The sequence below is a fragment of the Sphingobium agri genome (assembly GCF_023051225.1).
GTDB lineage: Bacteria > Pseudomonadota > Alphaproteobacteria > Sphingomonadales > Sphingomonadaceae > Sphingobium > Sphingobium agri.
Map to the genome: position 1 here is coordinate 1 of NZ_JALKHS010000003.1, position 115343 is coordinate 115343.

The window sequence follows — 115343 nt, forward strand, 5'->3', positions numbered from 1 at the left end:
GACCTGGACGACATCAACCCGGAACTGCCGCAGGCGGATGTTGCGGTGATCATCGGCGCGAACGACACGGTGAACCCCTCGGCACGCGACGATCCCCAGAGCGCGATCGCGGGCATGCCGATCATCGAGGCGGACAAGGCCAAGTCGGTGTTCGTGATCAAGCGTTCGATGAACGCGGGCTTTGCCGGGATCGACAATCCGATCTACTATAACAGCAACACGCAGATGCTGTTCGGCGACGCCAAGGACATGGTCGGCTCCATCGCCAAGGAACTGGCAGGCGGCGGCAGCGGCCTCCACTGAGCCCCGCCCACCGGTAAAAGAGAAAAGCCCGCTACTCTAAAAGGCAGCGGGCTTTTTCGTGTCCGAGATCATGCCACCGAGAGTAAGCAAAGATCGCGCGTCGCTCTTGAAAGGAAGGTTTGCAGCATCCCTGCTCCATCGGTTGAAAATGCGCTCCCGTCGGGCGCTAACCGGCCAACATCGTGCGCGGCCAAATCTTGCGACCTAAAGTGCCAGCGATGACACTTTACCTTCGGGCAAAGTGTCATGCGCGACAAAAGCGACCGATTCCTGTCGCAAGGGATTCACATTGGCCTCCACCTGTGCTTGATTCATCCCCGTTATGTTTCACGGTTCGATCAGGCCCCCATCATCCGGAAGCGGCGATTTGTCGGCGCTGCTTGACCGGCTCGCTCATGCGAGCACGCGGCCGCGCTATGCTTTCATGCTGCTCACCTTGATCGCCGAAGTTGCCCGGCCTGACGGCAGCGCGGGACCCTTGGTGGCGAAGGATGGCGGGCTGCAGCCGCTGCGCGACTGGTTGTGTGATGCGCTGACGCCGATGGGCGGGCGCGATCCTCGCCGCCTCGCGCTCGCCGCACGAGTGCGGGCCGAACTTGCCGGGCAGGAGCGTCTGCCAACTGACCAAGACGCTGCGGACCAGGTGGTCGAAGAGGAAGTGAAGCTGCGGGTCCGCGCGTCGGGCAAGACCAATCTCAGCCGCGCAGTCTCGGAAATGGTGGCGGCAGGACTACTCCGCCGTCATTATCAAGGCTATCGCGTCGACCATCATAATCGCGGGGCGCAACGGCAGGCGGTCTATACCTTGACCGGCCTCGCGCGCATCCTCGTCGCTCCGGCCGCGCCCTTCTCGGCCCGGTCCCTCGCCCCAGCGCCAATCCAGACGCCCTCGCAACCCCGCCAGGGTGAACTTGGCCTGTAGAACTGCTGACCTCAGTCCGAAATTATTCCGTTTCGTCGATCAATAATGTTGACGACAGACAATATTTTGGAAAATGTTCCGGCATCATCAGTTGCCGGAAGTGGCTCGGCCGTACTTGAGCGCCGTTATGTCAGCGATGAACAATGTGCAAAACCCGGCGAATTGCTCGGGATGAAGGAATTGGATGTGAACCAAGAATCATCACGCCGCTTTGATCCGGCCAGCTTCCGCGAAGTGACGAGCCTGTTCGAGCGCCATATAGGTCAGGGTGATGTCGCAGGGGCAGTGCTCGCGGTTGCCGTGGGCGATGAAGACCCTTGCTTCATTTCCGTCGGCGAAACGGGGTTCGGAACCGGCCGGGCAGTCCAGCCCGACAGCTTGCACCGCATCTATTCGCAGACGAAGCCGATCACCGGGATCGCCACGATGATGCTCGTCGAAGAGGGCGTGATCGGTCTCGATCAACCCATAGGCGAATTGCTTCCGGAACTTGCCAAGCTCGATGTGCTCGTTTCAGAAGAAGGCGACGCCGTGCGTCCGGCCAAGCGGCAGCCGGTGGTGCGCGATCTGCTTACCCATAGTGCAGGCTTCAGCTACGGTCTACAATTCTCACCTCTTGCGGCGCGTTACCGGGAGCTGGGCCTTTTGCCCGGCGACAGGATTTCCGCGCATCGTGACGGTGGCGAAGATCCGCACGATTTGGCGCACATGGTTGAACTGCTCGGCACCTTGCCGTTGGCGCGCGATCCTGGCGAAATGTTCGAATACAGCCTCTCGATAGACGTGCTTGGAGCGCTTATCGAACGCGTTTCCGGCCGTGGCCTTGATGCCTTTTTCCAGGAGCGCATCTTTGGTCCGCTCGGGATGGTGGACACCAGCTTCGTCGTACCCTCCGATAAGCTCGACCGGCTCGTCAACCTTCACGAACGCGGTGAGGATGGGACATGGCGCCTGGTGGATGGTCCAGCCGATAGCGCTTATGCCCGTCCGGCGCTGCTTTCAGGCGGTGGCGGGCTTGTCTCGACCGCCCAGGATTATGCGCGATTCACCGCGATGCTCGCGAATGAGGGTGAATATCGTGGCAAAAGGCTGCTGAAACCCGAAACCGTGCGTTTAGCGCGGTCCAACCTGTTGCCGACCGGGATCAATGCCCAATTCTACGGCAATGTGATGCAGGATGTCGTCTTTGGCGCGGCTATGCAGGTGAACCTGTCTGCCTCACGCACGCCGCCGGGGCTGTACGGCTGGGGAGGCGCTGCTGGCACCGGAATGTGGGTCGATCCGATCCACCGGCTGCATGTCGTCCTGATGACCCAATATTTTCCGCCGGAGATCAATTTGACCTTCCGTGAAGACCCTGTCGCGGCGGTCTATGCTGACCTGGGGCTCTGGCCTGCTGGGCCGAGGGCGATACTGCATCATGATCTTGATTGCTGAATGCGACCGCTAAGCCGGGCATGATGTTATCAAGGCCTGGTGTCTGCGATTTCTTTAATCAGGACCAATGCACGAAGTCGAGGCACTTCCGCATCACAGCCGTTTCAACCGGATATTCCGATATTCCACCTTCATCGGTGGACCTACATGCACTTGCATTCCGATCTCGCCACTGCGGCGGCGGCCTTTCGATTCATCCATTGCCGCCGCCATTAGTTGTCCGTTCAAGAGATGATAGAGGGCAGGGCCTTTGGCGATGATGTGGACTTCATTCCAGTCCGGTCTGATCAGCGTCTTCAGGAATCCAGGCTCCCCAATCGCTCCGACCACTTGTGAAGGCTCTGTCGTCGTGCGTGCAAATTGGCCGCGTCGGGCGATAAAGCTCCGTCCTCGCTCCTCATATACCATGGCGGTGAAAAGATTCTGGCCATCGATATCGAACTGCAGGCCCGACAGCGCAAAGCGGTTGGTGGGGGTGGTTTCGTCTTTGACGACCTTGCTGCGGTAATTGACTCCGCTATTGCCCTGGGCCGTGATCCGATAGTCCAACTTCAGTTCGAAGTCTTCGACTTGACCCCCGTTCCAGATCAGAAACGTATTGCTGCGGAGGAGGGTGTCCGGTGTCACCTCTCCCACGATCATGCCGTCCTCCACGCGCCAATATGTGGGATCACCGCGCCAGCCCGACAGACTCTTGCCATCAAAAATCGGCGTGAAGCCGGGCCCGTCGCCCTTGGCCGGCCGAGGCATCAAAGGCATCGTCTTTGGTCCCGGCGGCAATGGCCGCTGCGCGGCAGAGGTCAAGGAAGGGAATATCGCCAAGGCGCCAGCGCCTGCAATGAATGTTCGACGTCCGGTCCGGTGTTCCATGATGTCCCCTTCAGGTGCGGCCAGCAATTTACAGGAGTGGTCGCGGAAAATGCTGCTCGGCGCAAGCCGATCCGCTTGTCCACGCCTCCGATGCATCCAGTTAGGCGTGAACTTGCAAAATCAGGCCCGGCAGTTGGCAGGAAGCGATGCTCGGGGTCGCCACCCGCTTGGGGAACTGCTAATCAAGTCAAGGGCATCGCGGCGATCAAGACCGCGTGATCAGAGGATGAAGAGATGGCGAGCAGCAGCGATTATGGCTTCGGCCCGTTCCAATATCCGCGCGGGTGGTTCATGATAGGGGCCGCAGATCAGGTGATGGACCGGCCCGTGCCGGTGCGGTATTTTGGCGAGGATCTCGTCCTCTACCGGGGTGAGAGTGGCAGGGCCTACCTCGTTTCGGCCTATTGCCCGCACATGGGCGCTCATTTGGCCAACAACGCCACCAGTTACATCATGCGAGATGGCGATCAAATCCAGGGTGAATCCATCCGCTGCCCCTTCCACGGCTGGCGCTATGGCTCCGATGGAAAGTGCAATGATATTCCCTATTCCGACTTCATTCCCGGAACTGCGCGCCTCAAAACTTATCACCTGGTGGAACGGGCCGGAATATTGTGGGTGTGGCATGATCCCGAAGGGCTGGAGCCGGACTATGCTCTGCCGGACTTCGGCGGCCATTATGATCAGGCAGGGTGGGTGAACTGGAAGATCGATCATCTGGGCGACATTGACATCCACGGCTGTGAGATTGTCGATAACATGGCGGACCTGGGGCATATGTCGCCCATCCATGGAGCCGAGCGCTGCATCTACTTCGCGAACAGATTTGACGGTCATGTCGTTCACCAGCTTTTTACCGCGGTGAACCGGGGCTGGGGAAATCTTCCGCCGACGCTGAGCCAACTCGATACATGGTATACCGGGCCGGGCATTCTTCAGTCCGACATGAACAGCCACCTACCGGTATTCATGCTGGTCGCGCATACGCCGATCGAGGATGGCCGCACCCGTGTATGGCACGCGACGATGGTACGGATGAGCGATGGCTCAGGGCCGCTGAGCGACGAGGAACGTCATGTCGCTTCGACATATCAGGACCAGTTGAGAGACGGCCTAGTCCAGGACGTGGAAATATGGGCCAACAAGCGTTCTAGCATACATCTGCTCACCGTGCCCGCAGATGGTCCTTATGGGCGGCTCCGCAACTGGTACAAGCAGTTCTACAATGAGCGCGACAAAGTGGCCAACATTCAGTCCCGCGTTAACGGGACGGTCGTCACGCTGGATCAAAGCTCCACATTGAAAGGCGGCGAAGCGGCCTGACCAGCTCAAAAAGCCGTATCTGAGTCAAATAAATGCAACGAATGTGTTTACTTCTTTGGTGTCGGCGGGATATAGCGACGGCGGTCGTTCATGTCGCGCCCTGAACAGGGGGCGCAGCCAAGTCTCAAAGGGGAATCCTATGGTCCGCCATCATCTTTTGCTCGGGTTGCTCTGTGGATTGGTGCTCCCCGGGACCGCTTTGGCTTCGGATGTACCGCGGCTTCAGAGTGAAGGTGGACGGCATACGTTCCTGGTCGATGACAAGCCCTACCTCATGCTGGGCGCTCAGGTTCACAATTCAAGCAACTACCCCGCGGTTCTTCCGCAGGTCTGGCCCGTCATGAAGGCGCTGAGCGCGAATACGATCGAAATACCCGTAGCATGGGAGCAGTTCGAACCGGTTGAAGGGAAATTCGACTATAGCTGGGTCGATACCTTGCTGGCACAGGCGCGCCAGAACGACATGCGGGTTGTCCTGCTGTGGTTCGGCAGCTGGAAAAATGGCGAATCCACCTACACCCCTGAGTGGGTGAAGAATGACACGACCCGTTTCCCGCGCCTGATGCGGCGCGATGGCCGTCCTACGAAGACGCTGTCTCCTTTGGGCGAAGCGAGCCTTGCTGTCGATCGGAAGGCATTCACGATGCTGATGCGGCATCTGAAGCAATCGGATCCCAAGCACACGGTGATCATGGTGCAGGTTCAAAATGAGGTGGGGACGCATGGCGTTGCCCGTGATTATTCGCCTGCTGCCGAGAAGCTTTTCAACCAAGCGGTTCCAGAAGCGGTCTTGCGCGCCTCCGGCAAGCCTGCCGGGACATGGGCCCAAGCCTTTGGCAAGGAAGCGGATCAGGCATTCGCCGCCTGGACATATGCGCGTTATGTGCAAGAGGTCGCCGCTGCGGGGAAGGCAGAGAAGAATCTGCCAATGTACACCAACGCTGCTGTGTTCGACGCGACGAGCACCATGATGGCCGCACAGGTCGGTAGCGGCGGGCCCAACTGGAATGTCTTGCCGATCTGGAAGACGATCGCGCCGGCGCTGGACCTGATAGGTCCCGACCTGTATCTGCCGATTGAAAAGACCTACCTTGGATTGCTTGACCGCTACACGCGACCGGACAACGCCTTGTTCGTCCCCGAAACGAGCAATGCTGCGTCGAGCGCGCGGTTTTTCTGGGCAGCCCTGGGCAGGGGAGCCATCGGCTGGGCCCCGTTCGGTATGGATGCCACCAACTATTCCAACTATCCCCTCGGTGCCCGCAAGTTGGATGCCGCAACGATCGAAGCGTTCGCCGCTCCCTACCGGCTGTTCAAGCCGATCGCGAGCGAATGGGCAGCGATCGCTGGAAAGCACCCGACCTGGGGAAGCTCAAAAGGCAGCGAGAGTGAAGAATCCACGTCGATGGGCCGGTGGAAAATCACCGCTATCTATGGCCGCAACAACTTCGATATCCCCGCCTGGCCCGGCATGGAGTCGCCCGCTTGGGCAAAGGAAGCTGTAGGTGGTGGGGTCGTCGCGCAATTGGGGCCAGACGAGTTCCTCGTTGCCGGGCAATATAGCCGTTTTCAGTTCACCCCGACCGACGCGGCTCTGAACGGTCAAATTTTGAGCGCTGAGGAGGGGACGTTCGTGAACGGCCAGTGGAAGGCATCACGTCGCTGGAATGGCGACCAGACGTCCTACGGGTTCAATTTCAACGAACAGCCGGCTCTGCTTCGGGTAAGGCTCTCAACATATTGAGGGCCTTACCCTCGATGAATTGAGCGTGGTCGGAACTGCTGTCGTCAGCAATTTCGACCCGTCCGAGTGCAGTGCAAATTAATTCCACATTCCTGCACGTCAGTGGCCATAGTAGCGCCGAGCCAGGGCGAACGATTACTCTAAGGGTAAGCAGCCATGCGGCTGCTATGGGCACGCCAGCGCGGAGACGAGCGGGTAGATCCCCGCTATTTCAGCGCTGATTGCCAGAAGCGGCGGTCTCCGGTTGCGTAACTGTCTGGTCGATCACGCCGAAGACTGGTGCGCCCGCTTCATCCTCCATCCAGATGCTCACCCGGTCGCCCCGTCGCAGGAAAGGCGTATGCGGCTCCCCCTGAAGGATCGTCTGGACCATGCGCGCTTCGGCGATGCAGCTATAGCCAAGGCCGCCATCGGCTGCGGGCCGTCCGGGGCCGCCGTCCGCGTCACGGTTGGACACGGTGCCCGACCCGACGATCGTCCCGGCGGCGAGCGACCGAGTCTTCGCCAGATGGGCGATCAGCATGCCGAAATCGAACGTCATATCGACTCCGGCATCGGCCCGGCCAAAGGGCTGGCCGTTCAGATCGACCTTCAGCGTGCCGTGCAGCTTGCCGTCGCGCCACTGCGCGCCCAATGTATCGGGCGTCACGAAGACCGGTGACAATGTGCTGGCGGGCTTCGACTGGTAAAAGCCGAAGCCCTTCGCCAACTCGCCTGGAATGAGGTTGCGCAGCGATATGTCGTTCACCAGGCCGACGAGCCGGATGAGGCCGCGCGCATCCTCCGGGCTGACGCCCTGTGGCACGTCATCGGTGACCACGACGATCTCCGCCTCCATATCGCAGCCCCATGACTCATCGGCGAGCGGTATAGGATCGCGGCACCCCAGAAAACTGTCCGACCCTCCCTGATACACCAGCGGATCATGCCAGAAGCTGTCGGGCAGTTGTGCACCTCGCGCCTGCCGCACCAGTGCGACATGGTTCACATAGGCTGATCCGTCCGCCCATTGATAGGCGCGGGGCAGGGGAGCGGCCGCCTCCACCTCGTTGAAGGGTAGGCCGGGCACCGCGCCGCTTTCAAGGTCGCGCGCAAGTGCTTCCAGCCGGGGCGCGACCGCCGCCCAATCGTCCAGCGCCGCCTGCAGGGTTGGAGCGATCGCCTGCGCATCGGCATAGGAGGACAGATCGCGGGATACGACGACAAGGCGTCCGTCTCGGCCTCCTTTCAGACTGGCGAGCTTCATGCCTTGGGCTCCTCATGCAGCCATTGCGCGTGGCGGGGCGCGCGCTTTGTACGGCTCCATTCCTCGAGCATCAGCGGCGCGACGCGCTTCAACTCCGCATATTGTTCAGCCGTGCCGATATTGGCCGCCAGTTCGATGCGATGGCCATTAGGATCGAAAAAGTAGATCGACTTGAAAACCCCATGCCAGGTGGGACCGAGCACATCGACGCCCTGCGCCTCGAGGTGCGCTTTCGCGGCGAGCAGCGCGGCCTCATCCTCCACTTCGAAGGCGATGTGCTGGACCCAGGCGGGCGTGCTGGCGTCGCGGCCCATGGCAGGCTGGTTCGGCAGCTCGAAAAAAGCGAGGACATTGCCGCCGCCGCAGTCGAGGAAGACGTGCATATAGGGATCGTCCTCGCCGGTCGAAGGCACCTTGTCCTCTGCAAAGGCGGTGGTGAAGGTCATGCCCAGCATGCGGGCATACCAATCGACCGTCTCCTTCGCGTCGATGCAGCGATAGGCGACATGGTGAATGCGTTTGAGGTGTGGGACGGTCATGCCGGTTGCTCCACGTTCAACGCGCCCCGCCGCATCTGATCACGTTCCATGCTTTCGAACAAGGCGGTGAAATTACCTTCGCCAAAGCCCTCATCCTTCTTGCGCTGGATGAATTCGAAGAACACGGGGCCGATCGTGGGCTGAGCGAAGATCTGGAGGAGGAGACGCGGGTCCCCCTCCTGCGTCGACCCGTCGAGCAGGATGCCGCGCGCCTGCAACTGCTCCACCGGCTCGCCATGGCCGGGCAGCCGCTCATCCAGCATCTCATAATAGGTGGCGGGCGGAGCGGCCATCAACGGCGTGCCCATCGCCTTCAGCCGATCCCAGGCGGCAACAAGGTCGTCGCACAACAACGCGATATGCTGAATGCCCTCGCCATTATAGGCGCGCAGGAATTCCTCGATCTGGCCGCCGCCGGTCTTGCCCTCTTCATTGAGGGGGATGCGAATTTTGCCGTCTGGCGCGGTCATCGCCTTGCTGGTGAGGCCGGTATATTCGCCCTTGATGTCGAAATAGCGGATTTCGCGGAAACCGAAGACACGCTCGTAGAAGCTCGCCCAGTGCGCCATACGCCCGCCATAGACATTGTGCGTCAGGTGATCGATGATCCTGAACCCAGCGCCGACAGGATGCCGCTCCACGCCTGGTTCATAGACGAAGTCGATGTCGTAGATAGATAGCGCGCCATCCTCGCCCTCATAACGGTCGATGAGGTAGATGATCGACCCGCCGATGCCGCGCACGGCGGGCAGCCGCAATTCCATGGGTCCGGTGCGCACCTCCACCGGCTCCGCGCCGCGCTCGATCGCCATGGCATAGGCCTTGGCTGCGTCCTTCACGCGCCAGCCCATGCCGCAGGCGGACGGGCCATGTTCAGCGGCGAAGTAAGCGGCCGGGCTGCGCGGTTCATAATTGGCGATCAGGTTGATGCCGCCTTGCCGCCATAGCTGCACATCCTTCGATCTGTGACGCGCAATCATGGTGAAGCCCATGGCGGTGAAAACAGGTTCCAGCAGGCCCTTTTCCGGAGCGCTGAACTCCACAAACTCAAAGCCGTCGAGCCCGAGGGGATTGTCGAGATCAATCATGCGTAAACTTCCTGAATCGATGGAGCCGACGTTGATGAAATCCTAGCATATACGGTCGAAATTATGTTTCATTTGATGGAAAATCAGGGTGATATGAGATGAGGTCCCATCACAAAGCTGGCGTGATGGATGGAAATGCATCAAAGATTGCGCCGAGCTGATCGACTCTGAGCGGCTGCGATTCGCTCCTGTCAAAACAAGGAAGCCTCTGCCTGATGCCTATCCGTCCCATTGACGCGATCGATCGCAAGCTGCTGCACGAATTGCAGCGTGACGCATCGATCAGTCATGCCGAACTTGCTGAGCGCGTCGGCGCGTCTACCGCCTCATGCTGGAGGCGGATAAGGGCGTTGGAGGCGGACGGCGTGCTGGGCCGTCAAATCCGCCTCGTTGACCCGGCGCGGCTGGGGCGCAGCCTCAACGTGCTGTGCCATATCAAGATCAAGAACCATCAAGCAGAAACGACCGAGGCATTCGAGACTTTCATCGCATCGCGTGACGAGATCATCGAATGCTATTCCATGTCGGGCGACTGGGACTATCTGCTACGGATATTGGTCGCGGATGTGGAAGAATATAATCACTTCCTGATGCGCACCGTCCTGCGCCATCCCACCGTAGCGACCGGGTCGTCCCACTTCGCCTTGTCGCAGGTGAAATATACGACGGCCGTGCCGATCTGACCCATGCCATCATACTCGATTATCGATTATAGACATGAAGCTATTGCGATCTTCGGCATCCGGCCTTGGCTGATGACAGGATTACAGGATGAGTACCGAAAATGAAGGCGCGCTGAAGCTGGTGACCGCGATCCTGGGTGAGGAGGATGGCGGCCGGATCGCCGCCATGCTGACGCCTATGCTGCCGGCCGGACATCAGGACATGCCCGGCGTTACGCGCGCGCAAATGGCAGCCGCCATGAACATGCTGCTGTTCGCTGGATTGCTGGAAAGGGTGCCGAGCGCTGCCAGCTATGTCGCGGACGCCATCGCTAGCGGCCGCCGCCTGTGCTTCGATCATGGCGCAATCCGCACCATCGCCCTCGTCGATAAGGATACGGGCGCTCTGCCCCGCGGCGAATTGGCGTTCCGGCGCATCCTGGAACCGTTGGGCTATGAGGATGTAGCGACCTACCCGCTTCCGGCGCTGCGCATGACCGGCCGCGCCTATCGTCATCGGGATTTTCCGGAAAGCATCCCGCAATTCTTCGTCAGCGAATTGCATGTGGACCAGTTCGACGAGGCGTTCGCCGCGGTCGCGGATCGCGTATTTGGCAGCTCGCAAGACGCGCTGGACGAAGATGCTCTGGCCGCGCTGGATCAGTTCGCGGCGGGTCGAACCATTCCCTTCGATGTCGCGCAGGCCGTGCTGCCGACGCTGGTCGCTGCTTTCGGACGACATCATGCACCCTGCACGGTCGCCGATTATGAGGCGCTGCGCAGCGCATCGGCCGAGGCGGCGTGGATAGCGACGGAGGGCAATGCCTTCAATCACGCCACCGACCGGGTGGCTGACGTCGTCGCGCTGGCGCAGGAGTTGAAAGCGCTGGGTCGGCCGATGAAGGACAAGGTGGAATTTTCCCGCAATGGCCGCGTCCGCCAGACCGCTTTCAGAGCTGACATGGTGGAACGGGAATTCGTCAATGATCAGGGTGACATGTGCCAGATGAAGGTGCCCGGCTCCTTCTATGAATTCATCAGCCGGGACGTGGACCCCGCAACCGGGAGGCTCGACCTGTCGTTCGACAGCGGCAATGCGACCGGCATTTTCCACATGACCAAGCAATGATCGCGGCGGCGCCCTCATCATGAGTGCGCGCTGCTGACCATTGCGCCTATTCCTTCGCCCGTTTCGAGGCTAGTCTGTCAGAACAACTGGCGGTTCCAGGCCTGACATGACAGACGAGCATATTTTCAGCGCCGATATCGGCCTCGACCGGGCGGTAGTGGAGGCTGCCAGCGCCGCGCCGATGCTGGATCAACTGCTGCAATGGTCCGCAGTCAACAGCGGATCGCGGAACCTGGCAGGGCTGGCGACGATGGCGTCGCTACTGACGGACGCCTTTTCCGTGCTGCCGGGCGACATGCAACTGCGCCCTGCGGCAGAGGTAACGTCGATCGCGCTGGATGGTCGGGAAGACGCCCTTGATCTGGGCGACAACATCCTGCTCACCGTGCGTCCCGATGCACCGCTGCAACTGTTGTTCACTGGCCATATGGACACGGTGTTTCCGGCAGAGAGCAGCTTTCAGCACTGCCGCAGGGACGGCGATCTGCTGAACGGTCCTGGCGTCGCCGACATGAAGGGCGGGATCGCGGTGATGCTGGCGGCTCTACGCGCGTTTGAAGCTTCGCCACTCCACCCGCGCATCGGCTATCAGGTCGTGTTGAACAGTGACGAGGAAATCGGTTCGCCCGGCTCCGCGCCGTTGCTGCGGGAAGCGGCGCGGGGAAAGCAGGCCGCCTTCACCTATGAACCGTCGGCACTGCCCGATGGCACGCTGGCGGGCGCGCGACCCGGGAGCGGCAATTTCTCGATCATCGTCACCGGACGCAGCGCGCATGCGGGGCGCAATCCCCGGGACGGCCGCAACGCGGTGCTGGCCGCCGCCGACATCGCCCTGCGGCTGGAACAGCTGGCGGGCGAAGGGCTGTCCGCCAACCCGGCGCGGATCGATGGCGGCGGCCCCAACAATGTCGTGCCCGACCATGCCATATTGCGCGTGAACATGCGGCCCGCGTCGGCCGATCGGCAGAAGATGGCCGAAACCGCGATGCAGGCGATCCTTGCGTCGGTAGCGCAGGCGCGGGAGGTCGCGATCCACCTCCATGGTGATTTCGGGCGGCCGCCAAAGACGCTCGACCGCCAAGCGCTCGCGCTGCTCAACCTCGTCAGCGATTGTGGGCGCAAGCTGTCACAGCAAATCGGCTGGCGCGACACGGGCGGCGTGTGCGACGGCAATAATATCGCGGCGTGCGGCGTGCCTGTGGTGGACACGATGGGCGTGCGGGGCGGATCGATCCACTCGCCCGACGAGTATCTGATCGTGCCGAGCCTAGGCGAGCGGGCGGCGCTGACCGCATTGCTGCTCTGCACCCTGGCCAGGGAGGGCATGCCCCGCCTTGCCTGAGCTCCTACTCCTGAGCGGAGCAGAAGCGGGTCAGCGCTCCGTGCGCTTGCTATTCACGAGTATCAAGCGCAGATCAGGGTTATCGCCGAAGAAGAGAGGATCACGGATGAACCGTCTTGCGCGCGCCGGTCTGCTGCTGACTGCCCTTGCTGTACCCGCCTTGCCACTAGCGGCACAGCATACTCATCACGCTGAGCACGGGAAAACACAACAGGGTGACGCTATCGCAGCCGCCGTCGCAGCGCCCAGCCGGACCGCCGCCAACACGGTTCGCGATAAATATCGCCATCCCGCAGAAACGCTCGCCTTTTTTGATGTTGAGCCAACTCAGACGGTGGTGGAATTCAGCCCGGGCGGCGGCTGGTACACCGAAATCCTCGCCCCTCTGCTGCGCGATAAGGGCACGTTATACGCGCTCCAGCCGTCGGGCCGATATTTTGAGAACTATCGCAAGTTTCTCGCGGCCAAGCCGGCCGTCTATGACAAAGTAAAGCTGATTTCTTACCCTGACCAGACCGCCATGATCCCTGCGGGCAGCGTCGATACGCTGCTTACGTTCCGTAACGTACATAATTTGGTGATGGCGGGCACGGAGGCAGCGACCTTCAAGGCCTTTTACGATCTTCTCAAGCCTGGTGGGACGCTGGGTATCGTCGATCACCGCCTGCCTGAAGACCGGGACAGCGCGCTCGAGAAGCAAAGCGGCTATCTCAAGGTCTCGACCATTCGCCGCTTGGCCGAGGCCGCTGGCTTCGAATATGTCGCAGCTTCGGAGATCAACGGTAACTTCAAGGACAAGGCTGATTGGCCCAAGGGGGTTTGGACCCTTCCGCCCACTTTCGCCAACGGCGATGTGGACAAGGCGAAATATCTAGCGATCGGCGAAAGCGACCGCATGACACTGAAATTCCGGAAGCCCGCCCCATAGGATATTGGCTGCTGTGCCTGTCCACGATCATGATCTTGAGCGGCATGGATCTGTGCACGCCAAGGGCGCGTGCAGCACTTGCTAGCTGACGGAACCGAATAATACAGTCTTCCGCATAATCGGCCTAGAGTGGCTCCATGGGATCTCTCACTTTCAGCATCAACGTCACGCTGGACGGCTGCATCGATCACCAGGCAGGCATCGCAGACGACGAAACGCACGCTTTCTTCACCCGCCTTATGGACCAGAGCGGGGCGATGCTTTGGGGGCGCGTCACATATGAGATGATGGAGAGCTACTGGCCATCGGTTGCGCGCGGCGACACAGACGCGCCGCCAGCGGTGCGCGACTGGGCCGTCAAGCTCGAAGCCAAGCCGAAACATGTCGTGTCATCGACGCGAAATGTCTTCCCATGGACCAACAGTCACCACGTCGCTGGCGACCTGCGGGCGGGCGTGCAGAGGCTGAAGGACGCAACGCCGGGCGGCGTGTTGCTAGGCAGTGCTAAGCTCGCGGCTGAGCTGGACCGGCTGGGTCTGATCGACGAATATAGGTTCCTAGTCCACCCACGGATCGCTGGCGACGGGCCTACCCTCTATGAAAGCGGGCTGGCCAGCACGCGACGGCTCGAGCTGATTTCGGCAAGCCCGCTAAGCAACGGCGTGGTCGCCGCGCATTACCGGCGTGCAAGCTGACCTCCTCGTCTTCAGCCTGCGGTCTGGGCACCATCCACCGGCAGCGCTATGCCGCTGACGGTGCGGGCGTCCGCCGAGCCCAGATAGGCGATGGCACCGGCGACTTCGTCGGCCTCGATCAAATCACCCATCTTTGAAGCGTTGCGCATCAGGAGCGATATATCGACGCCTTCGGGGAGGATGCCGGTGGTCATGGGTGTCCTCACGCCGGTGGGGCAGATCGCATTCACGCGCACGCCCGCGCTCGCATATTCGATAGCCAGCGACTTGGTCAGACCGATGACCCCATGCTTTGCCGCGCAATAGGCGGTGGTGTAGGCGATCCCCACCAATCCGGCTGCCGAGCTGATATTGACGATGTTGCCTTTCGTGGCGACCAGATGCGGCATCGCCGATTGGCACAGGTAGAAGATGCTGGAGAGGTTGACCCGCATCATTCTTTCCCATCGCTCTTCGCTGAACATCGGCAGCGGCCCCCAATCCATGATCCCGGCGACGTTGCAAAGCATGTCGATCCGTCCCGCCTTTTCGGCGGCAGTGGCGATGAAAGTGCGACAGGAGGCGGGATCACCAGCATCGAAGCCGATCACTAGCGGCGTGAACTGCGTATCCAGAGAGTCCGCCAAGGACCGAGCGCCCGCCTCATTGATGTCGCCCAGCACGAGCTGCGCGCCCTCCGCAGCCAGCCGCTGCGCGGTCGCCCTGCCGATCCCTGATGCAGCGCCGGTGACGATGACCAGCTTGTCGCGATAGCGCATTTTCTCTCCTTGAAATCCTTATCTTTGTCCGTCCGCCCGGGCCTAGTTTGATCGGCCCGAGAATGGCCTGCTTCCAGCCTTCATGTGGCTGGTTCAAAAGCCGACCGCCCTCCACCTCCAAATCAATTAGGCGCCGGGAAAAGCGCTCGTTGCGCGACCCCCTCCATTTCGACGAGGCGGGGGAGTCTCAGCTACGCCATGCTGCGAAAAACCGGCGAAGGACCGGGGTGATGGAGAGAGCAGGATGAGCTTCGTGGGGAAGTCCGCAGTTGTGACCGGAGGAGGCTCCGGGATAGGCGCTTCTGCTGCGATGCGCTTGGCTGCGGAAGGCTGCAAGGTCGCCGTGGTCGACATCCGCATGCAGGATGCGGAGCGGGTCGCGAGCGTGATCGAAGCGCACGGAGGCACCGCCCTTGCGATAGCTGGCGATGTCAGCCGGGAGGCGGACAACGAGCAATTCTTCACCCAAGCCGAAGCCGCGCTCGACGGGCTCGACATGGCCTTCCTCAATGCTGGCGTGATCCAGCGCTATGGCCCGTTCGACCAGATGCCCGTCGAAGAATTCGACCGGATGATCGCCATCAATCTGCGCGGGCCCTATCTTGGCCTGCGGCAGGCGCAACGACGTCTGCGCCCTGGGGGTGCAGTGGTGGTGACCGCCTCGGCTGCCGCGCTCACCGGCTTTTCGGATGCGGCGGGTTATAGCACTGCCAAGCATGGCGTTGTTGGCCTGGTGCGCTCTGCAGCACGCGAATTTGCCAGCCGTGGTCTCAGGGTCAATGCGATTTGCCCGGGCGGGGTGGAGACGCCGATGACCGGAGCGGAGCAGCAGCACAGCATCGTTGCGCCGGATCAATTGGGCACGCCGCCCTATCGCGGCAATCTCACGCCACAGATGGTCGCGGAAGTCGCGCTGTTCCTGCTCAGTCCTGCTGCGGCCGCTCTGAACGGCCAGGCGCAGCTTGTCGATGCAGCGCTGTTGTCCGCCTTTCCCCCTGCGCTCGAAAACCAGTGAAGCGGAGAAACCAGATCGTGCCGAAAGCCGCCATGGACGCCAAAATCAGCTACGACCCTGCCAATGTCGTCACTTCCGAAGTGGTGGTGATCGAGGCATCGCCCGCTCTGGTGTGGGAAGTCCTCACCGACCTCGATCGGTACGGCGATTGGAATCCCTTTTGCGTCAAGGCCACGTCCACGCTCGAAATGGGCGCGCCAGTCTATATGAGCCTCGTCAATTATCCCAATCCCGGAGCGTTGCTCCAGGGATGCGAATATATATGCGAGCTCCAACCAGAGCGGAGGCTCGCCTGGGAAGCGCGCTGGCATGAGAATTGGCCCTATGCCGCCCGTCGCGACCAGTTCATCGATCCGATGGCCAACGGCCACTGCCGCTATTGGTCGACCGACGCATTCCTTGGTGAAAACGGCGTCCATGTCATGCGCTTTTGCGGACCCTGGGTAAAACGGGCGTTCGACGACACCGCCCATGCGTTGAAGGCCCGAGCTGAAGCCCTGCACGCCGAAAGGATAGGGCGCTGATGTCCGGGCGGCTTGCGAGCAGGCCAGCAATGTGCGTTTCATCAGGAGGCGAGGACCGAAATACTGCGCGGGGCTTCCTGGGCTGGCGCATGGTGGCCATCGCGGCGGTCACGCAGAATGTAGCGGTGGGTCTGACCTTCGGCTCCTTTGGAACGCTGGTCCTGGCCATCGAAGAGCGGTTCGCGACGACCCGCACATTGTCCGCGCTTGGTATCTCGCTGGTCATCCTCATCTATTCGCTCAGCGCCCCCCTGATCAGCCCGTTGATCGCGCGGACATCGATCCGGCGGGTCCTGACCACAGGCGCGCTGCTGGGAGCGACGGGCTATTGTCTGCTCCCTCTCGCAGGCAGCATTGGCCAGTTCCTCGGCATCTTTGCGCTGTTGATCTCCCCCGGCTTTCTGCTGCTGGGCGTTATTCCGTCCAACATCTTGGCGAGCAATTGGTTCGTGCTGCAGCAGGGACGGGCCTTGGGCTTCGTGACCATGCCGGTGTTCGTCATGCTGGTGCCGATGATCAGTGCCTGGGGTCTCCATCATTATGGACTGACCGCCGTATTGGTGGGCGTAGGCCTTGCCCATCTGCTTGTCCTGCCACTTATGCCGTTCGTGATCGACCGTCCCGAACAGATCGGTCAGCAGCCCCTTGGCCACGCCGATGGGATCGCGCGCGCAGAAATACAGCAGCTGCTTCCCTGGCGAACACTGCTCGCCCGCCCAGCACTGTGGCTCGTCACGCTGGCAGTCGGCATCGTAGTGGGCGGCGGCGTGCTGAAAGCGGCGCATATGGTGCCGCTCATCATGGGGCAGGGTTGGAGCCTGGAGGAAGCCTCCTTCCTCTTCGCCCTGTCCGGGGGCACCGGTATCGTGGGAGCAATGGCCTTTGGCTGGCTGGCCGACAGATCTGGTCCGGGCAGAGCATTGGCCGCGAACAGTGTGGTGCAGGGATTGGTGTGGTTCATCTTCCTTCAGCCCGCGCCCTATTGGCTGCTGGTCCTGGACGCGGTGGTCGTCGGGGCATGCGGCGGCGGCATCGCCGCGGCCCAGGGGGTGTTGCTCACCAGATTGTTCGGACCACGCAACTTCGCGCAAGTGATGGGCATGGTGACGATGTTCACCGTTCCCTTCACCTTCGGCGCCGCCCCGCTCGCGAGCGCGCTTTTCGATGCGACGCACAGCTACTGGACGCCGATCGCGCTCCAGATCGCGGGCTTCGCTCTCGCCGCCATCATTTTCCTGATCCTGCAGGCCCGCGGCGCTGCACAACTGCCGAATATGGAGAGATAAACGTGATATTGAAGGACAAGGTCGTCATCGTGTCAGGCATTGGGCCTGGCCTGGGACAGGAACTCTCGTCGCTGGCGGCTGCCGAAGGGGCCCATGTCGTGCTGGCCGCGCGTACGCCCTCGAAGCTGGACGCAGCGGAAGCCATGATCCGGGAAGCCGGACATGATGTGCAAGTCCTGAAAGTTCCTACCGACATTTCGAAGCGGGAAGATGTGGAGAGACTGGTCGACGCGACGGTGGAGCGCTTTGGCCGTATCGATGGCCTTATCAACAGTGCCTATATCCCAGGTGCATTTACCGATGTTGTCGATGCTGACCTCGACGAATGGCGGCGGACGTTCGACGTAAATCTGTTTGGCACCGTTGGGCTCTGCCAATCCGTCATTCGGCAAATGCGCCAGACGGGCGGAGGCGCCATTGTCAATGTGAACACGCAGGTGACGCGCAAGCCCTGGGTGCAGCAGGCCGCTTACGCTACGTCCAAAGCGGCGCTCGTCATGGCGACGGTGCAGATGGCGACGGAGGTCGGGCGCTGGAACATCCGCGTCAACTCCACCTTCATGGGTTGGATGTGGGGTCATTCGGTCGAACAGGCGCTCGATTACATGGCAAAGGAAAGTGGCCGGAGCGTCGCTGAACTGAAGGCGGAGCAGGAGCGGGGCATCGCCCTTGGCCGAATGCCGACCGATCGTGAATGCGCGCGGCCGATTATCATGCTGCTGTCTGACTATTGCTCCGTGGTGACGGGCGCCAGCCTCGACATCAACGGCGGCGAATTCATGCCGGGTTGAAGGAGGGGATGTTGGAACTATCCACCATGCGCGTCGCGGACTTCATCGATCCGGGGCAGATCGCCGCGCGCAGCGATGCGACGCGTCCCGTGCCTGCAGCTGGAGAGGTGATCGTTGCTGTCGAAGCCTGCGGCATTTGCGGGTCCGATCTGCACATGTTCCGCAACGGCAGCTACCGCGATCAACTCGTCCGCGCGACGCCAGAGGGCTATCATGTCCCCGGCCACGAATTCGCGGGGACGATAGCCGCCATCGGCGAAGGCGTGGTGGGATGGTCAGTCGGTGAGCGCGTGGTCGGCGTAACGGGTCTGGGCGGCGGCATGGCCGATTATGTGGCTGTGCCCGTCAACCCATTTCAGCTGGTGCGCATGCCAGAAGGCGTGGACATGATTGAGGCGGCTACCACCGAACAATTGGCCGACGGCCTCCAGATGGTGCGCAAGGCCGCGATCAAGCCAGGCGAGCATGTGGTCATCTTCGGTGTCGGCATCATCGGGCTGAGCGTCATCCAGGCCATTCGGGCGCGCGGGATAGAGGCTGGGCAAGTCATCGCGGTCGACGTTCATCAGGCACGACTGGAGGCCGCTCTGGCGCAGGGCGCGACTGCCGTGGTCAACGCCCGCGACGGGGACGTCTTCGATCAGGTGGCGGCAATCACCGGCACGGAAGAAGGCTATCAGGGCAAGTCCGCACGGATCGGCGCGGTGATCGATTGCGCGGGCTACATCAAGCATATGCCCGGTCCTCCGCCGCTGGAAACCGCTCTGCGCCTCATAGACTTGGACGGAGGAAGGATCGTTTGCTTTGGCGCCTATGAGGATAGGATGACGATCGACTTTGGTCCGATGATACAGAAGCAGCCGACGATTATGGGATCGAACGGCTATGCGGCCGAGGAGCTGGTCGAAGCCTTGGCCTATATGGCTGAGCGCAAGGTCGATCGTGCGTCTCTCATTTCCCACCGTTTCCCGATCTCGCAAGCCCCCCAGGCCTTCGCCGCTCAATGTGCGCCGGAAGCCATAAAGGTGATGCTGACGATGGAAAGGAACTGACGAGGTGGAAGCGTTCGACGAGGAAGTGGACGTCCTGATCGTGGGTTCGGGGGCTGCGGCGCTGACCGCTGCCATTGTCGCCGCAGACAATCGCGCGAAGGTGGCGCTCATAGAGAAGGGCGATCAATTTGGCGGGACCTCTGCCACGTCGGGTGGCGTAATCTGGATTCCTGCCAGCCATCTTGCCAAGGCCGCAGGCGCCGATGACAGCCCGGAAGAAGCCGCAAGCTACATAACGGCATTGGCAGGCGACGATGCCGAGCCGGAGCGCATCAGCGCCTTTGTCGAAAACGCCCCGCGCATGCTGGCCTATATGCAGGAGCGGACGGAGGTCCGCTACGCCTCTATTCCCTACACCGACTATCATGCCGAACTGCCGGGCGGAAAGATGGGCTGGCGCAGCCATGACCCTCAGCCCATAGACGGGCGGCGACTGGGCGCGGATCTTGCGCGGCTGCGTCCGACCCATCCTGCGGGCATGCTGTTCGGCCGGATCAGCTGGACGGCGGCAGAAGCAGCACCGATGATAACGCGCATGCCCGGTTGGCAAAAAATGCTGAGCCGCGCGCTTTGGCGGCATTATTCCGATGTCGGACAGCGCCTCCGCTCCACGCGCAGCCGGTTTCTGACTTCCGGCAATGCCCTGCTTGCGCGGCTGAAGCTCTCGCTGGATGATCGTCAGGTGGAGATACGCTATCGTCACGCGCTCATCTCCCTGATTGAGCGGAATGGCCGTGTACAAGGTGCGGTGGTGCAAACGCCAGCAGGAACCCGCCGGATCGCCGCGCGGCAAGCTGTCATATTGGCGGCGGGCGGCTTTGAACGTGATACGGACATGCGGCGGCGCTACCTGACCGGATCGGCCAATCCGGAATGGTCCGGCAGCCAGAACGGCAACACAGGCGATGCGATCCGTGCCGCCCAAGCTGTAGGCGGAGCCACGCGGCGGATGGATTCGGCTTGGTGGGCACCGACGATCAAGGTTCCCGGCGAGGATCGCGCCCGACCTCTCTTCTTCGAGCGCTCGCTGCCCGGATCCCTCATTGTCGATGCCAAGGGCCGCCGCTTCCTCAACGAAGCAGCTTCATACCACAAGGCAGGCGAAGCCATGCGCGATGCGGGCGGAGGGCAGGCCTGGGTGATTTTGGATGCACGGTTCAAATGGCGCTACCCGATGGGACCGTTGATGCCGATGATCCCCAGCTGGATGCATCCAAAGGCTGTACGGCGCATATTGCGCAAGGCGAGCAGCATAAGGAAACTCGCTGTGCAGATCGGGGTCAGCCCGGACGTGCTGGAGAAAAGCGTTGCCCGCTTCAACCATCATGCCAGCCGTGGAGAAGACCCGGATTTCAGCCGCGGTCAGCAACCCTATGACCGCTACTATGGCGATCCGAAGGTGAGCCCCAATCCTAACTTGTTGCCGCTGGAAAAGGCGCCCTTTTATGCTTTGCCCGTCAATGCGGGGGACATCGGCACCAATGGTGGGCTTGCGACGGATGGGAACGGCCGGGTCGTGGATGACATGGGGTCGCCGATCGAGGGCCTTTATGCCGTCGGCAACAGTGCGGCGTCGGTGACCGGGCGCTCCTACCCGGGTGCCGGGTCAACGATTGGGCCAGCCATGACCTTTGGCTACATCGCCGCGCGGCATGCCACGGGTGCGAACTAGCGGGCTTCTGCTTTGCTGCGGCCTTTGTCCATCGGCTTCCCTTGAATTGATCAATTAGCCTGTCCGCCTCTTTGCTACATCGAAAAAAGGAGAGGGTGAATGACCAGCAGCGCAAATCGCGATCTGTTCGTAACAATGTTGACGGCGCTGGGCCGAAAGGACTTTGATGAAGTCGAACGCTGCCTGGCCGAGGATATCCTGTTTGAATGGCCATTTCCCGTCATGGATGGCTTCCCAGTGGAGCATCGCGGCGCACGCTGGTTCCTGGAAGCCATGCAAGCGAGCTGGCGCGACTTTGACGACTATGCCTATCGCATAGAAATCATCCATGACCTGGTTGGAGATGACCAGCTGATCGCCGAATACAGCTCGCACAGCCGGTATATCCCTACCGGCGCCCCATATTCCAATCGCTACATCAGCGTTTTCGATTTTGCTGGCGGGCGGATCACCCGTTGGCGGGAATATGTAAACCCACGCGTCGTCGCCCAAATATTGGGCGAAGGAGCGTCCTGGAGCGAGGACGGCGGAGCACAGCGCCGGGTCTAATCGATTTCGACGTATCCGGGCCGAACGCAAGATGATGTCCTGCATTACACCCCGCGCGTCCCGACTGCCTGGTGGCGGACAGAGGAATAAAGAAAGAGAGTGGATCATGGAAAAGGCAATATTTCCGGAGGGCGCTGCCCTTGTGTTTGGCGGTAGCGGCGGCATTGGCCGCAGCGTTGCGCAGAGTTTCGCGGAAGCTGGGGCTGACGTCGCGATCGGCTACCACAGCAAGGCGGATGCTGCGCAATCGCTTGCCAGTCAAATTGAAGCAATGGGGTGCAAGGTTTCGGTCCATCGCGGCGACGTGCGCGATCAGGCACAGGTAGAGGCCTTGTTCGAGGCAGCTGTAGCCGCGCACGGCCGGGTCCATACCATTGTCTGGGCCGCCGGGCCTCTCGTCGATCAGGTGATGATAGGCGATATGACGCATGAACAATGGCGCCGGGCCATTGATACCGAGGTGCATGGTTTCTTCAACGCCGTGCAGGCTGCGCTGCCGCATTTCCGCGCGCGTGGCGGCGGCTCCTTCGTAACGCTTGGGTCCGCTGGCCATATGCACTGGCCGGAAAAGGATGGTCTGTCCGTCGCGCCGAAGGCGAGCAATGAGTCGCTGGTGCGCGGCATCGCCAAGGAAGAAGGTCGCAACAACATCCGCGCCAACAGCGTGCTCGTGGGCGTGATCGAAGCGGGCATGTTCCTGGAACTCACCCGCCAGGGCGTCTTCGATACCCAATGGGTCGCCGAGGTGCAGAAGGGCCTGGCGCTCAAACGCTGGGGCCAGCCCGAGGAGATCGGCCACGCTGCCGTATTCCTGGCGTCCAATCGTGCCGCTTATGTGACGGGACAGCAGATTAACGTCTCGGGCGGCTACGGCATCTGACGCGGCAGGAGAGGGATAATCATGGCTTACCGCCACCTCCTCGCGCCCGGACGCATCGGCGCCATGCCGCTGCGCAACCGCATCTTCATGACGCCGATGGGATCGAACCTGGCGGACGAGGATGGCATCACGGGTGACCGGCTGCGCGCTTATTATGAGGCGCGGGCGAAGGGCGGCGCGGCGCTTATCACCATGGGTTCGGTGTCGATCGGCTATCCCGAGGGATCGGGTAACTGGCGGAACGAAGCGATCTCCGACGAGCGGCATGTGCCCGGCGTCAGGGCGCTAGCCGATGCGGTTCATGCGCATGGTGCAAAGCTCGCGATGCAGCTTCAGCATGCGGGGTTGGTCGCCATGAACGACATGCTCGCCGGGCGTCCGATCTGGACGCCCTCCATTCCAGCGGTCGGCAAGAGCGACGGCGACATGATGGAGGGCTTCCTGGAAGATGAGCTGGCGATCTTCACCGCGCCCTTCGCGGCGATGGGGGAACCCAATTACAAGGTGATGACGGCGCAGGATATCGAGCAGCTGGTGCAGATGTTCGCTCGCGCTGCCGAACGGGCGAAGCGGGCGGGGGTGGATGCGGTGGAAATCCATGCGGGGCATGGATATCTGATCTCGTCATTTCTGAACCCATTAATAAATCAACGAAAAGACGAATATGGCGGGTCGATCGAGAACCGATCCCGTCTTCTTTGTGAGATCATTCATGGGATCAGGTCCGCCGTGGGTCCCGACATGCCGATCTGGCCGCGTCTCGACAGCCAGCATTTCCTGATCGACGGCGGCATCACCGTCGAAGACGCCGCCACCACTGCAAGGCTTGCCCAGGAGGCGGGCGCGGACGCCATTCATGTGTCCGCTGACGGGCACCCCGGGCGCGGCCTGACCTATTCGACCGGCCACGCCACCGACATCCGCAACGGCTTCGTCGAGGCGGCTGCGAGGATCAAGGCGCGGGTGGACATCCCCGTCATCTGCCCGGGACGGATCGAGCCCAGGGATGCCGACCGCTTCATCGCGGCGGGAAAGCTTGATTTCGTGACGATGGGCCGCAAGCTGCTGGCCGACCCCGCATTACCCAACAAGCTGAAGGCCGGAAAACCCGACGCGGTGCGGCCTTGCGTCTATTGCTATACCTGCATCAGCCAGATTTTCTTCAGCCGCCCGGTCAAGTGCGCGGTCAACCCGGAGACAGGGTTCGAACGGGAAAGGGCGCTGCATCCTACGGCCCACGCTCAGCACATCGCTGTTATCGGCGGCGGTCCCGCAGGCATGGAAGCCGCGCGGAGAGCGGCGGCAAGCGGCCACCGCGTGACCTTGATCGAGGCAACCGGCGGGCTCGGCGGAACAGCGCGCTTTGCTTCGATCGCCTATGCGCCCAATCAGGGCATCGTCGACTGGCTGAAGCGCGAGATAGCAGCGCAGCCCAATGTCACCATCCGCCTCAACACACGGGCCACGCCTGAACTGCTGAGGGAAATCGCGCCCGACGAGGTGATCGTCGCGACCGGCGCGCGGCGCGAACTGCCGCCTATCCCGGGCGCCGACCGCGACAATGTATTCAGTGGCGACGAGATGCGCAGCCTGATGCTGGCACAGGATCTTGGCCAGCTGAACGGCAAGATCGACGGCAAGACTCGCCTGATGATGCGCGCGGGCAAAGTGACCGGCCTCACCGCTCGTCCCGGCTTCGTCCGCGCGGCCAGCGACTTCTGGATGCCTTTTGGCAAGCAGGTCGTCATCATCGGGGGCGAACTGGTCGGCCTGGAACTGGCGGAGTTCCTGGCCAAGCGCGATCGCCGGATCGTCGTGATCGACGAAGCCTCCCGCATGGGCGCAGGGCTTCAGGTGGTGCGGCGGTGGCGTGTGCTTGATGAATTGAAGCACCTGAACGTCAAGCTGCTGCCCGGTGTCACCGACATCGCCATCGGCGAACGCACCGTCAGCTATGTGAACGGATTTGGCCAGCGCCGGACCGTGGGCGCGGACCAGGTCATCATCGCGAAGGGCGCGCAGGGCGATGCGCGGCTGGCGGACATTTTGCGCGATGCTGGTTTTCAGGTGCGCAGCATCGGCGACGCCAATGGCGTCGGCTATATCGAAGGCGCGATGCAGGATGCGGCGGATGCCGTCGCCGCGATCGGATGAAGGGAGGCGGCATGTTCGATTTCACAGGGCGTCATGTGCTTGTCACCGGCGGGAGCAGCGGCATCGGCGCGGTCATTGCGAGTGCCTTCATGGAGGCCGGTGCGCGGGTGATCATCACGGGCACGCGAGAAGCGGTCGAACCGCAGTTGATCCCTGCCGGCGCAGAATATCACAGCCTCCGCCTGGAGGATCGGGACAGCGTCCACGGACTCGCAAACAGCCTCGGCAAGCTCGACATATTAGTGAACAATGCGGGCGGAACTTCGATGCCGGAGGATTTCGACGCTGCGATAGACGCCAACCTGAAGGGGGTGCATGCCCTGACCAGCGCTTGCATGCCCCTGCTGGAGCAGAGCGATCATGAAGGCGGCGCGGCGGTGGTGATGATCGCATCGATGATGGCGATATTCGGCAATTCCATGTTTCCCGGCTACAGCGCCGCCAAGGCTGGGATGCTGCTACTGACCAAATCGCTGGCACAGCAATGGGGCGGCAAAGGGGTTCGCATCAATGCGCTGGCGCCCGGCCCTGTTCGCACGCGCATGACCGAGCGTTATGCCGACGATCCTGTTTATGGCCCGGCGACCGCGCAGCGCATGGCGCTTGGCCGTTGGGGAGAGCCCAAGGACATCGCTGGTCCCGCATTGTTCCTGGCCAGCCCCGCGGCGGCATTCATTACCGGAGAATGTCTGGTGGTGAGCGGTGGCTACATGATCGCAGAGGCGTAAGGGCCGCTCGGCTGCTGCGCAATTGGCAACATCTGTTCAAGCCTCTACCATGCTGGAAACGGCCGCACAGGGCCGGTGCGGGAGAGGCACGAAGATGACTGACGATGCGAGCAGGCGGATCGAATTTTCGCGCCTGATGCTGGCCCTGAACCAGGGGCTGCTGGGCGATGACCCGTGGCGCGAATTTCTGTTGATGCTGCGCGACCAGACCAATGCCCGTTACGGAACGCTGATCCTGACGCCGCCGGATCTTTCGCTCACCACGATGATCACGCCGACTGCGACCAGCGAGTCCATACAGCGCTATCTGGACCGCTATCTGGAAATCGATCCGTTCGTGAACCTGCCCGAGGGCAAGGTCATGACGCTGTATGAATATGTGGGAGAGGCGGCGCTCAAGAACTCCGCCTATTACAAGGAATGGATTGAATCCATGGACGGGTCCCATGTGCTGGGCGTCGACCTGCGCATGAGCGGCGGGTTCGAAGCGCGCCTGCGCCTGACCCGTGCTCCGGGCGGCGATCCCTTCAATCGCGAGGAAACCAGCCGGGTAGAGGAAATCGTCCCGCATCTGCGGCAGGCGATCGAATTATTTCAGAGACTGGAAACATCCAGATCCGAACAGGCCGTGATGATCGGCGCGATCGAACAGTTCGCCGTCGGCACCGTCATCCTGGACCATGATCTGAAGGTGTTGAAGGTGAACGAGGTTGCGGCATCAATCCTGGCGGATGGCGACGGCATCGGGCTGGTGGGAGGCCGTGTCGCCCTTACCAACCCATCCCGCGACGCCGAATTCCGCAAGAGGCTGAAGGCGGCCGCGTCGGAATGCGGCAACGGGGGAGGCCGTTTCGTTTTCCTGGCGGAGCGTCCTTCCGGTCATCGCGACATCGGCATGGTCGTGCAACCGGTGCAGATCCCCGGTTTCATGCATACCGGCAGTTCGCCTGCCCTCGCGCTGTTCCTGGGCGACCCGGAGCGGCAGTGCGTCGTTACAGCAGATGCCGTGCGCAAGCTCTTCAATTTTACACCGACCGAGGCGTCGATTTCCGCATCGCTCGCAAATGGTGTGTCAGTCATCGATACCGCGCATCGGCTGGGCATCGCTGAAAACACGGTACGATCACATCTGCGGTCAATCTTCGCCAAAACGGGGGTCGCCCGACAATCGCAGCTTGTTCACCTGATCCACACCAGCATGCCGGAACTGACGCTGCCGCGTGGCTGATCTCTTCGATTTGACTTAATCGATATGGAGGTGTCGTCCCTCCCTTAGCTGCGCGATGCTCCTCGAGACGATCTGCTGAAGGCAGACGCGATGACGAGGAGAGGATGGGCTGCCACAAGGCGCCTCATGGCCAACGCGAATAGGGTCGGATTGCGATCCTCGCGAATGCGCGCCATGCGGATCAGCCGGGCAGCCCTAGCCACTCCCTCCGTTCGCGACGCAGCCAGTCATGCCTTCGTCGGGCGCTGGCGTAGAGAATGGGGAGGAACAGCATGTCTCGAATTTTCTGTTGCGCATTATTTAGCTGTGTCGCGCCGGGCGCCCTGATGACAGGTGTCGCCCGTGCGCAGGACAGTGCTCCAGCAGCGGGCAGGGCCGAGGCTGGCCTGACCGACATCATCGTGACGGCGCGCAAACGCTCTGAAAATATCCAGAATGTTCCAACCGCCGTCACTGCAATGGATGCGAAGCTGATCGCGGATCTCCAGATCGAAAGCTTTCAGGATGTCGGCAAGACGGCGCCGAACGTGGTTATCCAGAAGCAGGCCGGATCGCCGACCGCGCCGCAATTCAATATTCGCGGCGTATCTTCGGGATCGATCAACTTCCAGATCGATTCCGGCGTCGCTCTCTATATTGATGGTGTGTATCTAGGACGGCCGGGCAATTCCGCATTCGACCTCGCGGATATCGACCGGATCGAAGTGCTGCGCGGACCGCAGGGCACTTTGTTTGGCCGTAACTCCACCGGCGGCGCAATCAGCTTCGTGACGGCAGGGCCGACCGGCAAGTTCGGCGTCGTCGTTGACGGCACCATCGGAAATTACCAGCGGCGGCGGGGGCGGATTACCGTCAATACGCCGGAATGGAATGGCTTGTCCGCGCGGGTCACCTATGTGCATGATGAAAATACCGGCTATGTGAAGAATAGCGGTCCGCGCAGAACCTATCTGTTTCCGGAACCTTTCGGGCCGCAAACCAGCGCGGACAGTTTCGGCGCGAACAACAATGAATCCGTTTTCGCGGCGGTACGCTATTCTGGCATCGACAATCTGACGCTCGACTATCGGTTCGACTATGCCGATCTGGTGACGACGCTCGATGCGATGCAGTTGTTGAACGGCGGTGCGGCCTTTGGCGCGATCACCAATTTTCCCAACCAACCTGCTTTAGGCGGAACGGCGGTTGAGAGTTTGAGGCGGTTGGACCGCGTGCCGATCGACGGTTTGGCTGCCGCGAGCCAGAAGACCTGGGGACATAGTCTTACGGCGGTCTATGACCTGAACGATGCGCTCAGCGTCAAATATATCGGGGCTCTTCGCGGCTTCAAGGTGAACAGCACTTCCGATCTGGATGGCAACGCGCTTGTCGATCCTTATGGCGGGACGGGCGGTTATTTCCAGGCATTGGGCGCAGTGAGATACGCCAAGCAACGGCAATGGTCCCACGAACTCCAGCTGCTGGGCCATATGGACCGATTGGATTTCGTCGGCGGCCTGTTCTACTATCGCGAGAAAGCCTTCCTCAACAGCCCGGTGATCTTCGGCCTGGTGGCGCAACCCGGCCAGCCGATCCCGATCGTCAACCCGGACAGCTATCTGGCCGGTGGCGACCTGTTGCGAGTGCTTAACAAGTCTTACGCCGCCTATGCCCATGTGGATTTCCGGTTGACCGACGAGCTGGAGCTGAGCGCGGGCACACGTTATTCCAAGGATGATCGAACGGAGAACGACCTGCTGGCGGCTCCGCGTACCCCCACGGTGCCGCGCGGCAGCTTCCGGGCGAAGCAGGGGCGCTTCGACTATGACGCCTCCATTCGTTACCGCTTCGCGCCCGACAGCAGCGTCTATGCCAAGTTCACCACCGGGTTCGTTTCAGGCGGTATCTTCCATGGCGCGGAATTCGAGCCCGAGACGATCAAATCCTATGAAGTCGGCCTTAAATCGGAATTCCTGAACAGGCGCGTCCGTATCAACCTGGCGCTGTTCCAGGCGGATCGCAAGGCGCTTCAGGTTACCGGCTTCGATCCCAACCAGGGCGGCAACATCCTGCTCAACACAGGTACGGAGCGGGCGCGCGGTGTCGAGGTCGAAACCACCGTGGTGCCGGTGGATGGCCTGACACTCAATGCCAATTACGGCTTCACCGATGTGAAGCCCAAGGCGGAATCGTCCAATCCCGCCGCAACGCCGGTGCGGTCCTACCAGCCCCGGCATACCGCCTATCTCGCGGCGCAATATGAAGCGGCGGCCTTTCCGGACGGCACGACGCTGAGCTTTCGCGTGGATGGCCAATATGAGGGCAAGCATTACCGGCTCCAGTGCCCGATCGGCGCGCTGCAGTCGCCGACCGAAGGCTGCCTGGGGAGCGGAGACGCTGCGCTTGATCGTGCGCTGGTTATTCCTTCGAGCTGGCAGATCGGTGCCCGCATGACCTTTGCCGATATCCCGCTTGGCAGTGTGAAGGGGCGGATTTCGCTGTGGGGCAAGAACCTCAACAATTCGGACAAGCCGGAATTCCTCTTTCCCGTATTCGATACCTGGACTGTCGGAACCTTCCAGGCGCCGCGCACCTATGGCGTCGATTTCGGCGTGGAGTTTTGATGGGACCGCGTTTCAACCTTGTCGCAAATCTTGAGGATTGGTCATGACGATACGGCTCGAGGACATAGAGCTCATCAAGCAGCTGAAGCATAAATATTGCCGGTATCTGGATACGGCCGATGCAGACGGCCTTGCCTCCGTCCTTACGGAAGACATCGTCGTCGATTATGTTGGCGCCAGTTATCACTTCCATGCCGAGGGCCGCGATGAGGTGGTGTCTCTGCTCCACGCGGCCTTCCATGAGGACTTCGTCGGTTGTCATACCGTGCATCAGCCCGAGATCAACGTGACGAGCGATGATCGGGCGGAAGGCCGCTGGACGCTTACCGACTATGCCATGGACTTCCGTACGGGCATGGAAACGAGCGGCGCCTGCCTCTATCGTGATGAATATCGCAAGGTCGATGGCCAATGGCAGATCGCTCGGTCCTCCTACCGCCGCCTGTATGAGCGGATGGAAAAGCCTGCGGTGGCGCCCAATTTCACGTCGCGCTATCTTGCGGAGAAGGCCGCCAATCCGGAAATCTGATGGCGTGGGTGCTGATCGAGGGGTAAGCGGAGCGGCTCATGCATGTCCCATCATGGCGGATTCGGACATGAATTGGGCTAATGCTTCGACACAGTCTTCGCGGGCGCGCGCCGCGTCGGTTAGCAGCCGTTCAATCCTCCGCTCACCCGATCTCGCGGGGGGTACATATGCCAGCGACCAGGTGACGAACCGGCGGCAGGGATATGCGCCCTCTGCGATGGTGCGGATATCTTCGTGCCGGAGGTCATCGAGGATGATCCGCTGCAATGTGTCCACCGAAGTCGCGGGGCCTTCAAGATATTGCGCGAAATGGCGGCCGGTGAACAGCAGTGCGCCCGTGACCTGGAGCTTGCGATTGCGAGGTATCGAGTCCCTGACGATATCCGCCACCAGCTCATCGGACTCGTCCTCGGCAAGCCTGCTCGTGCTGATGTAGAACCATCGGAAAATCATTTAGCGAACTCCGGGATTGTCGATCGTCATTACAGGAGAAGCGGCTGCCCCGTCTCCAACTCACTAGGGTTAAGCAGAAAGTCCCAACCGTGGGCCCAGCCTTTCGCTCAGCTTCGCTTCATCTTTCGTGGGGCACGTTCGGCTGCACCGCAAAGCTCAGGAGAGAAGATGTCCGTCGCTAAATTGTCTTTGGCATTGAGCCCGCTGATGCTCCTCCATGCCTGTGATCGAGAGCCGCGCGACCCGCGTGGCGTTGGTCATGATGAAACGCTGCTGTCCGTCAGCGCAACGGGACAGGGCGACACGCGTCCTGATCAGGCACAGTTCCAGGCCGGTATCAATAGCTGGGCGAAATCAGCCGCCGAAGCCACTGCCGCGAACCAACAGCTGATCGGAAAGATCGTGGACGCACTTTCCGGTGCAGGGATAGCGGAGAAGGACATCCAGACACGCAGCCTGAGTGTGCAACGGCTCGATTGGGGCGATCGCAAAGGCCAATATCAGGCCAGCAACATCATCAACGTAACCGTGCGGGACGTTGATCGGGCATCCGCCGCAGTGACAGCGGCTACCACGGCGGGTGCCAATGTCCTGAGTGGTCCCGATCTGCGCATGGCTGATCCGGAGAAGGCGGCGAACTCCGCATACACGGCAGCGTACAAGGCCGCGCATGCGCGCGCTGAGGCCTATGCCGATGCGGCAGGAATGACTATCGCGCGCGTGCTGTCGATACGCGATGCAGGCGGCACCCAAGGGAACCGCTATCTGCCGGGTGCGGTGCCGGTAGCGCCCCCACCCATCGCGGTTGAACAATCCGCCGCCAACGCTTCGAATGTCCCGTTGATGCCGGGGCAGACAACGAGCACAGTCGCCGTGCAGGTGGATTTCGCACTCAAGCCGAAATAAGCGCTCTACCTAACCGCGATCGAAGCAGCCGTTTGCACGAACGGCGATCATGTTATTTGTACTTTGCGTAGCCGTGACTTTAGGAGGGGTGGCATGCTGGTCCTTCGCAACAGCAGGCCGGTCCACTAACGCCAAGCGTAACGAGAAAATTGGGAGAGAGTAGATGAGCGGTCGATTGAGCGGCAAACGGGCCATGATCCTTGGCGTCGCTCCACAGAATGTCGGCGCCGCCATCGCGCGTACCTATATCGATCATGGTGCACAGGTCGTCATTGCCGGTCGCAGGACGGAACCGCTGCAACAGATTGCGGACGAGATCGGGGCGGAATGGGTCGCCTGCGACATCACCGACGAAGCCAGCCTCAACAAGGCGGTGGAGGATGCCGCCGACAAGATGGGCGGGCTCGACATCGGCGTCAACAGCACTGGCTGGGGCTTGCTCAAGCCGTTTCTGGAAACAAGCCGTGCCGAGCTGGAGCGCATGGCCGCTGTCCAGTTCACCGGGCCGTTCCAGTTTTTCCAGGCGCTGGTGCGGAACATGCAGCATGGCGGGTCCATCATCCAAATCTCATCGGTGACGGCGACGATCATGTTTGAGGATCATGCCGCCTATATGGGCACCAAGGCCGGTATCGATCACGTGATCCGCACGATTGCCAATGAATTTGGCGACAGGGGCATTCGCGCCAACAGCATCGCGGCTGGCGGCGTCGCGGATGCACCCATGTCGGGCGGGGGAATGGCCATCCCGGCGATGCGCGAACTTTATATGCGAGAGATCCCGCTCCGGCGGCCGGGCATGTCTGCGGATGTCGCCAACGCCGCGCTATGGCTGGCGAGCGAAGAGTCGAGCTTTGTTACAGGCCAGGTGATCCATGTAAGTGGCGGCCAGACGCTGCGGCGTAATCCGTCCATTGCGGAAGTCTATGCCATTTTCGGGGCAGAGCAATGAACCGATAATGGAGATTGGCTGACCTTCCGCAAAATGAAGGTCAAGCCAGATTGAAGCGTCACTACAGCACTTTGCGACCCGGAGGCGGGCCGACTCGAACTTCCGGATTTCGGTGCACGAAATCGGCACCAAAATCCGGATAGCTTGGTCGCTGTCTCTAGGCTTCCGAATTCCTCGAAACTTCCAGTCCTTCGAGATCGCCCTTTTCGCGCCATTTCTTCAGTTCTTCGAAATAGGCCAGGGTGCCACCGGCATAGGGAGCGTTGCGGGCCATCTTGTGGTCGCCAAGCGATCCTTCGTTGTTGTAGAAGCCGGGGGTGCATTCGGTGGAGAATTTGCCGGTCCCTGTCAGGTGCGACATGAGCACGCAAAGCCAGTCTTCCTGCGCCTGCTCGGTCGGTTCGAAGGCGCGGGCATCCAGGTCGACCATGCGCTTGATGGTGTAGGCGGTCTGTGTCGCGACATTATCGAGAATGGGAACGACGTTGACGCCGGTGCCGCCCTGGACCAGGCTGGACATCAGCAGGTTGGGGAAGCCCTTCGTATACATGCCATGCAGGGTGGCGGCGCCGTCCTTCCACGCGTCGGTCAGCGACTGACCGCTTTTGCCGTACAGTTCGAAGCCCAGGCGGCGGGTATAGCCCGTCGAGACTTCGAAGCCCGATGCATAGACGAGGCAATCGACGGGATATTCGGTGCCGCCGACCACCACGCCGGTGGGGGTGATGCGCTCGACACCCTTGCCGTCGGTATCGACCAGGGTGACGTTGGGACGGTTGAAGCTTTGCAGATATTCGTCATGGAAGCAGGGGCGCTTGCACATGGTGTTGTACCAGGGCTTCAATGCCTCTGCCGTGGCGGGATCCTGCACGATCTGATCGATGCGGGCGCGAATGCCCTCCATGCGGGCGAAGTCGGCCAGTTCATACTGATCGTCATCAGCTGCGCCGCCTTCGAAATTGACGCCGCCTGAAATCTGCGTCCAGCCATCGTTGATGAGGTCTTGCTCGACCGGCTGACCGGCGACCAGCGCCTCGAAATTCTCGATCCGCTCTTGCTGCCATCCAGGCTGGAGCGAAGCGGCCCATGCAGGATCGGTTGGCTGGTTGTTCCGCTCACCCACGCCGGATGGCGTGCGCTGGAAGACGTAGAGATGCTCTGCGTCGCGGGCAAGATTGGGCACCGCCTGCACCGCGGTCGCGCCGGTGCCGATGATGCCGACGCGCTTGTCCTTCAGGCGATCCATCGGCGTGGTCGGGCTGCCACCGGTATAGGCATAGTCCCAGCGGCTGGTATGGAAACTGTGTCCCTTGAAGGTTTCGATCCCCGGGATGCCGGGCAGTTTGGCCTTGTGCATGATCCCGCCGGCGATGACGAGGAAGCGTGCCGCCAGCACGTCGTCATGGTTGGTGCGCACCAGCCAGCGGGCGCGTCGCTCATCCCAGCGGACTTCCGTTACCTGCGTCTGGAACAATGCGCGGTCGTAAAGGTCGAAATGGCGGCCGAGCTGCTGGCAATAGCCGAAGATTTCCGCCGCCTTGGCGTATTTTTCCGTCGGGATGTAGCCGGTTTCCTCAAGCAGCGGCAGGTAGATATAGCTTTCAATGTCGCAAGCCGCGCCCGGATAGCGGTTCCAATACCAGGTGCCGCCGAAATCACCTGCCCGATCGATGATGCGGAAATCCTCGACGCCTTGCTGCCGCAGGCGTGCACCGGTTAGGAGCCCGCCGAAGCCGCCGCCGACGATTGCGACCTCTGTTTCTTCGACGATCGCCGGGCGCGTGAAGCCTGGTTCGACATAAGGGTCGGCGTCGAAGTCGCGGAAAACAGCGTTGGGATCAAGATACTGGTTCGGACCATCGGCCCGCAGACGCTTGTCGCGTTCGATGCGGTATTTTTCTCTAAGCGCTTCAGGAGATATCCGGACTGCTGTTTTAACATCGCTCATGAGCTAGCTCCAAAATCTTCAAATTCATCTTCGAATATCATCCCGCGATGCGCCACTTCAGTATAGACCATGCGAGAGGCAATCAGTCCCGACCGTCCTGTTGAGAGGACGGCGGGACTCGTCGCCCGTTCCTTCATTTGCCGTGGTCAGGCGACAAATTGCATGACTTCGACTTTATGACCCTCGGGGTCGGCCACGATCGCATAGCGGAACTTATGCTCCTCGAGCGTCTCAGCCGCTCTGGCGATGCTGCCGCCCGCGGCCAGCGCTGCAGCCACGACGGCGTCCACATCGTCGACCATGAAGGCAATCGCTGCCTCTCCCGGCGTTGGCGTAGGCCTGTTCACATAATGCATCAAGGCGAGTTGCTGGTTGCTTTCTCCCCCTTCTGCTTTCAGGAAAATCTCTATGTGGGGCTCTTCGGTTTCGAGGCCGTCGAAGCGTCCCACTTCCTTCATTCCGAAAGCGTCGCTGTAGAAACGCACCAATGTCTCTGCATCGCCAACCATCAGTTTGAAATAATATAGGGAAATCTTGCTCATCGGTTTTTTCCTATCGTGATCAAATCACTGAAACATGGTCTATGTTTGTCAAAGGCCGAACTGCATGACCTCGATGGCGTGACCTTCAGGATCGGTAATCGTTGCCCAGCGGAAATTATATGCCTCCAGCGTTTCGGCCGGTAGGATTATGCCGCCGCCTCTGGCTTGCGAAGCCGCCACGACTTCGTCCACATTTCCAACCGTGAAGGCGACCCTGACTTCGCCAGGCTGCGGCGTGGGCTTGTTGAAATATTGCATCAGGCACAATTGTTCGGTCTCTCCTGCCGACAGATATATCTCCAGGTGAGGGCGTACATGTTCGGGTTCGTGAATACGCCGGATTTCCTTCATTCCGAAGACCTCACGATAGAATGGCGCCAAAGCCTCCGCATCGTCGACCATCAACTTGACGTAATAAAGGGAAGTATTGCTCATCGATTTACCTCTTTGCGATCAAATTACCGACTTTTGATATTCAATTTCCTGATGCCTCCGTGCTCGCCCTAAAAGGAGTAGCGTGCACGAACGCCGTACATGCGTGGCTCGCCATATAAGGTGGCAGAGTAGAGAACCGAATTGAACACATTGCTGTTGGACACCCGGTACAGTTTGTTGGTGATGTTGGTGCCGTAAAGGCCGAGATCCAAATTGCTCCCGCCGATCCTCTTCCAATCGATCGACAGGTTGAGGGTGCCAAACGCCTCCAGCTTTTCGCCAGGCTCGTTCGGCGGGACTATGGTGCCCGACGTGTGCTGCGAAGATGTGTGGGAGTAGATCGCAAAGAACGAGATCGTGCCGAGATCGCCGCCAAGCGATTGTTCAGCCGAGGCATGAATGCTGTAGATGTAGGGCGAGACATATTGGAACGGCAGACAGGTCAAGTTTGCAGTGCCCGGCGCGGTGACGAAGTTGCCCGAGCAGTCCTGTACCAGTACGCTCGGTTGATATTCGTACCGCTTATATTTGGCGTCGGTGTAGCTGAATGTGCCGCCGATCTCCACGCCGGGGAACGGCCGTAGCGAAGCTTCCGCCTCTACACCCTGAATGCGGGCATCAGCCTTCAGAACCTGAGCGCCAGCAGCCTGCGTGCCAAGATTGAAATCACCGGCCGCCCGCTGGATATCCTTGTACGTCAGGTAATAATAGGTGGCGTTCAAACGGAGCGGCATGCCGGCAATACGGACGTCCGACTTGAAGCCGCCTTCATAAGAAGTGACATATTCGGGCGGGAATGTACGGGTGTTCGCGAAAACGGCGTTGGCGTTGATGCCACCGGCCTTGTAGCCGCGACTGACCTTTCCATACAGCAGCAGGGCAGGAGATACCCTATAGTCGAGGCCGATATTCCACGTTGGCGCATTGGTCTTCAGATTAGCCGAAAACTGACAGTCGGAAGGCGTGGTGGCTGGGATCGTGGGATCGGTATAGCAGGCGACAAAGCCCGGGCCCGCCTGATACAAATTGGCCGTGCCGCTCACCTTGTCCCAGGTATGGCGATACCCGCCCGTGAGCTTCAAATTTGCGAGAGCCGGGGTAAGCAGGCCAAGGTCCAGAGTCGCTTGCGCATAGAGCGCCTTCGACCTGTTGGTGATCGAATATCTGATGTCGTATCCCGGGCAGAAACCGGTGAAGGCGGCAGGGCAAAAGCCGACAGATCCGGCGCCCTGATTTGCTACCGGACGCTGGTCGTAGAGAAATGCGCCGGTGGTGAATGTCAGAAGATTGTCGAGCAGATTGCCCTGCAGTTGCAGTTCCTCGGTGAAAACTTTCAAGTCGTCCCTTGGAAGATCGGCCAATGTCGCATTCAGGTAGGTAAGCGGCGTTCCATCGCCCGGCAAAACTGCCTGTCCCGGCGCAGGATAGCGCCGTGGGTCATTATCTTCCTGCTGGAAGACGCTGCCGTCGCTATCGATGCTATAGGATGAGGTGAAGCGCTGGTAGCTTACGATATTGCGGAGGGTCAGTTCGTCGTTCAAGGCGAGCGAGGAGGTGTTGGTAATGCCCCACGTCTTCGTTTTTTGATAGGAGTCGGTGCCATGAGCCGTCTGCCGGGGACCGCGGGCTTCTGAATCGGCGACAGCCGCCCGGTACACATCACATGACGCGATCACGCCGGGGATGGTCGGGCCTTCCTGACAAAAGCCGAGCGTGGGGTCTGACAACGCAGCGATGTTAAACCCAGTGTTGACCGTCCCGGTGCCATTGTTCCTGGAATTGGCTCCATACGCCATGGTGTAGTTTTCAAACCCCTCGAAGGGCTTGAGCGTCAGGCCGATGCGTCCAGAATACCAGTGGGTGTTGTCGCGATCCTTGTCCCAGACCACATCATAGGTGTAGCCGTCACGGTCATGATAGGCACCTGCAACGCGCAGGAGAACCTTGTCATCGACGATCGGCACGTTGATCGCGCCTTCCAACTGCTTATTGTCGTAGTTGCCGAACTTGGCCTGCGCATAGCCTTCAAATCTGTTCGTCGGTTTGTGCGGGACGAGGAGAACGGCGCCGCCAGTGGTGTTGCGGCCGAAGAGCGTGCCCTGCGGACCATTCAGAACCTGCACATTCTCCAGATCAACGAAGTTCCCGGCGCCGCCCTGCTGCGGGGTCGAAATGGACGCGGGCAGCGGGACTTCGTTGAGGTACACCACTACACCAGGAGACGCCTGGAAGGTCGCACCCTGGCCGCGGATCGTGAAGCTCTGCGCTTCACGCGAAGGATTTCCGTTATTGCCCACGACCAGGGAGGGAACTGTCGCTTGCAGGTTTTGCGCCTCCGTAACGCCTTGCTGCTGTAGACGCTCGGGAGAAAAGGCCGTGATCGCAATAGGCACGTCTTGCGCGCGCTCATCACGGCGTTGGGCGGTCACGACGATATCGTTCGAAGGAAAGCTGCTAGAGTCGGGCTCCACAACGGCTTGATCTTGACCCTGGGCCTGCACATTCTGGGGAATGGCGACAGGAAACAGAGTAACTGAACATAATAAGGCGATGCGGATCCTAGTATACTTTACCATTTAACAGCCTCCCTTTATTCGTTTAATGTCGTGCCAAAATCTATTGGCTGTCGTTATTCATCAGTAATTGGCGACGAGCTTCTTCATTCTGCCGCCAGATCGTATATTGCGGGCATGATCGTAGGCGAGCCTGGCTCGAACACGCTGGTGAGCAACTGGATGAACTCAGGGTCGTGGAGCGGATCACTCGGCGTTTTGAAAGCTATGCCCCGCGCGCGCAGTTCCGACAGGAAGATATCGAAAACCTGCTCATGAGACAGGTCGTCACTATGATCCAGCGCGACCGTCATTTCATCCAGGTCCATGTACATGTCGGCGCCCCAATGGAATAACAGGCGGATTTCGTCGGCGGGCAACTGCTGAATGACGTTGCCATCCGTCTTGATTTGCCAGCCGTCCGAATTGGGGTCGGCTGCGATCACCGAATTGATTGCCAAGCCTTCGGGCTTGCGCATTTCAGCCGGGCCGCATGCATTGGCGCCGTGATACATGACCTCATTTTCCACGACGGCAGCACGGCCCCACATCGGCGCATAAAGCTGTTTGGGCTGCCCCTCGGGGCCGTCAGGCCAATAGGTGAATCCGCCGCCGATCTGCCCCTTATAGTACCAGGTCAGAACCTGCGCTTTCTTGACCTGCCAAGGGCGAAACAGCCCGCATTTGGTCATAAGCCCGATAAGCCAGCCGGGTGTGTTCTGAATGGTCACGCCCCGATAGTCGGCGCCATCGACATGAGGCGCCCCGCCCGCACCGGCGGGCCCCTGAATATTGCAGAGCATGAGGTTTGGCGCTGCATATTTGGCGCCCCAATAACCCCGGGCGAGATCAAGAAACTTGCTGTTGTAGAAGCAATCCTCGACCTCTGGGTAAAGGCTTGCATAGCCGCGGCCGAGCGTTGACCGAAAGACCGGGCTGAGAAACATGTCCCACGTCGGTACGAATCCTTCAGGAAGTGAGCCGGATGTTGCGCCGATTACCTCTTCAGGCGAACTGAATTCCTGGGACAGGATCGTCGTCCAGGGGCCCTTATTGCGCAAGACAGAGAAAAGCCGCTGCCGCTGATCTTCGCTGAACGCGTTCTCTATAAGCTGAGGCTCAGCGATCGGTCGCAGGAAAGAATGCGTGTTCATGATTTCTCCTTTTGCTGCCGGAACAGCCAATTGTTTTTTGTGTTCTCGCTGTGAGAGAAAGATATCCCTCAGCTTTCCCTAAGTGCTTTCAATGGATCGGCCTGTGCTCCGGCATGGCCGTATCCATATTTGGGACCGACCTGATATCCCATGAGTTTGAGCAGATCGTCAGGCAAGGTCCGCGCGATTTCCGGGGGGCAGGCGATATATTGATTTTCACCTTGTCGTAGCCATCCCAGGGAATAGTTTATCGCCTGCGCGATACGCACATCATTTGACCGGTTGTTGCCGCCGGCATGCCAAAGCTTGCCTGAGAAGATCAGCACTGATCCCCGCTTCATTTCTGTCGGCAGCGTGTCTTCCATTTTGTAATGGGCAGGCGGACGAGCATGGCTTCCGGGGACGATGCGTGTGGCACCATTCTCTTCAGTGTAGTCGGTGACAGCCCATAGAGTATTGCAACAAGCGATACAGTCGTCCGGGAATATGAAGTCATCGTAGAGAAGTTCATCTGTATGGATGACTTGCGCCGGAGCACCCGGGTTGAGCGAGATCATCTCGGTCGTGCAAATCTGGAACGTCGATGCGCAGCTGAGAATGTTCTTGACCACGCCTAAGACCAGTGGGTTCATCGCCAGATCGCGTCCGGCCGGCGATCGGGCGATCAGCTTGCCCACCCGTTGCGCATAGTCCCCGCCCCACTCTGCGTCGGTCGGCTGAGCCTGCGGATTGAATGGCTGCATGTCCGATCGGACCTGATCCATCACCGACTCAGGAACCAGGCAATCCATGATGACATGACCATGTTCCCGCATTACTGCAGTGGCTTCTTCGATCGTTGCCGTATTTGGCAGATGCTGCACGCTCATTGTGAAGCTCCTTCATTGAGCTCGTATGGTTGTCATCCCGGCTTCTTAGGAGATGTCGCCCGAAACAGATTCAAACCGAAACTGCGTCACCTCGTTTTTCTAAGTATGTCGAAGAGGGTTTGCGTGATGCGATCGATCTGGTCTCGATCGATGATGAGTGGCGGCGACAGTGCGATGGTGTCACCATTGGCGCGGACCAGAAGCCCCTTTTCAAAGCAGTCCACAAATACATCAAAGCCGCGTGATCCCGGGTCATCGGGTCGGGGCGAAAGTTCGATTGCGGCGACCAGGCCCATGGCCCGGATATCGGCAATGTGCGGGGCGTTCTGCAATGAGAGCAGATTGCGCTGCCAATGCTCTTCGAGTTCCGCAGCGCGCGTGAAGAGGCCTTCGCGCTGATAGACGTCGAGGCTGGCAAGACCAGCTGCGCAGGCGGCCGGGTGGCCGGAATAGGTGTAGCCGTGGAATAGCTCGATCGCGGCCTCGGGCCCCTGCATGAGGGCGTCGTGGACGTGGCGGGATGTGAACACCGCACCCATCGGCATGGCGCCGTTGGTCAGCCCCTTTGCGGTCGTCATGATGTCCGGCGCGACATCGAAATGCTGGGCTGCAAAAGGGCTGCCCAGGCGGCCGAAGCCGGTGATGACCTCATCGAAGATCAGGAGGATGCCGTGCCGTGTCGCGATCTCGCGTAGCCGCTTCAGATACCCCTGCGGAGGCAGCAACACCCCTGTCGAGCCAGCAACCGGTTCGACGATAACCGCAGCGATCGTTTCCGCGCCATGGAGTTGGACGAGCCGCTCCAGATCGTCGGCCAGTTCGGCGCCATGTTCGGGAGGGCCCTTGCAGAAAAGGTTGCGGCTCGGATCATGTGTGTGCCGCATGTGATCAACGCCATGCAGGGTGGAGAAGGCGCGTCGATTATTGACCAGCCCCCCTACCGAAATGCCGCCAAAACCGACCCCATGATAGCCACGCTCACGCCCAACCAGCCGAGTGCGTGTGCCTTGACCAATCGCGCGCTGATAGGCGAGAGCGATCTTGAGCGCCGTGTCCACGGATTCTGAGCCGGATCCGGTGAAGAATATCCGGTCGAGACCCGGGGGCGCTATTTCGGCCAGGCGTTCTGCAAAGCGGAAGGCAAGGGGATGGCCTAGTTGAAAGCTTGGTGCGTAGTCCAAGCCCTCCAACTGGGCGGCGACCGCTGAAGCAATCTCCTTCCGACCATGGCCGGCGTTGACGCACCACAGGCCCGCTGACCCATCGAGTATGTCGCGTCCGTCATCGCTGCGGTAATACATGCCGGATGCTTCGACCAGCATTCGCGGCGCCGCCTTGAACTTCCGATTAGGCGTGAAGGGCATCCAATAGGCATCGAGTGCTACGCTGTTGGTCAAAGTCTTCATTTGATCATCCGTCAATTTGTTGACATGTTGATCGTTTATCCAGGCATGCCGCAAGGCGTTTTCAGCTTTTAAGAAGATCCTTGATTTTCAATAGGATGCCTTGATGAATGTTCGATATATCGAACATATTCAACAGGGAGAGTCGTTTCAGTGTCGGAAGTGGAGATCGGATCGCGCCTGCGCCGTGCGCGTGAAAAGGCCGGAATATCTCAGCGCACGCTGGCCAAACGTGCTGGGATCACCAATTCTACCATCTCGCTGATGGAATCGAACGGCACCAATCCGTCGATCGGCGCCTTGAAGCGCGTGCTCGATGCCATGTCCGTCAGTTTGTCCGATTTTTTCGCGATGGACGAACCGGACCGTCCTCAGTCTTTCTATAAGGCTTCCGAACTCACGGAAATTGGCAAGGGGTCCGTGTCCTTGCGCCAGGTGGGATCCAACCTGGCTGGGCGGCAACTGCAGATCCTGTCGGAGACGTGGCAGCCGGGCGCGGACACGGGGAAGATCAGCCTTACTCATGAAGGCGAGGAGGGCGGGGTGGTGATATCAGGCTTCATTGAAATCACCGTCGATGACGAACGATGCATCCTTGGACCTGGCGACGCTTACAACTTCGACAGCAGGCGGCCACATCGCTTCCGCTGCGTCGGGGATGAACCGGCCCGCTGCATTAGTGCGTGCACTCCTCCCACCGTCTAGGATATTTCGATTATATGCCAGCTTCGCATAGCTCAGTTTGATTTCTGTACTTTTCAGTATGGCCTATCCATCGATACCGGCAGGCAAGCTTAGATATGATTGGGATGGAAATGGGCGCGCCCGAACAAGAAGAGACGTTTTCAGACATCCGCGAAGGCATCCGCCGGCTTTGTGCGCGGTTTCCCGGGGCCTATTGGCAGGAGTTGGATGCTGAGCGGCGCTATCCCACCGAGTTCGTGACGGCGCTGGCCAGCGAGGGTTGGCTTTCAGTGCTGATCCCGGAGGAGTTTGGCGGCTCGGGTCTTGGGCTGGCTGCTGCAACGGCGGTGCTGGAGGAAGTGCACCGTTCGGGATGCAATGGCGGTGCGGCCCATGCGCAGATGTACACCATGGGCACTGTCCTGCGGCATGGGTCGGAGGAGCAGAAGGCACGCTATTTGCCGAAGATCGCCTCGGGTGAGCTTCGCCTCCAGGCGTTCGGGGTCACCGAACCGACGAGCGGCACTGACACGACCCGTATAAGGACCTTCGCCAAGCGGGATGGCGACGACTATGTCGTCAATGGCCAGAAGATATGGATCAGCCGCGCTGAACATTCCGACCTGATGGTCCTGCTGGTGCGCACCACGCCGCGTGAGGAATGCGCCAAGCCTACCGATGGCATCAGTGTCTTGCTGGTCGATATGCGTGAAGCGGTGGGCAACGGCCTTACCATTCGGCCGATCCGCACCATGCTGAACCATGCGACGACGGAACTGTTCTTCGACGATTTGCGCGTGCCAGCGGCGAACCTGATCGGCGAGGAAGGAAAGGGCTTTCGGTACATCCTGTCCGGCATGAACGCCGAACGCATTCTGATCGCGTCGGAATGTATTGGCGACGCGCGCTTCTTCATCGATCGCGCGAGCGCCTATGCGAAGGACAGGTCCGTCTTCGGCCGTCCGATCGGGCAGAACCAGGGTGTCCAATTCCCCATCGCGCGCGCCTATGTACAGACCACGGCCGCCGCTGCCATGGTGGATCGGGCCGCGGCGCTGTTCGATGCGGGGGTGCAGCCGGGCACCGAAGCGAACATGGCCAAGATGCTGGCGTCCGAGGCGTCATGGTATGCTGCCGACATGTGCGTCCAGACCCATGGCGGCTTCGGCTTTGCGGAAGAATATGACATCGAACGCAAGTTCCGCGAAACGCGCCTCTACCAGGTCGCGCCGATTTCGACCAACCTGATCCTCAGCCATGTGGCGACGCATGTGCTGGGCCTGCCGAAGAGCTTCTGATGGGAAAAGTGCTGGAAGGCTTGCTGGTCGTCTCGCTGGAACAGGCGGTGGCTGCGCCGCTGTGTACCAGCCGCCTTGCAGAAGTGGGGGCGCGGGTCATCAAGCTTGAGCGGGCCGAGGGAGACTTCGCGCGTGGTTATGACTCCGTCGTCCATGGCGAGAGCGCCTATTTCGTCTGGCTGAACCGCGGCAAGCAGTCGCTGCGCATCGACCTGAAAGACCCCGCCGACGCGGCGCTGGTGGAACGGATGCTGTCCAAGGCAGACGTGTTCGTCCAGAATCTCGCGCCCGGCGCGGCGGCACGGTCGGGTTTCGGATCGGCTGATCTGCGCGCCCGCTATCCCCGCCTCATCACCTGCGACATCACCGGCTATGGTGAGAGCGGCGATGCGGCTGGAATGAAGGCCTATGACTTCCTGATCCAGTGCGAAGCCGGGCTGGCGAGCATCACCGGCACGGCGGATGATCCTGCGCGGGTCGGGGTTTCGGTGGCCGACATCGCCTGCGGGATGAATGCGCATGCTGCGATCCTTCAGGCGTTGATTGAGCGGGGACAGACTGGCAAGGGGCGCGGCATCGCGGTGTCGCTGTTCGATGGGTTGGCCGATTGGATGACGGTGCCGCTGCTGCATTATGATTATGGTGGCAAGGCGCCTTCGCGCGCTGGGCTGAAGCATCCTTCGATCGCGCCCTATGGCGCCTTTGCGACGGCGGACGGATCGCAGATCGTGGTGTCGATCCAGAATGAGCGGGAATGGGCGAAGTTCTGCGCCACGGTGCTGGGTGATGCAGGCTTGGCGACTGACCCGCGCTATGCGTCCAACACGCTGCGTTGCGCCAATCGTCCTGAACTGGATGCGATGGTCGGCCGTGTTTTTGCAGCCGAAATGCCTGACGCACTGATCGCCCGGCTGGAAGCGGCTGGCACGGCTTGGGCACGATTGAACGGCGTTGATGGTTTGTCGCGGCACAGCCAGCTTCGCCGCGTCACGGCGGAAACTCCGACTGGACCCGTCGACTTGCCAGCCTCGCCCGTGAGATGGGATGGGGAGGAGGCGGTTGCGCTGCCGGTTCCGGCTTTGGGGGGCGATGATGAAGCGATCCGGGCGGAGTTTCTGTGAGCCGAGCGATCGAACATCGCACCGATATAGCCGCCGCCCGGCAAGCGCATTTGCTTGCCGCGCTGCTTGATCATGACAGGCCGCCGTGGCGGGCGGGAGAGTTGCCGCCGCTTGCGCACTGGTTGTTGTTTCCGCCGGACGCGCGGCAGTCAGGCATTGGACCCGACGGTCACCCGATGCGGGAGGATGATGGCCTGCCGCGCCGCATGTGGGCAGGCAGCCGCGTGCGTTTTCTCGCTCCGATCATGCTTGGCAGCGAAGTGGAGCGGGAGACAAGCGCGATCGCGATCAACGACAAGGAGGGGCGATCCGGGCGGATGCGCTTCGTCACCCTGCGTCATCTGTTGAAGGTGGACGGCCAGGTCTGCGTCGAGGAAGAGCAGGACATCGTCTATCGCGAAGTTGGGCGGAACGGGGCTCCTCCGCCGCCCGACGCGCTGACGCCCGCGCCGCAAATTGCGCGTGCGGTAACGATTGATCCGGTGCAGCTTTTCCGCTTCTCCGCCCTCACTTTCAACGCGCACCGCATCCATTATGATTTGCCCTACACGCAGGATGTCGAAGGCTATCCCGGGCTGGTCGTCCATGGCCCCTTCATCGCGACATTGCTGATGGATCATTTCCTGCGCCATGCTCCAGCCGCGCAGGTCTCAAGCTTCTCCTTCCGCGCGCAGCGGCCGATTTTTGCGGGTGAGCCGTTCACGCTTGGCTTAGCAACGGAGGGAATGGGCGGCGACTTGATGGCGATTGATCACGCGGGCGGCCTGGCGATGCGGGCGCGTGTGGAAACTCGCTAGTCCAGTCCTGTTCATTGGTAGATTCGCCAGATCGCTAAGTCGCCTTAGGCTGTAGAGCTGAGAGGCTATGACGCCAGGCACGTCAGCTTTTCGACCTCCGGCAGTGACGCCAGGTCAAGTGCAGCCTTGGCAAGCGTGTCCGCCTTGGTCGCTCCCAGCACTGGAGCGGCAAGCGCCATAAACTTAGCCAACAGCTTATCTGTTCCGAGGAAGTTGGAGGGTTCGCCCAGCGGCACGACCACTTTGCGGCTGAAAGTCTGACCGCGCGCCGCGATGGTGATTTTCCCCGACATGTTGGTTGGGAACTCCGCCTCGATCTCCGGCTCGTGGATGCAGTCGACCTTGGGCAGCATCGTGCGGATGACAGGGTCGTTCAACCGCTGATAGCTGTCCCATTCCATCGCGCCTGTGACCAGCGCGCAGGAGAGGACGAACGGCGCGCTGAACTGCGCGTCCACGATGTTGCGTGGATTGCGTTTATGCTCGATCGGCGCGCCGACCAGCAGCAGGCCAGCGTTGGACAGGCCGTAGGTGATGCTGTCCACCTGCTCCGGCAGCAATCCATGCTCCGCCCGCAGCGCCAGCACCGCGTCTATACCGGCATGGCCGTATCGGCAGGATGGATAGGGTTTGATGCCGGTATGCATCAGTTCGTAAACGGAGCCGAGATCCTGCACGACCCGCTCTGGCCTCGGCGCGGGCGCGTAGCCTTGAAGGAAGCCATGGCGTCCCTCGATGGCTTCAGCCGGACCCTTGTAGCCATTGCGCGCCAATGTCGCAGCGGTAAGGCCAGCCATCGCCGCCCATCCGACTTGAAACGGCTTTGTCTGCGCGCCATCGGCCAGGAACTGGAGGCTTCCCGCGCTCTGGCTCAACGCAATGCCCAGCGCGGAGCTGATCCCTGCGGCATCAAGGCCGAATATCCGCGCCGCCGCAGCAGCAGCGCCGAACACGCCGCAGGTCGCGCTGGGATGAAAGCCGCGGGCATAATGATCGCCCGCTGGGAGTGCCACAGCGATCCGGCAGCAAGTCTCATAGCCAGCGACGATGGCGGCGAGAATGTCCGCGCCGGATGCTCCCACAATCTCCGCTGCGGCAAGTGCGGCCGGGATGACCGGTGCGCCGGGATGCAATGTCCCAGCGGCATGGGTGTCGTCAAAGTCGAGCGCATGCGCCAGCGCGCCATTGAGCAGCGCCGCACCCGCCGGGGCATAGCCTGCCGGGTCGCCGAACACGCGGGCTGCACCATTGCCCATGCCCATCGCGGCTACGGTGGCGAGCAGGGGCGGAGCGACCGCCGCCTCGCTGCGCGCTCGCACGATGCTGCCGATGAGGTCGAGCAGGAGAAGGAGCGTGCGCTCGACCACCTCTGAGGGCAGGGACGCTATCGAGACGTTGGCACAGAAATCCGACAAGGCTTCCGTGATTTTCATGATCTCACCGGATCACGAATGGATTTGATACCGGAGATCCGAGGTCGATCCATACGCTTTTGGTCTGGAGATACTCGTCCATCGCCTCTTGCCCGTTTTCGCGTCCGATGCCGCTGCGCTTCATACCGCCGAACGGGGCCATGAAACTGACGGCGCGATAGGTGTTGACCCAGACCGTGCCTGCTTCGACGCGTTCCGACATGCGAATGGCGCGGCCGATATTCTGCGTCCATACGCCCGCAGCGAGGCCATAGGGGCTGTCATTGGCGATCGACAGCGCCTCTTCCTCATCATCGAACGGGATGATGGCAAGCACCGGCCCGAACACTTCCTCGCGCGCGATCGGCATCTGGTTGTTGACGCCGGTGAAGATGGTGGGCTGCACGAACCAGCCGTCTTCTAACCCGGCAATCGTAGGCAGGCCGCCACCCAGCACGCATTCCGCGCCCGATTGACGAGCGCCCGCGATGTGATCGATTATCTTGCCGCGCTGCGCCAGGGTCGTCACCGGCCCGACCTGCGTGTCGGTCAGCTTCGGATCGCCAATGCGAGCGGTGCCCGCCAGGGTGACCAGACGCTCCACCACCTCGTCATGCACGTCGCGCTGTACCAACAGGCGCGATCCCGCGATGCAGGTCTGGCCCGATGCCGCGAAGATGCCCGACACCGCGCCATAAACCGCCCGGTCGAGGTCGGCATCGTTAAAGATGATGTTGGGCGACTTGCCGCCCAACTCCAGCGTGACCTTCTTCAGATTTTCGGCAGCGGAGCGATAGACGGCGATGCCGCCGGGTTCGCCCCCGGTAAAGGCGACCTTGGCAATGTCAGGATGCTTGACCAGCGGCTCGCCACATTCCTGAGGTAGGCCGGTGACGGTATTGACGACCCCCGCCGGGAAGCCCGCACGCTCGAACAGTTCGACAAAGGCGAGGGTCGAGCAGGAGGCATGTTCCGACGGCTTGATCACCGCCGTGTTGCCCGCCGCCAGCAATGGCGCCAACTTCCACGCCAGCAGCATGAGCGGCGAGTTCCACGGCGTGATGCAGGCGATCACTCCCAGCGGCTCGCGGCGTGTGAAGGCATGCATCGATGGCTTGTCGATTGGGAGGACCTGCCCTTCGATCTTGTCGGCCAGACCCGCAAAGTAGCGATAATAGGTGGGGAGATTGCCAAGCTGCGCCCGCATTTCCGCGATCAGCTTGCCATTGTCCTGCGTTTCGAGTTGCGCAAGGCGTTCCGCCTCTTCCGCGAGAATGTCGGCAAAGCGGTAGAGCAAGGCACCGCGCGCGGTTGCTGTCAGGCCACGCCACTCGGGTGAGCGGAAGGCGGTGCGCGCCGCCTCCACCGCTGCATCGACATCGGCAGAAGTGCAGCGCGGGATGAGAGCCCAGGGCTTGCCGGTCGCGGGGTCAAGGCTCTCCAGCCATTCGCCGCCGTCCGCCTCACGCGCACTCCCCGCCAGCAGATTGCGGAACCGGACCAGATCCTCAGCCATCAAACTCTCCCCTTAGCCCAGCGTGGCCTGCTGCTACTTTAATTCGGCCCGAAGCCCAGATGTTCGCGCATGCGTGCCTTCAGCCATACACCATCGCGGGCGGGCAGGGCACGCGGCGTTTCCTCGTGCACGATGCGGATGACGATCAGGCGCGGACCTTCGCCGATCGTGCCGATCGCTTCGCGCGCCCGAGCGATGCCCGCCTCATCGGTGACTTCGAAACATTCCGTGAAGCCGCACACTCGCGCCATCTCGGCCAGGTTGATCCCTGCGCCCGCGTGACTCATCTGTCCGCCGGTTTCGCCATAATGGCCGTTGTCGAGAACAACGATCGAGAGGTTGTTCGGCCGCTGAACGCCGATCGTTGCAAGGCCGCCAATGCCCATCAGCTGCTCTCCATCGCCGGTCACGACCGTCACTGGACGCTCCGGCTGCGCCAGCGCGAGGCCGAGTCCGGTCAAAGCCGCGCCGCCCATGGCTCCCCACAGGTAGAAGTTGCCGGGATGGTCGCCCGCCGCGAAGACATCATAGGTGGGGGAACCAAGGCCAGTGACGATCAGCATATCCTTGCGATCGGCGAGCAGGTCCGCCACGGCCTGGCGGCGGTGGAGACGGTTCACTTCAGCCATTTCTTCGCTCCCAGCATGCTTTGCGACAACAGGATAGCGATCGGCTGATCGCTTTCGAACGCCATGGTCGCGGCGGACGCCATCATCGGGGCGAGGTCTTCAAGCCGGTCGATGCGGATGGTGGTGACGCCCATGATCTCAAGCGCGGCGGGCGTCGCGCGGCCCATCGACACTTGCCACGGGTTGAATTCCTGAAACTCGCCGCGCATCGTGACGATCGTCAGAAACGGAACGCGGCAGCTCGCCAGCAGCGAGAGCATGTTGATGCAATTGCCAACCCCGCTCGACTGCATGAGGAGGGCGCTCCGCTCCCCGCCCAGCCACGCGCCGGTGCAGAGGGCGATACCCTCTTCCTCGGTGGTGAGGACAATGCTCTTCATGTTCTCGGCGGCGCTGCACATGCGGATCAGCCGGGCATGGCCTGCGTCCGGAACATAGCTGACCTGCCGTACATTCGCCTGCTGCAAGGCGTCAAAGATTATAGGTGCCCAGGGGGAGTCGGCGTGTGCCCCTGTTTCCGTCTCGCTAATGGCTGACATGTGTCCCTCGAAGTGGATTTCGCAAAGCCTATTGCGGGATTTGCTAAACCAATAGGAACAATATACGCGTCCAGCTATGTCGGTTGGGCATGATAGAAAGGCGCGTGCAGGTGGACTTCCGGCGGCTTGAACATTTCCTGAAAATCGCCGAGCTCGGCTCGCTCAGCCGGGCGGCAGACAGGATGCGGATCGCTCAGCCCGCGTTGAGCAGACAGATGCGCATCCTTGAGGAAGAGGCAGGCACACCGCTGTTCTACCGGCATCGCAGAGGCATGCAGCTCACACCCGCGGGCGAGGAATTGCGGCAGCATATCGCGGGACCCGTACGCCAGGTCCGGCAGGCGTTCGACGACATACGCAACCGATCGGCGGAAGGAGGCGGCCAGATCGCCCTGGGGGTTCCTCCGACGGTCAGCTATATTCTGGCTGGACGGCTTGCCCGCCGTGTCGCGGAGCAGGCGCCCAATATCTCGCTGCGGATCGTCGAGGGCTATGCCGGGCACCTGATCGACTGGCTGCAAAGAGGCGAGATCGATGTCGCGCTGCTGTACGGCCCGGCTTCGGATTTCCAGATGAATGTGGCGGAGATATTGTATGAGGAGTTGGTCCTTGTCGGCCCCTCATCCTCCGACCTCAATCCTGCGACGCCGATTTCGATCCAGGAAGTCGTCAAGCTGCCCATCGTGCTGCCCAGCCAGTCGCACGGACTTCGGCTGATCGTGGAGGCAGCGGCGCGCAAGGCCGGTGTTCCGCTCAATGTCCGATTTGAAGCGGACTCCTTTCTGGTGCTGAAGGAGCTGGTGGAATTCGGTCTTGGCTATACTGTATTGCCACTCTCATCGATGAGCCGCGAAGTCGATGCTGGCATCTTGCGCTATGCGCCTATCGGCCATCCGCCCGTCGCCCGCCAGTTGGTGCTCGGCATGCCGCGCGAGGAGCAGCTGACCCGTTCGACGCGGATCATCGTTCGGCTGGTGCGTGAGGAGATCAAGCATCTGGTGGATAGCGGTGTCTGGAAGGCCCAGCTGCAATATTGATTAAGAGGTATCGCGCCGTTCGGACATATCGATCCGGCATAGGTGGCGATAGCTGTTCTATGACTATGAGCGCAGTGCGGGGGCTATTTCATCGCGATGCCGGAACGAGGAAATGGTGGGGAGGACAGGGTTGGATAGGCGGGAAGCCGAGCCATCGGCCCGAATGAAGCGGAAGGCAGCGGGCGTCCTTTCCCTTGGGGACTATGAAGCCCTTGCGCGCGCGCATCTGCCACGCCCGCTGTTCGGCTATGTCGCTGGAGCATGCGAAGATAATCTGACGGTTGCCGCCAATCGAGAGGCGATGCGTCGGGTCGCTTTCGTTTCGCGTGTTTTGCGGGACATGGCGGGCCGGACCCAGCAGCTTTCCCTATTCGGTGAGAATTGGAGTTCCCCTTTCGGCATAGCGCCCATGGGACTTTCGGCCCTGATCGCCATGCGGGGGGACATTGCCCTCGCGCGAGCCGCCCACGCCGAAAATGTACCGATGCTGCTCAGCGCGACATCGCTCATCCGGCTGGAGGAGGTGCGGACGGTTTCGCCCTCCTGCTGGTTCCAGGCCTATCTTCCCGCTGATCGCGACTGGATCGACGGTGTGGTGGACCGGGTCACAAAGGCAGGCTTTGGCACGCTCGTCATTTCCGTGGATGTGCCGGTTCTGGGCAATCGTGAGAATTTAATCCGCGAACGCTTCTCCACGCCGCTCAAGCCGTCGCTTCGGCTGGCGCTGGACGGGGTGCTGCATCCCCGCTGGCTGCTCGGCACCTTTGCGCCGACCTTGCTCCGCCATGGCATGCCAGCGTTCGAGAATTCGAGTGCAACGCGCGGCGCGCCAGTGATCGCACGCAATGTCGAGCGCAGCTTCGGACAGCGCGACCGGCTGACATGGGACGGGATCAGGCATATTCGTGACCGCTGGCGTGGCAATCTGGTCATCAAGGGATTGCTGCACGCCGAAGATGCCAGCTTGGCGCGCAGCGTCGGGGCGGATGCAATCATCCTGTCCAATCATGGCGGGCGGCAGCTCGACGGGGCGATTGCGACGCTCGATGCCTTGCCCGGCGCCGTCGCCGCAGCAGGCGACATGCCGGTCCTGATCGACAGCGGGTTCCGCCGCGGCAGCGACATATTGAAGGCGATCGCCTTGGGGGCTCGCATGGTTTTGATTGGCCGACCCTTCCTCTATGCTGCGGCGGTTCACGGGGAAGCGGGCGTGCGCCACGCCATCGGGCTGTTGCGTGCGGAAATCGACCGCAACATGGCCCTCTTGGGGACCAAGTCGCTGGATGAGCTTGGGCCGGATTATCTTCACCGCACGGACGGAGCAGCCATATGACAGAGACCGAGCAGCCCCGCCCATGCCCCGGCCCACCAGCCGAGCAGGGACCGCCAACCCGTTTCGTGATGCCCGAAGGCGCGATCGACACGCATTGCCATGTCATCGGCGCGCCGCCGGAATATCCGCTGGTGGCGGAACGGTCCTACACCCCGCCGCCTGCCAGCGCGGAGGCCTATCTCGCGATGCTGGATGCTGTGGGTTTCGTCAAGGGCGTCCTTATCCAGGTCAGCGTGCATGGAACGGACAATCGGCTGCTCTATGAGACACTGTCGGCGCATCGCACACGGTTGCGCGGCGTTGCAGTGATGTCCGCTGACCTGCCCGAGGCAGAATATTCGCGGGCGCATGAGGCGGGCGTGCGTGGCCTTCGCCTCAACGATTTCATCCGAGATGGCGCGGGTCTGTACGGTGGGGGCATAGGATTCAAGGAACTGGAGCGGTTCGACGCGCTGGCCTGTGAAATGGGCTGGCATCTTCAGTTTCTGCTGGACGGGCGAGACCTTGTGGACCTCGCCCCGCGCATAGCTCGTCTTCGTGCCCCATGGATCATCGATCATATGGGACACATACCCTATGAGGTCGGCGTCGATCATCCAGGGTTCCAGACGCTGGTGCAGATGGTCGCGGATGGCGGATGGGTCAAGATTTCGGACGCCTTCCGCATGTCGGAACAGCCGGGTTATCGCGATTCCATCCCCTTCGCCCAGGCGCTGGTCGCTGCAGCGCCCGATCGATGCGTCTGGGGATCCGATTGGCCCCATGTCGCGCAGTGGCGGCCGATGCCTACGGTATCGGGGCTGCTCGACCTGCTAGCCGAATGGGTGCCTGACGAAACGGTGCGCAACCGCATCCTCGTCGATAATCCGGCACGCTTCTATGGCTTCTGATGCTGTCATGACTCGTCTTGCTGGCAAGGTTGCCATCGTCACCGGAGCAGCTGCGGGCATAGGAGCGGCCATCGCCGAGCGCCTTGTTGCCGAAGGCGCGCAAGTGCTGCTCACCGACATGAATGAAGAGGCCGGGCAGGTGCTTGCCCAGCGGCTCGGTCAGCGTTTCCTGCGTGCTGACATGGCGCTCACGGCAGACCGCGAGGCGCTGTTCGATGATGTTGCGTCGAACTGGGGCCGCCTTGACATATTGGTGAACAATGCGGGGATAACGCATGCGGCCGAACTGGATGATCTGACGGAGGAGGGCTTTGATCGGGTGATGGCCGTCAATGTCAAGGCCGCGACCTTTGCGACACAGGCTGCGGCCAGGCTGATGCGGAAGGGCGGCTCGATCATCAACCTTTCGTCGGTGAACGCCCTGCTCGCGATCCCGAACCAGATTGCCTATGCCGTTTCAAAAGGCGCGATACGGCAGCTGACCAACGTGACGGCCGTTTCACTCGCGCCCCGCGGCATCCGGGTCAACGCCATCGGCCCCGGGACCATCATGACCGAAATGGGCAAGAGCGTCATGGCGGGCGAGGAGCAACGCCGTCTTATCCTCAGCCGCACGCCGCTGGGCCGCGTCGGCGACCCGGAAGAAATTGCGAGCATCGCCGCATTTCTGGCGAGCGACGACGCCTCCTACATCACCGGCCAAACGATCTACGCCGATGGCGGCCGGCTCGGTCTCAACTATACCATGCCGGGATGAAACGAGGGTGCCGGCGCATTTAAAAGTGCCCGATCTATTTCAAGCCACTCTTCCTAAGCAGACCTTCAGCTACCTGCCAGAGCAGGCGGGCCGCGTCCGGTTCAAGCGAGGAGGAAGACACGCCCCAGCCCGAAGGCATCGGCGGAGCCCAGATCGGCGCAATGGCGCAATCTTCGAGATACAGTCCCCCTTGGCCCTCCAGCTCTGGTGCGACAGCGGCCCACACCGGAGTTGCCGCGCCTTCATCCGCCGTCTTCATGCGGCCCTGCGGCAATGAGCCGTCTTCATTGACCCAACCCAGCTTGACCGCGTCTTCAAAGGTGACATGCCGGCCCAGTTTGGTTTCAACCCCACCCGGCGTGACCGCATTCATCGTCACGCCCACATCCGCATGGCGACGGCTATATTCGACGGCAAGCAGGTTGGCGCACAGCTTGGCATGGCCATAGGCCTCGAACTTGTCATAGGCACGCCTCTCATAATTGAGGTCGTGGGTATCCAAAGTCGCCAACTGATGGGACCCTGAAGAGACGATGACTACCCGGCCGATCCCGCTTCCTTCCCTCGCTGCTGCCAGAGATGGCAGAAGCAGCTCTGACAGGAGAAACGGCGCGAAATAGTTGACGGCCATTTGGCTTTCGAAGCCATCCTCAGTCATCGTGAGCGGCGGGCCCATCAGCCCGGCATTGTTGATGAGGAGATCGAGCGGCCGACTGCGCCAACGCTCGGCGAAGGCGCGGACAGAGGCCATTGAAAGGAGATCAACCTGTTCGACAGCAGGGGGTGCCACTCCTCGCGAAGCGGCGATGCGTTCTGATACGTCCCGTCCAGCGGCCATGTCGCGCACCGCCAGCGTTACCTCGGCTCCCGCACCGGCAAGCGCTGCGGCAATGGCCACGCCGACGCCGGAGGATGCTCCAGTTACGACGGCAGTGCATCCTGTCAGGTCCACGCCACGCAGCACGTCATCTGCGGTCGGCAGCGATATGGTATCGGACATTTTATCTCCCGTGATTGGTGTCACGCTTTACCGTTCGCGTTCAGTGCGGCAACCGAGCGGCTCCATTATTGCGCATTTTTCATGAATTTTGCGCATGATGCGATAAGCCGCTGCTTTGGGCATAGCTCCAGCCGGCAGAGGAGCAGACCTATTCAATCCGTCAAACTTGACGGAAAGAGATCAGCAGGTCAGGCCCTGCCCGCGACGGAACCAGATATTGGCTGGCGAATGCCATAAGGCGGCCGTTCCCATCAGCAGAACCGCCACGGCCTTCGCCATTGCGCTATGAAGCGCGCCGTCATGTAGCGTGATGCCGCCATGATGAAGCGCCAGAGCAAGCCCTGATCCAGCAACGATAGTCACGCCGATCCGGGCCAGGCTCGACCCCAGCATCAACAGGGGCAAGAGCACAAGCAACAGGCTCGCCGAAACGATGATGCCTACATCATCCCGGCAGCATATGTCGCTCATTTTGAACAAATAGCAGAGGATGGTGTAACCTGCGGCACCCGCAATACAGGCTGTTCCAATGAGCACTTCAAGAGGGGGGATGCGCATGCTGGCTCCGGTTCAAGCGCAGCACCAATTATCCCTCGGCTCAGATGTTCCAGATATTGAAGGTGAAGAAGGTCTTCATTGCTTCGGATCAATGACATTTCTTCAGACGCCGGATGCCTCGTCCAAGGCCGCGGCAAGTTCGTCGCTCCGGAACGGCTTCACTAACCGCCTCAGATCCGGCGCGATCTCATCCAGCTCGGCATAACCCGAGACGATAAGCACTTGTATTTGAGGCAGTGCCACAATCAGGTCGCGCGCAAGCTCTGTTCCGCTTTTCCCCGGCATCAAATGATCGGTGACGAGCAAATCGGGCGACAATCCTTGTTCGACCAACTTCATCGCTTGTTCGGCGGAGGCCGCTTCGACCACATCATAACCGATGTCGCCCAGCATCGCGGACGTCGTCATGCGGGCAAGATCTTCATCGTCGACGACCAGCGCAATCCCGGCCGCCGCTTTCTGACCTGCCGCTGCCGTGGGGAGCGGGGCGGCAGTGGCGTGAGCGCTGCTGATCGGCAGCCACAGCTGCACGTTGGTTCCCACTCCCAGGTGGCTCTGAATGGTGAGGGCGCCGCCGAGTTGTGATGCAAGGCCATGCGCCATGGACAGGCCAAGACCTGTGCCTTGACCGACGCCCTTGGTTGAGAAGAATGGTTCGATCGCGCGTGCCAATGTCGCTTCGTCCATGCCTACACCCGTGTCGGCAACGGAAAGCTTGAGGTAGCGTTCGCCCGTCAGCTGTTCCGGGCGGTTGCCCTGATCCTCGGAGGCAACCACGCTGATGCGGAGCATGCCGCCGTCTGGCATGGCATCGCGTGCGTTCACCGCGAGGTTAAGCAGCGCCATCTCCAACTGATTATGATCGGCATGTGCGGGAGGAAGATCGTCCGCGACCTCTACCGCTACCTTGATCTGAGGGCCCGCCGTGCTGGCGATGAGATCGGCCATGCCGTGGACGAGGCTGCCAAGGTCTACCGCGCTTGGTTGCAGCGGTTGGCGGCGGGCGAAAGCAAGCAGGCGTTGCACCAGAACCTTGGCGCGTTCAGCCGACTGTGCCGCGCCTGCAATCAGACGCTGCTCGCGTTCGCCTCCCAACCCCCTCCGTTGCAGGATGTCCAGGCTGCCGACGATCGGCGTCAGAAGATTGTTGAAGTCATGTGCGACGCCGCCGGTGAGCTGGCCCATCGCCTCCATCTTCTGGGCGTGGCGCAATTGCTCTTCCGCTTCAGCAAGACGCTCCTGCTCGCGCAGAAGATCGGTGACATCTCGCCCAATGAGGTAAGCCGCCGTCACCTCTCCAGACGCATCGCGCACCGGCTCAAAATGCATGTCATAGGCTCGCCGGTCTGCCGGGCTGTCGCCCCACCATGCGCGCTGCTGGAAAGATTCACCAGCGAGAGCTCGCGCCCACAGCTTTCGCGCTCCCTCACATTGTTCAGGCAGATGCGATAGTAATTGAAGCAATGATTGACCGATTTGGGGCCGGACGCCGAATACGCGTTCATAATCAAGCTGACCGGCCGGGTTGATGGCCAGGAAACGATAGTCCACGCCGATCATCTGGATCGGGGAGTCCGTCGCGGCGACGATTTCAGCAAACAGCCGACGCTCGGCCAGCGCTTCACCGACCCGACGCTCCAGCGTCGCGTTGAGTTGCCGCACCGCATCCTCGGCACGTGCGCGTTCGACCGCTGCCCAAGTGCGCTCCGCGACCCCTAACGCAACGGCGGCCTCCTCATCGGTCCAAATTCTTGTTTCGGCTTCGTGGAGGTATAGGATCGCCGTCAGGCGGCCTTCCTTTATGAGTGGCACGATCAACAAGGCCGTAGCGCCGATGCTGGCATATCCCTCGGCGTAAGGCGCGGCGACAGCATCGTCCGCGACCGACGGAATCCGAAGCAGCTTGCCTGCCTTTAGCTGCGCTATGACGGCGGGGCCGAAAACATCCAAGGGACGTGTTTCGCCCGCAAGAGAGGCCATGTGGCCATCGCTCCAGTCGCGCTCGACGGTGACATGGCGCTGCTCCGCGTCGATCTCACCATAGCCGGCGCGGCCGACGCGCAGATATCGTCCCAGAAGGCGCGCCGCGGTCTCCTTGATCTGCTCGGCCCGAACCAAGGGCCTCAATTCATCCCCAAGCTCAAGAAAAAAGCCTTGCCGTTCGGCCAAGGCGCGCAAATCCGCTTGAGCATGGGCCCGCTCCACGGCTGACCAAGTGCGCTCAGCCACCTCCTGGATCAAATCGACCTCTTCGGCCGTCCAGCGGCGCGGTTCTTGATGATGCAGGTAAAGCGCGGCGACGAAGCGGCGATCCTTGATCAGCGATACCGTCACCGCAGAGCGGACTTGCAGGGCAGCGAACGCGGCAGCGCTCATGGGACCCTGCGCGCGCGAGTCCGTCAACGTATCCTCAACCGCCAGGGAGACGCCATTGCGCAGCGCAGAGAAAATCTCGTCACCAAAGGCGGCGAGATCATGGGTGCCGTTGTGATGCGGCACGGAGCCATCAGTCCAGTTACCGGACGTGGTGAAATAGCGCCCTTCCGGATCCAGGCTGCCATAGCCTACCCGGCTCATCCCGAAATGCTCACCAAGCAGCGCCTGCGCCGCCATGACAATCTCTTCGGCGTCTTGCAAATTGCGGAAGGAAGCTTCCAGCCGGCTCATGAAATGCTGGCGCTCTCGCGCGATCACCGTTCGGGTCGTTTCCGTGCAGACGCAAAGGGCGGCAACGGCGGCTCCGGATTCGTCTCGTACCGGGCTATAGGAAAAGGTGAACCAGGCAGGCCCGGGCTCGGGCCGATGAAGCGTGACCGGCAGGTCTTCAAAGCGTGTCGCTTCCCCTGCAAATGCCAGGTCCACTACCGGCTCGATCACATCGCGGACTTCCGGCCAAACCTCAAAGAACGGGCGGCCCATCGCGCTGGGGTGATGCGGGCCGAGAATGGGAATGTACGCGCTGTTGTAGACCAGCCGACGCGTCTCCCCGATGAGGATAAACATCGGGAACGGCGCATCCGCGATGACGCCGGTGATCAATCTGACAGACATCGGCTGGTCCGCGACAGCAGCTATCAGCAGCTCCTGCTCCGCTATGAGCGGCAGGTCGGTGGTGCATTGGTCGCTCTGTTGCATTTGCGCCTAGCGATAGAGAAGATCGCGTCGATGCGCCAGAGAGCTAAATGGACGGCCACTTCTTCGTAGCTTTTCGGTTGGAGGTGGGAGCGGGTTAAAACCCGCCCCCTCGAAAATTATTTTCCTCCGAAGGTTCCGATATAAAGCCCTGCGGAGTGGCCGGACTTTCCGGCGGGATCCTTGATGGCAAAAGCTATGCGGCGGCCGTCCGGGGACACGGTGGATTGATGCGCCTGCGCCCCCGATCGGCTGACATTGGTAAGGGCTCGGCGAGACTTGCCGTCCATCGTGATGACGAAGATGTCGAAGCCCTTGCCGGAGTTGGCGGCGGCGATCTCCGCTGCATCGCTTTTACCCGCAAAGCGCAGGATCTGTTCGACGCCCGGTTTGATATGGGCGCTAATGCCGCGATAGGGGCCATCCGGATCGGAATGGATATTCGCTTCTTCCAGGCCATAGCGCTCGTTCGGGAAGACATGAGTTTCGTTATGTGACGGGGTGGCGTACACCTTGCTCACGGCCTTGGTCGCGATGTCGACCTTGTACATTTCGCTGTCAAGCGTGGCGACCTCGGTGGTCCAGAACATGACGCTCCGCCCGCCATCGATAAAGTCATAGGCTTCAGGGAAGCTGGCCGGGCCGGGCTGGCCGGGGCGATAGGTATAAAGGGCGTGCTGGTCCGCAAGGCGGGCGGTGCGTCCATCATTGACGAGCTTTGCCTTGGTGAGTTCCAGACCCGTGGCGGTCGGGCGTGACCAGGCGATGTCGACCGATCCGTCCGCATTGGGGCTGCGTGCGATCGCTATGTCGCCCATGGCCCCGCTGTTCAGCGAAACAGGGCGGGCCAGCTTCTTCGACATCCAGAAGAGCTGGGTGCGGCCCGCATCGGCCGCGCCGCCGCTGCCGCCTTTCATCCCCGGCGCGGCCTCGATCAGGAAGCTGCTGTCGGGCAGGTAGAAAATGCGGGTGACGAATTGCGTGTCGCCGAACTTGCAGGTCAGGCAGCGCACTTTTTTCGTACGGAGATCAATCTCATAAGCCGGACTATCGACCAGATCGTCCTTCGTGAAGGCTATCCGGCGGCCATCGGGCGACCAGTTGGGCCGGTTGCCCCAGTCCAGCAGACGCTCCTGATGGAAGGGCGCGGTCAGATAGTCGATCTTGGCATCCTTCGCCGTTGCGGCAGGCGCGGTCAGGGGGAAGGCTACGATCAGGAGCGCCGCGCTCAAGATGCGGGCGGCTCGATTGGGCTTACGGGCCGCAATGATATGGGTCACGCTTCAGGCTCCTTTGTCGATATTTTTGTGAGTGTGTACGGGAGTGCTGCCCAGGCATTGCAGCACGGTTGCGCGATCGGGGATCGAGGCTGCCGCGCCGAAGGACTGGACAGCGATGGACGCGGCGGCATTGGCTTCGGCAGCGGCCCGCTCGATCGTGTCGCCTCGGGCAAGCCCAGCGGCGAGATAGCCGCAAAAACAGTCGCCTGCGCCGGTGGTGTCGATCACCTTGGCAGGCCGTCCCGCAATACGCTGGACCTTGTTCTCACTTATGATCGCCAGACCATCAGCGCCTAGGGTCACGAGCAGGATTTGGGCATGCTCCAGTCCGAGCCGAGTCCTGCTCGACAGCAGGCCATTGTCGTCCAGCATGGGTCCAACATCTGATCCGGCAAGCAATGCCAGTTCGCCTTCATTGACGATAAGCAGATCGCAGAGCGGCAGCAACTCACGCGCTCCTGTCGACGCGGGCGCGGCGTTGAGGATGGTGAAGGCGCCGAGCGTACGGGCACGCCGGAACAGGACTGCCGTGGCGGGAGCAGGCGTCTCCATCTGAGCGAGGCAGACGTCGGCCGGGCCAAGATCAACCTCCGCCGCCAGAGCGGCATCGACATCGCTGTTCGCGCCCGCGATGTGAATGATCTGATTATCGTGCGGCGATGTGGCCACCAGCGCGCAGCCCGTGGCGGAGGAGGTGGCACGCACTCGTTCCACATCCACCCCATGACCGGCAAGCGCAGCTATCATGCTGGCTCCGTCTTCATCCTTTCCGACAGCGGCCAGCAGGATGCAATGCGCCCCCGCGCGCGCCGCGCCGACGGCCTGGTTCGCGCCTTTGCCGCCTAGTTGGCGTGTCAGGCTGCTCCCCGATACGGTTTCTCCCGCAAGCGGCAGGCGCGGCGTGCTGACCAGCAGGTCGACATTGACGCTGCCCAATATTACGACCTTGCCACCCATGCTCAGCCGCCCTGCTCCAGTAATGTGAGCTTCGCGACGCGGCGGCGGAAATGTTCTTCGTCGCTGAACTGCGCCGACAGAAAATGGCGGATGATGTCGAGGGCGATTTGCGGTCCGGTGATCCACGCGCCGATGCACAGCACATTGACATCATCATGCACCACCGCCTGCCGGGCGACATAGGTGTCGTGCGCTACCGCAGCGCGAATGCCGCGCACCTTGTTGGCCGCGATGCATGCGCCCGCGCCGGTGCCGCAGAGCAGGATGACCCGATCTGTCTGCTTGTCGAGGATGGCCTGCACCGCGCGCCGCGTAACGTCGGGAAAGTCGACAGGCTCTTCCGACTGCGCCCCGACATCGATGATCCGTCCGCTATGGCGGCCAAGCAACTCCAGCACCGGCGGGCGCAAAGGGAAACCGGCATGATCGTTGGCAAAGCCGATGACATCCCGATACGGGATAAGCTGTTCGTCACCGGACAATGTTTCTGGTTTGCGCATTGATCCCCGAGCCCCCTTGCCAGTGCCGCTTCCGCAGTCTTTTACCGGCAGAATCGAACTGCCCACTGGCGCTTTGATCCTGCTGTGGTATTACCAGTTTGGAATCCGATCAAGGGGGAGGGCCGAATGACGCAGGGCAGGGAGGAAGCGATGGAGCGCGGCAGGCTCGCGGCCTTTTGCGTCACCGCACTTGCGATCCAGGCTTACGCGACCCTGGTCACGGTGTTCCTGCCTGAATTTTACGCCAATGCGCTGGCGCTGCCGGTGGGCGCGGTCGGCACTGCCTTCATGACGGTGCGGGTGCTGGACCTGATGATCGACCCATTGCTGGGCGGAATGATGGACGCCACGCGATCGCGTTGGGGACGGTATCGCCCCTGGCTGGTGGCGAGCGCGCCCATCCTGATGCTGTCGACCTATGCACTGTTCCAGGCGGAGCGGGGAGTCGGCATGGCCTATCTATGGGCATGGCTGTTCATTGCCTTCATCGGATTTTCGATGATCGTGCTGTCGCATCTTGCCTGGACCGCAACCCTCGCCACGGGAGCAGCGGAGCGGACGCGCATTTTCGCCTGGTGGCAGATTTTCGCGACGGCAGGGCAGTTTTCTATCCTCGCGATATTGCCGCTCGTCGCGAGCGCCTATCCGGGCGACCCGGGAGCGGGGATGCATGCGGCGGGTTGGGTCATGATCGTGCTGATCCCTGCCGCGATCTTGCTGGCGCTCAAGACGACGCCTGAAAAGCAGCCCTCCGAGGGTTCTCAGGCAGCCCTTGCATTGCGCGATTATGTCGCGCTCTTTTCGCAGGGGCCGGTCGTCCGGCTTGTACTGGCAGACTTGCTGATTGCCCTGTCGACCGGCGTCGCCAACGCCGTGGCGCTGTTCTTCTATATGGGGCAATTGGGGTTCGACCGGGCGGCTGCCAGCACGCTCATCCTGATCGCCTATGCCGCAGCCTTTGCCGGAACGCCGCTGTTCGCGAAGCTTGCCGGGCGGATCGGCAAGGCGCGCGCGCTGCAAGTTGGCGCGTTGATGCAGGCGGCACTGCAACTGCTCATGGCGACACAGCCTGCGAACGCCTTCTGGCTGACGGCTGCCAATGTCGCGGCGCTGGGCCTTTGCATCCCCATCGCCTGGTTCCTGCCGCGCGCGCTGATGGCCGATGTCGCCGACGCTACTCGCGTCCGCTTCGGCGTCGATCGCACCGGGCTGCTCTATGCGACGCTCAACGGATCGATGAAGCTGGCCTTGGGGCTGGCGGTCGGCCTTGCCTTCCTGCTGCTTGGCTGGCTCGGCTTCGATCCCGCCCATGCCAGCGATCCGCGCAACGCCTTGCCGCTGCGCACGTTGATCGGCATCGTGCCCGCACTGTTTTCCCTTGGCGTGGTCCTGTGCATGATGCGCTATCCCGAAACCTCCCTGCGGGAGGCGAGCCGCAAGGCCGCTCTCGCCTGACCCTTCCAAACTGAAAGATATGCCGATGAATCGCCGCGACCTGCTCAAATCCTCTGCTTTGTTGATGCTGGCGGCGGGCGTGCCCGCGATGGCGCGCCGCAAATCCGCTTCCTTGCTTGGGAAGGATGGGGCGGGCGTCCAGCTTTATATGTTCGATCCTGACCTCAACCGTGACTTCGACGGCGCGCTCGCCAGCATCGCGGCGACAGGCGTCCGGTCGGTGGAGCTTGCGTCGCTGCACCGTCGCTCCGCCACTGAATTCCGGGCTGCGCTGGACAAAGCGGGCCTTGTCTGCCGGAGCGCTCATGTCGCCGCTTCGTCGACGGTGCCGGGCGCAAGCGGGCTTAACTTCGATGATCTCGACAAGCTTGTGGACCAGCTCAATATCCTGGGTTCGCGCAACGCCGTGTTGCCGCTTTTCCAGTTCCCCAAGGACCCGATCTGGGGTCCGCCGATCTCCTTCATGTCGCTGATGAAGCCCGGCGGAGCGCCCATTACGGCCGACCGTTATGAGCGCATGGCCGACTTCCTCAATGAGAAGGGCGCGGTGCTCAAGAAACACGGTATCCGCATCGGTTATCACAATCATAATGGCGAGCTGGCGCCACTGGGGAACAAGACGGGTTTGCAGATCCTGCTTGAACGAACGGACCCGAGCATCGTCGATTTCGAGCTGGATGCCGGATGGCTGGCGGCGGGCGGGCACGACACCGCCGCCTGGCTCGAGCGCTATCGCGGCCGCTTCACCCAGATGCATGTGAAGGACATCGCGGCGGGTACGCAGATCAATTATCATATGCAGCAGAAGCCGACGGAGGTCGGGTCGGGCATAATGAACTGGCCCGCAATCCTGAAGGCGGCGCGAGGTGCGGGCGTGCGCAATTTCTTCGTTGAACAGGAGCCGCCTTTCACCGGGGCGCGCATCGACTCTCTCAAGAAGAGCCTTTCCTATCTTCGCAAGCTGGAGACCGCATGATGAACCGTCGCCTGATGAGCCGCACGGCGATCTTCGCTTTTCTGATGGCAGGCGCGATGCCCGGGCAGGCGCAGAATGAAGCCGCGTCGACACTGATGTTCGACGACGTGACGGACACGCATGTCCCCGTTTCCAAATATCTCCACGCCCTGGATGTCGCGCTGGTTGACGTGGACGGTGATGGCGATCTGGACGCAGTGCTGGCCGTCGAAATGGGCCCGAACCGGCTCTACATCAATGACGGGCAGGGGCGTTTCACCTGGAAACAGGGCGCGCTTGGCACCAAGGCGCATGATAGCGAACATGTGCTGTCGGCCGACTTCAACCGCGATGGCTTTCCCGACCTGATCTTCGTTGCCGAGGAGGATCATGCGCACCAACTGTTCCTCGGCGGGCCGGGGGGTGTGTTTACCGAAGCGTCGGACCGGTTGCCGAAGATGAGCGAAGGCAATGGGCTGGCGGTCGGCGACGTCAATGGCGATGGCCTGCCCGACATCGCCATCGGCAATTCGGCGGAGGACCGCCCCGGCAAGCCGCGCGCTTCGGGACAGAATTTCCTTTGGCTCAACGATCCCAAACAGCCCGGCACCTTCATAGACGCCACGGCAACTCATCTGCCCGCTTATGAGGATGATACGCAGGACATCGCGCTGGTGGATGTCGATGGCGACGGCGATCTCGACATGGTGGTCGCTAATGAAAGCCCGCCGAACCGGCTGCTGCTGAACGATGGCAAAGGGCATTTTCGCGAGGCGTCGAAAGGCCTCCAGTTGCTGACGCCCATGGAGACGCGCGAAGTGCATGTGTTCGACGCCAATGCTGACGGACGGCCCGACATCCTGTTCCTGAACCTGACCAGCAACAACAAGAAATGGGACAAGGATCCCCAGGCGCGGTTGCTGATCAACAAGGGGCGGGGCAAGTTCCGCGACGAAACCAAGACGCGCCTGCCTGTCAACCGCTTCTCCAGCTGGGGCGGGATGGTGATGGACTTCAACCATGACGGCCATCCCGACCTGATCGTCGGGGCGATCGACGTGCCGGGCTTCAAGCCATTGCAACTGCGTGCCTATGCCAATGACGGCAAGGGCCGCTTCAGCGATTTGACGGCGACCATCATGCCCGCCACCGCCGTGGGGCGCAGCTGGAGCATGGCAAAAGGCGACGTCAACGGAGACGGCGTGGAAGACCTTTTCGTCGGCACCTGGGGTACGCAGGCCCGCCTGCTGCTGGGGAAGAAGGCCAAATAGTTCGACGACAATAGCATTCCGCCAGATGGAATTGTCCTTTTCACGCAAGTTGCGATTTGCAGCTTCCTCCTCCGCTTTGTAAGCCAAAGACATAGCGGCGGGCGAGGAACGGACATTGACGGAAGGCGACAGGGGGAAAGTGGCGCGGATTGCGCTGGCGCGGGAGATGTTCGACGTCGCCCTGACAACGGTATCGGCCGAGCGCTGTTTGCCATCGCATCTGCCGCCCCCTCCGGAAGGACGGCGGCTGGTACTGGCAGTGGGGAAGGCCGGAGCGGCGATGGCCAGCGTGGCGTTGCGCCATTCGCCGCCGGGTACCCAGGCGATCGTCCTTATTCCTTATGATCACGGACTGCCGCCAGGTACTTTGCCGGCCGATGCGCTGGTCATCGAGGCGGGGCACCCCTTGCCTGACCAGCATGGCCTGCACGCGGCGCAGATGATCCAGGAAGCCGTGCGCGACCTTGGCGAACAGGATCAGTTGCTGGCGTTGATTTCTGGCGGCGGGTCGGCTCTGCTGGCGCTGCCGGTCGATGGCGTATCGCTGGATGACAAGCGCCGCGTGACACGGGAACTGCTGCTATGCGGGGCGACCATATCGCAGATCAATTGCGTGCGCACGCACTTGTCGCAGGTCAAGGGCGGCCGTCTCGCCGCGCTGGCGCACCCGGCGGAGGTCGTCACCCTCGCCTTCTCCGATGTACCGGGGGATGATCCCGCGCTGATCGCGTCGGGCCCGACCGTGGCGGACCGCACGACACTGGAGGATGCGCGCCGGGTGATCGAGCGTTATCGCATCACGGTTCCCGACAATGTGATGACTGTGCTGAACGATGACCGGCATGCAACGCCGCGTCCCGGATCGCCTGAACTTGCGCGCGCGGACACGCGGATCGTCGCGCGCAACCGCATGGCGCTGGAAGCTGCGGGGGAGGTGGCAGCGGCGGCGGGATATAGGCCGGTCTATCTCGGCGATGATCTGGAAGGGGATGCGACCGAACTCGGTATCGTTCACGCTGCGCTGGCCCTGCATCATCAGCGCAAGGGCGGGCGCTGGGCGCTGCTGTCGGGAGGAGAGACAACGGTGCTGGTCGGCAACCCGTCGGGCAGGGGCGGGCGCAACAGCGAATATATGTTAAGCCTTGCCATGTCGCTGGACGCCGCGCCGGGGATTTCCGCGCTGGCGTGCGACACGGATGGCATCGATGGCGTGGGCGGACATGCTGGCGCGATCGCTGACGAAAGCACGCTGGCGCGGGCCAGAGCGGCCGGCCTGTCAGCAAGCGGAATGCTGCGCGAGAATAACAGCTTCGGCTTCTTCGAGGCGTTGGGTGATCTGCTGTTCACCGGCCCGACCCGCACCAACGTCAACGACTTTCGCGCGATCCTGATCGACGGCTAAGCATCCGGGGTGGTCCCCTGCAGCTTCCACGCGGCGCCGATCGCGAAATGGCTGAGGATCAAATCGTCAGCCATGGACGCGTCGCCAGCGCGGACGGCCTCATAGATTTTGCGGTGATGATCGACCAGATAATCCCGCGCTTTCGGGCTGTCCGCGATGCGCCTGCGGCGTTCGACATGCGACCGTTCCAGCAGATGCGTGATCGTGCCATAAACAGTCGTCAAAGCGGGGGAATGTGCGGCGGCGACAAGTTGGGTGTGAAAATGAAGGTCGGCATGCCCCCCGCTCGACACATCGTCGATGGTCGCTTCTATCTCCTCCAGCGCTGCTTCGAGGTTGCGCTGGTCTTCAGGCGTCGCCCGGGTGCAGGCAAGGCGCAGCGCCTGCCGTTCCAGTGCGATGCGGACCTCGACAATGTCGTCGATGATCGCGGGTTGCTGCGCCAGCGCAAGCGAGAAGAACTCCCCCAAGACCGCTGCATCGGGGATGCGCACGGTGCTGGCGCGTCCGTGGCGCGTTTCCAGCACGCCGATCATCTCCATCGCGCGGACGGCTTCGCGCACAGCGGGACGGCTCACCCCCAGGCTCAACGCCAGTTCCCGTTCGCTCGGCAGGCGGTGCCCTGTCTCGACACCGCCATTCACCAGCAGGTCACGCAGGTGCGCCAGCACCCGGCGATATCCTGAAGTCTCCGGTTCTGTGGGGACGGCGGCGCACTCGATGGTCATGCATTGGCTTTACCGCCCGCAGCGTTTCCTGACCAGCGGTTAGTCGCGCTGTCCATATGGTGAAACATCCATGACATCAGCTTGACTTGCAGCAGCCGCCAAGCTGCTTGCGCAAGGCTAAGGAGAAAGATCAATGAAGGCAAAGCATGTACTGGCCGCCGCGCTCTTTGCGGCAGTGCCCTTGTCCGCACTCACCGCGCAGACCTTTACACGCGGTGAGGCCGTGCCCGCGGCGATGCCGCTAGGAAACAGGCCGGGCAATCCCATTCAAGACATGCCGCCAGGGCAGCGGCTGATCTCCGCCTTCGGAGAAAGGCCCGTGTTCTCGACCAAAGGGGACAAGCTGGCATTCATCGGCAAATCCTATGGCGACGCTTATGAATATGACATGGCGACCGGCCGCACGCGCAACTTGACCAGCCACGCGGCCAGCGAGGGCTATTTGCGGGTGCATTATCTCCCTGACAGTAGCTACCTTCTGCTTGGCCCCCGTATTTTGGGAAAGACGCGGGAAGAAACCCGGCATGGCCGCATCGAACTGTTCTGGATGGACGCTCAGGCGATGAGTGCGCCTGTTCCGTTGGGCATCACCGTGTTCGAAGGGATAGCGGTCAGCCCGCGCAGCAACATGATCGCGTGGAGCCAGGTGAAAGCGGCAGCTGGCGGCAAGCCGGCATCGACGACCATCTACACCGGTCGCGTCGCCGTCAACGGGCAGTCGGCAAAGCTTGAAGACGTGCGGGAAATCGTGACGACCACCGAATGCTTTGTTGAGGCACAGGACTTCTTGCCGGGCGACAAAGGCCTGACGATGCCTTGCTACGGTTTCGGCAAAGGGCCGACGGGTGTCGAGACGAAAGTTCTTTCGGTCGACTTCGCGACCAGGAAGATCACAGAATATCCCACGCCTTCTACCCTCTATGGCGAAGTTGAAGGGATTTTCCCTGATGGAAAGCGAACCTTCGTCGAATGTGCGCAGGACCGTTCGAAGGGCATGGATCTGTGCATATTGGACCTTGACCCTAAGAAGCCGCGCTACACGCGCATGACCAACATAGTGCAATATGGCGGCTGGAAATACGGCAATCCCGTCGTGCGGCCGGACGGCCGGATGGTCGCGGCGCAGGTGGGGTCGGCGGATGTGATCGACGCAGGGGTCGGTCAAGGCATCGTCTTGATGGACCTCGCTCCGAATTTCTGATCCGTATTGGGCGGGGGAGAGGCGGTCAGCCGCCGCTCCCCCCGCTTGTCCTTTCAGATCATTGTGAGTTGCACCGCCTCGAACGTATCGACCGGCGGCAGATCGAACCACAGATGATCGCGGTCCCCCGCACGCTGCTTGCCCTTGACCGCCTTGCCAGCCACCAGCATCCGGGCTGTGCCGCCTACAAGACCACGAACGCCAAGCTTCAGCCCCTGGGCAATCACCGGATCGCCATAATGGGTGTTACGCTGGCCCGAATAGTTTATGACGTGGACAAGCATCTTGCCCGCAGCGGGCTGCCGCATCGCCATCATCTCGATCGGACCTGCGCCTTCCAGAAGAAGGGGCGGCGGTGGGGCGTAGCGAGCGATCAGGCTTTCGAAAAGCACGCGATGCGCGTCGATTCCGTCACGATAATAGAGCCAGTCGGGCAGCCAAGGGATATGGACATGATGCCCCTTGCCATAAGCCATGACCAGCGCGCCCGCGTCGGCGCGCGCCGTGTCACCGGGCCGGGCGTAGGAAAATTCGGGGGGGCCGAAGCGCTGGTCCGGCGCGAACGGGATCAGGCTTGTCGCGCCGCTGCGGGGCGTCACCGGGAAGAATGTCTCGTCGATTGGTATCCGGCCAGGGCCCATGGGAATGGCCGCCTTGCTCATGTCGAGCGACCAGCCATGGCCGTCGCGCGGTTGGCCAAAGCTGCCTACCGGGCTCGATTTCATCGGCGATGCGGAGCGCGGCTTGCCGTCCTTGCCCAGCGCGCCGGTATAGCCAGTGGCAATGATCAAGCCACCTGCTTCTACGAAAGCATCAAGCGCGGCGGCGTCACCTTCATCAAGGGTCATGATATGCGGCATGATGATGACATCATAGGTCCTGTCGCGGGTGGCCTTGGCCACTTGCATGCCGTTGGTCATCCAGAATGGCAGGCGCGCATCGACCAGCGCCTGGTAGGCGCCTCGCTGCGCATTGCCGCTGTAGCGGGCAAGCCCAGTGCCGGCCGGCTGGAAGATCGAGCCCATATTGTAGAGCGCGATGCGTGCGCCCGGCTCCAGTCCTGCATAGTGCTGCTCATTGGCGGCATGCCAATGATAGAGGCGCGAAATCGGCGGCAGGAAACGCGGGTCATCCTGATCGCCCAGCGTCCCCATCAGATAAAGATCGAGCTTGGCTCCAGTCCCAAGTGCTTGGGCAAAGCGCAGCATGTGGTTTTGCGTGCTTTCCGTCACCTGCCGCCATGGATAATCCATATGAGCGGTCGAGGTGGCGGAAAAAGCCTTGCCGGGCGCCAGCGCCATCAAGGCTCGCGTCTGTTCACCCATGGCGTGCGGCCATTCCGGCGCCTTGCGCGAAACGCGCCGCTGCACCTCTCCGCGCGCGACGACGCCGCCGAAAAAGTCCATCAGAGGCACGTTTGGACGTGCTGTCTTTATGATGTCGCGCGCTTTGGCCGAAAGTTCCGCCATGATGCGCGATTGGAACTGTTGATAGGCGCCCCAGTTGGGATCAGTCCCGTCTTCGGTCCGGGGTAGTTCCAGCTTGTACAAGTCACGGAACCGCCGCTTGCAATTGTCGCACACGCAAATGCCGTGATCGACGTCGGAATAGTCGGTTCGGACAAAAGCCGTCATGTTGAAGAACAGGCCGTCGACATCGTGCCGTTCGACCCCTTCCTTCAAGATTTGCAGGCTGTAATCCTGCGCCCAACCGCCATTTGGGCATGCCTGGTAAGTCCCGGCATATTCGCGCGGAGTGCCGTCGCGGTTGCGCATGAACCAGTCGGGATGCGCGTCAAAGGCGGGCTTGGTCGCCTTGGAGAGGTCGAAGCGCCCGATATAGGCGAGACCTTCCGCATGCGCGGCGGCGACCATTTCACCCGCGAAATCGCTTTTCATGAACGGGTTGCGGTAATGGAGCGGCAGCTGAGTGGGATAAAATGCGACGATCCCGCCGATATTCGACACGATGACATTCGCACCGAAAGCGCGCGTTTCGCGGGCGATCGTCCGAGGGTCTTCCAGCGCATCGATCTCACGCAGATTAGTCTGGAGGATGCGATATTCATGCTTCCACCATTGCCGCCGATCAAAGTTGCCAACATCTGCGGCGGCCCAGCTCTGAATGGGAAGGGCGCTCACCATCGCCGTTGCGGGCAGGGCGCGCACAAGGTCGCGGCGCGAAATCCCGCCGTTCGCTCTCAACTTCATGCTCGTCACGCTCCTGATTGTTTCGAACTCCCCATGTCCATTCTGCTCCGACAAAGCGCGATGGACAATCATCCGGCAAACCGCATTCCGTCATGTGGAACGCATGCCGTTCAACGGCGAATATGTTCCGCATCGCGGAAAGACGAGTTTCGTTCGCATGCTCTCCAGCCTAGCGACCGCTGACCGAGGGTGCTGAACCCGCGAAAAGCTGCGGCGCGATGGGAGCGGAAGTTGATCGGGAAAAGGGCAACGGTGGCGCAATGATCTGGGCGCAGAATTACGATCCGTTCGGCAACGGCCTGTTGTCCGCACTTGTCGCCGCCATTCCTGTCGTCGTGCTGCTTGGCGCTATCGGCCTGTTCCATCTGCGCGCGCATATCGCAGCGCTTATGGGCCTGGGTGCAGGTCTGGCGGTCGCAGTGCTCGCATTCGGCATGCCTGCGGGGCTGGCCCTTCGCGCTGCTGGGTTTGGCGCGGCTTATGGACTGCTGCCGATCGGCTGGATCGTGCTCAATATTATCTTTCTGTATCAGCTGACGGAGACGACCGGGCAGTTCCATGTCCTGCGCGGGGCGATCACGTCGATCACGGCGGACAGTCGGCTACAACTGCTGCTGATCGCTTTCTGCTTTGGCGCCTTTTTCGAGGGCGCGGCAGGCTTCGGCACTCCGGTCGCGGTGACGGGCGCGATGCTGATCGGGCTTGGCTTCACGCGCTTGCAGGCGTCCGGGTTATCGCTGATCGCCAATACCGCGCCTGTGGCGTTCGGCGCGCTTGGGACGCCGCTGGTCACGTTATCCGGCGTGACGGGTCTCCCCTTGCTCGAACTGTCGGCGATGGTCGGGCGGCAGATGACGCCCTTCGCGATCATCGTGCCCTTTTGGCTGATGGTGGCATATTGCGGGTGGCGGCGAACGATGGAAGTGTTGCCCGCCGTGCTGGTCGCAGGCGTCAGCTTTGCGGTCGTGCAACTGCTCATTTCCAATCTTCACGGTCCCTGGCTGACCTCCATCGGCGCCGCGCTTGCCTCGATCGCTACGCTGATCGGCTTCCTGCGGATATGGCAGCCCGCGCGCATCATGCATGTCAATGAGGCCAAGCTCGCTGCGGGAGACGAGCGGGACGTGGCAGCGACGGTAGATGCGGCCCATGCCCAGCCGCCGCATGATCCTGCCGCAGTCCGCCGTGCGTGGATGCCGTGGATCATCCTGACCGTCTGCGTCTTCCTGTGGGGTCTGCCCTTCATGAAGCAGGGCTTGGACGCGATCTTCGCGCTGCGCCTGCCCTTCGCCGGGCTCGATGGCGTGATCCAGCGACTGCCCCCCGTCGTGACCGCGCCGGAATATGAAAAGGCGGTTTATAATCTCAACCTACTTTCAGCGACGGGCACAGCGATACTGGTGGCCGCGCTTGCCTCCGCAGTGCTTCTGCGTGTGCCTGCGCGGACGATCGGCCTTGTCTATCTACGGACATGGAAGCTGGTGCTGCCCTCGCTGCTCACCATCGCGGCGATGCTGGCGCTGGGCTATCTCACCCGATATGGCGGCATCGATGCTTCCATGGGGCTGGCCTTTGCGGCGACGGGCGTGCTCTACCCCTTCTTCGGCACGATGCTCGGATGGCTGGGCGTTGCCGTGACCGGATCGGATACGGCGTCGAACGTGCTGTTCGGCGGATTGCAGAAGATCACCGCCGAACAGCTGAACCTGCCGCCCGTGCTGATGGCGGGCGCGAACAGCGCGGGCGGGGTCATGGGCAAGATGATCGATGCGCAGAGCATCGTCGTCGCCTCTACCGCCACCCAATGGTTCGGGCAGGAAGGCCGCATCCTGCGCCATGTCTTCCTTCACAGCCTGGTGCTGGGGGCGCTTATCGGTTTGTTCGTGATGCTGCAGGCCTATGTCTATCCCTTCACCCTGCTGGTGCCCTGACGGCATGGACGACCTTCCACAAGCGGCAGCTACCCGCGCGCTGCTGAAAAATATTTTCGTGGAGGCGCTGGACGCCGTGCGCGGGGAAAGGCTGGTCGAAGGGCTGGGCATCCCGCAGGGCGACCACTGGCGCATCCGCCACCAGGGCAAGACCATCAACTGGCCCTTGCACCCGGAAGGCCGCATCTTTGTAATTGGTGCGGGTAAAGCGGCTGGCTCCTTGGCGAAGGGTGTGGAAACGCTGCTCGGGGATCGCCTTTCGGACGGCTGCGTCATCGTGAAGCATGGCCATGCCGAACCACTGACGCGCATCCGGCAGCTACAGGCGGGACATCCCATCCCTGATGCGCAAGGAGTCGACGCGACTGCCGAGATGCTGCGCACGGTCGAAGGGCTGACAGAGCGCGACAGCGTGATCGTTCTGCTGACCGGCGGTGCGTCCGCCCTGATGGTCGCGCCCATTGAAGGCGTCACGTTGCAGGAAAAGGCGGCGGTGACGGACATGCTGCTGCGATCAGGCGCGTCGATCGAGGAGATCAACGCCGTCCGCAAACGGCTGTCGCGGGTGAAGGGTGGTGGGCTGCTGCGCCATCTCCAACCTGCATCTGTGCTGACCCTGCTGATATCCGATGTGCCGAGCGGCAACCTAGACATGATCGGATCAGGGCCGACCTTCCCGTGCAGCGCGGATTTTACGGATCCGATAGCGATCCTGGCGCGCTATGGACTGGAGCAAGCGGTGCCCGCATCCGTCCGCGATGCACTCGCGAATGAGATGCAGGCTGCTGCTGAACCCGCAGGGCGCCACAAGGCGCTGATGCTGGCGGACAGCGCCATGCTTGTCGAGGCGGTCCACGGCATCGCCGCGCGGGAGGGGCTGAGCGCTTACGACGTCGACGCGGGAATGGCGGGCAACACGCATGACGCAGCGCTGAGGATGGCGGACGCCTTGCGGGCCGTGCCGCCGCAGGATCGCCCTGCGTTGCTTGTGTCGGCCGGTGAAACCACCTTGCAGGTGAAGGGCGACGGGCTGGGTGGGCGCAATCAGGAGTTCGCGCTGGTCGCAGCCTTGGCGCTGGCCGGGGAGGGCAATGCCGCGCTGCTCGCCGCTGGCACCGATGGCACCGATGGGCCGACCGATGCGGCGGGGGCGTTTGCCGATGGCGCCCTGCACGAACGAGCGCGGGCAGCGGGGCTCGACCCGGCGGAGATGCTGGCGCGCAACGACAGCTACCGCTTGTTCAAAGCGACCGGCGACTTGGTCCATACGGGGCCGACGGGAACGAATGTCATGGACCTCGTTCTGGGCATCGCCTTCTGACCGGAACGAATTGAGAGAGAAGAGATATGGTGAAGCTGGCGGCCAATCTGTCGATGATGTTTCAGGACCTGCCGTTCCTCGACCGCTTCGATGCGGCAGAGGCGACCGGCTTTTCCGGCGTCGAGTTCATGTTTCCTTATGACCATAACCCAGCCGACGTGGCGGCGCGCGCGCAGAAGTGCGGGCTTGAGGTCGTTCTGTTCAACCTGCCCGCAGGTGATTGGGCAGGGGGAGAGCGCGGCATTGCGGCACTTCCTGACCGGGTCGAGGAATTCCGCGCGGGCGTGGCTGAGGGGCTGGATTATGCCCGGACGCTAGGCTGCCCGCGCCTGCATCTGATGGCCGGAAAGGCGCCTGCCAGTGCCGAATGCCGCGCCGCGCTGCTCTCGAATATCGGGTATGCCGCCGATCTGGCCGCAGCGGACGGTATCGAGATACTGATCGAGCCTATCAACACGCGTGTCGATATTCCCGGCTATTTTTACAGCACCACTGAGGAAGCGATGTCTGTCATGGACGAGGCGGCTCGTAGCAATGTCCGCCTGCAATATGACATCTATCACATGCAGATCATGGAAGGAGATCTGGCCCGCACGATCGAGCGGCTGCTGCCCAGGATCGGCCACATGCAGTTGGCCGACAATCCGGGCCGCGCCGAACCGGGCAGCGGAGAGATCAACTATCCCTGGCTGCTCAGCCATATCGATGCGCTGGGCTATGATGGATGGATCGGGTGCGAGTACCGGCCTGCGGGCGACACAAAGGCGGGCCTAGGCTGGGCACGCGATTATCTCAACTCCAGGAGAGCATGACATGAAGATCGGGTTCATCGGCCTTGGCATCATGGGCCGTCCCATGGCTGGGCATCTGCAAGCGGCAGGGCACGCGATCTACAGTTGCGTCAATCGCACGCCGATGCCCGACGAACTGCTTGAAGGCGGCGCGATCGCATGCGCCACACCCGCGGCGGTGGCGGCAGAGGTGGACTGCCTGATCCTGATGCTGCCCGACACCCCGGACGTCGAACACGTACTCTTCGGCGCGGGCGGCGTGGTGCAGGGTGTGAAGCCCGGCACGACCATTATCGACATGAGCTCCATCGACCCGATCGCCACGCGCGATTTTGCGGCGAGGCTTGAAGCATTGAAATGCAACTATGTCGACGCGCCGGTATCCGGCGGCGAAGTGGGCGCGAAAAATGCCGCCCTGACGATCATGTGCGGAGCGAAGCAGCATGTGTTCGACAAGGTCCGGCCTCTGCTGGAACTGATGGGCAAGAATATCACGCTGGTCGGTGACGTAGGCGCGGGACAGGTCACCAAGGTCGCCAATCAGATCATCGTCGCGCTGAACATCGAAGCAGTGTCGGAGGCGCTGGTCTTCGCATCGAAAGCGGGCGCGGACCCCGCACGGGTGCGCGAGGCGCTGATGGGCGGCTTTGCGGCATCACGCGTGCTGGAGGTGCATGGCCAGCGCATGATCGATCGTACATTCGATCCCGGCTTCCGCATCCGGCTGCACCAGAAGGATCTCAATCTGGCGCTGGCGGGTGCACGCTCGCTGGGCATATCGCTACCCGCCACGGCGAATGCGCAGCAACTTTTCAGCAGTTGCGTTGCGCACGGCGATGCGGAAAATGATCACAGCGCGATGGTGACGGCGCTCGAACGGGCTGCTAACCACTTGGTGAGTGGTTACTCAACCGCAGACATTTCTCACACCCATAGCTTCTCCGGAGGATGCTCATGACCAACAATCGTCTTAAAGACCGCCGTATCATCGTGTTCGGCAGCGCGACCGGGATCGGCGCTGCTACGGTCAAGCGCCTAGCGCAGGAAGGCGCGCGGGTTTGCGCCGCCGACATCAACGTCGAAGGCGCGACGCAGGTGGCGCAGGAAGCAGGCGGCGAGACTTTCGCCGTTCATGTCGACATCTCCGACGAAGCTTCGGTGCAGAAGGCAACCGAGGAAGCGGTGAGCCGTTTCGGTGGCCTGGATGGCGCGCACATCAACGCGGCGGATCTGCGTGTCATCATGGAGGATAGCGATGCGCTTGCCATCGATCTCTCCACCTTCGATCGCACGATCGCGGTCAATTTGCGCGGACATCTGCTGTGCACGCGCGCCGTCGTTCCGCACCTCGTCAAGAGCGGTAAGGGGGCGATCGTCTACACGAGTTCCGGCTCGGCGCATGGCGGCGAGCCGACGCGTCCCTGCTATGCCATGGCGAAGGCGGGCGTGAACGCGCTTGCGCGCCATGTCGGTGCGCGCTGGGGCAAGGAAGGCATCACCGCCAATGTGCTCGCACCCGGCTTCACCGTCACTGGCGAGATGAAGAAGGCGATGGAAGCGAATGCCGAAGAAGCGACCAAATGGGCCGACTATTTCATGGCGCGCACCCCGCACACGCGTCTGGGCGAATCCGAAGACCATGCGGGCGTCGTCGCCATGTTGCTTTCCGAGGACGGCCGCTGGATCAACGGCGCGATCTATGACGTCAATGGCGGATCGCTGATGCGCGCTTGACGACACTGGCTGCGGCGCTCGCTCCTGCACGGGCGGGCGCCGCAGCGCTTGTTCAATAAAGCGCAATCACGCGCGCGGGCATGCCAGTGGCGTTTTCCAGCGGCGCCACCCCCGCGAACAACAGGCCGCCTGCAGCAGGCGCGCGGTCGAGATTGGCCAACCCCTCCAGCGCCCACCGTCCGCTCCGCAGCCACGCCTGATGCACGGGGAAGGCGGGCATCGCCTCGCCCGCGTCAATCGACATGGCGTCAACGCCAATTCCCCGCACGTCGCGCTTCATCAGAATGTCCATTACCGCAGCGTCGAAGCCGGGGCTCTTGCGCCGCTCGGTCGCGGGCAAGCTGCCGTAATTGGCGAAAGCGCCCAGCGGGTCCCAGCCCGACAACATCGCGACGCAGGAACCTTCCGGGATGCGGCCATGGCGACGTTCCCAAGCTGCGATGTCCTGCGGTTCGACCCGTGCGTCACGGTCTGCCTTCGCCTTTTTCCTGATGTCGATGACGACCAGCGGGACGATCAACTGGCTGATCGCCATGTCTCCGACCGATGCTCCGTCCGGCGCGAAGTGGCGCGGCGCGTCGAGATGGGTGCCGGTATGTTCGACGATGGATATGCGGTTGAGCGCCATGCCTGCCTTCGTGCCTGATCCCTCCACGGCCTCCATGGAGAGGCGGCCCGGCGTGAAGGCGAAAGCGCGCGTCAGCCGGTGCGTGAGGTCGAGGATATGCAATTGCCGTCCATGAAGCGGTAAGCTCGCCTGGTCAGGCATCACTGCGGCGGCGTCGGCAGGCGATGATGTGCCGAGGGTGAGCGCACCCAGCGCGCTTAAAGCTAGCATGTCGCGGCGGTCGATCACGGCGGCTGGTTCTTTCTTGAGGAAAGCGTTGGACAATTTCACGGCGGCGGATTGGGGAAAGCTGCAAAGCTAAGTCAAATCGATCGCAACCACTTCATGGAAGTCGATGTGCGGCACCTCCACCTCGACCCAGCCATTCGCCGCGCTGTGCGTAACGTCGGCCCCGGCCGTCAACAATCGCGCCTGCGCCGCACGCCTACCCTCAGGCAGTTGCAAACGGATGCGATAGGGGCCGGTGCGGATCGCCTCGCGATAGCTGCCGCGCATCGCCATGGGATTGTTGAGGTTGACGAGATGCGCGGTGACCGACCGTTCCTGCCGCCAGCAGGCGATGTCGAGGAGGCCGGGCCCATCGATCTGCAAGGGATGCGCTTCATCATGCGCCCAGTTGAGCATGGTGCGCAGCAGTGTCAGATGATCGCCATGGCCAAGCTCCGCAAAGCTGCGATCGAGGTCCATCGGCAAATAGACGACGCGCCCGCGCCCGACCTGACGGCAAATCGCCATGGGTATGTCGGTCTCTGTCCGGTCGGTGAAGACCCGCTCCATCGGCAGGTCCGGATAGCTGGGGACGAGCGTCAAGGCGACATCGTGCTGATCGCGCGCTGTGACGGGCAGGCGGAACAGCGGGCCGATGGTCCGGCTGATGTCGCTCAGTCCAGCCATGGCCGGATGCGCGTGGCGCAAGGTGAGGTATGCGTTTCTCAGCGGCCCTTCCGCCTTGCCTGCGATGGAGCAGCCGAACAGGTCGGCGAGGCCGAAATCAGCCCGCTGCCGTCCTTCACCGTCATAGAGCGAGGTCTGGTAGGTTGCGACGACGCTGCCGCCGCGCGCTACGAAGGCACGGATCTGATCGCATTGCTTGTCCGAAAGCACCGCCGCGTTGGCAAGGATGATGGTGCGAAAGCGCGACAGGCTGTCGCCGTCCAGGAAATCCTCGTCGACGAGGTCGAATGGCACGCGGCCTTCCAGCGCGGCCTGGTAAAAGCCGTCGCCATGCTCCTCCAGCTTTCCGCGCCCGGTCCAACCGCCAAGATAGGCGGTGGTCCTAGGCGTATGAACCAACCCGACCCGAGCCAGATTGCGGGTATTCCGCAGATAGGCTTCATTGGCATGGTGCCAGTCGTAGATTTGCCTGACGACATCCATCCAGCGGCGATCCAGGGGTTTGGCGTTGAACTTGGTAATCCAAGGGCGCGCACCCTGGGCGATCGCGCCAGCGGCCCAGATGCGGATTTCCGCCGGGCTCTGCACTGAGTCCTTCCAGCGATAGGCCTCTTCCACCCCCACCGAAATGATGTGACCGACGGGCTTGTCCTTCATGAAAGCGCGCAGTTCGCGCGTGTAGCGGCCCGCGCCCCAGACCTCCGGTCGCGTCCCCCAGGGAGAGCCATCCGATGACCGCGCCTGCCGGTCGCAGAAAGCAAGCGGCAGACGTTTCGACAGGGCTGGTCCATTGAGATCGACCAGACCCCGGCGATCACCGCCTGGAATGAAGAAGGCTTCCCGCCGGTGCTTGCGCGCTGCCGCATTCCACAGGTCGATTAGGGAGAAGAGCCGATCTTCGACCCATGCGGCATAGCGTCGCCCCTCCGGTTTGGACGGGTCCGGATCGAGCGGGATGTCCTGCCCAGATGCCGCGCGGTAGAGCGTCCGGCAGCTTTGGCAATAACAGGTGCCGCTGCCGTTCCAGCGATTGCCGAAGAAGCCGTCCACTGGATAGCGCCTGGCGATCTCCTCGATCACCTTGGGCATCAGATCGAAATTATAGGGTCCGTAGGCGCAGGTCAGGGTGAGGTCCGGCGCACTACCATGCCGCTTGATCTTCCCGTCGGGGCCGGTCAGCGCCCATTCGGGATGGGCAGCGGCTGCAGCCGCGTTCATCGCGTGCGGATCAATGCGGGCGAGCACGCGGAGCCCGAGTGTCTTGCATGCCGTAACCATGTCGCCAAACGGATCGACGCCCTTGCCGACCCCTTGTGCCATGCCATGATAGGGGATGGCAGTCGGATAGAAAGCGATGCCGCCCCCGGCGCTAAGGCACACGCCATCAGCGTGAATCTGCCGGAAATAGTCGGTCCAGAATGTGGGATCGTAGCGTCCCGGATCATCTTCTGTGAAGGCGAGCTGGAACCAGCGCATCGGCCCGCTCGCCCAATCAGGGGGTGTAGCGTTGCCTAACCGGCGCGCGAAGGCAGGCTCGATTCCGGACAGCAGGACGCCAGCACCCAATGCGAGCGCTGCGCGGCGATCGAGTGGCAATATGTCGGGCATCATCTCTCCTTGCGGCGATGAAGTTAACTCAAGCAGCGCCATCTACAATTCATCATCCCATCATACGGAACATCCCGATCGAGCGTGGTCCTTGTCCACCACGCAGAAAATATATCGACAAGCATGAGCAAACAGGTCATACCAGTTTGAAAGGTTGTCGCTCGTGCGGTGGTAATCAGGCAAGGTGAGGAACAAGCGTGGCCGATAGTCAGCAAGAGCCGGAAGACGGCCTGCTAGGGCGAGTTCAGTCGCTGGTGCGGGCATTTGGCATTCTCGATGAACTGGCAAAGAGCGACAATATGACGCTCAGCGACCTGTCCCGCGCTGTCGGCCTGCCAAGATCCACCACCCATCGCCTGCTGACGACCATGGAAGCGCTACGTTATGTGGCGTTTGACCGACGCAGGAACGGCTGGTCCATCGGGGTGCAGGCTTTCACGGTCGGGGCCGTGTTCGCGCAAACGCGGGACCTTGGGCAACTGGGCCGTACGATCATGCGATCACTGATGTCCGAAGTGCAGCATTGCGTGAACATCGCCGTGCCGGAAGGCGCTGGCATCTGCTATGTCGGTCAGGCTGCGGCGAACGGGTTCCGCCAGACGGCTGCCCGGCCGGGCGCCGTCCTACCGCTGCACACGACGGCGTCCGGCAAGGTGCTGATGGCGCAGTGGTCCAGGGCCGAGTTCGACCGCTATCTGAACAGCGCGCCGCTCAAAGCCCGCACCGCGCGCAGCATCATCGATGGCGACCGGCTCCGTCGCGAGATGGCGGACATTCACATGCGCGGCTATGCGCTCGATGATGAAGAGCATAGCGACGGATTGCGCTGCGTCGCGGCGGTCGTGAACGATCGCTATGGCCTGCCGAAGGGGTCGCTGTCGATTTCGGATCGATCATCCCATCTGGCCCGCGCACGGCTGGATGAGTTAGGCCCGGCGCTGATCAGCGCGGCACAGCGGATGAGCATGGAAATCGCGGCGCAGAGTTTCTGACGAGCGGTCTGAAGCTGCCGTTTATGGTGCCTTCCGTCATTTGAGATCATTTCTGCCGGGTTGATGAACAGAAACGCCGTGGCGTGCCCTCGATCCACTGCGGAATAAGAAGCGCAGACGCCAGCGTAACAGCGCGAGGCGGCAGGATAGAGGATGATGAAAGATATGAGGGCTCATGGCCTAAAGAGGTGCGCCGCGACCGGATCGCTGGCGGCGGCCAGCCTGCTGACGTTGGGCGCATCCGCGCCGCAACCGCAGAGTTTTTCCTTCGCGCTGACCAACATCTATGTGGCGGCCTATGAGGATGAAAAGGCGTGCCGGGGCTTGTCGCTAAGCTCAGCCGACCTATTCCTGAAAAGCCTGCCTCCCGCTGAACGGGCGAAATATGAAGCGCCTGAAAAGGTACAGGAGCTGCACAAGCTGATGGGCGAGCGGCTCGGCTTCAAGATGGTGCCGACAGGCAAGGATTCCGGTTCCAACGGCAGCATGGCGCGCCTGACCGAGGCCGAGCAGCAGGCATTGCGGCAGAAATATAACATCCCGAAAGGCAAGGGAATTCCTGCCTTTCTCGGTACGCGGTTCGCCTATGACAGTTGCACCAATCCCGAAGATTTCCCGTTCATGGAAAAGGGGAATGAGGATTATCGCGGGCCTGTCGCCTATGGCATCGATCTCGATGGCCGCAATGGCAAGGAGGATTATGTCGGCCCGGACCAGCAGCCCGGGGTCGACAACCAGCTCATCCGGGCGGTTGGATGCACCTTTTCGACGCGCGACTTCGGTACGCCGAAGGTGGCGGATAATGTGATCACGTCCATGTCTTCGCCCACGCTCGTGGAAGTGAGCGGCGTCGACGATCCAGCGAATGACGATGATGTGACGGTTCGCCTTTACGCCAGCGCCAGTCCGCTGGAGTTGTCAGGTGCGGGCAAGCCGTTGGCTTGGGCCAGCCTGGACGTCGATCAGGATCGCCGCTTCATGGCGCAAGCCAAGGGGAAGATTCGCGATGGCGAGTTGATCACCGAGCCGTTTGACCTGCAGGTGCGGCTGCGCGAACAGATCATCGACAGCTATCGCGAACTGCGCCAGGCGCGCATCCAGGCGAAGATCAAGCCCGGCGAAGCGATCGAAGGTGGCATTTACGGCTATCACACGCTGGCGAGCATTGAGGATAACTATCATCAATCGACCCAGGTCGGCGCCAATCTGACACGCATGTCCTGCCCGGCGTTGATCAAGGCGGTGCGCCGCTATGCCGATGCCTATCCCGACCCCAAGACCAGACGCAACAGCGCCATCTCGTCCGCGCTGCGTTTCAAAGGCGTGCCCGTCTTTCTGATCAAGCCGCAGCAGGTGGCGTCAGGGAGGAAACCATGATTGGTTCGCTAAATTCTTCACGTGTTCTTCGCGCTTTGTCCGCTGTCACCGCGCTCGGATCGATAGGCGCCATATTGTTGGCGGCAAGTGCCGGACATGCCGATGCGCCATTGGAACAAACGGCTCAGCAGCAACAGCAGGCGCCCAAATTCCGGCGGCTGACCGAAGCGCAATATCGCGCCACCATCGCCGACATATTCGGACCCGATATCAAGGTCAGCGGCCGGTTCGAGCCTGACATGCGGGTGGGAGGCCTGCTGGCGGCGGGTACAAGTGCGGTGTCGTTGACGCCCGCGGGGGCCGAGCAATATGAGCAGATCGCACGGGGCATCGCTGAACAGGTGGTCGACGCGAAGCATCGTGACAAGCTGGTCGGATGCGCGCCCCAGCCGTCCGATCCCCAGGGCGCGGCTTGTGCAGAGGGCTTTTTCAAGCGGGTGGGCCTCCGGATATACAGGAGGCCGCTGACGGATGGTGAGGTGAAGCTTGCCGTTGCTCAGACCGTCGCGGCGTCAGCGACCCTCAAGGACTTCCACGGCGGCCTTGCGATCATGCTCACGGCAATGCTGTCGGATTTGCCTTTCCTGTTCCAGACCGACCGGGAGGTTGCGGACCCCCGCGCCCCGGGAGGCCGCACGATCGACGCCTGGTCGCGGGCCAGCAAGCTGAGCTATTTCCTGTGGAACAGCACGCCGGACGAGCAACTGCTGCAAGCTGCGGCCGACGGTAGCCTGATGACGCAGGCGGGCCTCTCGGCCCAGGTCGACCGGCTTATGGCTTCGCCCCGGTTCGAAACGGGCGTGCGGTCCTTCTTCGACGATTTTCTGCAATTGGAAGGCATGATGTCGCTGTCAAAGGACGGCATCATCTATCCGGCTTTCCGCTCCTCCGCCGCGCCTGCTGCCCGCGAACAAACGTTGCGCACCATCACAACGCTGCTGGTGGCGGAAAATGGCGATTATCGTGACCTGTTCACCACACGCCGCGTGGCGATGAACCGGCAGCTGAGCCCGCTCTACCGCATGCCTCATGGACCACGCGACTGGTCGATGGTCACGCTGCCGGATGATGATCCGCGCGTGGGCGTGCTGACACAGATCAGCTTCCTGGCGCTCCATTCGCACGAGGGCCGATCTTCGCCCACGTTGCGCGGCAAGGCCGTTCGGGAAGTCCTGATGTGCGAGCATGTTCCGGCTCCGCCCGCCAATGTGAACTTCACCATCGTTCAGGACACAAGCAATCCCGCCTTCCGCACCACGCGCGAGCGGCTGAAGGCGCATCTGGATGATGAGGAATGCGCCAGCTGCCACAAGCTGACCGATCCCATGGGACTGACGCTCGATAGCTTCGATGGCGCTGGGCAGTTCCGGGCGACAGAAAATGGCGTGCCGATCGACACCACCGGCATGCTGGACAAGATCGCGTTCAATGACAGCGCGGGGCTCGGCAAGGCATTGCACGACAACCCAAAGGTGACGCAGTGCCTCACGCAATCGGCATGGCGCTATGCCGCTGGCCGAGCCTTGTTGCCGTCCGAGGAAACAGTCACAAACCGGCTGCATGAGGATTTCGCCCGGACCGGATATCGCATCCGCTCGCTATTCCGGCGGATCGCCATAGATCCCCAATTCTTCGCCGTCCGGTCGCCTGCGGCGCCCCGTGTCGCGAGCAAGCCATCGTCAGGAAGGAAAGGCTGATGACGTCTTTGAACAGGCGCGGATTTCTGCTGCGCGGCATGTTGGGCGGGGGAGCGGTTGCCGTGGGGCTGCCATTCCTCGACTATTTCCTCGACAATAATGGCGCGGCCTTGGCCGCAACTTATGGCGGCGGCCGCCTGCCGGTGCGTTTCGGCACTTGGTTCTGGGGATGCGGGATGATTCCAGATCGCTGGAATCCCAAGATGGCGGGAGCCAATTACGACCTGCCGCCCGAACTCGCGCCGATCAAGCCTGTGCAGGACAAGGTGTCGGTACTCTCCGGCTTTAGCGTCACGCTGGGCGGCAAGAGCAACCAGCCTCACATCTCCGGCAACGTTGGGCTGCGCACCGGGACGCCCAGTGATACCTGGCAGCAGATCGCGGGTCCGACCTTCGACGTCAGTATTGCCGACGCCATTGGCGCGGGCACGCTGTACCGTAGCCTGGAACTGAGCGCGGACGGCAACCCGCGCACCAGCTTTTCCTATCGCAGCGGGACGGAGATGAACCCCAGCGTCGCGTCGCCGATGGAACTCTACCGTCGGATCTTCGGCGCTGATTTCCGTGACCCCAACGCGGCGGAGTTCACGCCCGATCCCAAGGTCATGGCCCGGCGCAGCGTCCTTTCCGCTGTCACTGAGGAGCGCCGCCGCATGCTGGGCAAGCTGGGTGCTGAGGATAAGGCCCGCGTCGACAGCTACTTTACTTCAATTCGTGAGGTCGAGAACAAGCTGGCGCTGCAATTGGAAAAACCGCCCCGCGCAGAGGCCTGCGTCGTTCCGGCGCAGCCCGAGGACATTGCCGCCAGCACCGATGTTCCGGCCCGCCAGAAATCCCACAAGCTGATGGCGGAAATGCTGGCGATGGCGATGGCGTGCAACCAGACCAAAGTGTTCAACATGGTGTTTTCGACCGCCACCGCCGATCTGCGGCAGGCTGGATCGCCAACCGCCTATCATCAGGCGACGCATGAGGAGCAGGTGGATCGCGCCAAAGGCTATCAGCCCACAGTCGATGAATTTTCGACACAAAGCATGCAGGCATGGGCGGATTTTGTTGCGGCCATGGCAGCAATCAAGGAGGGCGACGGCACCTTGCTCGACAATATGCTGGTGGTCGCCCACTCCGAGGTCAGCTATGCCAAGAATCATGATGTGAACGGCATTCCCGTGATGCTTGCCGGCCGGGCAGGGGGCAAGGTGAAGAGCGGCATTCATGTCGCCAGCCAGGGCGATCCCATTTCCCGCGTCGGGCTGACCATGCAGCAGGTGATGGGTGTTCCCGTCGATGCATGGGGCACAGAAGCGATGCGAACCTCGCGCACCTTGTCGGAGATCATGGCGTGAAAAGGGTTGCCCTGATCCTCCTGTCCCTGCTGTTGGCATCCCCCGGCCTGGCGCAACAGGCAAATCCAGCGACCGCATCAGGTTTCAGCTTCCTTTCGCTGGAAGTGGCGGACATGGCGCGTGCAAAGTCCTTCTATGTCGATGGATTGGGCATGAAATCGGTTTTCACCGTCAGCAAGTCGGGTGATCCCGCGGAAAAGATCGCCTTCAACTTTTCAGGTGATCCCAGGTCCAGCGAACCGCTGTTGATCCTGATCCATCATGAAAAGCCGGATGCGACGCAGAACCGTTCGACCGGCGCGAAAGTCGGTATTCGGGTCAGTGACAGCCGCGCGGTGGCCCTACGGCTTCAAAAGGCAGGATTTCCCGTGATCAGGATCGCTGCCGCGGATGAAAAGGGGCCGATGATCAACAGCGTGGTGCGGGACCCCGATGGAGTGATTGTGGAATTGGTGGAGTTGCGGACTAGGTAGGACCGCTTTGGCCTGCCACCGTCTGACCTATCCAGTTTTGGCTTGCGCTAGCCTGCGGCGAAATTCGGTAGGCGCCATTCCGGTCCAGCCACGAAATGCCCGGCGTAAGGCATCGGAATCACACAGATCCAGCCGCTCTGCGATGTCTTCGATCGACATGCGGCTGTTGGTGAGCATGTCGATGGCCATTTCATGGCGCAACTCATCCCGGATTGCCCGGAATGATGTTCCTGCGCTGTGCAACCTGCGCCGCAACGTCATCGGTGCCATGGCAAGGTGCCGCGCCAATTCTTCAAGCGAGGGCAGCTTGCGCCGATCGCGCAGAGCCAGCGCCATGAAGTGGCGCGACCGGCGCACGATCTCCAACGGATCTTCGCCGACCCTCAACCCGAACAGAAAGTTAAGCGTCGGCAACGCTTCGCAATCCGACATGGTGCGAATGACCGGCTGGTCAAGCATGGACGCGGCAAAACGCATTTCCAGCTGATCCGCGCCCAGTAGCAAGTTGAATGGGAGCAGTTCGACGTCCAGGTATCGCACGGCAGACTCGGGAAAGTCGAGCGCAACTATGCCCTCCAGAGGCTTACCGATGAGCCAGCTGAAGATTGAATGGAACATCAACTGGCCATGCAGCGTCACGATGAAATCCATCTCTTCATCGCCGCTGCGCGCGCCGGTGTAGGACAGTACAGCTTTTCCGCCGCTACGCTTCAACGTCATGCTGCCCATCCGCCCGTCAATCGCCAGCAGCAATTCCTCGGTGCGCATGATCGCCTCACGCAAGGTGCGGCTGCCAACGAGGCAGTAGAAAAGCAGTCGCCAATCGCCGCCCCGGAAAGGCGGTCGTCCAGCGGCTGCGGCCTGCATGTCCGACAGTTCCACGCTGGCGCGCGACGATAGTTTTTGCAGATCCGCGATATCCAGTTCGGGGAGCGTGCTGACGAGAAATCGCTCCAGCGGTTCGTAAAAACCATTGGTCCGCAACACACCGGCAGCGTTGCCCCTACGCCCGGCAATCAATTTTAACAGCCGCGCCACAATATGACGCCCCGGTTGTCCCATGTTCGTGGACAGCAGGCTACCACCTTCAGCGGCACTCATTGCAGTTTGGGACGGAAACTCGTGCACCCCATTACCATCCATCATCCTATGTCGCGGTTTAAGACAACGAGTTGGTGACACTAAGTCAATGGCATCGACGATCCCCGTCATCCCACATCATGGGATAAGTGAAGGATGCATTTGATCTCGCCCACGCTCCTGGTGTGAGGATGGTGCGCATCTTAAAGGGGGCGTAGCGCCTGGATAGTTCCAGGCGCTACTGCGCCAGCTATCAGCATTGTTCCACATGGTGGGATGCATGCTTATGGCGCGCAAACCCTTCCTCTAAGATGTTCGCTGCCCAGCAACGAATAATCGTCATCAAAATGGAGGGGACTATGAAAGGTCGAAGGGGTCATCATCTCATCAGCTTGTTGAGCTGTGCCTGCGGACTGGCCATCGCCAGCGGCGCAGCGGCGCAACAAGTGGAGCAGGGCGCGGAAGAACCGAACGCTGCGGAAATCATCGTAACTGCCACACGCCGCGCGGAAACGCTGCAGGAAACGCCAGTCGCAGTCGATGTCGTATCAGGACAGGAAGTCGCCAAGCTTAACCTGTTCGATGTTAAGGAAATCCAGAACGTCGTTCCGGGCCTAACCCTCGAGAATGGCGACGGCCGAAGCAATATCGCCACTTTGCGCGGCATCTCGTTCAATCCGGATAGCGGATCGAGTGACGCAGTTCAGGTCTATTTCAACGAAATCGACGTAGATCCCAACACCTTCTTCAGCGCCATTTACGACATTGGCCAGATCCAGGTTCTGCGCGGACCGCAGGGCCTGTTCCGTGGCAAGGTGTCGCCTGCAGGCTCAATCGTCATCGGCTCCGCTCGCCCGGACCTGGTCAAGCCGACCGGCTATGCACAGGCAGCAGCCAGCGACCTGCATGCCTACAATTTCCAGGGCGCGGCGTCTGTGCCGATCATCCAGGACAGCCTCGCGGTGCGCGGCGCGCTTCTATATGACCGCAACCGTGCCGGTCAGGTGAAGAATGTCGACGGGCGTAAATCCTACAACGAAACGATGAGCGGACGTATTTCGCTTGCCTGGCAACCGTCGTCAGAATTCCGTGCCGACTTGGTCTACCAATATCTCTGGACAGACACGCGTCCGTTCCGTGCCGTGTTCGGCCCCGGCAATCAGCCGAGCCCGAACAGCTTCTTCCCCCTGCGGAGCGGCCCCGCAATCAGCCTGAATGATCGCTTGGCAGTGAGCGAAGGCGCGTTGCGGTTCACCAATGAAACGCATCTCGTCACTCTCAATACCAACTATGACTTTGGTTGGGGCGAACTGGTTTTCAACGGGGGCTATCAGAAGACCCGTCTGGAACAGCAGCGAGACCAGGACGAGGGCAATGCGGTGCCCGGATATCAGCTGAACCAGCATGTTCACACCCCCTATGATCTCTGGACCGCGGAAGTTCGTCTTCAGTCGCCGAGCGATTCGCGCTTGAATTGGGCGGTTGCGGCCAACTATGATTATTCAAAGTTCAACGATGTTCGCGTAAACCAGAGTAACGACGTCTTTTTCACCGATCCATTCGGGGGCATCTTTCCTGGCATGACTGGCCCCGGTCCTGTTCCACCGCAGATTTTCACGGTCCCTGTGGATGTTGCAGTCGCCCTTCCTATCCTAAGCAAGTCCTATGCAGTGTCGGCATTGCTCGGTTATGAGGTGGTTGACGGCCTGACGATCACTGGCGGCTTGCGCCAGACGTGGGGCACGACAACTCGGACGCAGACGACTACCCTCGTAATTGATGGGGGAGCACCTACATCTTCGGTAAAGCCCAGCGTGGTAAAGCCGAGTGCTCTCACTGGTGGCGCGGCGATCAGTTGGGCCGTCAATCCCGATCTTAACCTCTATGCTAACTACGGCCGGTCTTTCCGTCCCGGCGTGGCGGCGACCGGCGTTACTACCGATCTAGACCAGAAATATCTTCAAACCCCTGACGAGACGTCGGACGGCTTTGAAATCGGCCTAAAATCAAGCTTGTTCAACCGGAAAGTAACATTGAATATCGCAGCCTTCTATCAGACATTTAAAAACTATGTTGATTTCGCGCCCGATCTGAGGACCAACTCTTCACGCGTTCCCGGTCGCACCGATACAGCGACTGCGCCGCTGCCGACATTTGGTGATGCGATCAGCAAGGGCGTTGAAGTTCAGCTAGGCTTCCAACCTTCTCAATGGGTGGATTTTAACGTAAACGCTACTTACGCGGACGCTCACTACGATAACGCCAAACTATATTGTAACGATTATAATGGTGACGGCGTGCCGGACTCCATTGGTACGCCCAGCGTTCCTGGAACTGAGCAGGTAGCTGTTTGCACCCGCAACGATCGTATCGCGGATGTTCCAAAATTCAGCCTGACCAGCAATGGTGAAGTTCGCTTCGCCATGGGTTCTCTGACCCCGTTTGTTCGGGGGCTGCTCTCGTATCGGCCTGGTTTCAGGTCGCAGAATAGCGACTATACATATCGGGACTTCACTAAGATCGATCTTTTTGTCGGCCTGCGTGGTGAAGATCGTTGGGAGTTCAACCTGTTTGTGAAGAACCTCCTCGACCAAACCCGTGCCCAGCGCGTGTCCCAAGGTAACTTCCAAGTCGGAACGCGCTCGCTGCCCGTGTTTGAAGCCCTTGATCCGATCCCATTCGATTCCGGCTATCGTTTGGCGAACATAACGGCGCCACGCGAATTCGGCGCCACACTGCGCTTCAACTGGTAATTGATCGGCCGGGGATCTGCGAACTGATCCCCGGCCATTACCATTCGCCTATCGGCTAATCCCGTCTGGCTGACGGCTTACCCGCCTCAGCTGCAACTTCGGCGAGAGAGGGCAACCGATCCATTGCGGCGACCGTGGCGCAAGGCAATGGTCGTAACCCGGCGGACAACCAAGCGGAACTCCATGCATTCGCCTCGCTAACCCGGGGATCACTCCTTTAGGAACAAGCGCCATGCTTGGGCCGCGTGAACGACGCTCTTCTGCTTTCAGAAGCCGCTGTTTACACCCGTGCAGACCACCTTCAACTCTATATAGTCATCGATGCCCCAGTGGGACCCTTCGCGACCGAGGCCTGATTCCTTGACGCCGCCAAAAGGCGCGACCTCTGTCGAGATGAGGCCGGTATTAAGACCGACCATTCCATACTCCAACGATTCCGAAACGCGAATGCTTCGATCCAGATCACGCGTGTAGACGTAGCTGGCTAATCCCGCCGGAGTGTCATTCGCCATTTCGATCGCTTCACCCTCGCTTATGAACCTCACTAGGCCGGCGATTGGGCCGAACGTCTCCTCCTTGCAAAGCAACGCCTCGGCAGGAACGTCTGCCAGAACGGTAGGAAGGAAGAAATTACCTTCGCCCTTAATAGCGTAGCCGCCGGTCAGAATACGGGCCCCACGCGCCACTGCATCGTCGACATGAACGGATGCCTTGGCCACTGCCCTCCCGTCAATCAGTGGCCCTTGGTCGGTTGGGCCGCTCATGCCGGCTCCGACTACAAATTGGCTGACGCGTTCAGCCAAGCGCCGCGAAAAGACATCGAAAATGCCATCTTGGACCAGAAAGCGATTTGCGCAGACGCAGGTTTGGCCGGTGTTCCGAAATTTTGACATCAGGGCGCCTTCAACTGCGCTCTCGATATCGGCGTCATCAAAGACAATGAAAGGCGCGTTCCCCCCCAGTTCCAAGGAAACACGCTTCACGGTCGACATGCACTGCGCAGCCAGCATTTTGCCTACGCCTGTTGAACCCGTAAACGTGAATTTTCGGACCCGCGGGTCTGTGGTCATTACTTCTCCGATAGGCGCCGCATCGCCCGTCAGGACATTGAATATGCCAGCGGGCACTCCGGCCTCCTCAGCCAGTACGGCGAGAGCCAATGCGGAAAAAGGCGTGAGTTCAGAGGGCTTTAGCACGAGTGAGCAACCGGCGGCCAAAGCAGGTCCTGCCTTGCGCGTGATCATCGCCAGGGGGAAGTTCCAGGGTGTGACGGCAGCGACAACGCCTACCGGCTCCTTACGCACTGCTAGACGGCGATCGGATGCGTGGGGCTGGATCAACTCGCCATTGATCCGGCGCGCTTCCTCCGCGAACCATTCCAAAAATGAAGCGGCATAGATGACCTCGCCTTTGGCTTCGGTGAAAGGCTTACCCTGTTCCAGCGTCAGGATCGTGGCCAGATCTTCCTGATGCGCGAGCATCAGTTCACCCCAGCGCCGCAGAATAGTGCCGCGCGCCTTCGCAGCCAGCTTGCGCCATTCGCCCTGAGCCTGACAAGCCGAAGTGATCGCCCGTTTTGTCTCTTCGGCGCCCAGGTTGGGAACAGTCCCTAATACAGAGCCGTCTGCGGGATTGGTGACGGAGATTTTCGCCGCACCTTCGACCCACAGTCCATCAATGAAAGCCGCCTCCTTAAGCAAGTCGGGTCGAAAAAGATTGTGCGGGAAGGTCACGCCACCTCCCTCGCGACAGCTGTCAACGCTTTCTCCAGAATATTCAGGCCTTGCTCCAACGTTTCATCTTCAACAGTCAGAGGCACCAGAATTCTTATAGCCTGACCAAATTGGCCGCAGCTTAGCAAAATCAATCCATTTTCAAGTGCGCGGGCGCAGACTCGCTTTGCCTCGTCGCCATCCGGCTGGCCATGTTCATCAACGATGTCGAAAGCAATCATCGCTCCGGGCCCCCGCACGCCGGTGATTTTCACCAGATCCTTATTCCGGGCGAATTCCGCAATCCGTTCGCGAAGTCTGTGGCCGATGACCTTGGCACGGTTGAGGAGATCTTCATCCTCAATAACATCCAGCACGGCCAATGCCGCAGCGAGCCCGACGGGAGAGCCCCCGTAGGTGCCCCCCAGACCGCCTGGACCGATGACGTCCATCACGTCTGCGCGCCCGATAACGCCGGAAATCGGAAAGCCGCCACCTAGCGACTTCGCTACGGTAATAAGGTCTGGCTTGATCGGCACATGTTCGATGCCGAACATTTTCCCGGTTCGCGCGAAGCCAGTCTGAACCTCGTCCGCAATCACCAGAATGCCATGGCGACGACGGATATCATCCAGCGCATGGAAAAATTCGGGCGGTGGGCTGTGGAAGCCCCCTTCGCCCTGAACCGGCTCGATGACGAAAGCCGCGATGCGCTCTGGTTCGATGTCGGCCGCAAACAGGAAGTTGAGAGCCTTGAGCGTTTCCTCAACGCTGACTCCTGTTGTTGGACTGGGATAGGGAAGATGGTAGATTTCCCCAGGAAATGGTCCAAGCCCTTTCTTGTAGGGCGAAACCTTGCCGGTCATTGCGGACGTCAGCAGGGTTCGACCGTGAAAGCCGCCTGCAAAAGCAATGATGCCGGGCCGGCCCGTCGCAACGCGCGCAATCTTGACAGCATTCTCGGTGGCTTCCGCGCCGGTCGTGAAAAAGATGGTTTTGGCATTGCCATCCACGGGCGCCAAAGCGTTCAACCGCTCCGCCAGTTCTATATAAGGGGGATAGGCAACGACCTGAAATGCCGTGTGCGTGTATTTGTCGATCTGGTCGCGAACTGCTGCGATTACCTTGGGGTGGCGATGACCCACGTTAAGAACCGCGATCCCGCCCGCGAAATCGATATAAGCATTACCTTCGACATCCCAGATGGTGGCATTCTCAGCTCTTGCAGCGATGATATTGGTGGCGGTGGCAACGCCTTGCGGAATGGCTTTTGCGCGACGAGCGACATATTCGAAGTTCCGCATCTGATGACCTTCATAAGGGTTTCTGTAATCGTTCCTGATGCTGACACACTAGGTCATTCCGCATTCCGGGAGCAGTTGCTTTCGGCGTCCAGTTTGGTAACCTGAGGTTACCACCTATTCATATGGCTGAGCTCGATGAATTCACCATTGCCTCCTTTCTCAGCCCTCAAGGCCTTCGAGGCGGTAGGCCGATTGGGTGGTATCCGGCGAGCGGCGAAGTCCCTCGGTATAAGCCATGCCATAGTGAGCCGTCACGTAAGAGGGCTGGAGGAGCGCCTAGGCGCTACATTACTGGATCGGGACAGCGGGCAGCTCACCGCCGTCGGGTTCGATTATCACGGTCGTCTGATGAAGGTCTTCAACGAATTAAGAGAAGCAACCGCCGCAGTCCGGGCGAGGACTGATGGCAAGCTTGTTATATCCTGCGTTGGAGGATTGGCCCTGCATTGGCTCGCTGCGCGGCTCGCGATGTCGTCAGGCCAGAATGGAATGCCGCCAGTCGATCTTCGATCGGAGGAAGCGCTCCTTGATCTCTCGAACAATGCGGTTGATGGCGACATTCGATATATTGGCGATTGCCAGACGCTGGACCGGAAGCGAGGGGTGCGAACGGTTGAACTGGCAAGACCACATGTTTTTCCGTTGGCCTCGCCGATGTTCATTGCCCGATGGGGCGACAAGATCAGGTCAGCGGAAGACTTGGCTAAATTGCCGCTGATCGAGGAACGCAGCGATGTGGAATGGCGCATGTGGATGAAGGCACAATCTATCGATCTTCCGCCCAACACTCCGACAGGTCGATACGGCCATGCTCATTTGGCGCTGGCTGCCGCGCGTGCCGGCCAGGGTGTCGCGCTTGGTAATCACTATCTCATTGCCGAAGATCTTGCGGCGGGTAGACTGGTAAAGGTCGTGCCTCGGGAAAAGGAATTCTTGCCTGTTGCGCTGGGGGCCTATGTTTTCAGAGGCCCCGCCAATCGGTGGTCGGATCCATCAATCGTCCGTTTCAGACGTTGGCTTGGAGCGCAATTTAGCGCGGACCCGGCATATTGACGCGTTTTCAAAAGGCTCGCCCGAGGAGCGCTTGCCTCAACGCGTTCCGTTTTGAAGTCAGGGCAGGGGGAAATGTCTGAAATGTTATCACTGGAATATCTGGCTTCGTCTGAATGGAACGGCAAGATCGCTCGGCTTATCGCTTTGGAAGGTAAACCGAGAGTGCAGGCTTTGTTCGACATGTTCTCGCATGCACTGCGGTCAGACGAGATGATGTTGTTTCATTTTCGCGGCAATGCCGGCCCCGAGATAGTTGAGCATCGTACATCGAAGTCCATCAGGGAGCAGCAGATCAATGATTACAAGAACGGCTTTTATCTTACCGATCCATTCTACCTCGCTATTGAGAGATCTACTGAGAACCAAGCAATCAGTCTCAGAGATGTGGTAGATCAGGAGGATTTTCAGACCAGTGACTTTTTCGTACGGCACTATGTTGATACCGATCTTGCCGACGAAATGTGCTATTGCATGTCGGATAGCCAAGGTGGACGCATATTACTTTCCTTTGCGCGCTCACGTGATGCGGGGCTCTATACGGATGAGGAATTGGAGCTAGCCAAGGCGATTGCTCCCATAGCGTTCGGCACCCTTTCCTCAAGCTGGAGACATCTTGTCGACCCGAAGCATCTCATTCCCCCCTCGCCTGAAGAAGTGAAACTGCATGACGACCTAAAAAGAGCTCGAGATAATTTTGGCCGTTCCCTGTTGACCGATCGTGAGTTCGAGGTCGTTCAGATGATGCTGAGGGGATATCCGATAGATGTGATAGCGAAACGGCTGAAAATGGCCGAGGGTACGGCAAAGGTGCATCGACGGAATATTTACGCCAAGTTGGATATCAGCTCGATGGCGGAGCTGTTTTCGCTGTTCATCGACGTAGTTGGGGAAGTGAATGTCGGCCTGGATGCCGATCCGCTGCTTCAATATGGGCAAGTGCCGAGCAGCAACTGAATTGCTACGTGCGCTCGTGCCGCGCCTAACCCGCGCGAGGGATGGGTTGGGCGCCTTGAGCATCCGGCGAGCGACCAGCCGTCATCATGTTGGCGGCGCGGAGGGTATTCGATAGCAGGCATGCGATCGTCATGGGCCCGACGCCACCAGGGACCGGAGTGACGGCCGCCGCGTGCTCCAGTTCCGAAGTCACCGCATCACCCACGATCATGCTCCGGCCATCCTTGTCGACGACCTTGTTGATGCCGATGTCTATCACGATCGCTCCCGGCTTGACCCAGCCGCCGCGTACCAGGCCTGGGCTGCCCGCAGCTACGATCACGATGTCCGCAATCGAAACGATGGAGGGCAGATCGCGCGTGTTGATGTGCGTGACGGTGACGGTACATTCCCTTTCCAGCAAAAGCAGGGCGACGGGCTTGCCGACGATGTTGGACTTTCCGATGACGACTGCCTTGAGGCCGCAGAAATCCTGCACCACGCTTTCAAGCAGGAGAAGGCAACCGAGTGGCGTGCAGGGGATCAGTCCCTGAGTGCCCGTAGAGAGCCGACCCACATTCACCGGGTGGAAGCCGTCGACATCCTTTGACGGACAAATACGGTCCAGCACCACCGCTGCGTCAATATGCCGCGGCAGTGGTAGCTGGACCAGAATGCCATGCACGGAGGGATCGATGTTCAGCGCATCGATCTCGGCCAGGAGCGCGTCCTGGGTCGTTTCGCTCGGAAGGTGCCGCTCGATCGACGCTATCCCGACCCGCTTGGAGGCCTTCAACTTGCGCGAAACATAGACATGGCTCGCCGGATCATCACCCACCAGAATGACGGCCAGAGCGGGCGCGATGCCGCAACGTGCGCGAAAGGCGGCGACGTCCCGGCGAACCGTATCCAATATGCCATCGGCCATCATTTTGCCGTCAATGATCTTCGCCATGGTCAGCCTTGTCATACGGATGTTGAAGGACGGCCTGCGCCGGTGGTGGTGTTCAGCCCACGCGGTCGGCGGCGTAGCTGTCCGGGCTTGCGGGAAAGACGATTGTCCGGTCGCCATTTACAAATACACGATGATGTATATGGGCGTGGATCGCGCGCGCCAATGTGCGGCTCTCCACATCCCGTCCGATGGACACATAATCGTCCGCGCTCTGCGCATGCGTGACGGCTATGGTTTCCTGGTCGATAATCGGGCCCTCGTCCAGTTCCGCGGTAACATAATGGGCGGTGGCGCCGATCAGCTTCACGCCGCGCTTGTGGGCTTGGTGGTAAGGCTTTGCACCTTTGAACCCGGGTAGGAAACTGTGGTGGATGTTGATGACCCGGCCTGGCATCCTGCGGCATAATTCGTCCGAAAGCACCTGCATATATCGGGCCAGCACGATGAGTTCGGCTTGCGTGCGCTCAATGATCGCCATCAGTTCGGCTTCGGCTTCGGCCTTATTATCCTTGGTCACCTTGATATGGTGGAACGGAAGATTGTGGCTCAGCACGAGATGCTGATAGTTGAAATGATTGGAGACGACACCCACGATGTCGATCGGCAGCATGCCGATCTTCCATCGATACAGAATGTCGTTCAGGCAATGCCCAAAGCGGGACACCATCAGAATGACCTTCATCCTGGTCGTGGAATCGTGAAACTCGAAATTCATATTCCACTCTGCGCCGATCCGCGTGAAACCCTCCGCGATCTCCGAAAGGGGCTTCCCTTCTTCGGAAATGAAGCTGACCCGCATGAAGAAGGTGCCGGTTTCCACATCATCGAATTGCGACGAATCCGAAATGCTGCAGCCTTGGCTTGCCAGGTAGCTGGAAATCGTGGCCACGATCCCGCGCTTTGAAGGGCAGGATACAGTGAGGATATCGGTCGTCACATTCTTCTCCAAAATTCTATGACCAGTTGCGCGCTCGGATTCACAGTTTTGCGGTAAGATCGGGAACGGCGGTGAAAAGATCGGCGACGAGTCCGATATCGGCGACCTGAAAAATCGGCGCGTCCACGTCCTGATTGATGGCGATGATGGTCTTGCTGTCCTTCATGCCGGCAAGATGCTGTATCGCGCCCGATATGCCGACCGCGACATAGAGTTCGGGAGCAACGACCTTGCCCGTCTGTCCCACCTGATAGTCGTTGGGCGCATAGCCCGCATCGACAGCGGCGCGGCTGGCGCCCACGCTTGCACCCAGCTTGTCGGCCAACGGCATGATGATTTGCGCGAACGTCTGTGCGTCCTTAAGCGCGCGACCACCAGCAACGACGGTCTTCGCGCTGGTCAGTTCGGGGCGTTCCAGTTCAGCGATTTCCGCCCCAACGAAGGTGGACAGGTTGGCGTCCGCCACGACGGAAAGCGGCTCAACGGCAGCCGAGCCACCGGTTGCCGACGTCATGGGAAATGCCGAACCGCGCACTGTGATGACCAGCTTGAGGTCCGTGGATTCCACGGTCGCTATGACATTCCCGGCGTAGATCGCGCGCGTGAAGCTTCTCTCTCCCTCCACGGAGAGGATCTCCGAAATTTGCATGACGTCGAGCAAAGCGGCGACACGTGGCGCCACACTTTTCCCCTTGCTCGTAGCCGGGGCAAGAAACGCATCATAGCTGACCATGAGGTTGGCGACGAGAGGCGCGACATTCTCCGGCAGCGCGTGTTCGTAACAAGCATGATCAGCCAACAGGACCTTATCGACGCCCGCGATCCCCGCCGCCGCCACGGCTACGGCGCGGCACGCAAATCCGGCCACCAGCAAGTCGACGGGGCCGAGTTTGGCGGCGGCCGTGACGGCAGACAGGGTGGCGTCCTTTACCGCGCTATTGTCATGTTCAACCAAAAGGAGAGTTCTCATCTCAGGCAACCCCCATTTCCTTGATTTTGACGGCCAGAGCCTCCGCATCAGGCACTTTGATACCGGCGGAGCGGGCGGGCGGTTCAGCTAGTTTCAGGGTCTTCAGGCGCGCGGTGCAATCCACCCCGTAATCCGCCGGGCTCTTTATCGTGACGTGCTGCTTTTTCGCCTTCATGATATTGGGAAGCGAGGCGTAGCGTGGCTCATTCAATCTAAGATCGGCAGTGATGATCGCAGGGAGGGAGAGCCTTACTGTTTCCTGGCCACCATCGACTTCACGCGTAACGTCGATTTTGCCGCCATTGATGCTGAGCCGGCTTGCGAAGGCGCCCTGCGGCCAAGTGAGGAGGCCTGCGAGTATCTGTCCGGTCTGGTTCGCATCGTCGTCTATCGCCTGTTTCCCCAGGATGACGAGGTCAGGACTGGTTTCTGCGATGATTTCTTTCAGGATCTTCGCAACCGCGAGCGGTTCGACGTCGGCGTCGTGCTCAACAAGGATGGCGCGGTCGGCTCCCATAGCCAATGCCGTCCGCAACGTGTCCTGAGCCTTCGCTGGGCCTACAGAAACGACGATGACCTCGGCCGCCTCACCCGATTCCTTCAGGCGAACCGCTTCCTCAAGGGCGATTTCATCGAAGGGGTTCATAGCCATCTTGACGTTCGCAAGGTCAAGGCCGCTTCCGTCTGCCTTGATCCTTGGCCTTACGTTGAAATCTATGACCCGCTTCACGGGGACGAGAATGCGCATGATATTCTCCCGATCAGGCTAAGCGCCCTCAAAGATGCAGTTGCTAATGCGGAAATGGTGGCGTTGGCGGCTCACGCCTTGATGCGCAGACCCTTTGGATCATACCAAGGGCCCAGCTGCGCCTCTACCTCATGCCGCTTCCACGCGATCTCGACCTCAAAGCTGTTCGCTTCCAGGAACGCCTTGTCGACACCATCCTCGTGATGGACATAGCCCATTCCCAGCGAGGCCCCGACGCGATGTCCATACGCTCCGGAAGAGATGTCGCCGACTATCCGGTCGCCGATCCACAGGGGCTCGTTATGAAAAACAAAGGGTGCGTCGGGATCCTTGAGCTTGAACTGGACGAGGCGCTTGGTGAGCTTACCAGCTTCTTTCTGACGCAGAAGTGCATCGCGGCCGATGAAGCCGCCCGGTTTGTCCAGAGCGACTGCGAAACCGAGGCCGCCTTCTAGCGGTGTATCCTCTTCGCCGATATCATGGGCCCAGTGGCGATAACCCTTTTCCATGCGGAGCGAATTGAGCGCGAAGAAGCCGGCGTCGCGAAGTCCGAATTCCGCTCCTGCTTCGACAAGAACATCATATACATGCTGTGCGAATTCGGCCGGCATGTAGAGTTCCCAACCCAGTTCACCCACAAAGGTGACGCGGCTCGCACGGACCTTGGCATAACCAAGGTCGATCTCCTGGCTGGTGCCGAAAGGAAACGCTTCGTTGGAGAAGTCGGCGGGCGATATCTTTTGCAACAGCTCGCGCGATTTGGGTCCCATCACCGCCAGCATCGGCAATCCTGACGTGATGTCGACTACATGAGCCAACGCGTCATCGGGGATATGCCGCTTCAACCAAGCCATGTCGCGGCGCTGGGATGCGGCGATGGTGACAATCATGAAGGATGTTTCGGACAGGCGCGTGATGGTGACATCGGCCTCGATGCCGCCCTTGGGATTGAGCCACTGCGTGTAGACCAGCTTTCCGACCGGAACGTCGATCTCGTTGGCGGAAAGCTTGTTGAGCACCTTGAGGGCGTCGCGACCTTCCATAAGATATTTTACGTAGCAGCTGAGGTCGAAGACCGAGACATTCTCCGCCGTATTGCGACATTCGGCGGCAGTGTCGTCGAACCAGCTCGGCTTATGATAGGAATATTCTACTTTCGGCGTCGTCCCTGCGCCGCCGAAGAAGCCGGGCCGTTCATACCCGTTCATTTCGGTCATCCAAGCGCCCTTGGCGATCAGGCGGTCATGGAAGGGACTCCGGCGAACATTTCGCGCAGTCTCCATCTGCAGGTTGGGCCAATGCATGTTGTACATCGCGCCCAGCGTTTCGGTCGTACGGTCGTGAAGATATTTCTTGTTCGTTTGGAAAGAGACTGTGCGACGGACATCGACGTCGACCAGTTCCACCGGCGGCATGCCGTCCTTGATCCAGTCCGCAAGAACCTTGCCGACGCCGCCTGAAGACAAGATGCCTACCGAGTTGAAGCCACAAGCGGTAAACAGGCCGCGCACCTCGGGCGTTTCGCCCAGCAGGTAACGGTCGTCGGGGGTAAAGCTTTCAGGTCCATTGAAAAATAGCTGGATACCCGCATTGGCCAACAGCGGCACACGGTTGACTGCGAGTTCCAATATGGGTTCGAAATGGTCGAAATCTTCGGGCAGCGTATCGAAGCAGAAATCGGGTGAGATGCCATTCATGCCCCAAGGCTTCGCGTTAGGCTCGAAGCAGCCGAGCAGCAGCTTGCCAGCGTCCTCCTTATAATAGGCGTGCTCATCCGTAACGAACATGACAGGCAGGTTGCGCGGAAGTTCGGGGATCGCCTCGGTGACGATATAGAAATGCTCTGCGGCATGCAGGGGAAGGCTGACGCCGATTTGCGCCGCCAGATCGCGCGACCACATGCCGCCGGTGATAACGACCTTTTTCGCCCGTATTTCGCCCTGTTCCGTCATGACGCCGACAGCCTTGCCGCCTTCGACGATGATCTTTTGGACCAGGCATTGCTCAAGGATCTTGGCGCCACCCATGCGGGCACCCTTTGCATAAGCCATCGTGACGTCGATCGGGTTGACCTGGCCATCGTTGGGGAACCAGAAACCGCCGACAATGCCGTCGATGTTCAGCGGCGACCAGCGCTCCTTGATTTCCCCGGGCGCAACAGGTTCGACTGGCAAGCCGAAATTGCGTCCCATGGATGCGCCGCGGGCAAGTTCTTCAAGCCGCTCGGGCGTTTTGGCGAGGCGTAGCGAACCCCGCTGCATATAGCCGGTTGCCATGCCCGTTTCGGCTTCCAGCTGCCCGAACAGCTGGCCCGTATAATAGGCAAGCTCCGTCATCCGCCGGTTAGCGCGAAGTTGGGTCACTAGGCCGGCAGCATGCCAGGTTGTGCCACAGGTCAATTGCTTGCGTTCGCACAGGACTACGTCTGAAATGCCTAATTTGGTCAGATGATAAGCGATGGAGCATCCTGCGATGCCGCCACCGATGATTACGACTTCGGCGGAACTCGGATATGACGTCACAAAAAACACTCCAGAAATCTGCGATGTAGAGAGTGCGGAGAGCTATTCACTTGCACATGGGAGATATGCGCCGATCTCTCAAATCATCACCCGGCAACAGGTCCGTAAATCTTGATCGGAGCGTCTGACTGTCCGGCAAATAAACGCATCGATCATCAAAATCGTTGTATGGATGCATAGTGCTGGCGACACGCTGGTGGAACAATACCCCGCTCGGGGTAGGAGCATGATCGGCTCACACCAGCTATATCCCCACCAGCGTAATCGAGTGGCGAACTTACGCATCTGGAACTGATTTTAGCCCGGATGGGATCACGCATCTTTGCACCTGATTTGATGAGGGTGCGCGGTTGCGAGAAAGGTGCCGGAGAAGGATGGCCAATTTAAGGGGCACGAAGCGTGAGAGAACATGAGCTTCGCAAGCGGGTCGTCGGAGAAATGCACTTGCGGCGCTGGCCACGGCTTTCAGCGTCGATGCAGATCGTGCAGATACTCAACATTCTGGATGACCAAGATCGGGCACGGGAACAGGATTTTGTCTCCCAGTTCAGCGGGAATCCAGATTGCCTGTCCGGCGCAAACCATGTTTCGGGAACGCGGCATGGCGGGATAGCCTACAGCTGGGAGCGTCACAGCGAAGCAAGCTCGATCACTCTTTTTATCGGCCCCGGCCAAACGGACCTGGCCGACTACGCTGTTTCACAAATGGAAAGACTGCCGGGCGCCACGATTCGTGCAACTAAAATCAAGACCGTGCAAGACGAGGCAGAGGCTCAGAACTTGGAGGAAATAGCGTCGTCGGCGATGAACTGGTATCCTGCCATGTGGGGGACAGTATTCGCATCTGGTCCGATTTTCGTATCGGCGCCGATGGTTATGGCAGGCTTCTGGTAGCTGCAAACGTAGCTAGCGACAGCGATCTCACACGTACCGTGCAGCGTCTTCAGGAACTGGGGAATTACCGCAATCTGGCCCTCATGGGTTTGCCGGTTGCTCAAGCGCAATCGCGCTTGCTGCACGAAGCCGAAGCTAGGCTGGGAGACCTGAGTCACATGTTGAGCCGTCCGGAAGTTCGTGACGACGACCTGCTGAGTGAGCTAAGCCAACTCTCGTTGGAGATTGGCGCCCTCGCGGGCGCTACCAATTATAGGATGAGCGCAACGGCCGCGTACGCCCAACTGGTTGAGGAGCGGCTGGCCGAACTGGCTCCATGCCGGATAAAGGGGTGTCAGTCGCTCACCGATTTCACCCAACGCCGCTTTCTTCCAGCGATGCGCACATGTGCGAGCTTCACCACACGGTCGCAGCGGATCGCCGATCTCGCGGCACATCTTTCCAGCTTGCTCAGGACCCGGATCGAAACGCGGATCGAAAATCAGAACGCAAGGCTTCTGGCCTCGCTGGAGCGAAACACCGGCATGACCCTGAGAGTTCAGCAATTGGTAGAGGGATTATCTGTAGTGGCCATCAGCTATTATGGTGTGTCGCTCCTAGGGCATATGCTTGAGGGGGTAGAGGCCTTCGCGCCTGCTCTGCACGGTTCGGCGATCCTGTCCGTCGCAACGCCGATCATATTGATCGGAACTTGGCTTTGCTTGCACCGGCTGCGCGACGCAGTGCTACGGCAGCCTGACGATTAAGGCAATTCAGAGCAATTGGAACATGAAACGCCGTAATGGAAGGTTTGGCCGAGTCAGATGAAAAGCCTGCATTGATCGGACAAGCATAAGCTACCCTTCACAGGGTATTGTATAACGATTTCTTCAGCCTGATCCTTCGGGCCGTCTCAAAATTTGGCGACCGGGACCTCGCCCAACAACGATCCGGGGGTTTTTCAATGGCTTATCACAACGGCTTCTACGCCTTGCAATCCTTGAGTAAAAGGCCAAACCTTTTTCAGACATACGGCGCGCGCGCGACAAGGGCTTCGATAGCAGCGCTGGCCATCAGTATCAGTATGGTTCCCGCCTGTGCTCTGGCCCAAGAGGTTGGGCCGGGTGCGCCCCAGCCGGAAGGTTTGGGCGGTGATATCGTGGTCACCGCGCAACGGCGTGAGCAGCGGCTGGACAAGGTCGGCCTTTCGATCTCCGCCTTTTCGGCCGACCAGATGCAGGCGATGGGTGTCCAGTCGGCGACTGAACTTGCTTCCAAAGTCCCCGGCGTAGTGCTTGAATCGAGCGGAGGTTCGGGGCTGAACGGAAATCTGACGATGCGGGGCGTCGCGGCGACCGACTTTTCAACCAATCAGGAATCGCCGAACGCCATCTACTTCGACGACATTTACGTCAGCTCGCCTTACGAAACCAACTTCCCCGTCTATGATCTGGAGCGTGTAGAGATTTTGCGCGGCCCGCAGGGAACGCTATTCGGTCGAAACTCCACCGGCGGTCTCGCCAACTTCATCACCAAGAAGCCGACAGATCGGTCGGAAGGCTTTGTGTCGGCGACGATCGGCAACTATGATCAGAAGCGACTGGAGGCCGCGATGGGCGGTCCGCTGGACGACAAGACGCAGTTTCGTATCTCGGGTATGCTCGACTATTCCGATGGCTGGTGGAAGAACGCGGCCGGCCCAGATACGAATGCGCAGAAATTCTTTGGCGTTCGCGGGCAGATCCAACGGGACTTGAGCCACAATTTCAAAGCCTATTTTGCAATCTCCTACGATCGCAATCCGCGTGCACGGATCGGGACCTATGACTCCCAGCCGGCTTATTTGGTGAATGGCACGCCGCAACTCCTCCCCGCCGATGTCGATGCATATGGCACCGGCCCGGGGAATGACGCGACGGGATATCGTGATCCCTATCCAGGTGCGCGCAAGACTGCGTTCAACGCCGTGGGCTATCTGAAGAAGGAGCGGGTTTCACCGACCTTGCGTCTTGAATGGAACGCCTCGGATGAAATTAGTCTGATTTCTCTCACCAACTACACGCATTTCAAATTCGCCTATGCAGAGGATTGCGATGGTACGCCCCTCAACGCCTGCTATTTTCCCAGCGGCCAGAATTTGAACCAATGGTCCGAAGAGCTTCGCATGTCGAAAGTGGGAGATAGGTTCAATTTCACCGGCGGCTTATATTTCCTGGACATAAAGCAGTCCAATTATCAGAATTATTCGTTCCCAGCTTATGCTGGTACAGAATTCGCGTTCGATATCAGCAACGTCTTTGACCAGCATGTCCGTTCCTATTCAGCGTTCGCACAGGGTGACTATGCGCTTACCGATCGCTTGAAACTGACAGTCGGCGGACGGGTGCTGCATGACACCAAGAGCTTTTCTTCGCAGGTATATTATAATGAATTGGGAGACGGGGTCATCAACACCGTCTACGATCCCCCGCTGCTCGGATATGATTTTTCTGAGGCAACAGTTGGTCGAGCCGCGAAAAAGAAAGAATGGTTATGGAGCGGCCGCCTCCAGCTCGATTACACCGCCAGTGATGACGCACTTCTCTATGCCAGCGTCTCGCGAGGCGTGAAGGGCAGCGGCTTCAATAGCAATGCGGGCGGGACCACCTCTCTCATGCAGACGCCCTTTGGCGCCGAAACGATGATCGCCTATGAAGCGGGCTCGAAGCTGAAGCTATTCGACCGTACGGTTCGCCTGAATCTTAGCACATTCTATTATGACTATTCCGACTTCCAGGCATTCCAGCTTCAGGGCCTGACTTCCTTCGTCACCAACAATGATGCTTACATGTACGGCGGCGAAATGGAACTATCTGTCACACCTATGCGGAGTCTTGATCTTCAATTGGGCGTGGCAAATCTTCATACGAAGGTTCATGATGTAAACACGAGCTACAGTGGCGTTGTAGATCAGGGCGCCGTCAATGCGCCCAAATGGACCGTCAACGGCCTGGCTCGCAAGTCGTTTGACGTCGGCAGCGGCCAGATCGCCTTCGTGTATGATTTCAGCTATCAGTCCAAGCGCTATTCATCCGTCGATAATAACGCGATGAACCTGCTTCCTGCCGCTACGCTGCACAATGCTCGCGCAAGTTATTCGCGTGATGGCTTTGAAATAGCCGCCTTTGTGAAGAATTTTACCAATGCCGCCAAACAGGTCTCCGCGTTCGATTATATCGCGCTGTTTGGAACCAGAATTGTTACATACGCCCCCCCGCGGCGCTATGGCATCGAACTCCGAAAAGACTTCTGATCTTTCAAATCGTCCCTCGCTTGAAGCCCTTCCGAATTCATTCGGGAGGGCCATTTTTTGGTCTTGGCTGGCACCGCATGTTATCCCATCCTCTATTCCGGACTGGGATGCATTCTCAGATCTTGCGACCGCCGGGTTCGGTCAGCAAGTCTGAGCAGCCCCAATGCCGTTGAGAGGATAATGGCTGCAATGACGGGCATTTCCCACTGTCCCTTCCGTGCGATAAAGCTCTGGGCAACCACGAAAAGGAGAAGCAACGCTCCGGCAGCCGGTGCCACCAAGTGGGCGAAGCTGGTGGCGGAATCGCGGCGTAGGATCAGGATCGCGCCGAGGCTGATCAGGAAATAGGGCAGCAGCCAGAAATTGATCACCATGCTTGCCAGCATGGTGATGGCCTTGATGGGGCTTTCCGCTCCGCTCAGCCGTATCAGCATCGGCACGATCGCGCCGATAAGGCCGACCAGCAAAATCGCGCGATGGGGGGCGTGGACGCAGCCGTTTTTGGTCTTCTGAAGTGTTTATCGGGCGATCCGCATAATGATGAACTGGTGGATCGGGGGTGAAAATGTCGCCCTCGCGGCTGGAGCCGTCGTAGCGGCCTTGGACATTCAAGCCACGAGCAGGCCATCGCTCGACACACGAACTTATCTGTTTCGGAAAGCGCGCGAATATATATTGAACAGGATTACCCAACACTTCAGCGTAGCCGAGCTTTGCGAAGCCCTGCGTGTTAGTCAGCGTACCTTGGAATATAGCTTTGCCGATATCGCTGCGTTAAGCCCGAAGCGATATATTCTGACACAAAGATTAAACCGAGTACGTTCAGATATACTGCAAAGAGGCGCTGCGGCCGACGTGCTCGATCTGGCCCATAAGTGGGGGTTCCACCATCCGAGCCGCTTTTCCCAGCAGTATCGGCGTCATTTCCACGAGCTTCCCTCCGTGACCAAAGGCCGCCTGATCGCCCGGCTCGGCAAGGCGGAAAGCGGCAGGGTGTCCAATTAAGAAAAAGGCCAGGGTATCTGAACCCCAGGTCTTGCTGCCTTTGCCGACGAGAAGGTTTGGGTGATACCCTCGCAGAGGTATTGCCGATCCAGGTCGCCACCGGCACCATCGGCCAAATTAGGTATAGTCGTCTTCCAAGTTATTAAGAGAATCGGCTTTCCAGCGGCTGTCGTAATATTTCGCTGCTTTGAAGGCGTATATAAAAATAACAGATTTTTCATGACCTTGGGAGTTGGAGGATCAGGCGGCCCGTGAACACGATGGATTTGTTCAAGCTTGATGGGAAAGTGGCTCTCGTAACGGGAGGCGCGCGCGGTATCGGCTTTGAGCTTGCTACCGCCATGTCCCACGCTGGCGCGATTGTTTACTGCGCCGATATCAACGGCGCGGGCGCTGAAGAGGCGGCTGAACGGATTACCGCCGATGGCTATGGCGCCGCCAATGGAATACAGGTGGACGTGTCTCAGGAATCGTCGGTCGCGTCCATGGTCGACGCCGTCATGAAACGGCACGGGCGCCTTGATGTCTGTATCGCGAACGCAGGCATCGCTGAACCAAATCTTCCTATATCCTGGGAGGATTACACGACCGAGCTCTGGCGTCGGCTGATCGATGTCAATCTGTCGGGCGTCTTCTTTACTGACATGGCGGCGGCCAGGGCGATGAAGGGGCGCGGCGGCGGCTCCATCATCAATATCGCCTCCATCGTTGGCATGACCGCGGACTCACAGTGGGGCTGCATTGGCTACGCAGCGGCGAAGGGCGGAGTCGTGCAGCTTACACGCCAGCTCGGAGCCATGCTGGCTCCCGAGGGCATACGGGTAAATTCGATAGCCCCCGGCTACGTCGCCACAGAATTGAGCGAAGGCGAGCAGCTGGATCATCCCGATCCGGAAGTTCGCAAACTTCAGGCCGAACTGCTGACTCGCACGCCGATGAAGCGCTACGCCCAGCCGGAGGAACTGCGGGGTGCGGCTCTCTTCCTGGCGTCCGATGCTTCATCATACTGCACAGGCTATACCTATGCCGTCGACGGGGGCTGGCTCGGTGCGTAATCCTATGTGCGGCGGCCAAGCGCCCCTAAACTTCACCATAATCTTCTTGGGAGTATTTTGATGTCCGGGTTCAAACCATTTGCGGACTATAGCAACCATATTCTGGTGAACGGAGAGCTACGGCGAAGTGCTTCCACGACCGCGCTTGATGTGATCGATCCCGCCACGGAACAAGTGGTTGCGAGCGTTTCGGACGCGACTGACGCCGAACTCGATCAGGCGGTCGCCAGCGCCATGCAGGCGCAACGCGCATGGTTCAAGCTTTCGGCGCTGGAACGCACTGAAGCACTTCACAAGGTCGCGCAGGCGATTGAGGACAACCGCCCGCTCCTTGCTGAATCGATGACCCGCGAAATGGGCAAGCCTTACAAGGAAGCCTTCGACGAAGTTACATGGTCCGTATGGGCCTTCCGCTATTATGCCGAAGTGTCCCGTCATGATCATGGCCGCATCGTCGGGCCCGTGGTGGGCGGCCATATGAACTTGGTCACCAAGCATCCGCTTGGCGTCGTCGGCATCATCATGGCGTTCAATTTCCCCTACTGCCTCTATTCCTGGGAAGCGGCTGCAGCGCTCGGCGCTGGCAACGCCGTGATCCTCAAGCCATCGGACCACACATCGATCTCCTCTCTTCTGTTCCTCAAGACGATGATGCCGCACCTGCCGGCGGGCCTGATCGGCCTCGTCACGGGTGGTGTTCGTGTTGGCACGGCGATGGTGGCTCACAAGGACATCCATGGCATTGCCTTTACTGGCAGCGTCGGTGCAGGGCGGGCCGTTGCGAAAGGATGCGCCGAAAACTTCAAGAAGGCTTTAATCGAAACGTCCGGCAATGATCCGTTCATCGTCATGCCCTCGGCGAATCTCGACATCGCCGCGCGCGCCGCCGTATTCGCCGCCAATCTCAATGCCGGTCAGGTCTGCACATCGGGCGAGCGCTTTTATATACATCAGGACATCCACCAGGCCTTCATCGATAAGGTAGTCGGACTGACGCGCAAGCTTCGTATCGGCAACGGCTTGGATAAGGTCGATATGGGTCCGATGGTGTCGGAGCGCGAGCGGACCCGATACGAAGGGTTGCTCTCCCGTGCGATCGAGGCAGGAGCCCGAGTGGCAACCGGCGGCGCGCGGCCGTCCCATCTCAACGCCGGTTATTTTGTCGAACCCACGGTATTAATGGACGTTGAGCCGGAAGCGGAAATTCTGAACACAGAAAGCTTCGGCCCAGTGATGTCCATCTGCCGCGTCACTGACTTCGACGAAGCCATCACACTCGCCAATCGTTCGGACTATGGCCTCGGATCGACGGTATACACCACTGACCTTAATGAAACGCACCGCGCCATCGAGGAACTTGAGAGCGGCATGACCTGGATCAATGCTCCGCTCATGGACAATAACGCCGCGCCTTTCGGCGGCCGCAAGATATCCGGCATGGGCAGCCAGCTGGGCGCAGAAGGACTGGATCAGTTCCGGCACTCGAAGATGGTGATGATCGATCCCTCATGCTCGTCCCATGATTTCTGGTGGTACCCTTATGCAGATGCGGAAGCATTTGGCGGCGAGAAGTGAAATCCGATTTTATCTAATTCGTCAAAGAGATTACAGAAAGGCTAGTCAATGAGCTTCGTCAAAACGGACCAGGAAGTCGCTGAAATCGAAAGTTTGCTGTCTAAGGGGCAGTTTACAACAGAATCCCTGACGATCGAGTTCAAGACCACGCAGGAATTTCTGCGCAAGGTCCTGCCGCCCTGCTTCGATCTTCCCGACGAGCCGATTGCCTACGCCAACGTGTCGCACTGGCAGTCGGCACTTTGCGGTGAATTCGACTGCGGCATCATCTATCTGTCGTGCAAATATAAGGGTGAAGCCGGGACCACCATGCTGACCTTGTTCGTCAGCGGCGACATGCCTGTCACCATTGGACGCGAGATGTGGGGCGAAGGGAAAAAGACCGGTAACGCCCGCTTGTATGTCGATGGTCATGAAGTTTACGCTTATGCTGAACGCAACGGTGTGCGCCTGATAGAAATTCAGGCCGAACTCGGTGCCGACCTCGGTCCAGCTCAAAACAACGTCAAGGATTTTGAATTGAAGGCGCAGCCGCACACGACCGGCAAGGGCTTTCAGAACAAGGTCGTTTTGAGCTGCCTCGATACCGCAGAGGATTTCCGTGTCACGCGTCAGGGCACCGGCACGCTCAAGCTCGCTGGCACCGCCGTCGATCCGCTCGACACCATCCCGGTGGTCGAGGTCGGTGGCGTTTCCTATGGCGAAGGCGCATCCTGCTGGACCATTCCTTTCTGGGAAGAATTGGATGATGGTCATGACTATCGTCCGTATATCTACGGTCAGAAATATGACGACTTCCGGTTGTTCAACAAGGCTCGCCGCTTCGCCAGGTAAGAGCGATGGCGGCAGGATCGTGCTGCGTTCCTGCCGCCTGGCGCCCTTTTGCTGAAGGATGCGCAAAGATCGCCCTGGAATATTATGCGGTAAAATGGGCCAAAGGGGGGAGTGATCGGGTGACTGACGATCAGCAGGTGCATTTCAGGGCATGGGCGGCGCTTGGGCTCTGCTTCATAGCCACAGTCATTATCTTCCTTCCCTATGTAGGTTATTCGACCCAGGTCACGTCAATGATGGCCGACCTTTCCATGGACTACACTATGGTCGGCGCCCTTGCATCAGCGACGGCCCTGTCTGGCGGCATCGTGGTCTACACGGCAGGCGGGCTTTTCAACCGTTGGGGGATTAAGAATATATGCATTGCCGGACTTGTTTTGTCCGCTCTTGGGCAGTGTTTCTTTTCGATCGCCTCAACCTATCAAACGATGCTGGCCGCGCGCATCTTTCAGGGCGCCGCCATTCCACTCCTTTTCGTCGGGCCCTACACCATCGCCATGCATTGGGCTGAGCATTCCAAAAGGCTCGGCGTTTTCATGGGCGTCATGTTGTCTACCGACGGGATCGGCACCATGCTTGTGGGATATGCCTATTCGCATGTCCTTGAATTCCGGGGCTGGCGTATCGGATCACTCTGGGGGGCGGCGGCGCTTCTGATTATAGCTGGTCTAGTCTGGCTTCTTTTGCAGGAGCCGGAGTCCGCCGCGTCGGTCGATCCTTCGGTTCGAACTGACAAGCCCTCCCAACTTGTTCAATATCTGTCCGTGTTGCGTCAGACCAACGTCCGGGTGGCGGCGCTCTTTCTAACCGGAGTATGGGGCACATATTCAGTCGCCATCTATTGGGTGCCCACGCTTCTGATCGAGGAAGGTCATTGGTCCGAAGCCACCGCCGGGTTCGCCGGTGCGCTTTATCCATTTGCCGGCGTCGTGTCGGCCGTTACCTTTGGTCTGCTGTCGGATCGTCTGGGCCATCGGAAACCGCTTATGCTGATTTCCGGTATAGGGATGGTGCTCTCCTTCATGGGCGCCGCTATGGCGGTTGCCCAGCATCGATATGATGTGCTGGCGATGACGTTACCGCTGGGCGGATTGTTCGCTTATGGCGGCTTGCCGCTCGCTTATTGCCTTGCGACTGATGCCGTTGGGCTCGAACTGGCCGGAATGGCAACGGGCTGTATCATGGGCACCGGACTGATATGCGGGGGTGTTATCTATCCGCTCGTCCTGGGATATGTTCGCGATAGCACGGGGCTCTACACGCTCGGCTTTGTATCGGCCGGCGGATCTCTCCTGATGTTCAATTTTATCGCCGTTCTGTTCGGGCGCGATGTCGTCAGCTCCAGTCACGGCGCGGAGCATGGTGCGCCCGCACGATCAGCGACGTGGAGCGCGAGATTCCTCGATCTCGAACTGAGAAAAGGAAGGGTTCTCAATGGAAATTTCAGTAGTTACCGGTGCCGGCTCCGGCATTGGCGCTGGCGTGGCCAGGAAGCTCGCCGCACGCGGGGGCTTCATCGCCTTGGCCGACCGAAATGACGATGGTGTCAAGAAGACGCTTGAGCAGATCGAACGCACCGGAGGAAAGGGCATAGCCGCAACTGTTGATGTGACCGACGAAAATCAACTTGCCAATTTCATACAAAGCGTCGCGAAGGACTTCGGACGGCCTTCGACCGCAGTGGCCTGTGCGGGCATCGCTGCGACGGGCACGGTAGTAGATACTACAGCCGAGCTTTTCCGGAAGATGATCGATGTAAATCTTACAGGCGTGTTCCTGTTCGCGAAAGCGATCATCCCATTCCTGGAGAATGGGGGTGGAACTTTCACCGCCATCGCGTCGGACGCGGGCCTGAATGGCTTTCAGGGTTACGCCGCGTATTGCGCGTCGAAACACGCCGTTTCGGGACTCATAAAGAGCATGGCGCTGGATCATGGCGCCAAAGGCGTTCGCTGTAATGCCATTTGTCCGGGCTATGTTGAAACGCCCATGCTCGATCAATTGTTGGCGGAACAGGGTTGGGCGTTCGATGAAGCGGCAAAGGCGGTGCCGTTGGGCCGTTTCGCTAAGGTGAATGACGTGGCCAATCTGGTCGATTTTGTATCCTCAGTGTCTGGCGGATACATCAATGGGGCTCTCATCCCGGTCGATGGCGGAGGCTCTGCCGGACCCTTTACGCCAGTGTGATCTGAGGCGGCCGACAGCTGGGCTTCGGACGGCTGCCTTTGCTGATGCTGCGCGAACGCGCGCAATAGCGTCAGAAGCCGCACCCATCACTGGGAGCACCCTTTCGATCAATAGCGGCTAGCATATGTACTGATTGACGTTCAATGTAGCTGGCTACAAACTGACAGATGGGGACGACTTTCATGCCCTGCTCGCGCGCGTCGGCAAGTGCAGCTTTGACGAGACGACTGCCCACACGCCGCCCTTCGAGCGTCTGGGGCACTTCAGTATGGGTAAAGACCAAAGCGCCATCGCGCCGTTCATACACTGTGATCGCGAGTTGTCCGTCAATGGCAAGCTCATAACGGCCTTCCGCCGTATTGTTTCGAACATCGCTCATATGGCCATAAACTTGTCTCCGGTTTTCGCCCGCTACTCACTCACCCATGAGGTGCAGCACAAGCCGCCACGCGTGAGCCGCTCCTCGATGCTCGAACAGATGGATGCCCTGCCATGTTCCACGGTTTGGGGCTCTATCGATCACCGGAAGCGAGGTGACCTGCCGATGTTCTACAACCAGTATCTTCGGCAAAGATCGGCAAACGCTATGTAGAGGGAAAGTCGACGCCGCTATTACCCTTCGGACACAGGCTCAGCTACACTACATTCGAGGTATCCGCGCGCGCATGGTCAAGTCAACATGGCCGGGGGTGAAACCGCGATCGTGAAAGTCGATGTCCACCAATAGCGGGCTCAGGACTGGCGACGAGGTAGTCCAGCTCTATGTTCGCGATGAAGTCAGTTCGGTTCCACGCCCGATTCTGAAGCTGCGCGGTTTTGAGCGGGTGACGTTGAAGCCGGTTAAAACGCATGGTGAAGTTCAGTCTTGATCAAGAAAATCTCGCTTTATGGAACATAGATATGGATTATGTCGTCGAGCCGGGCCTACACGATCCATGCCGGACGGAACTCGGCCGATCTGAAGTCAGTACAACTCACGGTCGCTTGACCGGTCTTTAGGGAATGCGATCATGTGGAACCGTCGCGAAATCATAGGCGCTGGTGCGACAGTTTTGGCGGCCTCTGCTTTCGGCAGGCCTGCGTTTGGCCAGACCGCCGCTGAACATGTGGAGATCGATCTGCGCAGCGACGCCGGTGCGCTCGATCATATCTGGTCCCGATGCGCGGGATCGGATCGGGCGTCCGCCACGATGCGTGAGAGCTGGCGGCACGATCTGGAGCGGTTCCGTGCGGAAACGGGGCTGGAGCGCGTGCGTTTTCATGGCATCTTCAATGATGACCTGGGCGTCTGGCCCGGCGGCATGAATGGTAAGGACCCCAATTTCCAGAATGTCGATGACGTCTATGACGGCGTGTTGGCGCGCGGCGTGCAGCCCTTCGTGGAATTGAGCTTCATGCCCAGGAAGCTGGCCAGCGGGAACACGAAGCTCAACTTCACCTACAACGCCAATATCACGCCGCCCGCATCTCCTGATGCCTGGGGCGACTTTATCGGCGTTTTCACACGGCACCTGCTGGACCGATACGGCCCCGCCGAAGTGCGCCAATGGTATTTCGAGGTTTGGAACGAGCCCAACCTCAACTGGTTCTTCAGCGGCACGCAAGCCGACTATTTCGCCATGTACAAGGCTGCGGCCCGGGCGATCAAGGCGGTAGACCCCAAGCTGCGCGTGGGTGGCCCCTCCACGGCGGCGGCGCAGTGGATGCCGGAGTTTCTGGGTTTCTGCGCGCAGGAAAATCTACCCGTCGATTTCGTATCGACACATATCTATGCAGGTGACGACCAGAGGGAATTGTTCGGTGAGGCCAATAAATATCCTCACAAGGATGTGATTCCCGCAGCCATGGCCAAGGTTCGGAGCCAGATCGACGCAACGCGTTACAAGGGCGCGGAACTGTGGCTATCCGAATGGTCGTCCGATAGTCCGGCGATGATCGCCCACATCATCAGTAATTGCCTGCCCTACTGCCACGCCATGTCGCAATGGTGTATCAGCAATGTGTTCGAGGAAATCAACTTCCCCAACTTCATCTTGAAGGAAGGGGACGGCGGCTGGGGCATGTTGGCCCAGCGTGGCATCGCACGCCCCGCGTTCAACACCTATAAGCTGCTGCACCGGCTGGGTCAGCGCAGGTTGGCAGCGACTGGTCCGGCTCTTGCCAGTGGGACGAAGAACGGCGCGGCTGCTCTGGTATGGAACCTGGCGGAGGTGAAGCAACCCTCGGGCATTCCGGGCATGAGCAACGAGCGGATCGTCAAGGGCGAGCGCAAGAAAATCGCGGTGAAGCTGAAGGGCGCACCTCCGGGAAAGAGTGTGCGCGTGAGCTATGTTGATCAGGAACGGGGCTCGCCTCTCCCCAAATGGCGCGAACTGGGTTCTCCGCAATATCCCAAGAAGGACCAGATCGAGCAAATTCGGCGGTCGGCGGAACTCGCGTCTCCCGAAATAAGGCGTCTGGATGGGCAGAGTGAGCTGACGCTTGATCTGCCGCCAGAAGGGGTGGCGTTGATCGAACTGTCGGCTTAACCGGCTTGGAGGCGGGTTCATGAAACGGTTCTGTGTTGGATGCCATTGATGGTGGCGAACTTGTCGATGCACCAGCCTGATACGTACCAAGGCGGTCGTGACAATCAAGCGAACTGCGTTCGGTGCCGTGGGATCAAGAAATACGCTGAGAACATTTCGGGATTGCGCCGGCTGACGGCACACTAGCTCCCGGACGTGTCGCCGGAGCAGTTATCAAATGAGATACCTTCACGGCGAGGAGCGGTATCTAAAGCGTACGCTTCATTGCTTGAAGGCTATCACGCCTGTGACCCACCTCATCCGGCCCCGAATTCGGTCAGCCTGAGCAGTGAACTCTCCAGAGGGTCAAATTAATGCAACGATACTGTTTACTTCTTTCCTGATAATGAGCTATGCCTTGCCAGTATCTGAAGATCGTTGCCTTATCGGCGGTCCATGGATCTGGTGTCGTTTTACTGGAGTTGCCCGACAATGTTGCACGAGGCCGATGTGAACCGCAGGTCTCTCCTGATCAGTTCCGCCTGCCTTTTCGCATGGCAGGCCTCGGGTATCCCGGCGGCGATGGCCGCTGTTCGCCGTCCGCTTTCCAGCCGGGTCAAGTCGCTGATCGCTCAAATGACAATCGAAGAAAAGGCGGGGCAGCTGACGCTTATGCCCACGCCTTGGACATCAGCAGCAGCAGCCAAGATCAATCCGGAAGCGGCCCTGCGCAACATCGAGAATTTGACGGGCGATGCCCAGGCCGGGCGGCTCGGTGGCGTGTTCAACGGTTTCGGGGTCGAGGCGCATCGCAAGCTTCAGACGGCAGCGATGAAGGGCCGCCTTGGCATTCCCATGATCTTCGCGGGCGATGTGATCCATGGTTACCGCACGGTTTTCCCGGTGCCGCTCGGGGAAGCGGCAAGCTTTGACCCGGACCTCGCCGAGCGCACCGCCCGTGCGGCTGCCGAAGAAATGGCGGCAACCGGTTTCGACTGGGTCTTTGCGCCGATGGTGGACATAGGTCGGGACGCACGCTGGGGCCGTACGGTCGAAGGGGCGGGCGAGGATGTGCTGCTGTCGAGCGACATGGCTCGTGCGCGGACCCGCGGATTCCAGGGCCGCTCTCTTGCCGACGACGCTTCGGTTGCCGCCTGCATGAAGCATTTTGTGGCTTATGGGGCTGCGGAAAGCGGGCTGGACTATAACACGGCGGACATTTCGGAACGCACGCTGCGCGAAGTCTATCTGCCACCATTCCAGGCTGCCGTGGATGCAGGCTGCGCCACGGTCATGGCCGCGTTCGAGGATATCGCTGGCCGTCCAATCCATGGCGGCCGTGAGTTCCTGACCGACATATTGCGCGGTGAGATGGGCTTCGATGGGCTGGTCGTCGGCGACTATAATGGCGATGTTGAAATCGCCGCGCGGGGCCTTGCAGCCGACGCAAGGGACGCCGCGCGGATCGCCATCATGGCAGGGCTCGACATGAGCATGGCCAGCGGCATCTACCGCGATCATCTGCCTTCGTTGGTGCAGGCGGGCGAAGTTCCGATGGAGCGGGTGGACGAGGCGGTCGGCCGCGTCCTCGCACTCAAGGAAAGGCTCGGTCTGTTCGAAGATCCTTTTCGCCGCATGGACCTGAAGCGCCAGCAGGTGCGCATGCGCACCAAGCCGACGCTCTCGCTCGCACGTGAGGCGGCCCAACGCTCTATCGTCATGCTGAAGAATGATGGCGACCTTTTGCCTTTGCCGCGCAAGGGCAAGCGGATCGCCATCATCGGCCCCTTTGCGGAGGGCCCCAGCAATCTGCACGGGCCTTGGACGCTCTTTGCCGACAATAAGGAAGCGGTCGATCTTGCCAGTGCCGTGCGATCGGCGGTCAGTGACGCTTCGTTCATCAGCGTGGTGAAAGGTAGCGAAGTTACCGTGCCGATCGACGGCGGCATCGATGCGGCCGTGGCTGCTGCGCGCGCGGCGGATATAGTTATCCTTGCCGTGGGCGAACGCGAAGCGATGTCGGGCGAGGGCGCCTCGCGCGACCTGATTGTCGTCCCCGCCCCGCAACAGGCCCTGGCCGAAGCAGTGGCCACGGTCGGAAAGCCGATAATCGTCGCCCTGCGCAACGGCCGGGCGCTCGCGCTGGAGGGCGCTATCCTTGATGCACCGGCGATCCTTGTTACCTGGTTCCTGGGTTCGGAAACAGGCAATGCCGTTGCCGATATCCTGTTCGGCGCCACAGGTCCGTCGGGGCGCCTTCCGGTCAGCTTCCCGATTTCAGCAGGCCAGGTGCCTTATTATTACGCGCATCGCAGGCCCGGGCGTCCGACCAACGCGCGATATATCGGATCTAAAAAATATGAGGCTCGTTTCCCGTTCGGCC

98 protein-coding genes and 2 pseudogenes (1 of these 100 running past the window's edge) are annotated in these 115343 nt (G+C 60.5%); 63 read left to right on the plus strand and 37 right to left on the minus strand.

The window, feature by feature from the left end:
* From MU848_RS00640 to MU848_RS00650, 3 genes are all read left to right on the plus strand, one after another.
* On the plus strand, positions 1-303 hold a 303-nt coding region (locus MU848_RS00640), incomplete at its 5' end, for an NAD(P)(+) transhydrogenase (Re/Si-specific) subunit beta (RefSeq protein ID WP_247229521.1).
* A gap of 322 nt (positions 304-625) precedes the next feature.
* Complete coding sequence (locus tag MU848_RS00645) at positions 626-1225, plus strand: hypothetical protein (RefSeq protein WP_247229523.1); 600 nt, start codon at positions 626-628, stop codon at positions 1223-1225.
* A 186-nt stretch (positions 1226-1411) separates the two neighbouring features.
* Positions 1412-2662 (plus strand): serine hydrolase domain-containing protein, encoded by a 1251-nt coding sequence (locus MU848_RS00650; protein WP_247229525.1) that lies wholly within the window; start codon positions 1412-1414, stop codon positions 2660-2662.
* A 93-nt stretch (positions 2663-2755) separates the two neighbouring features.
* Here the strand turns inward: MU848_RS00650 and MU848_RS00655 are convergent, their stop codons facing one another.
* Entirely contained in the window at positions 2756-3466 is a 711-nt protein-coding gene (locus tag MU848_RS00655; RefSeq protein ID WP_236575224.1) for a 3-keto-disaccharide hydrolase, read from the minus strand.
* Positions 3467-3766: 300 nt separating this feature from the next.
* Here MU848_RS00655 and MU848_RS00660 point away from each other — a divergent pair, with 300 nt between their 5' ends.
* Both MU848_RS00660 and MU848_RS00665 read left to right on the plus strand, forming a co-directional pair.
* Positions 3767-4855: a Rieske 2Fe-2S domain-containing protein gene (locus MU848_RS00660; protein WP_247229527.1), complete on the plus strand. Its 1089-nt coding sequence runs from the start codon at positions 3767-3769 to the stop codon at positions 4853-4855.
* Positions 4856-4994: 139 nt separating this feature from the next.
* Positions 4995-6599, plus strand: coding sequence for a DUF5597 domain-containing protein (locus tag MU848_RS00665; RefSeq protein WP_247229529.1), 1605 nt, complete (start codon positions 4995-4997; stop codon positions 6597-6599).
* Between the two features lie 211 nt (positions 6600-6810).
* On the opposite strand, the gene MU848_RS00670 is transcribed toward MU848_RS00665, so the two are convergent.
* Genes MU848_RS00670 through hppD form a run of 3 tightly spaced genes read right to left on the minus strand, consistent with a single transcriptional unit; the run spans position 6811 to position 9472 of the window.
* Positions 6811-7845 carry a fumarylacetoacetate hydrolase family protein gene (locus tag MU848_RS00670; RefSeq protein ID WP_247229531.1) on the minus strand — a complete coding sequence of 345 codons (1035 nt, stop codon included), beginning with the start codon at positions 7843-7845 and terminating at the stop codon, positions 6811-6813.
* Positions 7842-8384 (minus strand): VOC family protein, encoded by a 543-nt coding sequence (locus MU848_RS00675; protein WP_247229533.1) that lies wholly within the window; start codon positions 8382-8384, stop codon positions 7842-7844. The genes MU848_RS00670 and MU848_RS00675 overlap by 4 nt, the downstream gene beginning before the upstream one ends.
* Entirely contained in the window at positions 8381-9472 is a 1092-nt protein-coding gene (hppD, locus tag MU848_RS00680) for a 4-hydroxyphenylpyruvate dioxygenase (protein ID WP_247229535.1), read from the minus strand. Before hppD ends, MU848_RS00675 begins: the two co-directional genes overlap by 4 nt.
* 215 nt (positions 9473-9687) lie before the next feature.
* Here hppD and MU848_RS00685 point away from each other — a divergent pair, with 215 nt between their 5' ends.
* The 5 genes from MU848_RS00685 to MU848_RS00705 all read left to right on the plus strand — a co-directional run bounded on the left by MU848_RS00685 (position 9688) and on the right by MU848_RS00705 (position 14228).
* Positions 9688-10155, plus strand: coding sequence for an Lrp/AsnC family transcriptional regulator (locus tag MU848_RS00685; RefSeq protein ID WP_097093409.1), 468 nt, complete (start codon positions 9688-9690; stop codon positions 10153-10155).
* A gap of 88 nt (positions 10156-10243) precedes the next feature.
* Positions 10244-11263 carry a 2-oxoadipate dioxygenase/decarboxylase family protein gene (locus tag MU848_RS00690; RefSeq protein WP_247229537.1) on the plus strand — a complete coding sequence of 340 codons (1020 nt, stop codon included), beginning with the start codon at positions 10244-10246 and terminating at the stop codon, positions 11261-11263.
* Positions 11264-11369: 106 nt separating this feature from the next.
* Positions 11370-12605 carry a hydrolase gene (locus MU848_RS00695; protein WP_247229538.1) on the plus strand — a complete coding sequence of 412 codons (1236 nt, stop codon included), beginning with the start codon at positions 11370-11372 and terminating at the stop codon, positions 12603-12605.
* 106 nt (positions 12606-12711) lie between these two features.
* Positions 12712-13533 (plus strand): class I SAM-dependent methyltransferase, encoded by an 822-nt coding sequence (locus MU848_RS00700; protein ID WP_247229540.1) that lies wholly within the window; start codon positions 12712-12714, stop codon positions 13531-13533.
* Between the two features lie 137 nt (positions 13534-13670).
* Entirely contained in the window at positions 13671-14228 is a 558-nt protein-coding gene (locus tag MU848_RS00705; RefSeq protein WP_247229542.1) for a dihydrofolate reductase family protein, read from the plus strand.
* 11 nt (positions 14229-14239) lie between these two features.
* Here MU848_RS00705 and MU848_RS00710 read toward each other — a convergent pair whose 3' ends face one another.
* Complete coding sequence (locus tag MU848_RS00710; RefSeq protein WP_247229544.1) at positions 14240-14986, minus strand: SDR family NAD(P)-dependent oxidoreductase; 747 nt, start codon at positions 14984-14986, stop codon at positions 14240-14242.
* 244 nt (positions 14987-15230) lie between these two features.
* Between MU848_RS00710 and MU848_RS00715 the strand changes: the two genes are divergently transcribed.
* The 13 genes from MU848_RS00715 to MU848_RS00775 all read left to right on the plus strand — a co-directional run bounded on the left by MU848_RS00715 (position 15231) and on the right by MU848_RS00775 (position 29997).
* Positions 15231-16001 carry an SDR family NAD(P)-dependent oxidoreductase gene (locus MU848_RS00715; protein WP_247229546.1) on the plus strand — a complete coding sequence of 257 codons (771 nt, stop codon included), beginning with the start codon at positions 15231-15233 and terminating at the stop codon, positions 15999-16001.
* Entirely contained in the window at positions 15998-16525 is a 528-nt protein-coding gene (locus MU848_RS00720) for an SRPBCC domain-containing protein (RefSeq protein ID WP_247229548.1), read from the plus strand. Before MU848_RS00715 ends, MU848_RS00720 begins: the two co-directional genes overlap by 4 nt.
* Positions 16525-17811, plus strand: a complete 1287-nt coding sequence (locus MU848_RS00725) for an MFS transporter (protein WP_247229550.1) — start codon at positions 16525-16527, stop codon at positions 17809-17811. Before MU848_RS00720 ends, MU848_RS00725 begins: the two co-directional genes overlap by 1 nt.
* A gap of 2 nt (positions 17812-17813) precedes the next feature.
* A complete protein-coding gene (locus tag MU848_RS00730) occupies positions 17814-18602 on the plus strand; it encodes an SDR family oxidoreductase (RefSeq protein ID WP_247229552.1) in 789 nt (262 codons plus the stop codon).
* Positions 18603-18610: 8 nt separating this feature from the next.
* Positions 18611-19654, plus strand: coding sequence for a zinc-dependent alcohol dehydrogenase (locus tag MU848_RS00735; RefSeq protein ID WP_247229554.1), 1044 nt, complete (start codon positions 18611-18613; stop codon positions 19652-19654).
* Positions 19655-19658: 4 nt separating this feature from the next.
* Positions 19659-21326: an FAD-dependent oxidoreductase gene (locus tag MU848_RS00740; protein WP_247229556.1), complete on the plus strand. Its 1668-nt coding sequence runs from the start codon at positions 19659-19661 to the stop codon at positions 21324-21326.
* A 99-nt stretch (positions 21327-21425) separates the two neighbouring features.
* Positions 21426-21875 (plus strand): nuclear transport factor 2 family protein, encoded by a 450-nt coding sequence (locus MU848_RS00745; RefSeq protein ID WP_247229558.1) that lies wholly within the window; start codon positions 21426-21428, stop codon positions 21873-21875.
* A gap of 106 nt (positions 21876-21981) precedes the next feature.
* Entirely contained in the window at positions 21982-22755 is a 774-nt protein-coding gene (locus tag MU848_RS00750) for an SDR family NAD(P)-dependent oxidoreductase (protein ID WP_247229560.1), read from the plus strand.
* A gap of 21 nt (positions 22756-22776) precedes the next feature.
* Positions 22777-24909, plus strand: a complete 2133-nt coding sequence (locus MU848_RS00755) for an oxidoreductase (protein ID WP_247229562.1) — start codon at positions 22777-22779, stop codon at positions 24907-24909.
* A gap of 11 nt (positions 24910-24920) precedes the next feature.
* Complete coding sequence (locus MU848_RS00760; protein WP_236575228.1) at positions 24921-25637, plus strand: SDR family NAD(P)-dependent oxidoreductase; 717 nt, start codon at positions 24921-24923, stop codon at positions 25635-25637.
* 94 nt (positions 25638-25731) lie between these two features.
* Complete coding sequence (locus MU848_RS00765) at positions 25732-26865, plus strand: helix-turn-helix transcriptional regulator (RefSeq protein WP_247229564.1); 1134 nt, start codon at positions 25732-25734, stop codon at positions 26863-26865.
* Positions 26866-27191: 326 nt separating this feature from the next.
* Positions 27192-29468: a TonB-dependent receptor gene (locus MU848_RS00770; protein WP_247229566.1), complete on the plus strand. Its 2277-nt coding sequence runs from the start codon at positions 27192-27194 to the stop codon at positions 29466-29468.
* Positions 29469-29511: 43 nt separating this feature from the next.
* Positions 29512-29997, plus strand: coding sequence for a nuclear transport factor 2 family protein (locus MU848_RS00775; protein ID WP_247229568.1), 486 nt, complete (start codon positions 29512-29514; stop codon positions 29995-29997).
* A 36-nt stretch (positions 29998-30033) separates the two neighbouring features.
* Here MU848_RS00775 and MU848_RS00780 read toward each other — a convergent pair whose 3' ends face one another.
* The gene (locus MU848_RS00780; RefSeq protein ID WP_201516520.1) at positions 30034-30450 is read right to left on the minus strand and encodes a BLUF domain-containing protein; all 417 of its coding nucleotides are present in this window, start codon (positions 30448-30450) and stop codon (positions 30034-30036) included.
* Between the two features lie 168 nt (positions 30451-30618).
* On the opposite strand from MU848_RS00780, the gene MU848_RS00785 reads away from it, so the two are divergent.
* Positions 30619-31356 carry an SIMPL domain-containing protein gene (locus MU848_RS00785; RefSeq protein WP_247229570.1) on the plus strand — a complete coding sequence of 246 codons (738 nt, stop codon included), beginning with the start codon at positions 30619-30621 and terminating at the stop codon, positions 31354-31356.
* A 163-nt stretch (positions 31357-31519) separates the two neighbouring features.
* Positions 31520-32308, plus strand: a complete 789-nt coding sequence (locus tag MU848_RS00790; protein ID WP_247229572.1) for an SDR family oxidoreductase — start codon at positions 31520-31522, stop codon at positions 32306-32308.
* A gap of 157 nt (positions 32309-32465) precedes the next feature.
* Here the strand turns inward: MU848_RS00790 and MU848_RS00795 are convergent, their stop codons facing one another.
* The 7 genes from MU848_RS00795 to MU848_RS00825 form a co-directional block, all read right to left on the minus strand.
* A complete protein-coding gene (locus MU848_RS00795; protein ID WP_247229574.1) occupies positions 32466-34256 on the minus strand; it encodes a flavin-containing monooxygenase in 1791 nt (596 codons plus the stop codon).
* 146 nt (positions 34257-34402) lie between these two features.
* The gene (locus MU848_RS00800) at positions 34403-34798 is read right to left on the minus strand and encodes a VOC family protein (protein ID WP_247229576.1); all 396 of its coding nucleotides are present in this window, start codon (positions 34796-34798) and stop codon (positions 34403-34405) included.
* Between the two features lie 48 nt (positions 34799-34846).
* Positions 34847-35233, minus strand: a complete 387-nt coding sequence (locus MU848_RS00805) for a VOC family protein (protein WP_097093431.1) — start codon at positions 35231-35233, stop codon at positions 34847-34849.
* 68 nt (positions 35234-35301) lie between these two features.
* Positions 35302-37809, minus strand: coding sequence for a TonB-dependent receptor (locus MU848_RS00810; protein ID WP_247229578.1), 2508 nt, complete (start codon positions 37807-37809; stop codon positions 35302-35304).
* Between the two features lie 83 nt (positions 37810-37892).
* Entirely contained in the window at positions 37893-38939 is a 1047-nt protein-coding gene (locus MU848_RS00815; protein ID WP_247229580.1) for a hypothetical protein, read from the minus strand.
* Positions 38940-39007: 68 nt separating this feature from the next.
* On the minus strand, positions 39008-39808 hold the full coding sequence (locus MU848_RS00820) for a phytanoyl-CoA dioxygenase family protein (RefSeq protein WP_247229582.1): 801 nt from the start codon (positions 39806-39808) through the stop codon (positions 39008-39010).
* 86 nt (positions 39809-39894) lie between these two features.
* The gene (locus MU848_RS00825) at positions 39895-41214 is read right to left on the minus strand and encodes an aspartate aminotransferase family protein (protein WP_247229583.1); all 1320 of its coding nucleotides are present in this window, start codon (positions 41212-41214) and stop codon (positions 39895-39897) included.
* 150 nt (positions 41215-41364) lie between these two features.
* On the opposite strand from MU848_RS00825, the gene MU848_RS19045 reads away from it, so the two are divergent.
* The 4 genes from MU848_RS19045 to MU848_RS00845 all read left to right on the plus strand — a co-directional run bounded on the left by MU848_RS19045 (position 41365) and on the right by MU848_RS00845 (position 45111).
* Positions 41365-41916 carry a cupin domain-containing protein gene (locus MU848_RS19045; RefSeq protein ID WP_097093435.1) on the plus strand — a complete coding sequence of 184 codons (552 nt, stop codon included), beginning with the start codon at positions 41365-41367 and terminating at the stop codon, positions 41914-41916.
* Positions 41917-42020: 104 nt separating this feature from the next.
* Positions 42021-43193, plus strand: a complete 1173-nt coding sequence (locus MU848_RS00835; protein WP_201516578.1) for an acyl-CoA dehydrogenase family protein — start codon at positions 42021-42023, stop codon at positions 43191-43193.
* On the plus strand, positions 43193-44314 hold the full coding sequence (locus MU848_RS00840) for a CaiB/BaiF CoA transferase family protein (RefSeq protein ID WP_247229585.1): 1122 nt from the start codon (positions 43193-43195) through the stop codon (positions 44312-44314). Before MU848_RS00835 ends, MU848_RS00840 begins: the two co-directional genes overlap by 1 nt.
* Positions 44311-45111: an FAS1-like dehydratase domain-containing protein gene (locus MU848_RS00845; protein WP_247229587.1), complete on the plus strand. Its 801-nt coding sequence runs from the start codon at positions 44311-44313 to the stop codon at positions 45109-45111. The genes MU848_RS00840 and MU848_RS00845 overlap by 4 nt, the downstream gene beginning before the upstream one ends.
* 65 nt (positions 45112-45176) lie before the next feature.
* Here MU848_RS00845 and MU848_RS00850 read toward each other — a convergent pair whose 3' ends face one another.
* Genes MU848_RS00850 through MU848_RS00865 form a run of 4 tightly spaced genes read right to left on the minus strand, consistent with a single transcriptional unit; the run spans position 45177 to position 49207 of the window.
* On the minus strand, positions 45177-46544 hold the full coding sequence (locus tag MU848_RS00850; protein WP_247229589.1) for an MmgE/PrpD family protein: 1368 nt from the start codon (positions 46542-46544) through the stop codon (positions 45177-45179).
* Positions 46545-46548: 4 nt separating this feature from the next.
* The gene (locus tag MU848_RS00855; protein ID WP_247229591.1) at positions 46549-48039 is read right to left on the minus strand and encodes an aldehyde dehydrogenase; all 1491 of its coding nucleotides are present in this window, start codon (positions 48037-48039) and stop codon (positions 46549-46551) included.
* Positions 48040-48077: 38 nt separating this feature from the next.
* Positions 48078-48668 (minus strand): thiamine pyrophosphate-dependent enzyme, encoded by a 591-nt coding sequence (locus MU848_RS00860; RefSeq protein WP_097093440.1) that lies wholly within the window; start codon positions 48666-48668, stop codon positions 48078-48080.
* On the minus strand, positions 48656-49207 hold the full coding sequence (locus MU848_RS00865; protein ID WP_097093441.1) for a thiamine pyrophosphate-binding protein: 552 nt from the start codon (positions 49205-49207) through the stop codon (positions 48656-48658). Before MU848_RS00865 ends, MU848_RS00860 begins: the two co-directional genes overlap by 13 nt.
* An 89-nt stretch (positions 49208-49296) precedes the next feature.
* Here MU848_RS00865 and MU848_RS00870 point away from each other — a divergent pair, with 89 nt between their 5' ends.
* From MU848_RS00870 to MU848_RS00885, 4 genes are all read left to right on the plus strand, one after another.
* The gene (locus MU848_RS00870) at positions 49297-50244 is read left to right on the plus strand and encodes a LysR substrate-binding domain-containing protein (protein ID WP_247229593.1); all 948 of its coding nucleotides are present in this window, start codon (positions 49297-49299) and stop codon (positions 50242-50244) included.
* Positions 50245-50407: 163 nt separating this feature from the next.
* The gene (locus MU848_RS00875) at positions 50408-51577 is read left to right on the plus strand and encodes an alpha-hydroxy acid oxidase (RefSeq protein ID WP_247229595.1); all 1170 of its coding nucleotides are present in this window, start codon (positions 50408-50410) and stop codon (positions 51575-51577) included.
* Positions 51574-52467, plus strand: a complete 894-nt coding sequence (locus MU848_RS00880; protein WP_247229597.1) for an amidohydrolase family protein — start codon at positions 51574-51576, stop codon at positions 52465-52467. The genes MU848_RS00875 and MU848_RS00880 overlap by 4 nt, the downstream gene beginning before the upstream one ends.
* A 7-nt stretch (positions 52468-52474) precedes the next feature.
* Positions 52475-53224: an SDR family NAD(P)-dependent oxidoreductase gene (locus MU848_RS00885; protein ID WP_247229599.1), complete on the plus strand. Its 750-nt coding sequence runs from the start codon at positions 52475-52477 to the stop codon at positions 53222-53224.
* Between the two features lie 34 nt (positions 53225-53258).
* On the opposite strand, the gene MU848_RS00890 is transcribed toward MU848_RS00885, so the two are convergent.
* From MU848_RS00890 to MU848_RS00915, 6 genes are all read right to left on the minus strand, one after another.
* Complete coding sequence (locus MU848_RS00890) at positions 53259-54224, minus strand: SDR family NAD(P)-dependent oxidoreductase (RefSeq protein WP_247229601.1); 966 nt, start codon at positions 54222-54224, stop codon at positions 53259-53261.
* 180 nt (positions 54225-54404) lie between these two features.
* A complete protein-coding gene (locus MU848_RS00895; RefSeq protein ID WP_247229603.1) occupies positions 54405-54782 on the minus strand; it encodes a hypothetical protein in 378 nt (125 codons plus the stop codon).
* Positions 54783-54884: 102 nt separating this feature from the next.
* Complete coding sequence (locus MU848_RS00900) at positions 54885-57917, minus strand: PAS domain-containing protein (protein WP_247229604.1); 3033 nt, start codon at positions 57915-57917, stop codon at positions 54885-54887.
* Between the two features lie 116 nt (positions 57918-58033).
* A complete protein-coding gene (locus MU848_RS00905) occupies positions 58034-59194 on the minus strand; it encodes a hypothetical protein (protein ID WP_247229606.1) in 1161 nt (386 codons plus the stop codon).
* A 3-nt stretch (positions 59195-59197) separates the two neighbouring features.
* A complete protein-coding gene (locus MU848_RS00910; protein WP_247229609.1) occupies positions 59198-60151 on the minus strand; it encodes a ribokinase in 954 nt (317 codons plus the stop codon).
* Between the two features lie 2 nt (positions 60152-60153).
* A complete protein-coding gene (locus MU848_RS00915; protein WP_097093450.1) occupies positions 60154-60651 on the minus strand; it encodes an RpiB/LacA/LacB family sugar-phosphate isomerase in 498 nt (165 codons plus the stop codon).
* Between the two features lie 126 nt (positions 60652-60777).
* On the opposite strand from MU848_RS00915, the gene MU848_RS00920 reads away from it, so the two are divergent.
* From MU848_RS00920 to MU848_RS00935, 4 genes are all read left to right on the plus strand, one after another.
* Complete coding sequence (locus MU848_RS00920) at positions 60778-62106, plus strand: MFS transporter (protein ID WP_247229611.1); 1329 nt, start codon at positions 60778-60780, stop codon at positions 62104-62106.
* 25 nt (positions 62107-62131) lie between these two features.
* On the plus strand, positions 62132-63082 hold the full coding sequence (locus tag MU848_RS00925) for a sugar phosphate isomerase/epimerase family protein (RefSeq protein WP_247229612.1): 951 nt from the start codon (positions 62132-62134) through the stop codon (positions 63080-63082).
* A complete protein-coding gene (locus MU848_RS00930; protein WP_247229614.1) occupies positions 63079-64332 on the plus strand; it encodes an FG-GAP repeat domain-containing protein in 1254 nt (417 codons plus the stop codon). The genes MU848_RS00925 and MU848_RS00930 overlap by 4 nt, the downstream gene beginning before the upstream one ends.
* A 115-nt stretch (positions 64333-64447) precedes the next feature.
* Positions 64448-65734: a glycerate kinase type-2 family protein gene (locus MU848_RS00935; RefSeq protein WP_247229616.1), complete on the plus strand. Its 1287-nt coding sequence runs from the start codon at positions 64448-64450 to the stop codon at positions 65732-65734.
* Here the strand turns inward: MU848_RS00935 and MU848_RS00940 are convergent.
* On the minus strand, positions 65731-66462 hold the full coding sequence (locus tag MU848_RS00940; protein WP_247229618.1) for a FadR/GntR family transcriptional regulator: 732 nt from the start codon (positions 66460-66462) through the stop codon (positions 65731-65733). The two genes, MU848_RS00935 and MU848_RS00940, sit on opposite strands and share 4 nt — an antisense overlap.
* A 133-nt stretch (positions 66463-66595) precedes the next feature.
* On the opposite strand from MU848_RS00940, the gene MU848_RS00945 reads away from it, so the two are divergent.
* Positions 66596-67663, plus strand: coding sequence for a hypothetical protein (locus MU848_RS00945; RefSeq protein WP_247229620.1), 1068 nt, complete (start codon positions 66596-66598; stop codon positions 67661-67663).
* Between the two features lie 53 nt (positions 67664-67716).
* Here the strand turns inward: MU848_RS00945 and MU848_RS00950 are convergent, their stop codons facing one another.
* Entirely contained in the window at positions 67717-69873 is a 2157-nt protein-coding gene (locus MU848_RS00950; protein ID WP_247229622.1) for an alpha-amylase family protein, read from the minus strand.
* A gap of 218 nt (positions 69874-70091) precedes the next feature.
* On the opposite strand from MU848_RS00950, the gene MU848_RS00955 reads away from it, so the two are divergent.
* The 5 genes from MU848_RS00955 to MU848_RS00975 are packed head-to-tail and all read left to right on the plus strand — an operon-like array spanning position 70092 to position 75650.
* A complete protein-coding gene (locus tag MU848_RS00955) occupies positions 70092-71804 on the plus strand; it encodes an L-lactate permease (RefSeq protein ID WP_247229624.1) in 1713 nt (570 codons plus the stop codon).
* A gap of 4 nt (positions 71805-71808) precedes the next feature.
* Complete coding sequence (locus MU848_RS00960) at positions 71809-73125, plus strand: glycerate kinase type-2 family protein (RefSeq protein ID WP_247229626.1); 1317 nt, start codon at positions 71809-71811, stop codon at positions 73123-73125.
* A gap of 26 nt (positions 73126-73151) precedes the next feature.
* The gene (gene otnI, locus MU848_RS00965; RefSeq protein WP_247229628.1) at positions 73152-73937 is read left to right on the plus strand and encodes a 2-oxo-tetronate isomerase; all 786 of its coding nucleotides are present in this window, start codon (positions 73152-73154) and stop codon (positions 73935-73937) included.
* Position 73938: 1 nt separating this feature from the next.
* Positions 73939-74874 carry a 2-hydroxy-3-oxopropionate reductase gene (locus MU848_RS00970; protein ID WP_247229630.1) on the plus strand — a complete coding sequence of 312 codons (936 nt, stop codon included), beginning with the start codon at positions 73939-73941 and terminating at the stop codon, positions 74872-74874.
* The gene (locus tag MU848_RS00975; RefSeq protein WP_097093657.1) at positions 74871-75650 is read left to right on the plus strand and encodes an SDR family NAD(P)-dependent oxidoreductase; all 780 of its coding nucleotides are present in this window, start codon (positions 74871-74873) and stop codon (positions 75648-75650) included. Before MU848_RS00970 ends, MU848_RS00975 begins: the two co-directional genes overlap by 4 nt.
* Before the next feature lie 52 nt (positions 75651-75702).
* On the opposite strand, the gene MU848_RS00980 is transcribed toward MU848_RS00975, so the two are convergent.
* A complete protein-coding gene (locus MU848_RS00980) occupies positions 75703-76548 on the minus strand; it encodes a cyclase family protein (protein ID WP_247229632.1) in 846 nt (281 codons plus the stop codon).
* A 27-nt stretch (positions 76549-76575) separates the two neighbouring features.
* Entirely contained in the window at positions 76576-78780 is a 2205-nt protein-coding gene (locus tag MU848_RS00985) for an alpha-amylase family protein (protein WP_247229635.1), read from the minus strand.
* Between the two features lie 197 nt (positions 78781-78977).
* Between MU848_RS00985 and MU848_RS00990 the strand changes: the two genes are divergently transcribed.
* From MU848_RS00990 to MU848_RS01010, 5 genes are all read left to right on the plus strand, one after another.
* Positions 78978-79772: an IclR family transcriptional regulator gene (locus MU848_RS00990; RefSeq protein ID WP_247229637.1), complete on the plus strand. Its 795-nt coding sequence runs from the start codon at positions 78978-78980 to the stop codon at positions 79770-79772.
* A 153-nt stretch (positions 79773-79925) separates the two neighbouring features.
* Positions 79926-81149 (plus strand): hypothetical protein, encoded by a 1224-nt coding sequence (locus MU848_RS00995; RefSeq protein WP_247229639.1) that lies wholly within the window; start codon positions 79926-79928, stop codon positions 81147-81149.
* 35 nt (positions 81150-81184) lie between these two features.
* On the plus strand, positions 81185-82846 hold the full coding sequence (locus MU848_RS01000; RefSeq protein ID WP_247229641.1) for a DUF1592 domain-containing protein: 1662 nt from the start codon (positions 81185-81187) through the stop codon (positions 82844-82846).
* Positions 82846-84192 (plus strand): DUF1552 domain-containing protein, encoded by a 1347-nt coding sequence (locus MU848_RS01005; RefSeq protein ID WP_247229643.1) that lies wholly within the window; start codon positions 82846-82848, stop codon positions 84190-84192. The genes MU848_RS01000 and MU848_RS01005 overlap by 1 nt, the downstream gene beginning before the upstream one ends.
* The gene (locus tag MU848_RS01010; protein ID WP_247229645.1) at positions 84189-84665 is read left to right on the plus strand and encodes a VOC family protein; all 477 of its coding nucleotides are present in this window, start codon (positions 84189-84191) and stop codon (positions 84663-84665) included. The genes MU848_RS01005 and MU848_RS01010 overlap by 4 nt, the downstream gene beginning before the upstream one ends.
* A 27-nt stretch (positions 84666-84692) precedes the next feature.
* Here the strand turns inward: MU848_RS01010 and MU848_RS01015 are convergent, their stop codons facing one another.
* Positions 84693-85877: a helix-turn-helix domain-containing protein gene (locus MU848_RS01015; protein WP_247229647.1), complete on the minus strand. Its 1185-nt coding sequence runs from the start codon at positions 85875-85877 to the stop codon at positions 84693-84695.
* Between the two features lie 179 nt (positions 85878-86056).
* On the opposite strand from MU848_RS01015, the gene MU848_RS01020 reads away from it, so the two are divergent.
* Entirely contained in the window at positions 86057-88498 is a 2442-nt protein-coding gene (locus MU848_RS01020) for a TonB-dependent receptor (RefSeq protein WP_247229649.1), read from the plus strand.
* 266 nt (positions 88499-88764) lie between these two features.
* On the opposite strand, the gene MU848_RS01025 is transcribed toward MU848_RS01020, so the two are convergent.
* Complete coding sequence (locus tag MU848_RS01025; protein ID WP_201516558.1) at positions 88765-90231, minus strand: NAD-dependent succinate-semialdehyde dehydrogenase; 1467 nt, start codon at positions 90229-90231, stop codon at positions 88765-88767.
* On the minus strand, positions 90228-91514 hold the full coding sequence (gabT, locus tag MU848_RS01030; protein ID WP_201516559.1) for a 4-aminobutyrate--2-oxoglutarate transaminase: 1287 nt from the start codon (positions 91512-91514) through the stop codon (positions 90228-90230). Before gabT ends, MU848_RS01025 begins: the two co-directional genes overlap by 4 nt.
* Before the next feature lie 135 nt (positions 91515-91649).
* Between gabT and MU848_RS19100 the strand changes: the two are divergent.
* The 3 genes and pseudogenes from MU848_RS19100 to MU848_RS01040 form a co-directional block, all read left to right on the plus strand.
* Positions 91650-91823 (plus strand): annotated as a pseudogene (locus MU848_RS19100) (helix-turn-helix domain-containing protein); the annotation flags it as partial.
* 39 nt (positions 91824-91862) lie between these two features.
* On the plus strand, positions 91863-92567 hold the full coding sequence (locus tag MU848_RS01035; RefSeq protein WP_247229651.1) for a LysR substrate-binding domain-containing protein: 705 nt from the start codon (positions 91863-91865) through the stop codon (positions 92565-92567).
* A gap of 72 nt (positions 92568-92639) precedes the next feature.
* Positions 92640-93521 carry a helix-turn-helix transcriptional regulator gene (locus MU848_RS01040; protein WP_247229653.1) on the plus strand — a complete coding sequence of 294 codons (882 nt, stop codon included), beginning with the start codon at positions 92640-92642 and terminating at the stop codon, positions 93519-93521.
* A 25-nt stretch (positions 93522-93546) separates the two neighbouring features.
* On the opposite strand, the gene MU848_RS01045 is transcribed toward MU848_RS01040, so the two are convergent.
* The 5 genes from MU848_RS01045 to MU848_RS19050 all read right to left on the minus strand — a co-directional run bounded on the left by MU848_RS01045 (position 93547) and on the right by MU848_RS19050 (position 99641).
* On the minus strand, positions 93547-94455 hold the full coding sequence (locus tag MU848_RS01045) for a bifunctional 5,10-methylenetetrahydrofolate dehydrogenase/5,10-methenyltetrahydrofolate cyclohydrolase (protein WP_380799953.1): 909 nt from the start codon (positions 94453-94455) through the stop codon (positions 93547-93549).
* A 52-nt stretch (positions 94456-94507) separates the two neighbouring features.
* On the minus strand, positions 94508-95392 hold the full coding sequence (gene purU, locus MU848_RS01050) for a formyltetrahydrofolate deformylase (protein WP_247229655.1): 885 nt from the start codon (positions 95390-95392) through the stop codon (positions 94508-94510).
* 40 nt (positions 95393-95432) lie between these two features.
* On the minus strand, positions 95433-96362 hold the full coding sequence (locus MU848_RS01055) for an electron transfer flavoprotein subunit alpha/FixB family protein (protein ID WP_247229657.1): 930 nt from the start codon (positions 96360-96362) through the stop codon (positions 95433-95435).
* 1 nt (position 96363) lies between these two features.
* Positions 96364-97110 carry an electron transfer flavoprotein subunit beta/FixA family protein gene (locus tag MU848_RS01060; RefSeq protein WP_247229659.1) on the minus strand — a complete coding sequence of 249 codons (747 nt, stop codon included), beginning with the start codon at positions 97108-97110 and terminating at the stop codon, positions 96364-96366.
* A gap of 71 nt (positions 97111-97181) precedes the next feature.
* Positions 97182-99641, minus strand: coding sequence for a GcvT family protein (locus tag MU848_RS19050; RefSeq protein WP_315862401.1), 2460 nt, complete (start codon positions 99639-99641; stop codon positions 97182-97184).
* Between the two features lie 429 nt (positions 99642-100070).
* On the opposite strand from MU848_RS19050, the pseudogene MU848_RS01070 reads away from it, so the two are divergent.
* A pseudogene (locus MU848_RS01070) lies at positions 100071-101272 on the plus strand (DUF3422 domain-containing protein).
* A gap of 107 nt (positions 101273-101379) precedes the next feature.
* Complete coding sequence (locus MU848_RS01075; protein WP_247229663.1) at positions 101380-103797, plus strand: TonB-dependent receptor; 2418 nt, start codon at positions 101380-101382, stop codon at positions 103795-103797.
* Between the two features lie 92 nt (positions 103798-103889).
* On the opposite strand, the gene MU848_RS01080 is transcribed toward MU848_RS01075, so the two are convergent.
* Positions 103890-104264: a hypothetical protein gene (locus tag MU848_RS01080; RefSeq protein ID WP_201516568.1), complete on the minus strand. Its 375-nt coding sequence runs from the start codon at positions 104262-104264 to the stop codon at positions 103890-103892.
* A gap of 70 nt (positions 104265-104334) precedes the next feature.
* On the opposite strand from MU848_RS01080, the gene MU848_RS01085 reads away from it, so the two are divergent.
* From MU848_RS01085 to MU848_RS01110, 6 genes are all read left to right on the plus strand, one after another.
* A complete protein-coding gene (locus tag MU848_RS01085) occupies positions 104335-104802 on the plus strand; it encodes a helix-turn-helix domain-containing protein (RefSeq protein WP_201516569.1) in 468 nt (155 codons plus the stop codon).
* 260 nt (positions 104803-105062) lie between these two features.
* Positions 105063-105857, plus strand: coding sequence for an SDR family NAD(P)-dependent oxidoreductase (locus tag MU848_RS01090; RefSeq protein WP_236575244.1), 795 nt, complete (start codon positions 105063-105065; stop codon positions 105855-105857).
* A gap of 60 nt (positions 105858-105917) precedes the next feature.
* Positions 105918-107432 carry an aldehyde dehydrogenase family protein gene (locus tag MU848_RS01095; protein ID WP_201516571.1) on the plus strand — a complete coding sequence of 505 codons (1515 nt, stop codon included), beginning with the start codon at positions 105918-105920 and terminating at the stop codon, positions 107430-107432.
* A gap of 48 nt (positions 107433-107480) precedes the next feature.
* The gene (locus MU848_RS01100) at positions 107481-108266 is read left to right on the plus strand and encodes an acetoacetate decarboxylase family protein (RefSeq protein WP_201516572.1); all 786 of its coding nucleotides are present in this window, start codon (positions 107481-107483) and stop codon (positions 108264-108266) included.
* A gap of 119 nt (positions 108267-108385) precedes the next feature.
* Positions 108386-109804, plus strand: a complete 1419-nt coding sequence (locus MU848_RS01105; protein WP_201531117.1) for an MFS transporter — start codon at positions 108386-108388, stop codon at positions 109802-109804.
* The gene (locus MU848_RS01110) at positions 109749-110453 is read left to right on the plus strand and encodes an SDR family NAD(P)-dependent oxidoreductase (protein ID WP_201516805.1); all 705 of its coding nucleotides are present in this window, start codon (positions 109749-109751) and stop codon (positions 110451-110453) included. The genes MU848_RS01105 and MU848_RS01110 overlap by 56 nt, the downstream gene beginning before the upstream one ends.
* 70 nt (positions 110454-110523) lie before the next feature.
* Here MU848_RS01110 and MU848_RS01115 read toward each other — a convergent pair whose 3' ends face one another.
* Complete coding sequence (locus MU848_RS01115) at positions 110524-110832, minus strand: GNAT family N-acetyltransferase (protein WP_201516806.1); 309 nt, start codon at positions 110830-110832, stop codon at positions 110524-110526.
* Between the two features lie 334 nt (positions 110833-111166).
* Here MU848_RS01115 and MU848_RS01120 point away from each other — a divergent pair, with 334 nt between their 5' ends.
* The 3 genes from MU848_RS01120 to MU848_RS01130 all read left to right on the plus strand — a co-directional run.
* Entirely contained in the window at positions 111167-111322 is a 156-nt protein-coding gene (locus MU848_RS01120) for a fibronectin type III-like domain-contianing protein (protein ID WP_247229665.1), read from the plus strand.
* Between the two features lie 141 nt (positions 111323-111463).
* Positions 111464-112981: a GH39 family glycosyl hydrolase gene (locus MU848_RS01125; protein ID WP_247229667.1), complete on the plus strand. Its 1518-nt coding sequence runs from the start codon at positions 111464-111466 to the stop codon at positions 112979-112981.
* Between the two features lie 471 nt (positions 112982-113452).
* Positions 113453-115343, plus strand: partial view of a glycoside hydrolase family 3 N-terminal domain-containing protein gene (locus MU848_RS01130; RefSeq protein WP_247229669.1) — the 5' portion only. Its footprint extends 371 nt past the window's final position; only the first 1891 of its 2262 coding nucleotides appear in the window; the start codon lies at positions 113453-113455; its stop codon lies beyond the right edge, outside the window.

Bases quoted from the DNA above. Each gene is read 5' to 3' on its own strand.
- MU848_RS00645 (WP_247229523.1), top strand. From the start codon at position 626: ATGTTTCACGGTTCGATCAGGCCCCCATCATCCGGAAGCGGCGATTTG.
- MU848_RS00660 (WP_247229527.1), top strand. From the start codon at position 3,767: ATGGCGAGCAGCAGCGATTATGGCTTCGGCCCGTTCCAATATCCGCGC.
- MU848_RS00665 (WP_247229529.1), top strand. From the start codon at position 4,995: ATGGTCCGCCATCATCTTTTGCTCGGGTTGCTCTGTGGATTGGTGCTC.
- MU848_RS00670 (WP_247229531.1), bottom strand. From the start codon at position 7,845: ATGAAGCTCGCCAGTCTGAAAGGAGGCCGAGACGGACGCCTTGTCGTC.
- MU848_RS00675 (WP_247229533.1), bottom strand. From the start codon at position 8,384: ATGACCGTCCCACACCTCAAACGCATTCACCATGTCGCCTATCGCTGC.
- hppD (WP_247229535.1), bottom strand. From the start codon at position 9,472: ATGATTGATCTCGACAATCCCCTCGGGCTCGACGGCTTTGAGTTTGTG.
- MU848_RS00685 (WP_097093409.1), top strand. From the start codon at position 9,688: ATGCCTATCCGTCCCATTGACGCGATCGATCGCAAGCTGCTGCACGAA.
- MU848_RS00690 (WP_247229537.1), top strand. From the start codon at position 10,244: ATGAGTACCGAAAATGAAGGCGCGCTGAAGCTGGTGACCGCGATCCTG.
- MU848_RS00695 (WP_247229538.1), top strand. From the start codon at position 11,370: ATGACAGACGAGCATATTTTCAGCGCCGATATCGGCCTCGACCGGGCG.
- MU848_RS00700 (WP_247229540.1), top strand. From the start codon at position 12,712: ATGAACCGTCTTGCGCGCGCCGGTCTGCTGCTGACTGCCCTTGCTGTA.
- MU848_RS00705 (WP_247229542.1), top strand. From the start codon at position 13,671: ATGGGATCTCTCACTTTCAGCATCAACGTCACGCTGGACGGCTGCATC.
- MU848_RS00710 (WP_247229544.1), bottom strand. From the start codon at position 14,986: ATGCGCTATCGCGACAAGCTGGTCATCGTCACCGGCGCTGCATCAGGG.
- MU848_RS00715 (WP_247229546.1), top strand. From the start codon at position 15,231: ATGAGCTTCGTGGGGAAGTCCGCAGTTGTGACCGGAGGAGGCTCCGGG.
- MU848_RS00725 (WP_247229550.1), top strand. From the start codon at position 16,525: ATGTCCGGGCGGCTTGCGAGCAGGCCAGCAATGTGCGTTTCATCAGGA.
- MU848_RS00735 (WP_247229554.1), top strand. From the start codon at position 18,611: ATGTTGGAACTATCCACCATGCGCGTCGCGGACTTCATCGATCCGGGG.
- MU848_RS00745 (WP_247229558.1), top strand. From the start codon at position 21,426: ATGACCAGCAGCGCAAATCGCGATCTGTTCGTAACAATGTTGACGGCG.
- MU848_RS00750 (WP_247229560.1), top strand. From the start codon at position 21,982: ATGGAAAAGGCAATATTTCCGGAGGGCGCTGCCCTTGTGTTTGGCGGT.
- MU848_RS00755 (WP_247229562.1), top strand. From the start codon at position 22,777: ATGGCTTACCGCCACCTCCTCGCGCCCGGACGCATCGGCGCCATGCCG.
- MU848_RS00760 (WP_236575228.1), top strand. From the start codon at position 24,921: ATGTTCGATTTCACAGGGCGTCATGTGCTTGTCACCGGCGGGAGCAGC.
- MU848_RS00765 (WP_247229564.1), top strand. From the start codon at position 25,732: ATGACTGACGATGCGAGCAGGCGGATCGAATTTTCGCGCCTGATGCTG.
- MU848_RS00770 (WP_247229566.1), top strand. From the start codon at position 27,192: ATGACAGGTGTCGCCCGTGCGCAGGACAGTGCTCCAGCAGCGGGCAGG.
- MU848_RS00775 (WP_247229568.1), top strand. From the start codon at position 29,512: ATGACGATACGGCTCGAGGACATAGAGCTCATCAAGCAGCTGAAGCAT.
- MU848_RS00780 (WP_201516520.1), bottom strand. From the start codon at position 30,450: ATGATTTTCCGATGGTTCTACATCAGCACGAGCAGGCTTGCCGAGGAC.
- MU848_RS00785 (WP_247229570.1), top strand. From the start codon at position 30,619: ATGTCCGTCGCTAAATTGTCTTTGGCATTGAGCCCGCTGATGCTCCTC.
- MU848_RS00790 (WP_247229572.1), top strand. From the start codon at position 31,520: ATGAGCGGTCGATTGAGCGGCAAACGGGCCATGATCCTTGGCGTCGCT.
- MU848_RS00795 (WP_247229574.1), bottom strand. From the start codon at position 34,256: ATGAGCGATGTTAAAACAGCAGTCCGGATATCTCCTGAAGCGCTTAGA.
- MU848_RS00800 (WP_247229576.1), bottom strand. From the start codon at position 34,798: ATGAGCAAGATTTCCCTATATTATTTCAAACTGATGGTTGGCGATGCA.
- MU848_RS00805 (WP_097093431.1), bottom strand. From the start codon at position 35,233: ATGAGCAATACTTCCCTTTATTACGTCAAGTTGATGGTCGACGATGCG.
- MU848_RS00810 (WP_247229578.1), bottom strand. From the start codon at position 37,809: ATGGTAAAGTATACTAGGATCCGCATCGCCTTATTATGTTCAGTTACT.
- MU848_RS00815 (WP_247229580.1), bottom strand. From the start codon at position 38,939: ATGAACACGCATTCTTTCCTGCGACCGATCGCTGAGCCTCAGCTTATA.
- MU848_RS00820 (WP_247229582.1), bottom strand. From the start codon at position 39,808: ATGAGCGTGCAGCATCTGCCAAATACGGCAACGATCGAAGAAGCCACT.
- MU848_RS00825 (WP_247229583.1), bottom strand. From the start codon at position 41,214: ATGAAGACTTTGACCAACAGCGTAGCACTCGATGCCTATTGGATGCCC.
- MU848_RS00835 (WP_201516578.1), top strand. From the start codon at position 42,021: ATGGAAATGGGCGCGCCCGAACAAGAAGAGACGTTTTCAGACATCCGC.
- MU848_RS00840 (WP_247229585.1), top strand. From the start codon at position 43,193: ATGGGAAAAGTGCTGGAAGGCTTGCTGGTCGTCTCGCTGGAACAGGCG.
- MU848_RS00850 (WP_247229589.1), bottom strand. From the start codon at position 46,544: ATGAAAATCACGGAAGCCTTGTCGGATTTCTGTGCCAACGTCTCGATA.
- MU848_RS00855 (WP_247229591.1), bottom strand. From the start codon at position 48,039: ATGGCTGAGGATCTGGTCCGGTTCCGCAATCTGCTGGCGGGGAGTGCG.
- MU848_RS00860 (WP_097093440.1), bottom strand. From the start codon at position 48,668: ATGGCTGAAGTGAACCGTCTCCACCGCCGCCAGGCCGTGGCGGACCTG.
- MU848_RS00865 (WP_097093441.1), bottom strand. From the start codon at position 49,207: ATGTCAGCCATTAGCGAGACGGAAACAGGGGCACACGCCGACTCCCCC.
- MU848_RS00870 (WP_247229593.1), top strand. From the start codon at position 49,297: ATGATAGAAAGGCGCGTGCAGGTGGACTTCCGGCGGCTTGAACATTTC.
- MU848_RS00875 (WP_247229595.1), top strand. From the start codon at position 50,408: ATGAAGCGGAAGGCAGCGGGCGTCCTTTCCCTTGGGGACTATGAAGCC.
- MU848_RS00880 (WP_247229597.1), top strand. From the start codon at position 51,574: ATGACAGAGACCGAGCAGCCCCGCCCATGCCCCGGCCCACCAGCCGAG.
- MU848_RS00885 (WP_247229599.1), top strand. From the start codon at position 52,475: ATGACTCGTCTTGCTGGCAAGGTTGCCATCGTCACCGGAGCAGCTGCG.
- MU848_RS00890 (WP_247229601.1), bottom strand. From the start codon at position 54,224: ATGTCCGATACCATATCGCTGCCGACCGCAGATGACGTGCTGCGTGGC.
- MU848_RS00895 (WP_247229603.1), bottom strand. From the start codon at position 54,782: ATGCGCATCCCCCCTCTTGAAGTGCTCATTGGAACAGCCTGTATTGCG.
- MU848_RS00900 (WP_247229604.1), bottom strand. From the start codon at position 57,917: ATGCAACAGAGCGACCAATGCACCACCGACCTGCCGCTCATAGCGGAG.
- MU848_RS00910 (WP_247229609.1), bottom strand. From the start codon at position 60,151: ATGGGTGGCAAGGTCGTAATATTGGGCAGCGTCAATGTCGACCTGCTG.
- MU848_RS00915 (WP_097093450.1), bottom strand. From the start codon at position 60,651: ATGCGCAAACCAGAAACATTGTCCGGTGACGAACAGCTTATCCCGTAT.
- MU848_RS00920 (WP_247229611.1), top strand. From the start codon at position 60,778: ATGACGCAGGGCAGGGAGGAAGCGATGGAGCGCGGCAGGCTCGCGGCC.
- MU848_RS00925 (WP_247229612.1), top strand. From the start codon at position 62,132: ATGAATCGCCGCGACCTGCTCAAATCCTCTGCTTTGTTGATGCTGGCG.
- MU848_RS00930 (WP_247229614.1), top strand. From the start codon at position 63,079: ATGATGAACCGTCGCCTGATGAGCCGCACGGCGATCTTCGCTTTTCTG.
- MU848_RS00940 (WP_247229618.1), bottom strand. From the start codon at position 66,462: ATGACCATCGAGTGCGCCGCCGTCCCCACAGAACCGGAGACTTCAGGA.
- MU848_RS00945 (WP_247229620.1), top strand. From the start codon at position 66,596: ATGAAGGCAAAGCATGTACTGGCCGCCGCGCTCTTTGCGGCAGTGCCC.
- MU848_RS00950 (WP_247229622.1), bottom strand. From the start codon at position 69,873: ATGAAGTTGAGAGCGAACGGCGGGATTTCGCGCCGCGACCTTGTGCGC.
- MU848_RS00955 (WP_247229624.1), top strand. From the start codon at position 70,092: ATGGGAGCGGAAGTTGATCGGGAAAAGGGCAACGGTGGCGCAATGATC.
- MU848_RS00960 (WP_247229626.1), top strand. From the start codon at position 71,809: ATGGACGACCTTCCACAAGCGGCAGCTACCCGCGCGCTGCTGAAAAAT.
- otnI (WP_247229628.1), top strand. From the start codon at position 73,152: ATGGTGAAGCTGGCGGCCAATCTGTCGATGATGTTTCAGGACCTGCCG.
- MU848_RS00970 (WP_247229630.1), top strand. From the start codon at position 73,939: ATGAAGATCGGGTTCATCGGCCTTGGCATCATGGGCCGTCCCATGGCT.
- MU848_RS00975 (WP_097093657.1), top strand. From the start codon at position 74,871: ATGACCAACAATCGTCTTAAAGACCGCCGTATCATCGTGTTCGGCAGC.
- MU848_RS00985 (WP_247229635.1), bottom strand. From the start codon at position 78,780: ATGCCCGACATATTGCCACTCGATCGCCGCGCAGCGCTCGCATTGGGT.
- MU848_RS00995 (WP_247229639.1), top strand. From the start codon at position 79,926: ATGATGAAAGATATGAGGGCTCATGGCCTAAAGAGGTGCGCCGCGACC.
- MU848_RS01005 (WP_247229643.1), top strand. From the start codon at position 82,846: ATGACGTCTTTGAACAGGCGCGGATTTCTGCTGCGCGGCATGTTGGGC.
- MU848_RS01015 (WP_247229647.1), bottom strand. From the start codon at position 85,877: ATGACGGGGATCGTCGATGCCATTGACTTAGTGTCACCAACTCGTTGT.
- MU848_RS01020 (WP_247229649.1), top strand. From the start codon at position 86,057: ATGTTCGCTGCCCAGCAACGAATAATCGTCATCAAAATGGAGGGGACT.
- gabT (WP_201516559.1), bottom strand. From the start codon at position 91,514: ATGCGGAACTTCGAATATGTCGCTCGTCGCGCAAAAGCCATTCCGCAA.
- MU848_RS01035 (WP_247229651.1), top strand. From the start codon at position 91,863: ATGAAGGTCTTCAACGAATTAAGAGAAGCAACCGCCGCAGTCCGGGCG.
- MU848_RS01040 (WP_247229653.1), top strand. From the start codon at position 92,640: ATGTCTGAAATGTTATCACTGGAATATCTGGCTTCGTCTGAATGGAAC.
- MU848_RS01045 (WP_380799953.1), bottom strand. From the start codon at position 94,455: ATGGCGAAGATCATTGACGGCAAAATGATGGCCGATGGCATATTGGAT.
- MU848_RS01055 (WP_247229657.1), bottom strand. From the start codon at position 96,362: ATGAGAACTCTCCTTTTGGTTGAACATGACAATAGCGCGGTAAAGGAC.
- MU848_RS01060 (WP_247229659.1), bottom strand. From the start codon at position 97,110: ATGCGCATTCTCGTCCCCGTGAAGCGGGTCATAGATTTCAACGTAAGG.
- MU848_RS01085 (WP_201516569.1), top strand. From the start codon at position 104,335: ATGATGAACTGGTGGATCGGGGGTGAAAATGTCGCCCTCGCGGCTGGA.
- MU848_RS01090 (WP_236575244.1), top strand. From the start codon at position 105,063: ATGGATTTGTTCAAGCTTGATGGGAAAGTGGCTCTCGTAACGGGAGGC.
- MU848_RS01095 (WP_201516571.1), top strand. From the start codon at position 105,918: ATGTCCGGGTTCAAACCATTTGCGGACTATAGCAACCATATTCTGGTG.
- MU848_RS01100 (WP_201516572.1), top strand. From the start codon at position 107,481: ATGAGCTTCGTCAAAACGGACCAGGAAGTCGCTGAAATCGAAAGTTTG.
- MU848_RS01115 (WP_201516806.1), bottom strand. From the start codon at position 110,832: ATGAGCGATGTTCGAAACAATACGGCGGAAGGCCGTTATGAGCTTGCC.
- MU848_RS01120 (WP_247229665.1), top strand. From the start codon at position 111,167: ATGTCCACCAATAGCGGGCTCAGGACTGGCGACGAGGTAGTCCAGCTC.
- MU848_RS01125 (WP_247229667.1), top strand. From the start codon at position 111,464: ATGTGGAACCGTCGCGAAATCATAGGCGCTGGTGCGACAGTTTTGGCG.